The sequence below is a fragment of the Xylanibacter sp. genome (assembly GCF_057607445.1).
In genome coordinates this window covers 1-115343 of record NZ_DBLZAX010000012.1, presented here as the reverse complement: position 1 = coordinate 115343, position 115343 = coordinate 1, and the positions used below count along the sequence as shown (strand labels likewise).

Annotated in this window: 79 protein-coding genes, 1 tRNA gene and 3 pseudogenes; 34 read left to right on the top strand and 49 right to left on the bottom strand. The window is 53.7% G+C overall.

Annotated elements, in window-relative coordinates:
- Positions 1-18: 18 nt before the first annotated feature.
- From ACZMIG_RS10380 to ACZMIG_RS10350, 7 genes are all read right to left on the bottom strand, one after another.
- Positions 19-1233: an alkaline phosphatase family protein gene (locus ACZMIG_RS10380; RefSeq protein WP_487889525.1), complete on the bottom strand. Its 1215-nt coding sequence runs from the start codon at positions 1231-1233 to the stop codon at positions 19-21.
- Positions 1234-1426: 193 nt separating this feature from the next.
- Positions 1427-2593 carry a TlpA disulfide reductase family protein gene (locus tag ACZMIG_RS10375; protein ID WP_021855994.1) on the bottom strand — a complete coding sequence of 389 codons (1167 nt, stop codon included), beginning with the start codon at positions 2591-2593 and terminating at the stop codon, positions 1427-1429.
- 1 nt (position 2594) lies between these two features.
- A complete protein-coding gene (gene crcB / locus ACZMIG_RS10370; protein WP_021855995.1) occupies positions 2595-2972 on the bottom strand; it encodes a fluoride efflux transporter CrcB in 378 nt (125 codons plus the stop codon).
- 540 nt (positions 2973-3512) lie between these two features.
- On the bottom strand, positions 3513-4670 hold the full coding sequence (locus ACZMIG_RS10365; protein ID WP_487889524.1) for a PepSY-associated TM helix domain-containing protein: 1158 nt from the start codon (positions 4668-4670) through the stop codon (positions 3513-3515).
- Between the two features lie 108 nt (positions 4671-4778).
- Positions 4779-6212, bottom strand: a complete 1434-nt coding sequence (locus tag ACZMIG_RS10360; RefSeq protein ID WP_487889523.1) for a DUF4374 domain-containing protein — start codon at positions 6210-6212, stop codon at positions 4779-4781.
- 59 nt (positions 6213-6271) lie between these two features.
- Positions 6272-8662, bottom strand: coding sequence for a TonB-dependent receptor (locus tag ACZMIG_RS10355; protein WP_487889522.1), 2391 nt, complete (start codon positions 8660-8662; stop codon positions 6272-6274).
- 786 nt (positions 8663-9448) lie between these two features.
- A tRNA-Arg gene (locus ACZMIG_RS10350) sits at positions 9449-9520 on the bottom strand.
- A 106-nt stretch (positions 9521-9626) separates the two neighbouring features.
- Here ACZMIG_RS10350 and ACZMIG_RS10345 point away from each other — a divergent pair.
- Positions 9627-12122, top strand: coding sequence for a TonB-dependent receptor (locus ACZMIG_RS10345; protein ID WP_487889521.1), 2496 nt, complete (start codon positions 9627-9629; stop codon positions 12120-12122).
- A 196-nt stretch (positions 12123-12318) separates the two neighbouring features.
- Here ACZMIG_RS10345 and ACZMIG_RS10340 read toward each other — a convergent pair whose 3' ends face one another.
- The 3 genes from ACZMIG_RS10340 to ACZMIG_RS10330 all read right to left on the bottom strand — a co-directional run bounded on the left by ACZMIG_RS10340 (position 12319) and on the right by ACZMIG_RS10330 (position 16371).
- Positions 12319-12687, bottom strand: a complete 369-nt coding sequence (locus tag ACZMIG_RS10340; RefSeq protein ID WP_053397848.1) for a YbaN family protein — start codon at positions 12685-12687, stop codon at positions 12319-12321.
- A 271-nt stretch (positions 12688-12958) separates the two neighbouring features.
- Positions 12959-15025, bottom strand: coding sequence for a methionine--tRNA ligase (metG, locus tag ACZMIG_RS10335; protein WP_370798908.1), 2067 nt, complete (start codon positions 15023-15025; stop codon positions 12959-12961).
- Positions 15026-15168: 143 nt separating this feature from the next.
- Positions 15169-16371 carry a clostripain-related cysteine peptidase gene (locus ACZMIG_RS10330; protein ID WP_053397784.1) on the bottom strand — a complete coding sequence of 401 codons (1203 nt, stop codon included), beginning with the start codon at positions 16369-16371 and terminating at the stop codon, positions 15169-15171.
- Between the two features lie 484 nt (positions 16372-16855).
- Here ACZMIG_RS10330 and pnp point away from each other — a divergent pair, with 484 nt between their 5' ends.
- Entirely contained in the window at positions 16856-19177 is a 2322-nt protein-coding gene (gene pnp, locus ACZMIG_RS10325; protein WP_487889520.1) for a polyribonucleotide nucleotidyltransferase, read from the top strand.
- 454 nt (positions 19178-19631) lie between these two features.
- Complete coding sequence (locus tag ACZMIG_RS10320) at positions 19632-20276, top strand: DKNYY domain-containing protein (protein WP_487889519.1); 645 nt, start codon at positions 19632-19634, stop codon at positions 20274-20276.
- A 440-nt stretch (positions 20277-20716) separates the two neighbouring features.
- On the opposite strand, the gene ACZMIG_RS10315 is transcribed toward ACZMIG_RS10320, so the two are convergent.
- From ACZMIG_RS10315 to ACZMIG_RS10280, 8 genes are all read right to left on the bottom strand, one after another.
- Entirely contained in the window at positions 20717-21184 is a 468-nt protein-coding gene (locus tag ACZMIG_RS10315) for a PG0215 family putative anti-sigma factor (protein ID WP_053397786.1), read from the bottom strand.
- Positions 21174-21686 carry an RNA polymerase sigma factor gene (locus tag ACZMIG_RS10310; protein ID WP_021856007.1) on the bottom strand — a complete coding sequence of 171 codons (513 nt, stop codon included), beginning with the start codon at positions 21684-21686 and terminating at the stop codon, positions 21174-21176. Before ACZMIG_RS10310 ends, ACZMIG_RS10315 begins: the two co-directional genes overlap by 11 nt.
- Before the next feature lie 278 nt (positions 21687-21964).
- The gene (gene argB, locus ACZMIG_RS10305; RefSeq protein WP_302023186.1) at positions 21965-22738 is read right to left on the bottom strand and encodes an acetylglutamate kinase; all 774 of its coding nucleotides are present in this window, start codon (positions 22736-22738) and stop codon (positions 21965-21967) included.
- Positions 22739-22846: 108 nt separating this feature from the next.
- Positions 22847-24739, bottom strand: a complete 1893-nt coding sequence (gene speA, locus ACZMIG_RS10300) for a biosynthetic arginine decarboxylase (protein ID WP_021856009.1) — start codon at positions 24737-24739, stop codon at positions 22847-22849.
- Positions 24740-24753: 14 nt separating this feature from the next.
- Positions 24754-25281, bottom strand: coding sequence for a shikimate kinase (locus ACZMIG_RS10295; RefSeq protein WP_021856010.1), 528 nt, complete (start codon positions 25279-25281; stop codon positions 24754-24756).
- 5 nt (positions 25282-25286) lie between these two features.
- Positions 25287-27593: a type I DNA topoisomerase gene (topA, locus tag ACZMIG_RS10290; protein WP_487889518.1), complete on the bottom strand. Its 2307-nt coding sequence runs from the start codon at positions 27591-27593 to the stop codon at positions 25287-25289.
- A gap of 367 nt (positions 27594-27960) precedes the next feature.
- A complete protein-coding gene (locus ACZMIG_RS10285; RefSeq protein ID WP_021856013.1) occupies positions 27961-28491 on the bottom strand; it encodes an NUDIX hydrolase in 531 nt (176 codons plus the stop codon).
- Between the two features lie 66 nt (positions 28492-28557).
- On the bottom strand, positions 28558-29988 hold the full coding sequence (locus tag ACZMIG_RS10280; RefSeq protein WP_487889517.1) for a sialate O-acetylesterase: 1431 nt from the start codon (positions 29986-29988) through the stop codon (positions 28558-28560).
- Between the two features lie 131 nt (positions 29989-30119).
- Between ACZMIG_RS10280 and ACZMIG_RS10275 the strand changes: the two genes are divergently transcribed.
- The 5 genes from ACZMIG_RS10275 (at position 30120) to ACZMIG_RS10255 (ending at position 35561) form a co-directional block, all read left to right on the top strand.
- Positions 30120-30944: an alpha/beta hydrolase gene (locus tag ACZMIG_RS10275; protein ID WP_021856015.1), complete on the top strand. Its 825-nt coding sequence runs from the start codon at positions 30120-30122 to the stop codon at positions 30942-30944.
- A 309-nt stretch (positions 30945-31253) separates the two neighbouring features.
- Positions 31254-32228 carry a hypothetical protein gene (locus ACZMIG_RS10270; protein WP_487889516.1) on the top strand — a complete coding sequence of 325 codons (975 nt, stop codon included), beginning with the start codon at positions 31254-31256 and terminating at the stop codon, positions 32226-32228.
- Positions 32229-32669: 441 nt separating this feature from the next.
- Positions 32670-33047 carry a desulfoferrodoxin gene (locus tag ACZMIG_RS10265; RefSeq protein WP_021856017.1) on the top strand — a complete coding sequence of 126 codons (378 nt, stop codon included), beginning with the start codon at positions 32670-32672 and terminating at the stop codon, positions 33045-33047.
- Between the two features lie 137 nt (positions 33048-33184).
- Positions 33185-35086: a heavy metal translocating P-type ATPase gene (locus tag ACZMIG_RS10260; protein WP_487889515.1), complete on the top strand. Its 1902-nt coding sequence runs from the start codon at positions 33185-33187 to the stop codon at positions 35084-35086.
- A 40-nt stretch (positions 35087-35126) separates the two neighbouring features.
- Positions 35127-35561, top strand: a complete 435-nt coding sequence (locus ACZMIG_RS10255; protein ID WP_021856019.1) for a Fur family transcriptional regulator — start codon at positions 35127-35129, stop codon at positions 35559-35561.
- A 103-nt stretch (positions 35562-35664) separates the two neighbouring features.
- Here the strand turns inward: ACZMIG_RS10255 and ACZMIG_RS10250 are convergent, their stop codons facing one another.
- From ACZMIG_RS10250 to dapB, 5 genes are all read right to left on the bottom strand, one after another.
- Positions 35665-36180, bottom strand: a complete 516-nt coding sequence (locus ACZMIG_RS10250) for a DUF3332 domain-containing protein (protein WP_487889530.1) — start codon at positions 36178-36180, stop codon at positions 35665-35667.
- Positions 36181-37018: 838 nt separating this feature from the next.
- Entirely contained in the window at positions 37019-37672 is a 654-nt protein-coding gene (locus tag ACZMIG_RS10245; RefSeq protein ID WP_487889514.1) for a WbqC family protein, read from the bottom strand.
- Between the two features lie 141 nt (positions 37673-37813).
- Positions 37814-38518 carry a signal peptidase I gene (gene lepB / locus ACZMIG_RS10240; protein WP_487889513.1) on the bottom strand — a complete coding sequence of 235 codons (705 nt, stop codon included), beginning with the start codon at positions 38516-38518 and terminating at the stop codon, positions 37814-37816.
- Positions 38519-38728: 210 nt separating this feature from the next.
- Positions 38729-40165, bottom strand: a complete 1437-nt coding sequence (lepB, locus tag ACZMIG_RS10235) for a signal peptidase I (protein ID WP_487889512.1) — start codon at positions 40163-40165, stop codon at positions 38729-38731.
- Between the two features lie 220 nt (positions 40166-40385).
- The gene (gene dapB / locus ACZMIG_RS10230) at positions 40386-41141 is read right to left on the bottom strand and encodes a 4-hydroxy-tetrahydrodipicolinate reductase (RefSeq protein ID WP_487889511.1); all 756 of its coding nucleotides are present in this window, start codon (positions 41139-41141) and stop codon (positions 40386-40388) included.
- A 343-nt stretch (positions 41142-41484) separates the two neighbouring features.
- Here dapB and ACZMIG_RS10225 point away from each other — a divergent pair, with 343 nt between their 5' ends.
- Positions 41485-41652: a hypothetical protein gene (locus tag ACZMIG_RS10225; RefSeq protein WP_164511787.1), complete on the top strand. Its 168-nt coding sequence runs from the start codon at positions 41485-41487 to the stop codon at positions 41650-41652.
- 4 nt (positions 41653-41656) lie between these two features.
- On the opposite strand, the gene ACZMIG_RS10220 is transcribed toward ACZMIG_RS10225, so the two are convergent.
- The 10 genes from ACZMIG_RS10220 to ACZMIG_RS10175 all read right to left on the bottom strand — a co-directional run bounded on the left by ACZMIG_RS10220 (position 41657) and on the right by ACZMIG_RS10175 (position 52307).
- The gene (locus ACZMIG_RS10220) at positions 41657-42040 is read right to left on the bottom strand and encodes an L-rhamnose mutarotase (protein ID WP_370798909.1); all 384 of its coding nucleotides are present in this window, start codon (positions 42038-42040) and stop codon (positions 41657-41659) included.
- 129 nt (positions 42041-42169) lie between these two features.
- Positions 42170-42895 carry a tRNA threonylcarbamoyladenosine dehydratase gene (locus tag ACZMIG_RS10215; protein WP_482682386.1) on the bottom strand — a complete coding sequence of 242 codons (726 nt, stop codon included), beginning with the start codon at positions 42893-42895 and terminating at the stop codon, positions 42170-42172.
- A 192-nt stretch (positions 42896-43087) separates the two neighbouring features.
- On the bottom strand, positions 43088-44071 hold the full coding sequence (gene dusB, locus ACZMIG_RS10210; protein WP_021856027.1) for a tRNA dihydrouridine synthase DusB: 984 nt from the start codon (positions 44069-44071) through the stop codon (positions 43088-43090).
- Positions 44072-44320: 249 nt separating this feature from the next.
- Positions 44321-45451, bottom strand: coding sequence for a DNA-processing protein DprA (dprA, locus tag ACZMIG_RS10205; protein ID WP_487889510.1), 1131 nt, complete (start codon positions 45449-45451; stop codon positions 44321-44323).
- 97 nt (positions 45452-45548) lie between these two features.
- On the bottom strand, positions 45549-45950 hold the full coding sequence (locus tag ACZMIG_RS10200) for an acyl-CoA thioesterase (protein WP_053397802.1): 402 nt from the start codon (positions 45948-45950) through the stop codon (positions 45549-45551).
- 340 nt (positions 45951-46290) lie between these two features.
- Positions 46291-47589, bottom strand: coding sequence for a DUF2851 family protein (locus ACZMIG_RS10195; protein WP_487889509.1), 1299 nt, complete (start codon positions 47587-47589; stop codon positions 46291-46293).
- Positions 47590-47767: 178 nt separating this feature from the next.
- A complete protein-coding gene (locus ACZMIG_RS10190) occupies positions 47768-48736 on the bottom strand; it encodes a calycin-like domain-containing protein (protein ID WP_486997509.1) in 969 nt (322 codons plus the stop codon).
- 24 nt (positions 48737-48760) lie between these two features.
- On the bottom strand, positions 48761-49513 hold the full coding sequence (locus ACZMIG_RS10185) for a porin family protein (RefSeq protein ID WP_370798698.1): 753 nt from the start codon (positions 49511-49513) through the stop codon (positions 48761-48763).
- A 2-nt stretch (positions 49514-49515) separates the two neighbouring features.
- Positions 49516-50685, bottom strand: coding sequence for a PCMD domain-containing protein (locus ACZMIG_RS10180; protein WP_053397806.1), 1170 nt, complete (start codon positions 50683-50685; stop codon positions 49516-49518).
- Between the two features lie 392 nt (positions 50686-51077).
- Positions 51078-52307, bottom strand: coding sequence for a M16 family metallopeptidase (locus ACZMIG_RS10175; protein WP_487889508.1), 1230 nt, complete (start codon positions 52305-52307; stop codon positions 51078-51080).
- A 257-nt stretch (positions 52308-52564) separates the two neighbouring features.
- Between ACZMIG_RS10175 and ACZMIG_RS10170 the strand changes: the two genes are divergently transcribed.
- From ACZMIG_RS10170 to ACZMIG_RS10160, 3 genes are all read left to right on the top strand, one after another.
- Positions 52565-53512, top strand: a complete 948-nt coding sequence (locus ACZMIG_RS10170; protein ID WP_487889507.1) for a carbohydrate kinase family protein — start codon at positions 52565-52567, stop codon at positions 53510-53512.
- Positions 53513-53593: 81 nt separating this feature from the next.
- Positions 53594-54787: an FprA family A-type flavoprotein gene (locus tag ACZMIG_RS10165; protein ID WP_053397809.1), complete on the top strand. Its 1194-nt coding sequence runs from the start codon at positions 53594-53596 to the stop codon at positions 54785-54787.
- A complete protein-coding gene (locus ACZMIG_RS10160; RefSeq protein ID WP_021856037.1) occupies positions 54787-55989 on the top strand; it encodes a dicarboxylate/amino acid:cation symporter in 1203 nt (400 codons plus the stop codon). Before ACZMIG_RS10165 ends, ACZMIG_RS10160 begins: the two co-directional genes overlap by 1 nt.
- Before the next feature lie 229 nt (positions 55990-56218).
- Here the strand turns inward: ACZMIG_RS10160 and ACZMIG_RS10155 are convergent, their stop codons facing one another.
- On the bottom strand, positions 56219-56752 hold the full coding sequence (locus tag ACZMIG_RS10155; protein ID WP_125105434.1) for an LOG family protein: 534 nt from the start codon (positions 56750-56752) through the stop codon (positions 56219-56221).
- A gap of 230 nt (positions 56753-56982) precedes the next feature.
- Between ACZMIG_RS10155 and ACZMIG_RS10150 the strand changes: the two genes are divergently transcribed.
- On the top strand, positions 56983-58866 hold the full coding sequence (locus ACZMIG_RS10150; RefSeq protein WP_021856041.1) for a DEAD/DEAH box helicase: 1884 nt from the start codon (positions 56983-56985) through the stop codon (positions 58864-58866).
- A gap of 245 nt (positions 58867-59111) precedes the next feature.
- Positions 59112-60902 carry a right-handed parallel beta-helix repeat-containing protein gene (locus ACZMIG_RS10145; protein ID WP_487889506.1) on the top strand — a complete coding sequence of 597 codons (1791 nt, stop codon included), beginning with the start codon at positions 59112-59114 and terminating at the stop codon, positions 60900-60902.
- 216 nt (positions 60903-61118) lie between these two features.
- On the opposite strand, the gene ACZMIG_RS10140 is transcribed toward ACZMIG_RS10145, so the two are convergent.
- From ACZMIG_RS10140 to ACZMIG_RS10125, 4 genes are all read right to left on the bottom strand, one after another.
- Positions 61119-62003: a helix-turn-helix domain-containing protein gene (locus ACZMIG_RS10140; RefSeq protein ID WP_021856044.1), complete on the bottom strand. Its 885-nt coding sequence runs from the start codon at positions 62001-62003 to the stop codon at positions 61119-61121.
- A 56-nt stretch (positions 62004-62059) separates the two neighbouring features.
- Positions 62060-63736 (bottom strand): MFS transporter, encoded by a 1677-nt coding sequence (locus tag ACZMIG_RS10135; protein WP_487889505.1) that lies wholly within the window; start codon positions 63734-63736, stop codon positions 62060-62062.
- Positions 63737-63867: 131 nt separating this feature from the next.
- The gene (locus ACZMIG_RS10130) at positions 63868-64965 is read right to left on the bottom strand and encodes an HlyD family secretion protein (RefSeq protein WP_484446157.1); all 1098 of its coding nucleotides are present in this window, start codon (positions 64963-64965) and stop codon (positions 63868-63870) included.
- Between the two features lie 70 nt (positions 64966-65035).
- Positions 65036-66358 carry a TolC family protein gene (locus tag ACZMIG_RS10125; RefSeq protein ID WP_487889504.1) on the bottom strand — a complete coding sequence of 441 codons (1323 nt, stop codon included), beginning with the start codon at positions 66356-66358 and terminating at the stop codon, positions 65036-65038.
- Positions 66359-67166: 808 nt separating this feature from the next.
- Here ACZMIG_RS10125 and ACZMIG_RS10120 point away from each other — a divergent pair.
- The 12 genes and pseudogenes from ACZMIG_RS10120 (at position 67167) to ACZMIG_RS10065 (ending at position 89634) form a co-directional block, all read left to right on the top strand.
- On the top strand, positions 67167-70304 hold the full coding sequence (locus ACZMIG_RS10120; protein ID WP_443983127.1) for a SusC/RagA family TonB-linked outer membrane protein: 3138 nt from the start codon (positions 67167-67169) through the stop codon (positions 70302-70304).
- Positions 70305-70353: 49 nt separating this feature from the next.
- Positions 70354-71865 (top strand): RagB/SusD family nutrient uptake outer membrane protein, encoded by a 1512-nt coding sequence (locus tag ACZMIG_RS10115; RefSeq protein WP_487889503.1) that lies wholly within the window; start codon positions 70354-70356, stop codon positions 71863-71865.
- A 15-nt stretch (positions 71866-71880) separates the two neighbouring features.
- On the top strand, positions 71881-73251 hold the full coding sequence (locus ACZMIG_RS10110; protein ID WP_487889502.1) for a hypothetical protein: 1371 nt from the start codon (positions 71881-71883) through the stop codon (positions 73249-73251).
- A gap of 339 nt (positions 73252-73590) precedes the next feature.
- Positions 73591-74991 (top strand): family 16 glycosylhydrolase, encoded by a 1401-nt coding sequence (locus tag ACZMIG_RS10105; RefSeq protein WP_487889501.1) that lies wholly within the window; start codon positions 73591-73593, stop codon positions 74989-74991.
- 44 nt (positions 74992-75035) lie between these two features.
- A complete protein-coding gene (locus ACZMIG_RS10100; protein ID WP_487889500.1) occupies positions 75036-77276 on the top strand; it encodes a glycoside hydrolase family 3 C-terminal domain-containing protein in 2241 nt (746 codons plus the stop codon).
- Positions 77277-77306: 30 nt separating this feature from the next.
- A complete protein-coding gene (bglX, locus tag ACZMIG_RS10095) occupies positions 77307-79565 on the top strand; it encodes a beta-glucosidase BglX (protein WP_487889529.1) in 2259 nt (752 codons plus the stop codon).
- A gap of 127 nt (positions 79566-79692) precedes the next feature.
- Positions 79693-81429, top strand: coding sequence for a DUF6377 domain-containing protein (locus ACZMIG_RS10090; protein WP_487889499.1), 1737 nt, complete (start codon positions 79693-79695; stop codon positions 81427-81429).
- Between the two features lie 663 nt (positions 81430-82092).
- Positions 82093-84336, top strand: coding sequence for a glycoside hydrolase family 31 protein (locus tag ACZMIG_RS10085; protein ID WP_487889498.1), 2244 nt, complete (start codon positions 82093-82095; stop codon positions 84334-84336).
- 403 nt (positions 84337-84739) lie between these two features.
- Positions 84740-85798, top strand: a pseudogene (locus ACZMIG_RS10080) (corrinoid protein); the annotation flags it as partial.
- Positions 85778-86914: pseudogene (locus ACZMIG_RS10075) on the top strand (homocysteine S-methyltransferase family protein); the annotation flags it as partial. The pseudogenes ACZMIG_RS10080 and ACZMIG_RS10075, both read left to right, overlap by 21 nt.
- Before the next feature lie 243 nt (positions 86915-87157).
- A pseudogene (locus ACZMIG_RS10070) lies at positions 87158-87781 on the top strand (corrinoid protein); the annotation flags it as partial.
- A 248-nt stretch (positions 87782-88029) separates the two neighbouring features.
- Positions 88030-89634, top strand: a complete 1605-nt coding sequence (locus tag ACZMIG_RS10065; protein ID WP_418874660.1) for a sodium:solute symporter — start codon at positions 88030-88032, stop codon at positions 89632-89634.
- A 284-nt stretch (positions 89635-89918) separates the two neighbouring features.
- Here ACZMIG_RS10065 and ACZMIG_RS10060 read toward each other — a convergent pair whose 3' ends face one another.
- The 3 genes from ACZMIG_RS10060 to ACZMIG_RS10050 all read right to left on the bottom strand — a co-directional run bounded on the left by ACZMIG_RS10060 (position 89919) and on the right by ACZMIG_RS10050 (position 92341).
- Positions 89919-90605, bottom strand: a complete 687-nt coding sequence (locus ACZMIG_RS10060; RefSeq protein WP_021855763.1) for a vitamin B12 dependent-methionine synthase activation domain-containing protein — start codon at positions 90603-90605, stop codon at positions 89919-89921.
- A 177-nt stretch (positions 90606-90782) separates the two neighbouring features.
- Positions 90783-91793 (bottom strand): uroporphyrinogen decarboxylase family protein, encoded by a 1011-nt coding sequence (locus ACZMIG_RS10055; RefSeq protein ID WP_302330315.1) that lies wholly within the window; start codon positions 91791-91793, stop codon positions 90783-90785.
- Positions 91794-91813: 20 nt separating this feature from the next.
- On the bottom strand, positions 91814-92341 hold the full coding sequence (locus ACZMIG_RS10050) for a nitroreductase (RefSeq protein ID WP_053397822.1): 528 nt from the start codon (positions 92339-92341) through the stop codon (positions 91814-91816).
- Between the two features lie 569 nt (positions 92342-92910).
- Between ACZMIG_RS10050 and ACZMIG_RS10045 the strand changes: the two genes are divergently transcribed.
- The 4 genes from ACZMIG_RS10045 to ACZMIG_RS10030 all read left to right on the top strand — a co-directional run bounded on the left by ACZMIG_RS10045 (position 92911) and on the right by ACZMIG_RS10030 (position 98499).
- Positions 92911-94059 (top strand): hypothetical protein, encoded by a 1149-nt coding sequence (locus ACZMIG_RS10045; RefSeq protein WP_053397824.1) that lies wholly within the window; start codon positions 92911-92913, stop codon positions 94057-94059.
- Positions 94060-94191: 132 nt separating this feature from the next.
- Positions 94192-94434: a four helix bundle protein gene (locus ACZMIG_RS10040; protein ID WP_021855767.1), complete on the top strand. Its 243-nt coding sequence runs from the start codon at positions 94192-94194 to the stop codon at positions 94432-94434.
- 208 nt (positions 94435-94642) lie between these two features.
- On the top strand, positions 94643-96571 hold the full coding sequence (locus tag ACZMIG_RS10035) for a DNA topoisomerase IV subunit B (RefSeq protein WP_021855768.1): 1929 nt from the start codon (positions 94643-94645) through the stop codon (positions 96569-96571).
- A 383-nt stretch (positions 96572-96954) separates the two neighbouring features.
- Positions 96955-98499 (top strand): S41 family peptidase, encoded by a 1545-nt coding sequence (locus ACZMIG_RS10030; RefSeq protein WP_053397856.1) that lies wholly within the window; start codon positions 96955-96957, stop codon positions 98497-98499.
- Between the two features lie 115 nt (positions 98500-98614).
- Here the strand turns inward: ACZMIG_RS10030 and ybeY are convergent, their stop codons facing one another.
- From ybeY to ruvB, 3 genes are all read right to left on the bottom strand, one after another.
- Positions 98615-99031: an rRNA maturation RNase YbeY gene (gene ybeY, locus ACZMIG_RS10025; RefSeq protein WP_021855770.1), complete on the bottom strand. Its 417-nt coding sequence runs from the start codon at positions 99029-99031 to the stop codon at positions 98615-98617.
- A 112-nt stretch (positions 99032-99143) separates the two neighbouring features.
- Complete coding sequence (coaD, locus tag ACZMIG_RS10020; protein WP_021855771.1) at positions 99144-99623, bottom strand: pantetheine-phosphate adenylyltransferase; 480 nt, start codon at positions 99621-99623, stop codon at positions 99144-99146.
- Positions 99624-99690: 67 nt separating this feature from the next.
- Positions 99691-100731: a Holliday junction branch migration DNA helicase RuvB gene (gene ruvB / locus ACZMIG_RS10015; RefSeq protein ID WP_053397826.1), complete on the bottom strand. Its 1041-nt coding sequence runs from the start codon at positions 100729-100731 to the stop codon at positions 99691-99693.
- 585 nt (positions 100732-101316) lie between these two features.
- Between ruvB and ACZMIG_RS10010 the strand changes: the two genes are divergently transcribed.
- From ACZMIG_RS10010 to ACZMIG_RS09995, 4 genes are all read left to right on the top strand, one after another.
- The gene (locus ACZMIG_RS10010; protein WP_053397828.1) at positions 101317-104100 is read left to right on the top strand and encodes a TonB-dependent receptor; all 2784 of its coding nucleotides are present in this window, start codon (positions 101317-101319) and stop codon (positions 104098-104100) included.
- Between the two features lie 250 nt (positions 104101-104350).
- On the top strand, positions 104351-105247 hold the full coding sequence (locus tag ACZMIG_RS10005) for a metallophosphoesterase (protein WP_487889528.1): 897 nt from the start codon (positions 104351-104353) through the stop codon (positions 105245-105247).
- A gap of 539 nt (positions 105248-105786) precedes the next feature.
- Entirely contained in the window at positions 105787-107025 is a 1239-nt protein-coding gene (locus tag ACZMIG_RS10000; RefSeq protein ID WP_487889497.1) for a class I SAM-dependent methyltransferase, read from the top strand.
- Positions 107026-107067: 42 nt separating this feature from the next.
- Positions 107068-108678 (top strand): carboxylesterase/lipase family protein, encoded by a 1611-nt coding sequence (locus ACZMIG_RS09995; RefSeq protein WP_487889496.1) that lies wholly within the window; start codon positions 107068-107070, stop codon positions 108676-108678.
- Positions 108679-108886: 208 nt separating this feature from the next.
- Here ACZMIG_RS09995 and ACZMIG_RS09990 read toward each other — a convergent pair whose 3' ends face one another.
- The 5 genes from ACZMIG_RS09990 to ACZMIG_RS09970 all read right to left on the bottom strand — a co-directional run.
- Positions 108887-110227, bottom strand: coding sequence for an MATE family efflux transporter (locus tag ACZMIG_RS09990; protein ID WP_053397831.1), 1341 nt, complete (start codon positions 110225-110227; stop codon positions 108887-108889).
- Positions 110228-110688: 461 nt separating this feature from the next.
- Positions 110689-112401, bottom strand: coding sequence for a T9SS type A sorting domain-containing protein (locus ACZMIG_RS09985; protein ID WP_487889495.1), 1713 nt, complete (start codon positions 112399-112401; stop codon positions 110689-110691).
- Positions 112402-112649: 248 nt separating this feature from the next.
- Positions 112650-114536, bottom strand: a complete 1887-nt coding sequence (locus ACZMIG_RS09980; protein WP_487889494.1) for a helix-turn-helix domain-containing protein — start codon at positions 114534-114536, stop codon at positions 112650-112652.
- Between the two features lie 297 nt (positions 114537-114833).
- Positions 114834-115145 (bottom strand): hypothetical protein, encoded by a 312-nt coding sequence (locus ACZMIG_RS09975; RefSeq protein WP_487889493.1) that lies wholly within the window; start codon positions 115143-115145, stop codon positions 114834-114836.
- Between the two features lie 118 nt (positions 115146-115263).
- Positions 115264-115343 (bottom strand): T9SS type A sorting domain-containing protein (locus ACZMIG_RS09970; protein ID WP_487889527.1); only part of this gene is annotated, 80 nt, incomplete at its 5' end.

Sequence of the window (115343 nt, the reverse complement as noted above, 5' to 3'; positions counted from 1 at the left end):
GAATATATGTATATGATCTTATTGTCCAACCGGCGCGAGCAGGTCTGCCACGTCGCCTATGTTGCCGTCGCAAGGGGCAGGCTCTATGCCCAGCAGACGCGACAGAAGAGGATATATGCAGGTGTTGTCGAACATGGCGGTCTTCACATATCCGTGCTTGAAGTCGGGCCCCTCGGCACGGAAGGGCACGTTAAGTTCTGAGTTGTAGGGGTCGAATCCGTGGTTGCCGGGTATCACCCTGCCGTCTTCCGACACCACCCAGCCCACGTCAGGCATTACCACTATCGGCGCAATGTTGCGGTTGGTGCCGTAATGGAAGCACTCGGGCACTTCATCTTTCTTCCACGTCCGTATGTGCGCCACGCCCCTCAGGGCATTCATTATGTCGTCTTCGTGGCCCTTCTTCGGGAATATCAGCGTGGGCAGGTCTGCCATGACGCGCTCACACCATTCGGGTTTCAGATATTCTGAGAGGCGTATTATGCGCTCGGGCGATGTGGATGCCATGCCGTGGTCGGACGTAACAATGAAGTTGATGTCCTGTCCGCAGGGCAGCGCGCGCAGCCTTTTGTACAGGCTGCACATCAGCGAGTCGAGCTCCTCGACGGCCTTACGCGTCTGCTTAGATGCCGGTCCGTACGAGTGTCCGCTGTGGTCGGGCTCGTTAAAGTATATCATCACGAGCTGCGGACGCACGCTGTCGGGCAGCGTCAGCAGGCGTTCAGCCTCGTCAAGGCGTTCGGGAAAGGTCAGCAGAGGCTTCTTTGCGTAGTCCTTGTAGTAGTCGGGATACATGCCTTTGATGGCCACATCAGAGCCTGGCCAGTAGACAACGCCCACCTTTACGCCCTGCCGCTTTGCCGTGAGCCATATCGGTTCGCCTCCATAGAACGAGCCGTCCTTGCTCGTTGCCTTGTCGCTTATGCTGTAGGTGCGGCCCGAAGCCACGTCATAAAACCTGTTGGCTATTATTCCGTGATGGTCGGGCACGAGTCCTGTGGCAAGCGTATAGTGGTTGGGAAATGTCTTCGAGGGGAACGACGGGCGCATAACGGCGCTAACGCCGCGGCTTCCGAGCGAGTCGAGAAACGGCGTGTCGTACATCATCGGATAGTCCCAGCGGCATCCGTCGAGCGACACTATCACCGTGTAATGACGCCCGGCGCACAGCCTTACGGCTGCAAATGCGAGCAGCAGGAAGGTAAGCAAGCTAATTTTTCTAAAGTTCTTCATCTCTATTATCACGTATTTATAAATGTTGAATGTCATCATGCACACGGCGGGGGCAAAGCCTCAACGCTCTGTTATAATTTAAGGCGGGTTCTATAAATCCGGCTTCCGATGACTGTCTTGGCTGCTGTCATGCTGTCTATTCCGAATTTATAGAACCCGCCTGTATTCTTTTGCCTTGGCCTTACCTCTGATATCAGTTAAGCAGGGCGTTTATCTCGGCGTCTATGTCAGTTATCTGCGAGTCGCGCTTCTTCACCTCGTTGTTGCGGTCTATGAGGAAGAAGGTTGGTATGCTGCTCACGTTATAAGCGGCAAGGTTCTGCGACTGCAGTCCCTGCGGGTCTCTTACGCTTATCCAGGGCAGTGCGGCAGTCTGCGTTTTCCAGAAGTGTTCGTCCGGATCGAACGCCACCTGATAGATCTCGAAGCCGCGGTCGTGATATTTGTTATACAGCTCGCGCATCTCCATTATACGTTTCGTAGAGCCGTTTGAGCCGAAGACATGGAAGTCGAGCATCACCACCTTGCCCTTCAGGTCGGTCAGACTGCGGCGGTTGCCCTGATTGTCGAGCAGCGAGATGTCTATGATGTTAGACACGTTCACCTTGCTGGCGTCGATGTTCTGGGCTGCCATCTTGTTGCGCATGATGCGCACGTTCTTCATGCCTTCAATGGCTATGTTGTGCAGGTTCTTGCCTCTCAGGGCGTCGGGATGATAAGTGTCCCAGCTTGTTGCCACGGCTGCAAACACCTTAACGTCGTCGGCATTCTCGCGCGGGTTGAATATCAGCATGTTGCCGAGCGTCTGGAACAGGGCGAAATACGACGATGCGCGCATCGGTGCCTTATAGATATAGTTGCGCTTTATGTCTTCCTTATATGCAGCCACGAGCTTTCCGATGCTGTCGCGCGTAAGGTCGTAGCCCAGGTTGGGGTTGTTCTGTACGGCTATCACGCGGTTCTGCAGGTCTATCTGCTTCAGGGCGAGCTCTCTGATGGTGGCACATTCGGCCGAGCCGTCAACGGTATATCCCGTTGCCATAGAGGGATACGACGCCTTTACGTCAACCGTCTCGGTTGAGTCAACGCTGAGGTTGATTATCTGTCCGGCTATTCTGAGCCTGTAGAACTCGGGAGCATCGGGAGCCTTTCCGCTGAAGCTGAAGGCACCTTTGTCGTCGAGCTTAACCGAATCGACCACCACCGGTCCGTCGAGACTCATGTTCTCAAGATACAGCACAGAGTCTTTGGCCTCGGTGACAGTTCCGTTTATATGAAACTTCTTGTTGTTGCAGGAGGTCAGCATGGCCGCCATGAGGGCCAGCGTGCACAAGCATAATGATGAAAACGTCTTCTTCATTTTATATTAGTTTTATTATTTGCAATCCGGCAAACACGGCCAGCAGTCCCAGCGCCACGCTGCCGCCGACATAAAGGGCCATCATGGCCGCGCTGTCGGCACGCAGGAGCGAGAGCGACTCGTTCATGAACGTGCTGAACGTGGTGAATCCTCCGCAGAAGCCTACCGTGAGGAGAAGCTTCAGCGCAGGGCTTATACTGATGTTGTTTTCCGCAAGTCCGTAGACCATGCCTATCAGCAGGCATCCCAGAATGTTGACCGTCATGGTGCCGAAGGGGAAATTAGACAGTGCATTGTCCTGCACAAGCTTCGACAGCAGATAGCGGGCCACGCTGCCGCAGGCTCCGCCCAAGGCCACTAAAAGTATATTTTTCAACATGCTTGCAAAGTTAATGCAAGTTGAGTGAAATACAAAATAAAAGGGCGTGAAACAGTCTTTTATTTTTATTTCCGAGACGAAGCTTAACTTATTCAAAGTTAATGCAAGTTGAGTGAAATACAAAATAAAAGAACGTGAAACAGTCTTTTATTTTTATTTACGGACAATACTTCCATTATAAAAAAGCCATGTGGAAAACAAAAAAAGGCCTGTAAAGCCGCAAACGCCAAAAATCTGTAAGCAAAACTTGCCTTAATGCTTACAGCATCTGCCGCCGACATATCTACAAAAGAAAACCGTTAAGCAAAACAAAGCATATTGCTTACAATATAAAAGGTCATCTTTCAGACGGCAAAAGACGGCCTTTTAGACGGCAAAAGGTGGCCTTTTGGAATGCAAAAGACCACCTTTCATCTTATATATATCTGTCCGCCGGACAATTGTGCCTATGCCATGACATCAGGACGCGGCATAAACCAACCGTCCGGCCGCCTACATTAACTCAATACATACGCCCAGTTTGCGCCATCCAAGACATCATCATCGCACACGGCAGCGCAGGCGGCGTATCCACAGATAATAGCCCGTAAGGGGCAGCGTGGCGCCAAACAGGGCGGCGACGAACCACAGCAAGCGCGTGAGCATACCGCCCCACGTGCCCATGTGGACAGACATTATCCAGCCGCGCAGCTTTGACGACCTTGCCGAGTCGGCGTAGGGCGACGCCGACGTTATGCTGCCCGCCGACTTGTCGAACGTATATTTGTCGGCAGCACGCTGGTTGCCAAGTCCTCCGAAAGCCACCTCGGCCGTACCGTCCGACACGGTTATCTGCTCATATTCGGGGTTGCGGGCGCGCAAGGCGTCATAGGCAGTCTGCCACATGGCACACGCGGCAGCATCATTCCGGCCCTTTTCACGGGCACCTTCAGCCCTATTCCTGTCTCCTTTCGCCTTGCTTTTTTCCTTCTTCGCCTGCTCGGCATACGCCACGGCACCGCTCTTGGGCACCTCGCTGACGCCGAAGAGGGCATAGAAGCCCCTGCTGTACCACTGGAACGACCACGTAAGTCCGGTAAGAGCCATGACGAGCAACAGCAGCAGGGCATACATTCCGCCTGCCACGTGCAGGCCTCGCCACAACAGATGGCGGCCCTTCGATGCGGTTATCTTCAGACTGTTGCGCAGCATGCGGCGCGTCTTAGGCCACCATATCACCACGCCCGACAGCAGCACCAGCACAAAAACAATGGTGGATATGCCCACAACGGTGCGGCCCCAGAACACTCCGCCGCTGTCGTCACGACTGTCTAACAGCCAGCGGTGAAGCTTCAGCATCGTAGCGAAAAACGCCGGACGCTCATACAGCCCCTTCACCTCGCCCGTATACTGGTCTACATACACGGCAGCGCGGCGCGGCTTTGAGAGATTTACCTTGCATGCCATCTCAGGGTCGGCATACATCGTTACGCCCGTAACCCTTACGTCTTCGGGCAGCGTCTGCTCAACGCTCCTCACGAGACTTTCTATCGGCAGCGCCGTGTGCTGAGGTCTGTCTACATACAGCACGTCGTGCCTGAGCAGCTTAACGGCCTCGGGCTCTAACACAAGCATGGCGCCCGAGAAGCATATCAGCGTGACTATGATGCCGAAAGGCACCGAAAGCCACAAGTGAAACTTTAAGAAAATCTTTTTCATATACTATTATTCAACGTCATTTTTGTCAAATTATTATCTGCCGGAACATGCTAAGATGCACTCCGGCAGACCTCCGCCTGCATGACGGCGACATATCATCAGCACTGCTCAGTCAATGCGTCCTACGGCCGTCACTGTGGTTGCACCGCTGACGGTGAGCCCCTTTGTGGCCGCACCTGTGGCAGGATCAATCTTCCATATGGCAGGATAGCCCGACCCGGTGTTCACCGACACATAGGCATATCCGTCGGCCATGTAAGGCGTTGAGCCGAAGCCTGACACGTCAGAGGGCAGGCCCGTGACATCGGTCAGAGTCTTTGCCGACGCATTGAACACGGCAAGGCGGTTGGCAGTCTTGTCCGATGAGGTTATCGGGGCATCATACATAAGGAACAGAAAGCTGTCGCCGCCGATATACCAGCTGCGCAAAAGTCCGTTGGGCGACAGCTGCTCAAGGTTGCAGTAATAGTCGTCAAAGTCCTCGGTCGACGTGTCTATGCGCACCACTCCTGCCGGCAGCGTGGTCTGCTGGCGTGCATCGGCCATCGTCTTGGCATAACTGGGCGATATGACGTAGACATACCGGCCGTCGTCCGTTGCCCATACCATCTGATAATACTGCGACTTGTTGCGTCCGCAGGCATAACTTATCTTGTCGGTCTTTATCAGTTTCTTCTCTTTCAGTGTCCTGTCGGCAAACACAGCCACCCAACATTCGTCGGGCCACTGGGTCCATTGCAGTTCGTCTTTGTCGTAAGCGCCGCTGTTTGTGCCGCCGCTCTCGGTCTTGATAAGGTCTTCATAGCCCGGGCGCACCCACTTATACTGAGTGCGGGCATCGTCTGTAAACTGCTGACAGCCATACTGCGACAGTCCCATCGGCACGGCTGCGCTGTATATCTTGCTGCCCACCTGCTCCAGTCCGGCAAGAGTTACATACTCGCCGTTGCCCAGAAAGTTCTCGCAGATATAGTCTTCATCGGCCACGGAAGTATCGTTGCCGTCAGTAGCAACGGTGTTCGACTCGAATGTCTCGCTGTCAACATCGAGATAAGACACCTTGAACGCCTGCGGCAGATAGCCCGTAACGGGGTCGGCCCATGCCGCGTTGCCGTCGCCGCTCGACGTCGTCATGATGTAGTTGTCATACAGGCCGTAGGTGGTGAAGCGCGTAACGTAATACTCCTTGGCACGCTGCTCAAGCGCACCTGTAGCGCTGTTGCGCACATAAGAGTAGGTTGTGCCGCTCTCGCCCTGATGATAGTTGAGCGCATAAAGATACTTGCGGCCGTGGAACACCCAGTAGGTGGCGCCGTCGTTGGCAAGTCCCGAAGGCGTTATCTCGCCCTCAAGCGACGCTGCCGAGGTGAGGATGTTGGCCGTGGTGTTAGAGCCTGTGACTGTGGTTGCTATCACATAAGGGTTCGTAATGCCTGAAGCTGCACCTCCGCCATCGTCAGCGGCATCGTCAGAACATGACGCAAAGAAAACTCCGGACGCAGCAATGGCCAGCATTCCGGCAAGGAAACGGTTCTTATTCATTTGTCTTAAATTTATTATTTAGTTTAACTTTATCGTTTATCCTTCGTGTAACCGGCATCTCATCTGCCTAAATATATCCTCACCTTGCCGTAGAATGCGCGCCCCGCCTTTTGCAGACTGAAGTTGTCGTAGAGCTTCTCATTGGTGAAGTTGCGGCACTCAAGCGACACGTTGTAGCGTCCGCGGCACATGCTGTAGGTAAGAGTGAGGTTGTGGGAGAACTGCGTAGGCACCATATAGTCGCTCAGATTGACGGCCTGCACGCCTTCGGAATAGTAACAGAAGCTGTGCAGATACTGGTTGTCGTAGGTCACTGTGAGCATGTTTCCTTCTTTCAGAAGGTCGTGCCAGTAGAAGTTTACGTCGGCATCGGCAAACTGCCATGGCACGTTTGGCATGCGCGACTTATACACGGGATTGGCCACCGAGGTGCTGCCCACCATTATCTTCTCGTTGTCGCGCACGTCCATGCGGGTGAAGTTGCCGCCAATGCTGAGCCAGCGGCCCATGGTGTAGCGTGCCGAAAGGTTGAATCCGGTTGTCTTCACCTTGCCGTAGTTCTCATAGTAGGCACCCTCGCGGTTGCCGCTGAGCTCGGCAATGCTGCGCTGGATGTAGTCGCGCGTGTCGCGGTAGACCAGTCCGCCCTCCACGTAAAGCGAGTGACTACCGAACGACTTGCTCCAGCTGAGACTGAGATTGACGTTGTCGCTGCGCTCAGGACGTATGAGCACGCTGCCCGTCTCGAGGTCTTCGTCGCCGAACATCTCCTCTATCGTGGGCAGGCGGCAAGCCTTTTCATACGACAGCTTGGCCTGCAGTCCGTCAGCGATGAAGCAGGTTCCGGCCGCGCCATAGCCCCAGGAGTCTATCGTACGGCTGGTTCTTACATAGCTGCTTGCGTTCTCGTCGACAGCCACCGGCCCCGACACATACTGGCGGTAGTACTTGCCGAAGAGCGAGATGTTCCACTTTTCCGAAGGCAGGAGTCTGTATGAGAGTCCGGCTATGTTCTTTCTCATTTCCTTGGATATGGGGTCTTTGTCCTCACGTCCGTACAGAAGCGACGTGTTGTCGCGGCTAAAGGCATTGAACACGTTGTTGAATGTCAGCGTGTGCATCCTCGCTATGCGGTATGTTATGTTGAGAGTGGCATTCCAGTTGTCGTTGTCTGCCCTCGAGTAGAGATACGACTGCTCTCCCGGAGAACTTGTGCGCTGCCGCTCGCCGAGCCAGTTGTAGCGGTAGCTTGCCGTGTCGACGTTGGTGGTTGAGTTGCGGTTATAGTTGGCTGTGGCCACGAGGCTGAGCCCCTTGACAAAAAGGTCGCGCTTTGAATACTCGATCGACGGCATGAGCGAATAGCCGTGGCGGTGTTTCTGTCCGTACACCGTCTTCTGTCTTACGCCTGTCTGTATCTCCTTGTACATGTGCGAATAGGTGAAGCCGAACATCAGCCTGTCGGCCCAGCTCTTGTCTGTCAGTCCGAACTTTGCCACCACTGCCTCGTTATGATAGGTGTCGTTGAAGCGCTTTACGCTGTAGAGCGTCTTTGTATCAATGCTCTGCGAGCCGAAGTCGAGCACCGGAGCATCAACTCGGTAGCTGTTGTCGGAGTAGTTCTGAAAGGCGTTTATCTCATAGGTAAAGCCGTTCTTGAACGTCTGTCCGAAGTTTATGTACGACTTATGTGTATTGAATGAGCCATAAGAGTAGGATGCGTCAAGAAACCAGCTGCGGCGCTTGCGGTTGGTGACGATGTTGACAACGCCGCCTATGGCATCGGTGCCGAAGCCCACGGGCACCACGCCCTTGTAGACCTCTATGCGGTCGGCAAAGCTCACGGGTATGTTGTTCAGCCCGAACGAGCTGCCCACGCCTTCCTGCGGCACGCCGTCGATGAATATCTTTACGTGCTTGCCGCTGAAGCCGTCGAGCATGAGGTTCATGTCGGAACCTACTCCGCCTGACTCCCTGAGCTTTAGTCCGGGTGTCTTGGCGAGGGCCTCGCTCAGCGTCTTGGTAGTGTTGAGCATGTCCTTGGTGTCTACAGCCACGGCGTTGTAGGCTGAGTTTTTCACTCTGCTTACGCCTGCCGACACCACCGAAACCTCATCGAGCTGTATGGCATCTTCCTTCATCATGACGTTCAGCTTCTGCCTTACGCCTGCCTCGATGGCGACGGTCTGCTCCACGGTCTTGTATCCTACGGCCGACACCACAAGGCTGTAGCGCCCTGCCGGGGCGGTTATATGATATACGCCCTGCATGTCTGTATGGCCGCCGTATGATGTGCCCTTCAGCCTGACCGTGGCGTATTCCACTGCCTGCTTGCCGTCTGTTACTATCTTTCCCGATATTGTTCCGCTGCCGCCTGTCTGCGCATGCAGTGTAAGCGATATAAGAACATTAATTAAAATAAGCGTTAATCTAAAGCCTTTTGCTTTCACTTTGACAAGTATTTTCGTTAATAAATAAAACCGCTGCAAAGTTAATTGTAAATAAAAATGCCTGCAATAGCAAAAAATCGGTATTTTTATGGCCCTGCAGAGGCACACACTTGCCGGGGCGGATAATAATTTATGGGTATTCAGGACGACGGAACGAAAAGATGTTAAATAAGTTAATTGGCTATGCCAAGACAGCCGTATTTTTGAAAGCGGAACGTATTTTGGCATGAAAAACACGAAAAAACGGCATGTTTTATAACACCTTATTAATCAGCACATTACGCAAACGGCATGACAAATGGCACGAAACGGCAATGCGAAAGGCCACCTTTTGCAAGGCGAAAGGATAGCTTTCAGGGCGTAAAAGGATGCCTTTTGCAGCATAAGAGCATGGCTTTCTGACTGAAAAACGGGGCGAAAATCAATGAAAGAATGATGAGCTTGGGGAATTTCTGACCATAAACGGCATGACGGACATGACAAAACGGACATTAGAGCGGCAAGACACGGCCCCGTGAAACGCCGAAACGCGCTCCGCGATGTGTTAAAACAAAAGGCAGAAATCGGCCTCAACGTTAAAATATCATAATGTTATGACACAATTAAGCGGCTGTTGCGTATATATAAAGCGGAGGCACAACGCATCTGCCGCAAGGCCCTCGCCTGCCGCTCATGCCTACGCCCCGGCTGCCTGACGGCACGCGGGCCAGAGCGGCTACGACATGCACATATACGGCAGGGCGGCAAAACAAAAAAGCGGCAACCGCATGGATGCCGCTCTGAAAGTGGTCTCACCGAGAATCGAACTCGGATCTAATCTTTAGGAGAGACTTGTTCTATCCATTGAACTATGAGACCAATCCGACTGCAAAGTTAGTCAGTTTATGACGTAAAACCAAATAAAATGTGAAAAATCATATTAACAATTAAACTTTTCACGCTTAAAAACATCACAATAGGTGTTATGAAGAAACTTATTATTTTTAGTCTGTTAGTATTATACGCCGCCATATGCCATGCGCAAGGCAGCGTAAGGGGAAAGGTTGAGGATACACAGACGGGAGAGGCTATGCCCTTCGTCAACGTTGCTGTGTATAACCGTGCAACATCAAAATTCGTAAAAGGTGCCATCTCAGACGAGAAAGGCCTGTTCTACATCGACAAGCTGCCTTATGGCAACTACACCGTGAAGCTTACCTACATAGGCTACACCACGGTTGAAAAAGCGTTCAGCGTAGTTGAGAACAAAAGGCACATGAACTTTAAGAAGATCTACATGAACGACGACAGCCAGACGCTCGAAGAGGTTACGGTGACGGCACAGAGGCCTACAATGAGGCTCGAGGTTGACCGCAAGTCGTTCGACGTTTCGCAGGACATCACCAATGCCGGAGGCGACGCCACAGACGTGCTGGAGAACATCCCGTCGGTAGAGGTTGACACTGACGGCAACATATCGCTGCGCGGCAACACCAGCGTGGAGGTGTGGATCAACGGAAAGGCAAGCGGACTGACGAGCGACAACCGTGCCGAAATCCTTCAGCAGCTGCCTTCTGAGAGCATCGAGAGAATAGAGGTGATAGACAACCCGTCGGCAAAATTCAGCGCCGAGGGAAGCGCCGGCATCATTAACATCATACTTAAGAAGAACCGCCAGGCAGGATACTACGGCTCTGTGCAGGCAGGAGGAAGCACGCGTGGAAGCGCCAACGTGAACGGCAACATCAACTTCAACATCGGACGCTTTGAGGGATACGCCAGCCTGGGCTACCGCCACCGCAGCAACGACGGCGGCTCGATGAGCTATCAGGAGTATCTCAACACCAACGAATATCAGTCGTACACGGCCGACAACGACCGCATGGGCAACAATATGTTCGCACGCGCCGGACTAACCTTCCGCGCAACCGACAAGGACGAGTTCACACTGAGCGGAATGACAATGGTCGGCGGACACAAGAACGGAGGCACAACGCCGTATCACTATGGTACGATAGGCGCACCGCAGGACAGCTACATCATGCTGCGCCGCTCGTCGGGAAGCTCTGACATGAACATGTACTACGGCGAGTTCAACTACCGCCACAACTTCACCGACAAGCATTATCTCGACTTCACCGTCGACTTCAACAAATGGAAGATGGACCAGAGCAACATCTACCAGGACAGCACCACATATATCGACGAGCCGCTGCCCACAGAATACGACTACCAGAACCGCCCGATGCTGATGAACAACAGGTCGTGGGAGGTGAAACTCGACTACGAGAACCCCATAACCGACAAGATTATGCTTCAGGCAGGATACCAAGGCAACTTCAGCCGCGAGAACTCTCCGCAGGAGTCTTTTATCGACGACACGTCATGGGACGGCGTAAACCAAGTGGAAGACCAGGCTTACTATAACCGCTTTATCTACAACATGGACCTGCACGCGCTCTATGCAACAGCAACGATGAAGTTCGGTAAGTTCGGCGTAATGGCCGGTCTGCGCGGCGAATACTGGCGCGTGAACACCGAAAGCTACACCTACGAGCAGGAACACGACCCATCGAAACGCGACAATCCGTTCAAGAAAGACTACTTCGAACTGTTCCCGAGCGTGTTCCTCTCTTATCAGCTCGACGAGACACAGCAGCTGCAGCTCAACTATACACGCCGTCTGCGCCGTCCGTGGGGAGGCCAGCTCAACAGCTTCAAGAACACACGCGACGCATCGATGATATCGTTCGGTAACCCCGAACTTACTCCTGAGTTCAGCAACTCGTTCTCGCTCAACTACCTGAAGACATGGGACGCTCACTCAATGCTTGTCAGCGCATACTATCGCCCCACAAGCGACGTCATACAGCAGATAAAATATCAGAGCAGCACGGACAACATGATGTATCAGACATACATGAACGTGTCTAACAGCCTGAGCACCGGTCTCGAACTGGTATTGAAGAACAGAATATGCCGCATACTCGACCTCACCACCACGGCAAACGCCTACTACTACAAGCTCGACGGCTTTACATACGACGTGGACGGCCAGACCGTTACAGGCGAGAGCAACAACAACTTTACATGGAACGCACGCATGCAGGCTTCGCTGATGCTGCCCTGGGACATATCTCTGCAGCTGTCAGGACGCTACCGCGCACGCCAGGTGATCACACAGGGATACCGCAAGGCCAACTTCAGCATGGACCTGGGTCTGCGCAAGACATTCCTCGACAAGAAGCTGACGCTCGCCATCAACTGCCGCGACCTGCTTAACTCGCGCAAGTTTGAGAACTACACAAGCTCAGACACCTTCACACGCTATCAGAAAAACTGGAGAAGCGGACGCACCGTGAACCTCTCGCTGACATGGAACTTCGGTAATATGAAGGCAAAGGCACCTAAGAAGAAGGTCAACAACAGCGCCAACGAAGGCTCTGAGAACATGAACGGAATGGAGAACGGATACGAATAGACCAGACCAATAAATAGTTTAAGTTATTTATAACGCAACACATCGCAGTGCGACCGGCCGTCAGAATCTATCACGGATAGAACCGACGCCGGTCGCATTTTATATATTTACGCCGATAAAGAAACAACAGGGACAAGGACACTGCACCTACATAATAAGACTGAAGGCAACAAGTAAGCCAACTGAAGGAATGTCCTCAGTCGGCATTGCGCCGCGTCTTGAACGACAATATATAGCAGCTCACGCCCAGGGCAACGGCAAGCATGGCGGCACGCAGCCACCAGGAGTCGAATATCAGCACCACACAATGAAGCGACGTGAGCCACAGCAGCGACAAAGCCACTATCTTGGCGCGCAGCGGTATGCTGCGGTCCTCGCGGAAGCTGCGTATGTACGGACCGAGATATCTGTGCCCGAGAAGCCACCTGTAGGCACGCGGCGAACTGCGAAAGAACATCGCCGCAGCAAGCAGAAGAAAGGGCGTGGTGGGCAGCAGGGGCAGAAATATGCCTGCAACTCCCAGCACCAGCGACACAGAACCTATCAACATGAAAACATATTTCATGCCGCAAAGATAATAACACGGCACGAAATAACGGCACAACAGCGGCATAATAAGTTCTGTCAGGGCATGTATTGACGCCTGAGAGGCATGACTGGCGGCCTCCGGCGGCGGCATTCATAAAAATAAAAGACGCATGCACCAGCATCATGGAGCATGCGTCTTTATATTATCCGGTTATATTTTATATGCTATAACGTTGTCTTCCGTAAGGCAATGTCAGCCCTGCCGCAGCGTGCCCGAGGGCCGCCCGCAAGGCGTTATGCCCAATGCATCAGCACACCTGGCTGCCCGGCTTAACGTCGGCAGAGGTTGTAATGACGCTCAGAGAGCCGTCGAAGTCCTCGGCAGAGAGTATCATGCCCTGGCTCTCGATGCCCTTCAGCTTGCGCGGAGCAAGGTTGGCGATGAAGCAGACACGCTTGCCCACGAGGTCTTCGGGCTTGTAGAACTTGGCAATGCCGCTGACGATGGTGCGGTCCTGACCGCTTCCGTCGTCGATAGTGAACTTGAGCAGCTTGTCGGCTTTCTTTACTTTCTCGCATGCCTTGATGAAACCTACGCGGATGTCGAGCTTCTCAAAGTCCTCGAAAGGTATGTTGGGCTTAATCTCCTTGGCCTTATAGTTGGCAGCCTCGTTGGCCTTCTTGGTCTCCTCGAGTTTCTTGAGCTGGAACTCTATGACGTCGTCCTCTATCTTCTCGAACAGCAGTTCGGGCTCAGCAAGCTGATGTCCGGCCTCGAGCAGGTCGGTAGAGCCGAGCTGATTCCAGTCGAACTGGTCGATGTTTATCATCTTGCGGAGCTTTGCGCTGCTGAAAGGCAGGAACGGCTCGAAGGCTATTGCCAGGTTGGCAACGAGCTGGAGAGATATGTTGAGGATAGTCTCCACGCGCTTCATGTCGGTCTTTGCAACCTTCCAAGGCTCGCAGTCGGCTATGTACTTGTTGCCGATGCGTGCAAGGTTCATGGCCTCCTTGAGGGCATCGCGGAACTTGAAGTTGTCGAGCAGATGCTCAACGTTGGCCTTGACGTCCTTAAACTCCTCGATGGTCTGCTTGTCGATGTCCTGCAGCTCGCCGCATGCCGGAACAACGCCGTTCCAGTATTTCTTTGTAAGCTGCAGCGCACGGTTGACGAAGTTGCCGTAGATGCCCACCAGCTCGCTGTTGTTGCGCTCCTGGAAGTCTTTCCATGTGAAATTGTTGTCCTTTGTCTCGGGCGCGTTGGCGGTGAGCACATAGCGCAGCACATCCTGCTTGCCGGGCAGTTCCTCGAGGTATTCGTGGAGCCATACCGCCCAGTTGCGTGATGTTGATATCTTGTCGTTCTCGAGGTTGAGGAACTCGTTTGCAGGTACGTTGTCGGGCAGGATGTAGCCTCCGTGAGCCTTAAGCATTGTGGGGAACACGATGCAGTGGAACACGATGTTGTCCTTACCGATGAAGTGAACGAGGCGTGTCTCGGGGTCTTTCCACCACTTCTCCCAGTCCTCGGGCATGAGTTCCTGGGTGTTTGAGATGTAGCCTATCGGGGCGTCGAACCATACATAGAGCACCTTGCCCTCAGCTCCTTCCACAGGAACGGGTATACCCCAGTCGAGGTCGCGGGTCATGGCGCGCGGCTGCAGGTCGAGGTCGAGCCATGACTTGCACTGTCCGTAGACGTTTGGACGCCACTCCTTGTGTCCCTCGAGTATCCATTGCTTGAGCCAGTCCTGATACTCGTTGAGCGGCAGATACCAGTTTTTGGTCTCCTTCAGCACGGGCTGCGAGCCGCTGATGGCGCTCTTGGGATTGATGAGTTCTGTGGGGTCGAGGTCTGATCCGCACTTCTCACACTGGTCGCCATAAGCCTTCGGGTTGTGACAGTGAGGACATTCGCCCGTTATGTAGCGGTCGGCGAGGAACTGATGTGCCTCCTCGTCGTAATACTGCATTGAGGTTTTCTCGATGAGCTTGCCTTCTTCGTAGAGCTTCTTGAAGAAGTCTGACGCAACCTTTGAGTGTGTGTCAGAGGTTGTGCGGCTGTAGATGTCGAACGAGATGCCGAAGTCGGCAAAGCTCTTCTTTATCATTGCGTGATAGCGGTCTACAACCTGCTGCGGCGTTATGCCTTCTTTTTTTGCGCGGATGGTGATGGGCACTCCGTGCTCGTCGCTTCCGCAGATGAATCTAACGTCTTGTTTCTTAAGTCTGAGATAGCGCACATAGATGTCTGCCGGCACATAAACTCCGGCCAGGTGGCCGATGTGCACTCCGCCGTTGGCATAAGGCAGGGCGGCGGTTACGGTGGTGCGCTTGAAATGTTTATCTTCCATATAGTGTAAATAATACTTTATTTCCTTTTGAACGGCAAAGTTAATATAAATCGGGCGGACTACAAAACGAAAACGCTTTTTTCGTGGAATGTAGCCCCTCGAAGGCCTTGCGCAGCTGTTTCGGCGCGGCTCATGGCTGCCGTCGGCGGCAGGCACGGGCGGTGTCAGTGGGTGGCTTTATACCAGTTGGTGTCAACCACGTCGGCGGCAAGCGAGTGGGTGCTCGGCTCCGAGGTGGTGATGCCCGAATAGGTGTTTATGTCGACGGCTCCCCTGTATGACGAATAATACTGCTCTGTGTGCACGGCATAGGGCACGGCGCGGGCCAGGCGGGCCTTGAACTCGGCGAGCAGGGCCTCGTCGGGACAAAGATGCTCAACGTAGTCGCCAAAGTCGAAGAACAGCACGGGCGTGTATCCGTCCATGCGCTGCAGGCTGTAGAGCTGCAGACTGTCGAACTCGTAGCGGCTGTTTATCAGCTTCATGATCTCTGCCAGGGCGTCGAGCTGGCTGCAGTCGGTTATGCCGAGCGTGCCATAGGGATAGTCGTAGTTGGAATAAAATTCATAGAATCCGTCGGCTATGGCCTTATAGTCGGGCTCTCCGAGCAGGCTTGCGCCTATCTCGGCATAGGGCATTCCGTAGGCCATTATCTCCGTAGGGCAGGCTATGATGTGGCCGGTTACGTGGCGCAGGTCGTAAGCCACCTCGACCGACGACATGTAGCAGTCGTCAAAGAGTATGAACTCCATCTTCAGCCCGGCGTCGGATATGGCGTCGGCCAGCGTTGATATGTCTGTCTGGTCGTCGCTCGTAACGCCGCCGAAGTAGCGCGTCATGGCGTAGCCCTTGTCGGCGCTGTAATGCGGCACGAAGGCAGGCGCCTGCCCCTTGGCCTTGTATTTGCTCTCAACGGGCAGCCATCCCATGCCGTGGCAACCTATGGTCATGGCGTAGACGTCGGCCGGGGCAAAGGTCTTCATGTCGCTTAGTATGCCCGATATGCCGGCAGCCGTGGTGAGCGAGGGGTTGTCGTAGGTCTTCAGCTCGGTGCGGGTGCATTTTCCGCCGTTGCAGGTTATCTCGAACATCTCGGCCTCCGATGAGCTTGTTGATATGAACACTATCACGCGCTCGTTGTCGAGTCCGGTCTTGGCGATGGCCTCTTCCATGGCAAGGATGTTGTCGTAGAAGTAGTCGGTCAGGTTGGTCGACCACGGGAAATACATGAACAGCGTGCGCTGCTCGGGCTTAACCTCCGGCGCGTCTTCGTCGTCGTGGCACGACGACAAGCCCGTCAGGGCCAATGCCACAAGCATCATAAGCATAACTCGGCGAATAAACTGCAAGGCTGAATATTGTTTCATATCTCGATGTTTTTGGGGTTAAATAAACGGGCTCGCCGCCGGTCATCCTGCCGCAAGCAGGCAGCAGCGGCCGCAACGGTTGCAAAACTAATAAAAAAATTTGATTATCAGGACTTTAACCTCCATTTTTTTAGTTTATCCCCCACCCCAGCTCTCGTGCCTGCCGGCAAGCCGCCGCGAGGCAATGGCAGGCCGCCTGTAAGACGGCAAGACACAGGCGGCATAACACACTGACAATCAACGCGTTGCAAAAGGGCATCTTTCAGGCTGCAAAAGACGGTCTTTCAGCGTGCAAAAAGTGCCCTTTCGGAGGCTAAAAGGCCACCTTTTGGAAAACGCCCTGCAAGCAGGCATAAGTCAAAACATCACACATAATCATAAAAAAAGAAAATAATTCGGTTTTTATTCGTTTATTTATGCACTTTTACCTACCTTTGTTGAGATTTTTTTGAAGATGTTATAAAACAAGAAGTTTTTTTATTAGATGAACGTAATTACGAAAACAGTTTCACTGCCTGATGGCAGAACCATCAGCATTGAAACCGGGAAAGTGGCAAAGCAGGCCGACGGCTCTTGTATGCTCCGTATGGGCAACACCGTCCTTCTGGCCACTGTTTGTGCCGCAAAAGATGCAGTTCCCGGAACAGATTTTATGCCTTTGCAGGTTGAGTACAGAGAACAGTATGCCGCAGCCGGACGCTTCCCGGGCGGATTCACCAAGCGCGAAGGCAAAGCAACCGATAACGAAATCCTTACATGCCGTTTGGTAGACCGTGCGTTGCGCCCCCTCTTCCCGTCAGACTTCCATGCAGAGGTTTACGTTAATGTAATTCTTTTCTCTGCCGACGGTGTCGACCAGCCCGACGCACTGGCAGGCTTCGCAGCCTCATGTGCCCTGGCATGCTCAGATATTCCGTTTGAATGTCCTATCTCTGAAGTGCGCGTAGCACGCATCAACGGCGAATACGTTATTGATCCGACATTCGAGCAGATGAAAAACGCCGACATGGACATCATGGTTGGTGCCTCTAAGGAGAACATCATGATGGTTGAAGGCGAGATGAACGAGGTTTCAGAGCAAGACCTGCTCAGAGCCCTCAAGGCAGCTCAGGAGGCTATACGCCCCATGTGCGTTCTGCAGGAGGAGCTCATGAAGGAACTCGGCACCGACGTGAAGCGCGAATACTGCCACGAGGTGAACGACGAGGAGCTGCGCGAACAGCTCAGAAAAGAGACCTACGACAAGTGCTACGCCATAGCTGAAGCCGGCGACCACGACAAGAAGGCACGCGAAGAGGCCTTCGACAAGATCAAGACCGACTTTGCAGAGGCTTATGCCGCAGCACACACCGAGCTGACAGAAGACGAGCTTGAGGAGAAGAACGCTCTCATCGACCGCTACTACCACGACGTTGAGCGCGACGCAATGCGCCGCTGCATCCTCGACGAGGGCAAGCGTCTCGACGGCCGTACAACCGAGGAGATACGCCCGATATGGTGCGAGGTGAGCCCGCTGCCCATGCCTCACGGAAGCTCTATCTTCACACGTGGCGAGACCCAGAGCCTCACTACATGTACTCTCGGAACAAAACTCGACGAGAAGATGGTTGACGACGTGCTCAACAAGAGCTACCAGCGCTTCCTTCTCCACTATAACTTCCCGCCGTTCTGTACGGGCGAGGCTAAGGCTCAGAGAGGCGTAGGACGCCGCGAGATAGGCCACGGCCACCTGGCATGGCGTGCGCTCAAGGGCCAGATTCCTGAGGAATTCCCCTACACAGTACGTCTGGTGTCTCAGATTCTTGAGAGCAACGGCTCTTCTTCAATGGCTACAGTATGCGCAGGCACACTGGCACTGATGGACGCCGGCGTTCCGATGAAGAAGCCCGTGAGCGGTATCGCAATGGGTCTTATCAAGAACCCGGGCGAAGACAAGTATGCCGTGCTGAGCGACATCCTCGGCGATGAGGACCACCTGGGCGACATGGACTTCAAGACAACCGGTACAAAAGACGGTCTGACAGCAACACAGATGGATATCAAGTGCGACGGACTGAGCTTCGAGATCCTCGAAAAGGCTCTTATGCAGGCTAAGCGCGGACGCGAATACATCCTCGGCAAGCTGACCGACACTATAGCTGAACCGCGCGCCGAACTGAAGCCGCAGGTACCGCGCATCGAGGCATTCGACATTCCGAAGGAGTTCATCGGAGCCGTAATAGGCCCGGGCGGAAAGATCATACAGCAGATTCAGGAAGAGTCTGGAGCCGTTATCACCATCGACGAAATCGACGGAAAGGGCAAAGTGCAGGTAAGTGCGCCTAACAAGGAGAGCATCACTGCAGCCATCTCTAAGATAAAGGCCATCGTGGCAATACCCGAAGTAGGCGAGGTTTACGACGGAACAATACGCTCTGTAATGCCTTACGGATGCTTCGTTGAAATCATGCCGGGCAAGGACGGACTGCTGCACATCTCTGAAATAGACTGGAAGCGCCTCGAGACTGTTGAGGAAGCCGGACTGAAAGAGGGCGACAAGATCACCGTCAAGCTGATGGACATCGACCAGAAGACAGGCAAGTATAAGCTTTCTCACCGCGTACTGATACCGAAACCCGAAGGATATGTTGAGCGCGAGCGCCGCCCGAGACCCGAGCGCCGTCAGAGACCGGAGCGCGGAGAGCGCCAGAACAACCGCGAACAGCGCCGTTTTGAGCACCGCAGCAACAACAACGACTTCCACGATCCTTTGGCACCGAGAGAGCCCAAAGACTTCAACGACAGTCTTGACCACAACAACGACTAATTGAGATTATCTCATTAAGACTATAATTAATGGCGGCAACTTTCACATTGCCGCCATTTTTATTATCATCTGCATAGGCTGACAAAGGCTCGGAGGCATGGCCGAAACGCGCTGCACGGCGGCATAAACCGCCGCATAAAGGCCTAACAACGACACCCCGGCCTGTATGACGGACGCGCCGGCAGGCAGCAAGCACAAACCGGGCGTTAGAGATTTTCACATTCAGGCAGCAAGCAAGCTATTGTTCCTATAATCAGCCGCATGGCATACGGTCTGGTATTTTCTATAAAAGCCGTTATTATCAGGCAAGAAGAAAGCATGTATTTCTAACGGTGGTTTGGGTTAAATAAGCAGCAAAGGCTGCATGAAAGCATAAAATACATTAACAAGATAAACCTTCATCGCTAAATACGTCTATATAAACAAAACGGGAAATCATTTAAAGCTTAACATTATGAAGATACTTACAGCAACCCTGACACTCATCCTTACATTGGCCGCAGGCTCTTTTTCGTTCGCTCAGTGTCCGCAATCCGACTGCTGCGGTACACATCACTGCAACGCCTGCGACAACGGCTCACACGCAAAAAGAAGGCATCACAACAGCAACAACGACTATCTTGTAAGCAACTTCAAGGTGTATTACCGCGGTCAGGTGGTTGAAGGTGCCACGGCATCAAGCTTCAGCGTCATCGGCGAAGGCTACGCCAAAGACAACTTCAGGGTGTTCTACAAGGGACAAAAGATAGACGGCGCCACGGCGTCGAGCTTCACTCTGCTCGGCTGCGGATATGCCAAAGACAGCTTCAAGGTGTTCTACAAGGGGCAGAAGATGGACGGAGCAACGGCGTCGAGCTTCACTCTGCTTGGCGAAGGATATACAAAAGACAGCTTCAGAGTGTTCTACAAGGGACAGAGAATCGACGATGCCACGGCGTCGAGCTTCACCCTGCTTGGCCGCGGATATGCCAAAGACAACTTCAGAGTGTTCTACAAAGGGAAGAAAATTGACGGGGCTACGGCGTCAAGTTTCGTCGTTCTCGACAACGGATACGCCAAAGACAACTTCAGTACGTATTATAAGGGAAATAAGATATAGCCTTGCTAAAAGGACATCAATACAACGACGCGCGGCCGGAAAGAGGCCAAACAGCAAAGGCCGGCCGCAAAGTCGGCAACGAAACGTTTATTTCTCGCAAACCGCTCATTATCATTCTGCATGATTGTCGCTCTACATTAAGCCTCTCGCCGCATGCTTTTCAGCATTTATAACAGACGGAGTCAAGATAAAGACAGACGGCAGGGCGACAACAGATGACTGTCAGACAGACTAAAACTTCTGCCTGATTGCAGCATTGAAAGATATACGATGTAATGACAGATTTTGGTAAAAACAACTGGAGCCGTTATCTCTTGTCAGATAACGGCTCCTTTTCTTTACGTTAGTATGTTATGAAAAATTTGAGAGAATTGAAACTTCACAGTTTCGTTTTTTTGTTTTACTAAACATGATTTATTGAGAAAGCATCGAAATATGTCTTACTTTAAGATGGTGGTTGCGGCCGAAGCCTGCTTCATCGAGTCGGTCTTTGCCGAGTCGCTCATAGCCACCGAAGGACCGTTGTGAGTCTTCTGAAAGCCCGCCACAGCCGGTTCGGGCTGTCCGCCTTCGTTGAACATCACCTGAGCCACGTTGCCCAATGCAAGGACTATAGCCACCGATGCGGCTGCCTTGAGCAGCGGCATGAAGCGCTGTCTGAGGCTTATCGTAACAGCCTTCACGGGTTCCGGCTCATCGACCATAGCCAGCATCTTGGCGTCGAAGTCGCTTCCGAGCACGTCGGTCTCCTTCTCCTCGTGCTCATAGCAGAACAAGTCTCTGTACTGGCGAAGGCTCTCCGGCACGTCTTTCTGTCTGAAGAACGTGCGCAGGATGTGCTCCTCCTCGAGGCTTGTCTCGCACTTCCAGTAGCGTTCCAATAGCTGTTCTATGTATTTATAGTCCATATCCTTCATATTCTTTATATTTTTGTTTAACCGCCTGGCGGGCTCTGAAGATGTTAACCTTCACTTGCTCCTCGCTCAGACCGAGAACAGTGGCAATCTCTTTGTAGCTTTTCCCCTCGAAGTCGCGCAGCTGCATGCAGCTTCTTTGCTTCTCGGGCAGGCTGTCAACGATGCGTTTCACCAGTTCGACGCGGTCTTTCTGTATCATCCTTTCATAAGGATCAGAGGCCGTATCGGCCGAGCCTATCTCCTCATCGCCTATCGGCTGGCTGTCGTTTCCGGCCCTTTTCATTCTGTCGAGCGACAAGTTGCGGCATATCGTAAGGCTGAAAGCCTCTATCGAGTCAACGTTCTGCAAGCTGTCGCGCCTGTTCCAGACCTTCATCAGCGTGTCCTGTACGATGTCTTCAGCCTCCTCTTTGTTGAGCGTTATGCGCAAGGCGAGGCGGTAGAGCACGTTCTTCAACGGCAAAACATCGTTACGGAAACTGATATTTTTCATCTGCTCTCTATTTAAATGACGATTCAACAGACCGAAAGTTACAAACTGATGCGGTCTTTTTTCTATTTTAACGTTTATTTGCTATTAAGAGACTGCAGTCTCTGCCGGGCGGTATGTGCCCGCAGACTGCCTTGTGGTGCGCAATGCCCTGCTGACGGCGCTGTTGCAGAGCGCATTCGGACATAATTCAATGTCTCGCAAATCATAGCATGACTTTATGCTAAGTGTTGCTCTGTTTCTCTCAAAATCTTCTTTATCAGCAGTGCTGACTGCATGCCCTACTCCGTTATCATCGTGCCGTGACGGCCGTCGATGGCGGTGGCAAGGGTGATGTTGACGCGCGAAACTCCGGCACTTATGGCTTCAAAGGCATTCTCAAGCTTGGGCAGCATGCCTCCTGCCACGGTGCCGTCGGCCACATAACGCTCAAAGTCGGCACGGGTTATGAGCGGTATCACGCTGTCTTCGTCGTCGGGATTGCTGAGCACTCCCTTCTTCTCGAAGCTGAAGATGAGCGTTACGTCGTAATGTTCTGCTAGCGCCTTTGCCGTCTCTGCGGCTATGGTGTCGGCATTGGTGTTTAGTATGTTGCCGTTGCCGTCGTGCGTCAGGGGCGCCATCACGGGCGTTATTCCTGCCTCTATGAGCGTGCGGAGCTTATGTCCGTCCACACGGTCAACATCACCTACAAAGCCGTAGTCGACGTCCTTAACGGGGCGCTTGTGAGAGCGTATCACGTCGATGTCGGCACCTGTAAGTCCGATGGCGTCAACGCCGTTGGCCTGAAGGCGCGCAACGAGGTTCTTGTTGACCAGTCCGCCGTAGACCATCGTAACCACTTCGAGCATGTCGCGGTCGGTTATGCGGCGACCGTTGACCATCTTGCTCTCTATGCCGAGGCGTGAGGCAACGGCCGTGGCGCGGCGACCGCCGCCATGAACGAGCACCTTGCGGCCCTCAATGGCGCTGAAGTCGCTGAGCAGACGGCTAAGGCGAGCCTCGTCTTCAACAACGGCTCCGCCTACCTTCACTACTGTTATCTTCTCTTTCATCATATTATCTTACAGCAATGGCGCATCCTACTGCACGGCATGTGAGCGTCTGCGCCTGTAATAAAAACAAGAGCCGACACCATGGCATCGGCTCTCTGCTCTGTTATTTTATTCGAGGTAAGTGTATCCGTAGAGTCCTGAGCGATAGTTAGACAGGAACTCCTTGCCCTCCTCGAGCGAAATCTTGCCTTGCTTGACGCTCTTTGTTACCCATACTTCAAGCTGCCTTACCAGTTTCTTCGGGTTGTACTGAACGTAGTTGAGCACCTCTTCAACGGTCTCGCCGTCGAATATCTGGTCGATGTGATAGCGTCCGTCCTTCACCGTTATGTGTGCGGCGTTGGTGTCGCCGAACAGGTTGTGCATGTCGCCGAGTATCTCCTGATAAGCTCCAACGAGGAACACGCCGAGATAATAAGGCTCGTTCTTGCGCAGAGTGTGTACCGGAAGGATATGCGAGATGTTGCGGTTGGTGACGAAGTTGGTTATCTTTCCGTCGCTGTCGCAGGTGATGTCCTGCAGCGTTGCGCTGCGTGTGGGGCGCTCATTGAGCCTCTGCAGCGGCACGATCGGGAACAACTGGTCGACTGCCCAGGCGTCGGGCAGCGACTGGAAGAGCGAGAAGTTGCAGAAGTACTTGTCGGCAAGTATCTTGTCGAGATTCTTCAGTTCCTCGGGCGTATGCTTCAGACTCTTTGCCAGAGAGTTGATTTCGCGGCACACGCTCCAATACATACGCTCAATCTCGGCGCGTGTCTGAAGGTCTACTATGCCGTGACTGAACAGGTCGAGCGCCTCGTCGCGTATCTGCTCGGCGTCGTGCCAGTCTTCGAGCATGGTGCGCGGGTTAAGGTTGTCCCATATATCATATAGGTCCTTTACGAGCGGATGAGATGCCTCTCCCGGCTCAAACTCGTCGTCCATCTCCGGCAATGAAGCCGTCTCGAGCACGTCGATGACGAGCACTGAGTGGTGAGCCGACAGCGAGCGGCCGCTCTCTGTTATGATGTTAGGATGCTGAATGCCGTTGCGGTTGGCAGCCTCAACGAATGTGTAGATACAGTCGTTGACGTATTCCTGTATAGAGTAGTTGACGCTGCTCTCGCTGTTGGGCGAGCGTGTGCCGTCGTAGTCGACGCCAAGTCCGCCTCCGCAGTCAACGAAGTCAACGTTATAGCCCATCTTGTGCAGCTGTATATAGAACTGCGAGGCCTCTCTAAGGGCTGTCTGTATGCGGCGTATCTTTGTTATCTGGCTGCCGATGTGGAAGTGGATAAGGCGCAGACAGTCTTTCATCTCCTTCTTTTCGAGAATCTCGAGGGCCTTGAGCAGCTCAGAGCTTGTCAGTCCGAACTTGCTTGCGTCGCCGCCGCTCTCCTCCCACTTGCCGCTTCCTGACGAGGCAAGCTTGATACGTATGCCGAGGTTAGGCCTTACGTTGAGCTTCTTGGCGGCCTTGGCTATAATCTCAAGTTCGTTGAGTTTCTCGACCACGATGAATATGCGCTTGCCCATCTTCTGTGCCAGCAGAGCCAGCTCTATGTAGCTCTGGTCCTTGTATCCGTTGCAGATTATGAGCGAGTCGCTCTGACACTGCACGGCTATGACGGCGTGGAGCTCGGGCTTGCTGCCTGCCTCGAGTCCGAGGTTGAACTTCCGTCCGTGGCTGATAATCTCCTCAACGACCGGCTGCATCTGGTTAACCTTGATGGGATATATAATGAAGTTTTCTCCTGTAAACCCGTATTCGTCTGAAGCTTTTTTAAAGCAGCTCCATGTCTTCTCGATTCTGTTGTCGAGAATGTCGGGAAAACGCAGCAGCACTGGCGGTGTGATGTCGCGCAGCGAGAGTTCGTCCATGACGTCGTGAAGGTCAATCTGTGTGTCGTCCTTGCACGGAGTGACATACACGTCGCCTTTTTCGTTAATACCAAAATAGGATGTTCCCCAACCGCTCATGTTATAGAGCTCGTTAGAGTCTTCAATGGTCCATTTTTTCATCAGGGCTGTAAAATTTAAATATTAAGCAATGTCCGCAGATTAGTTACGGATGTTTGTATTTTATCATAACTGTCAAGCACCTCGACGTTGAACACGTGTCGGGCCTGTGTATAGTACTGTTCGCGGGCGGCAAGCTGGCAGGTGATGAAGTCGCGCAGCTCTTCGGGAGTCTTGCCCTTAAGGAGCGGGCGCTCCGTCTTGCCCATCTTGAGGTGTGCACTGAGCACTTCGGGAGAGGCTTTCAGATAGACTGTGTCGCCCTGCGCGTTCATATACTGCATGTTGTCGTAGAAACAGGGCGTGCCTCCGCCGCAGCTTATCACGACGTCCTCAAACTCAGCCACCTCATGGAGCATGTTGCGCTCTATCGTCCTGAAGCCTTCCTCGCCGCGCTCGGCAAATATCTGCGCCACCGTCTTGTGCATGCGGCCCTCGATATACCAGTCGAGGTCGTAGAACTGCAGGCCGAGATCTTTGGCCAGCACCTTGCCCAGGGTGGTCTTGCCGGCACCCATATATCCAATGATAAGGATTCTTGTCATCGGCGTTATTTCTTCTTTGATGTGTTTATGATTTCCATACATTCCTCGAGCGACAGCTCTGCGGCCTTGTCATGAAGGTTCTTCGGCAGGCGGTAGTTCTTGCCGTCGTAGGCCAGATAAGGGCCGTAGCGGCCGTTCATCACCTCGAGCTTTGGCTCTTCTTCAAAGGCCTTGATGTGGCGCTGTGTCTCCTGCTGGCGCTTGCTCTCTATGAGCTGTATGGCCGTGGCGAGCGTAACGGTCAGCGGATTCTCGTTCTTTGGCAGCGAAACATACTTCTTGGCGTGCATGACGTAGGGGCCGAAGCGGCCTGCGCCTATTATGACGGACGAGCCTTCGAACTCGCCTAGCGTGCGCGGCAGCTTGAACAGCTCGAGCGCCTCTTCGAGAGTTATGGTCTCGATGCTCTTGTCCGACGGCATCTGTGCGAAGCGCGGCTTCTCCTCGTCCTCGGCCTTGCCTATCTGAACGACGGGACCGAAGCGGCCAATCTTTACGAACACGGGCTTGCCGCTTGCGGGGTCGATGCCCAGCTCGCGCTCTCCGGCCTTGTGCTCCTCGCGCGTGTTCATGGTCTGCTCTACGGTAGGCTCGAAGTCTTTGTAGAAGTTCTTTATCATGGATGTCCACTGCGACTTGCCCTCGGCAATGGTGTCGAACTGCTGTTCCACCTTAGCCGTGAAGTTGTAGTCCATGATCGTCGGGAAGTATTTCAGCAGGAAGTCGTTCACCACCATGCCGATGTCAGTGGGCAGCAGCTTGCCTTTCTCGTTGCCCACGGTCTCCGTCTTGGTCTTCTCGCTCACCACGTTGCCGTGGAGCACGTCTACGATATACTGTCTCTCCTCTCCTTTCTTGTCGCCCTTCTGCACATACTCTCTCTGCTGTATGGTGCTTATGGTCGGGGCGTATGTTGACGGGCGGCCTATGCCCAGCTCCTCGAGCTTGTGCACGAGGCTTGCCTCGGTGTATCTCAGCGGTCCCTGGCTGAAGCGCTGTGTGGCCGTAACCTCGCGGCGCTGCAGCGTCTGTCCCTCGGTCATCGGGGGCAGTATGTGTGATGTCTCCTCCTGATTGTCGTCATCGTCGAACGACTCGCGGTAAACCTTCAGGAATCCGTCGAACTTGACTACCTCGCCGTTTGCCACAAACTGCTCTTCCGTTCCGTCGATGCTTATCGTCACGGTGGTCTTTTCTATCTGCGCATCGGCCATCTGGCATGCTGCCGTGCGCTTCCATATCAGTTCGTAGAGGCGCTTCTCCTGCTGCGTGCCGTCTATCTCGGTGTTCTCCATGTATGTGGGGCGTATGGCCTCGTGTGCCTCCTGCGCGCCTTTAGAGTGGGTGTGATACTGGCGCGGCTTGCTGTAGTCCTCGCCCCAGAGCTTTATTATCTCCTCCTTGCTCGAGTTGATGCAGAGCGACGACAGGTTGACAGAGTCGGTACGCATGTAGGTTATGCGTCCGTTCTCATACAGATGCTGCGCCACCATCATGGTCTGCGACACGGTGAAGCCCAGCTTGCGGGCTGCCTCCTGCTGCAGGGTTGACGTGGTGAACGGGGGCGCCGGTGTGCGCTTCAGCGGCTTCTTGGTTATCGCGCTGACGGTGAATCCGGCTGTCTTGCACTTCTCTAAGAATGCCATCACCTCGTCGTGCGTGCTGAAGCGCTTGTCGAGCTCGGCCTTCAGCTCCGACATAGAGCCGTCGGGTGCCTCAACGCCGAATATGGCGCTCACGCGGAAATAAGGTTCGCTCTTGAACGCCTGTATCTCGCGCTCGCGCTCAACGATGAGCCTTACGGCAACGCTCTGCACGCGTCCTGCCGACAGGGCCGGCTTGACCTTGCGCCAGAGCACGGGCGAAAGCTTGAAGCCCACAAGGCGGTCGAGCACGCGGCGCGCCTGCTGCGCGTTGACAAGGTTCATGTCAAGGTGGCGCGGATGCTTTATGGCCTCGAGTATGGCGGGCTTTGTTATCTCGTGGAACACGATGCGGTTGGTCTTCTCCTCGTCAAGTCCGAGCACCTCGCAGAGGTGCCATGATATGGCTTCTCCCTCGCGGTCCTCATCGGATGCGAGCCACACCTTCTCAGAGTTCTGCGCGTTGTTCTTCAGCTCGGTTACGAGTTTCTTCTTCTCCTCAGGTATTTCATAGTCGGGCTGAAGAGTGTCTATATCTATGCTGAGTTGCTTTTTCTTCAAATCGCGTATATGTCCGTAGCTTGACATAACTTTGTAGTCCTTGCCCAAAAACTTTTCTATCGTTTTGGCCTTTGCCGGACTCTCGACAATTACAAGATTTTTCTGCATCACGGTTTATATTTTCAATTAGGGCGCAAATGTAAGCAAAACTTTTTCATACACCTTATATAATAGGCTATTTTTCTGTTTTTTTAGTTTTTTGCATAACTTTTAAGTATTTTACACGTATCAATATGTAAAACCGCCCGGCATAGCTGCTGCGGGCATCTCAGGCATGAAATATGTTTACATATATGCGCACGAAGGCCGGGCCCCGGCAGCACGTTTTGCAAAAGACGGCAAAACGCACTGCAAAAGGTGGCCTTTCGCCTTGTAAAAGACGGTCTTTTGGAAGCTAAAAAGCCGCCTTTTGCAACACACTGAAACTCAATATGTTGCAAAGGGCGGCTGCCGTATCCCGACGTCAGCGCTGCCGTCAGCGTCTGTTTCCGTCGATGTTGAGATACTCATAAAGGCCCTGGCGCACAGAGCGCAGGCCGAACAGCTCTGTATGGATGTCCTCAGGGGCTATCCACATACACTCGGCGGCATCGTCCATGGCCTTGAGCTGCGACGCGTCTTCCACCTTGCAGGCAAAGAACATGTCGAGCGTCTGTATGTCGAGCCCCGAATAGCGGTATACGTTCGGCAGGCTGAACAGATAGCGTGCCTCGGTAACGGTGAGCCCGGTTTCCTCCTTCACCTCGCGCATGATGCTCTCCTCGGCCGTCTCAAGCACGTCGGCAAATCCGCCGGGCAGGTCGAGCGTGCCCTTGGCAGGCTCGTTGTTGCGCTTCTCTACCAGCAGCTCGCCCTTGTCGTTGGTGATGAATGCCACCACGGCGGCCGCCGGATTCATGAAATACTCAAAGCCGCAGTTGCTGCACTTCTTGCTCTTCTGCGTGTCTTTCTCGAAATGGGAGCTGCCGCAAACGGGGCAATACTCAAACTTTTCCAATAGATTCATATCTCTGCGTTTTACATTAAAAAAGCTCCACGGCCGCGCAGGGCCGTGAAGCTTGATATAGTCTTTTTACCAATTGTCAGTGCGGAAAGGCAGCAGGGGCAGCCCGCCCATGTTGGCCACGTTGCCCAGCTGGAAGTTCTTGAAGCAGTAGCGCACGGCCACGGGAGCCTTAACCTCAGGACAGGTTACTACTATGCCCCTGGCGTTGTTGTAGCTCGCCTTGGCTGGATGGAACACCTTGTCGGCGCCGGCCACCTCAAATCCCTGCATGTCGTCAAGACGGCTTACGCCTCCGTAGTCGTTCTTCAGCCTTATGCAGCATGTGTCGCCCTCTATCTTAAGCTCCTTAAACTCAGGGCTCTCGCACAATATCGTCTCCTGTCCGTAGGTCTTGTTCAGCGCGAGGAAAGCCAGGCGCTCGCCCACCTTCTGCTTCTGTGCGGGATGAATCTGGCGCGCCTCCCACGGATACACGCAGTCGTTGGTGCACACAAGGCCGCTGTTTGGTATTATGTCGCGCGCCCTTACCTGCTGCTCGCGCAGCTTTGCGCCCCAGTCGCCGTCAACGTTTCCGTAGTCGTAAGGTGCTATCTGAACGAAGTAGAACGGTATCTCGCCGCAGCCGAAGGCGTCGCGCCACTGCTTTACCAGCAGCGCAAGGCGGTCTGAATACTGGTTGCCCGGGTCGCCGACGTTAGAGCATCCCTGATAGAAGAGAATGCCTTTCACGGTGTACTTCAGTATCGGACTGAATGTGCCGTTGCCCCACATCAGGGCGCGGTGATAGTCGGCAGGATACTTCTTCACTATGGCCTGCGAGTCAACAGGCTCGTCGGTATACTTCTTCAGGTTCTCCTTTGTCAGCCAGCTCTCCACCTTCGAGCCTCCCTTGTTGGCCATGATAAGGCCCACGGGCACGTTGAGCATGCGGCTCACCTTGCGTGCGAAGAAGTAGCCCGTGGCACTTGCGTCGCCCACCGTTGCGGGGCTGCACACCTTCCACTCGCAGTTGGCGTCGCTGAGCGGCGTCATGCTCATCACGCTCGGTATCTTCACGAAGCGCACCAGCGATGAGTTGACCGCATCGGCCACCACGTCGTTATATCCCTCTACGGGGCAGTTTTCAAATCCCTTTATGGGCATCTCCATGTTGCTCTGTCCGGCACACACCCACACTTCGCCTGCAAGCAGGTTGCTGAGGGCCACCTCGCCGTCGCCGTCGTCAAACCTAACGGTGAGCGGCTTGTTGTCAGCCTTGGGCGTCTTCACCGTCAGCTGCCATTCGCCCTTGCGGTCGGCCTTTGCCGAATAGGCATCGCCGCTCCACGACACGCTGACCTTCACCGTAGAATTAGGCTTGGCACTGCCCCACAGGCGCACGTCGGCATCCTGCTGGATCACCATGTTGTCGCCCAGGACATGAGGCAGCCTGACCTTTGCCTGCATGCCTGCGTGCATCAGGAACAGGGCTGAAATCATTAAAAATAGTTTACGCATAATCTGTCTGTTTTATATTTTGTTATAATAATCAAACAGACTGCAATATTACAAAAAAAATCAGTATATTTGCAAAAACGCCTTGAATAAATTAACAAAAAACAAGGCATTAACAATCATTCCTTACAACAATGACACTGAAAAAACTATTATTTGCGGCAGCGATGCTGGCATTGAGCCTCAACATGAGCGCACAACAGAGTTATGAAATAAACCTTTGGCCCAACGGTTCGGCCGTGAAGAGCAGCGACGCGGGCGACACGGCAAAGGTCAAGGTGTTTCTTCCTGAAAAGAAATCGGCCACGGGACGCGCCGTGGTGATATGCCCCGGAGGCGGCTACCAGCATCTGGCCATGAACCATGAGGGCTACGACTGGGCGCCGTTCTTCAACAACATGGGCATAGCTGCCATCGTGCTGAAATACAGAATGCCGCACGGCGAGAAGGATGTGCCCATATCTGACGCTGAGGAGGCCATCAGACTGGTGCGCCGCAACGCCGCCAACTGGAACATAAATCCCGACGACGTGGGCATAATGGGCTCGTCGGCAGGAGGCCATCTGGCATCTACCGTTGCCACGCATGCAGCCAAGGACGCGCGCCCCGACTTCCAGATACTGTTCTATCCGGTGATAACCATGATGCCCGACATTACCCACAAGGGCTCGCACGACAACCTGCTGGGCAGCAACGCAAGGAAAAAGGACGAGAACAGCTACAGCAACGACCTGCACGTGTCGCGCATGACGCCGCGCGCATTCATAGCCCTGAGCGACGACGACCGCGTGGTGTTGCCGGCCAACGGAGTGAACTACTACATTGAGCTCTACCGCCACGACGTGCCGGCCACGCTCCATGTATATCCATCGGGCGGCCACGGATGGGGCAACCGCGACAGCTTCAAGTATCACAACGAGATGCAGCTCGAGCTGAAGGCATGGCTCAGGAGCTTCTGACAACCGACAGACACAGCGGCCCGGCAAGCCGGCAGGCATGAGCGGGAGCGCAAGACATAACGGAGCCGGCGGACAGCAGCACGACAACAGACCGTGCACAGGCTGTCCGCCGGCTCTTTTGCGTCATTTATGCGGCAGCAGCATGCCCCGGCGGCAGCGCTCCTGAAGCGCCTGCGGGATGCGGAATGAGGGGCAAGACGGCGGATATTTTGTTAAAACGAAACATTTTTTCGCTTTTTTATGTCAGATAAGCTACAATCTAAACAGAAAAACATTATATTTGCAGATGTTACTTTCAACACAATGCTTATGAAAAACCTGAATATCTTTACGATGCTTTTGCTGGCATTCGCAATGTCGGCCCTGACCGCATGCAGCGACGATGAAGACTTCAACATACCCATACCGCAGCAGATGACGGCGGAATATGTGACCGCTACTCTCAACGGAAAGGGATGGATGCACGTTGAGTCGCACGAGATAAAGAGCAACGGAACGTTCGAGAAAGAAGAATACTGGAGCGGCCTGGTGGGCGCAAGTCCTTCGGATTACTCGTTCAGCGGCGACAGCGTAACCACCTACTCGTACATCGACGCCTACCCTATAAGCGGATACCGCAAGAGGAGCTACACCTACGACGAAGGCTCCAACAGCCTCATGGCCGACGGAAAAGAGATGTTCAAGATAATATCGCTCAACGAGAACGAGATGAAACTGATAAAATACCAGGCCATCGACGGCAACGGAAAGAAGATTTATGTCTACTCGACATACAGGGCAATGAGCAGCACCGAACTTGCAGAATGCATAAAGGACCATCCCTACGACCTCGACTCGCTCAACGACAAGTACCCCACTCTGCCTGAACAGATGAGGATAACGAGCGAATATTTCAGCCGCTACGCCGTGGGAAGAGGATGGAAATGCACCGAGGCACACAGGATGGAGATGGCCGGAAGATACGACGTGGCCAACATATACAGCGACAACGGGCAAGACATGGCATACAGCTGCTTCATCGCCGCCGACACCATAACATGGATGACGCAGCAGGGCGAGGCTGCGGCAACGGCCTGCGAGAGCATCAGATACACGTACAGGGCCAACAGTTTCCAGCTTGCCGCCGATGCCGACAGGGGCTTCAGGATAATCACTCTCAACGACCACGAAATGAGAATAATCAGAAGACTGCAGGGAAACAACGGCGAAGGGCCCACGGAACTCTACTGCATATACCGCAGGATGACGCCCGAAGAGCTCAAGCTGTATATGGCAGAGACATAAGGCAGAAGACGCTCCGGCGGCAACCGGAACAGCCACGACGGGCAAGCCGCCGACAAGCCTGATATTCAACGACTTACAAAAGGCCATCTTTTAGCTTCTAAAAGGTGGCCTTTTAGCGTGCAATATGTGGTCTTTCAGAAGGCAAAAGGCCACCTTTCGGAAAACGGCTGCACGCAGGCCATATCCCGACAGCATGAAAGGCGGCAGAATGCAGGTTGTTTTCGGGCATACGAAAACAGACATGACAGCATGCAGAATGAGGCACGGGTATAGTTAAAATAAGAATTAATAAGTGTTTTAACCATAAAAAACGCCGGTAAAACAAAAATATGGCGAAAAAAGAAACGGATTCTCAGATATTTTTAGTTACTTTGTATCAGATACAGAAACTATCCGTATCTTACGAACAAGAGTTTTAAACAACTAAAAAAGAGTATTATCATGACAAAGTTGAAAGAAGTTTACCGCTGTGCCGTATGCGGCAACATAGTAGAAGTTATGCACGAGGCAGGAGGCACACTGTCGTGCTGCGGACAGCCCATGGAGCTGCTTACAGAGAACACCGTTGACGCTGCTACAGAGAAGCACGTGCCCGTTGTAGAGCCTATCGAGGGCGGCTACAGAGTTAAAGTGGGCGAAGTTGAGCACCCGATGCTCGAAAACCACTACATCGAGTGGATCGAACTGGTTGAGTGCGACAAGGTTCAGCGCAAGCACCTCAAGCCGGGCGAGAAGCCGGAGGCTGTGTTCTACACCGATTGCAAGAACGTGTACGCACGCGAATACTGCAACCTGCACGGACATTGGAGATCTAAATAATCACAATATCATGCTCACACGGAGGCCCGACACTCGCTGTCGGGCCTCTTTTCGTTGTTACCCCAACTTTGCAACCGGGTTGCATCGCATATCGGCTACCTTTGCATCAGTAAAAAGACAAACTAAAGACAAAGGACATGGTAACCAAGAAATTTCAGAAACCGATAATCTCCTTCTTCATGCTCATGGCCGGAATATGTTTCACCGAAGGAGGAGCCGTAATCTTCAACAACGGCATTGTGCGCCTGGCATGGTTCATCCTGGCGTTCCTGCCCGTAGGACTCGGCGTGATGCGCGAGGCATGGGAGTACGCAATGAAGAAGGAAGTGTTCAGCGAGTTCATGCTCATGACAATAGCGTCGATAGGCGCCTTCATCATAGGCGAATATCCCGAGGCAGTGGCAGTGATGCTGTTCTACTGCGTGGGCGAGACACTTCAGGACATGGCCGTCGACAAGGCGCGCGACAACATACGCAGCCTGATGGAGTTTCACCCCAAGATGGCAGTCATAGTAAGGGGCAATCATAAGGTGGCCGACAAGCCCGAAAACGTCATTCCGGGCGAAATCATCGAGGTTAAGCCGGGCGAACGCGTGCCGCTCGACGGCATACTGACAAGCGGCGACGCTGCCTTCAACACGGCTGCGCTTACCGGCGAGAGCATGCCCCGCACCATTGAGAACGGCCACGAGGTGCTTGCCGGCATGATAGCCACGGAGAGCGTGGCGCGGATAAAGGTTACACGGCCCGAGAGCGAGAGCGCCGTGGCACGCATACTGAAGATGGTCGAGGAGGCATCGGAGCGCAAGGCGCCTGCCGAACTCTTCATACGCAAGTTTGCAAGGATATACACCCCTGCCGTAATAGCGCTGGCAGCGCTCACCGTCATCGTGCCTTACATCTGGTCGGCAGCAGGCACCGGCTTCGTCTACGACTTCAGCACATGGTTCTACCGCGCACTGATATTCCTCGTGATATCGTGCCCCTGCGCCCTCGTCATAAGCATACCGCTGAGCTATTTCGCAGGCATCGGCGCGGCATCAAGGCACGGCATACTGTTCAAGGGCGGCAACTGGCTCGACGCCGTGACGCATATCGACACCGTGGTGTTCGACAAGACGGGCACGCTGACACGCGGAGTGTTCTCCGTGACTAAGGTCTGCGGCAACGACACCGGCAAGCTGCTGGCCACCGTTGCGGCTATGGAGCGCAGCAGCAACCACCCCATTGCCAAGGCTATAACTGCCTATGCAGGCGACAGGACGGCTGAGGTGAGCGACGTGAAAGACCTGCCCGGCTACGGCATGACGGCCACGGCAGGCGGCAACAGATGGCTTGCCGGAACGCTAAGGCTGCTCGACCGCGAGAACGTAAGCTATCCGGAGGAGCTGAAGAGCGTGCCCGAGACCATCGTGGCATGCGCCAAGAACGGCCTGTATGAGGGCTACATACTACTTGCCGACACGCTTAAGGACGACGCGGCAGAGGCCGTCAGAAGGCTCAGAAAGTGCGGAATAAGCCGCATGGACATACTTTCGGGCGACAAGCAGGCGCTCGTAGACAAGGTGGCAGCCGAGACTAAGGTGGACAAGGGATACGGCGACCTGATGCCGGAGGGCAAGGTAAGGCATATAGAACAGCTGCAGCGCGAGGGCCGCAACGTGGCTTTCGTGGGCGACGGCATCAACGACGCGCCTGTGCTTGCACTGAGCAACGTGGGCATTGCCATGGGTGCGATGGGCTCAGACATGGCCGTCGAGACAGCAGACGTGGTCATCCAGACCGACCATCCGTCGAAGGTGGCTGAGGCGATAAGGGCCGGCAAGCGCACCGTAAGTGTGGTAAGGCAGAACATAGTGATGGCCATCGGCATAAAGGTGGCAGTGATGCTGCTCGGACTTGCGGGCATGGCAAACCTCTGGGGGGCTGTGTTTGCCGACGTGGGCGTGGCCCTGCTGGCCGTGCTCAACGCCACAAGGATATTCTTCGGCAGAGCGGCCGGAGAGCGCAACGGCGCAAACAGAAATAATGGCCACTAAATTTTGCTTTTCGGACAAATAGAGTTATTTTTGCACCGAAATGGCATCTGAACAATACTATATAGACAAACTGAAGCACCGCGGCATAAAGCCGACGGCCACACGCCTGCTGATTCTGCGGGCGATGTTCAGGGGCGACGAGACGGTGTCGCTGCCGCAGCTCGAGAAACTGCTGCCGACGGTAGACAAGAGCACCATATCGCGCACTCTGTCGGTGTTTCTGATGAACCGCCTCATACATGTGGTGGACGACGGAAGCGGCAGCCTTAAATACAACGTATGCAGCGACGACTGCGACTGCGGAGTGGAAGACGAGCACACACACTTCTACTGCGAGAACTGCCAGCGCACGTTCTGCCTGAAGCGCATACACGTGCCCGTGGTGAGCCTGCCGGGCGGTTTCGTGCTCAACAGCATCAACTACGTGATAAAGGGCCTGTGTCCTGAATGTGCAGAGAAGCTCGGGCGCAAATAGAATGAAGACATAACAACAGTTAAGGGCGGAAAGACCGCATGCCGCGCAGGCACGCATCTTTCCGCCCTTAATGCGTATTTACAGCGGCAGCGCCGCCCCGTTGTTATCTTGCAGCGAAGTAAACGCCCTCGTTGACAGCCATTCTTGCCTCATAAAGGCCCTGCTTGTCGAGCGTAACGTCCATGGTCTTGCCGCCCGGCAGATATATCTGCGCCGTGTCGTTGCCCTTCATCTTGAGCAGCACGGTTGTGGTTCCGTCTTTCTCAACGGCCCAAGTGTTGTCCTTCTCGTTATATGTAAAGTTCATCACATTGCCGTCGGCATCCTTTATCTCGTATCCGTCCTTGAGCGTGGTAACGGCATACAGCTTGCCGTCGCTGCCCATGATGCTCTCCGTCTTGCCTACATTCTCGGCCAGAGGATTTGAGCCTGACCAGAACTCGATGGTGTTAAGGACAAGCAAGTCGGCCGTTCCGCACAGCACGTAGGCGGGCGAAATGACTATGAAGATAAGTTCGTTGAGGAACTTGTTGCCCGTGGCATCCTTGTTCCAGTCGAGCACTTTGTTGAACAGGCCGAACGAACCTATGCAAGAACTCATGACCACTGAGGCGATCATGATAAGAAGAAAAGATTTTAATGTTTTGTTGTACATGGTTTTCTTAGTTTAAATGAATTAACAGGTTACAAATCTAATACAATAATTTAAAAAACGTGGATATGTAGTAATAAAAAATATGAAAAACCGAAAAATTAGTCATTTTAATCTACGAAAAATGTTCTTGCTGCATTTGTTTACAAAGAGCTTACACGCCGCACCGTGCGCAGCTGCACAGCCTCTCATGCCGTCTGCCGCCGCCATTCGGCACCGCTGCCCGGTGAGAATGTTTCTGAACGACGCGCGACATGCCGCCGACGGCTGACCGGCTACGGCTGGCAGCGGGTTAAACTGTGTTAAAGCAACATGAGCCGCAAATCCGGTTAAGGCTCTCAGAACGGCAATGCCGGGCACGAAAGCGCAGTCAGGACTGAAAAACAGGCGTTTTTGTGTTAAATGCGTAACCGCCTGACAGCATGTCACTTACGTCTTAAGCCGCATCAAGAGCAATGCGGCTGCCGTACAAAAGGTGGCCTTTCGTAATGCAAAAGACCACCTTTTACACGGCAATATACGGCCAACTGCATGGCAAAAAGCAGTGAAACGGGGCGCAAAACATGGCAGATTTGGCCGTAAATGGCGGTGAAATGGGGAAAAAACAGCCATAAACGGCTGTGCGGAGTGTTATAAAACGGACAGCGGAGTGTCTCAAACGGAAATTTATTTTGTAAAGAAACGCGAAAGCGCAAGAGTTAAAAAATCGAAAGCCGGCAGCGGTTCCGGGCGTGTTGGCACGATGAAACCGCAAGAAAATCGGCTCAATCAGGCAGCCGGACTGGGCCTCATTGAGCCGTTATGTCTACAGATAGAGCACGCTCTCGGTGCCCATGTTGAACAGCAGGTCGAGTATGCTGAGGTTAGGCTGAAAGCCGTGGCGCTGCTCATACACCTGATAATATCTCTTAGGAGCGAACATCGGGTCGGGCATGCTGTGCTTAGGGCGTATGGCGTCGCGGTAGTCGTCGATGCCCATGCCTTCTGCCTCGTCGCTGAACATGTAGCCCTCAGTAGGCTCCACATGAGGCTCTATGTCGATGAGTTCGCACATTTTGGCGCATATCTCAGCGTTGAAATCGTAAAGGAAGGTCCACTCCTTCTCAAAAAACGGCCTGATGTCGTCGGCATAATACTCAAAGAACGGCGACTCGCCGTAGGCGCTCATCAGCGCGTTCCAGTGTATGTGGCGCCAGTTTCCGTGGTTGCTTATGCGCACATCCTTCATGAGGCACTTTGGCACCTGTCCCTGTTCATCGGGCCGTTGGCCGTCGGCGGTGCGCTCCACGGGCACCGTAAGGGCCTGCAGGCCGTTGGCGGTGGCTATCACGCAGCGGTTGCGGTAGGTCTGTTTGATGAAACTGTCGTAAGCCTCAACCCTGACTTTGTCGTATCGGTTGAGTTTCTGATACCATTGTACGGGGCCGAAATAGGCCGATGAAAGCAGTGCTTCTGACATGATATGGGGTGGATTTGTTGTTTCTTTAAATGTTTGCTGTTATATTAATGCGCCATTTCAACGCCTCAACGCGGCTGTCTGCCGTCATAAGAATGGCGGCCAAGAGCGCCGCAGACGGTTGGATTAAGCCCGGCAGTGCAGTTATTCTGCGCCAAGAGGTCTGGGCTTTCTTATGATCTGCATGTTGCGTCCGGGGCGCAGACACTCGTAGAACGGCAGCGAAGGGTCGACAGAACAGAGCAGCACCGACACCTTGCCGATGATGTGTGTCTCGGGAACAAAGCCGAAGAAGCGCGAGTCGTATGGCTCTGAGGGACGGCCCGAACTGAACCAGTAGTAGTCGTTGCCGAAGGCTGCGCAGCGTGTCTCTGCTCCGTCCACGATAAGGCGGCCGTCTGCAATCTCTGCGTTGCGCCCCTCGTATCTGTTATACAGAAAGCAGAGCAGGCGCATGTTGCTCTCGCTCACCTTTACTATGTGGTCTCTGCCGGGCACCATCAGTCTGACGCCGTCGGCCATGACGGTGTCGCCGGGCACGCCAGTACAATAGCAGGCGCTTACAGGAAGACTTGTGAATGGAACGGATGAGTCGGCCGGACAGTTGAAGGCCACGAGGTCGCCGCGCTCAACGGGCGATGGCATCCAGCGCGTGTATCTGAAGTAAGGACCGCCGCCCGTGCGCAGGCCATAGCTCCACCTGTTTACCAGCACGCGGTCGCCACTTACAAAGCAGGGTTCAAGCCCTGAGCCGCTGACCGTGTAAACGGTAAACACCAAAGCGCGGAAAGCCAACATCAACAAGATTGTGACTATCAACGCCATCACAAACTTGAGCGCACTTCTCATAGTCCTTAGGATTAAGAGTTATGAAGCAAGAGTGAAGAAGTAAGGCGCAGACCCGTCGGGCGGATGCTTGCCGGCCTCTCTTTACGGCCTTGTTATTTGCCGATGCGGCAGATGCCGTGGCGCGTCAAGACGCTGCCTGCGCCGTGCAAACGGGCCTTACGGCCGGCGCCCTACTTCCTTTCTCAGTTCAAAGTCCTTAATATATTGCTTTTACTTTATGTTATCAACAAAACGGAACAGGCGGCTCCAGCGCACCTTTGAGAATCCGCTGCGGTCGGGATCGCTGCTCCACCAGATGAAGATAGGCTTGCCCACGATGTGGTCTTCAGGCACAAAGCCCCAGTAACGCGAGTCGGCCGAGTTGTGGCGGTTGTCGCCCATCATCCAGTAATAGTCCATCTTGAACGTATACTTGTCTGTCTGCTTGCCGTTGATGTATATCTTTCCGTTCTTAACTTCAAGCTGATTGTCCTCATACACACGTATAGGACGCTCGTAAACGGCAATGTTCTTCATATTGAGAGTTATGGTCTTGCCCTTCTGCGGAATCCATACCGGACCATAGTTGTCGCGTGTCCATCCCGTGTAAGCGTTCAGCGGATAGATGTCTCCCACGGTAGCCTCGGTGTTAAGGGCTATGCTTGCCACGAGGTCGCGGCGCTTTGCCAGTGCCGTTGCGGCCTTCTTGGTCAGCGGCATGTATCCGTTCTGGTTAAGACTCGTAAGGTCTTCCATGCTTATTCCCAGCTCATGCATGAGGTCATCGGGCAGCGGCTGGTTGAGCTTCACGTTGTATGTGTACTGCACATTGTCGGGTTCCTTGTTGGGTTTGCCGTCGAGATACACTATGCGGTCCTTTATCTGGAGCGTCTGTCCGGGCAGACCAACGCAGCGCTTAACATAGTTTTCGCGGCGGTCAACGGGCCTTGAGATTATCGAACCGAACTCAGGATGGTTGTCGAGGATGTAGTTTCGTCCGATGTTATACACTCTGTTGTACCAGTCGCGCTGCTGCTGCGGAGTGAGTTTCGACATGTCTGGATGGTCCATTATCAGCTGACTGCCATAAGAATAGCACATCTGATAGTAGTCGGCTGCCTGATACTGCGGGTTTGACACGAGTGTATCGCCTGCCGGATAGTTGAACACCACGATGTCGTTGAGTTCAACCTTGCCCAGGCCTTTTGCTCGGCGATAGTCCCACTGCGGCCATTCGATGTACGACTTGCAGCCGAACACGGGCAGCGTGTGCTGTGTGAGCGGCATGGTGAGGGGCGTCTGCGGTATGCGCGGACCATAGCTTACCTTGCTCACGAAGAGGTAGTCGCCGGTGAGAAGCGACTTCTCGAGCGACGAAGAAGGTATGACATAGTTCTGGAAGAAGAACAGGTTGATGAAATAGACGGCCACGAGGGCGAACACCAAAGCATCTACCCACGACATGATGAAGCGCACGGGGCGCTCTGAGTCTTTCCACCACTGCCAGCGTATCTTCTTTGTTATGTAGACGTCGAAGATAAACGGAACGACGATAAGTCCGAGCCAGCTCTCAAGCCAGTAGAGGAAAATGAGATACAACAGGGTTACAACGGCAAACTTGGTCCATTGAACCTTCATATTAAGTTTTTTCTTTTCTTTGTCAATCATTGGTGTAAATATTTATTGTTTAGTAGTTAAAGGAGTTAAAAGTAGTTATCGCCGTACAAGTACGGCTTAGGAGTTAAAGTCATTACCCTTGAGGATTATTATTGGTATAAATAATCACATACACATTGCACACGTGCAAAAAGCCTTCAAGGCTAATGACTTTAACTACTTAGCAGGCACAGCCTGCGATAACTTCTTTAACTACTTTAACTCCTAAAGTTTAAAACTTAAACATATCACTTATCGTAAGCAGTCCGCTGTGCTGTGCCGTATATTCGGCTGCGAGCACTGCTCCCAGGGCAAAGCCCTTGCGCGAATGGGCGTCGTGAGTGATGGTTATGCAGTCGGCCTCGCTGTCGTATGCAATAGTGTGTATGCCCGGCACCTCGCCACGGCGCACCGAGTCGATGCGCAACTCGTTGTCGGCGCAGTCGGCAGAGCCTTCTATATGGCCGTCGGGAGCCTTCAGAGTGCCCTTCACCCAGCTGTCCTTGCGGTCGATATTGTCTATTATCTCCTCGGCAAGAGTTATCGCCGTGCCGCTCGGAGCGTCGAGCTTATGCACGTGGTGAGTCTCCTCCATTGTTACCGAATACTGCGGAAATCCGTTCATTATCTTTGCCAGATAGCGGTTTACGGCCGAGAATATGGCCACGCCTATACTGAAGTTAGAGGCCCAGAAGAGGGTCTGTCCGCCCTCGGCGCACATCTTTCTGACATCGTCGCCGTGGTCTTTCATCCATCCCGTAGAGCCCGACACCACCTTGACGTTGTGCGCGAAGGCCCTGAGATAGTTGCCGTAGGCGGCAGTAGGATTGGTGAACTCGATGGCAACATCTGCCGAGGCAAAGGCCTCGCTGTCGAAGTCCTGCTGGTTGTCGATGTCGATTATACTTACAATTTGGTGGCCACGGCCAAGGGCTATCTGCTCAATCATCTTGCCCATCTTGCCATAGCCGATAAGAGCTATTTTCATAATTAAATCGCGATTTAAATCATCTGCAAAGATAACATAAGTCAGAGAGAAAACAAAATAAAAGAGTTTTTTTAATTCTGCATAACTTATTTTTATGCGCGCAACACGCTGCCACACCGCCACTTGCGCCGATATAAGTCCCCGGCACAGGCCTACTGACAAGGCCGAAACAGCCGCACTGGACACGCAACGCCGGCAGCCGGCGGCCATAATGAAGGCAGAACGCACGCCAACGGCACCCGCCCTTGTAACACACTGTGGCTCAACGCGTTGCAAAAGACCGTCTTTTAGCTCCTAAAAGGTGGCCTTTCAGCGTGTAAAAGGGCACCTTTTGCAATGCGATATGCCGTCTTTTGGAAAGCAGAAGGTAACAAGGCTTACCGCTTACGGCATGATAAGGGGCTGCGGCAGGGCTAAGGGCAAGGAGCGGCCGCAAGGCTTTGTGATAAAAGAACAAGCCCTGACGCTTCTGAAATGGCGTCAGGGCTTGTTTCATCAGGCATCAATATGATGCGTTATTCGTAAAGATAGAACATGCGCTCCATCATCTGCCACTTCTGGTCTGACGTGGCGTCGGCGGCGCAGTCCTGAAACATTGCCACATGCTCTTCCCATTCCTGCTGTCGCGGCAGCGTGGCAAGGCGCGCCATCGCACTGTCCCAGTCGAAGTCTAACGGTGCGTCGACAATCATAAACAGGCGGTTGCCGAGAATGTAAATCTCCATTTCCAATATGCCTACGGCCTTTATTCCTTCCTTAATCTCGTCCCAGAAGTGCTCTTTGTCGTGGGCCTCGCGGTAGCGGCGGATAAGCTCCGCGTCGTCTTTCAGCTCCATTGTCTGACAGTAACGCTTTACGGGCACGCCGAATTCTTTTGTCTTATAGCCTTCCATAGTTATATTTTTAATTCATAATTAATAATTCACAATTCATTATTGGGTTGGTTAATTGTCCCCAAAAATTATGTATTAATTAATAATTGGGCTAATTTTCTTAATTCTTAATTTTTACTTTTTAATTTTTAATTATTACTTCCTATCCTCCCCTTTTGCCTCTTTGAATACGTCATTGATGATTTGGCTTGCCAGGGTGAAGCCGAAGATGCCGGTTATGTGGAGCATTGAGCCGTTGGCGCGCGCCTCGTCTGACGTGCCCTGGTTGGGCAGAAGCTCGTCGCTATATACGCATCTGAACTTGCGTGCAGGCTTGTCTCCCTGACGTTTGAACTCCTGACGCAGCTTGCGGGCAAGCGGACAGCCCTCCACCTTCCAAAACTCTGTAACCTTGATGCGCGACGGGTCGAGCTTGCGCGCTGCCCCCATAGACGACAGCAGGGTGGCCTTTGAGCGGCATGCCGTGCGTATCAGCAGCATCTTGTCGGCTATGCTGTCTATCGCGTCGACAACATAGTCGTAGTCGTTGAGATTAAATTCTGCCGCCGTATCGGCACTGAACGCCATAAAACGCGCGTCAACCTCAGCCTCGGGACTGATGTCGAGCAGTCTGTCGCGCAGCACTTCCACCTTCGGCTTGCCCACGGTCGACGTGGTGGCCATGAGCTGCCGGTTGATGTTCGACGGACACACACGGTCGGGGTCTACAATGGTTATATGTCTTACGCCCGAGCGCACCAGTGCCTCAACGCACCAGCTGCCTACTCCGCCCACGCCAAACACAATGACGCGCGTTGCGCACAGCCTCTCAGTGGCATCGTCGCCGAGCAGCAGTCGGGTTCTTGATAAATCGCTGTTCATAAAATTCTATCACACGATTAATTCATAATTGGCTAATGCCGAACTTCGTTTAACAATTTATAATTCATAATCTGGCAGGTTCTACGCCCTCTTATTATTATGCATTAGACTTTAAGTCTCAATTAAAAGGACTATCTTCAGCTGTGTTTTCAGCTGCCAAGTCATGCTTTCTTAATCCTTAGTTCTTAATTCTTAATTACCCAGTCTCTTCCTGCAATCTTCGAGAATGGCCATCAGTTCGTCAACGGTCGAGGCGCGGAGCATGGCTATACGCGTCTGACGGAAGTCGGGAATACCCTTGAATATTGGGGTGGCGGCGAGATGACGGCGCGTGTGCAGTATGCCGCGATACTCGTCTATGCGCTCCACGTTGATACGCAACTGCTCCTCGAGGATGTCCAGCTTGCGGTTGAAGTCGAGTTCAGGGTCTGGTTCCTTGCCGTTAAGATAGTCGCGAATCTCCTTGAAAATCCACGGATGACCGAACGTTGCGCGGCCTATCATCACCGCGTCTACGCCGTAACGCTCAAACGCCTGCCTGGCCTCTTCGGGCGTAGTGATGTCGCCGTTGCCTATTATGGGGATGTGTATGCGCGGATTACGCTTCACTTCGCCTATCAGAGTCCAGTCTGCCTGACCTGTGTACATCTGCGCCCTTGTGCGTCCGTGTATCGTCAGAGCCTGTATTCCGCAGTCCTGAAGCTGCTCGGCAAGCTCGGTTATTATGAGGTTGTCGCTGTTCCATCCGAGCCTTGTCTTCACCGTTACGGGCACTTTCACCGCCTTGACCACCTCGCGTGTTATGTCGAGCAGCAGCGGAATGTTCTGCAGCATGCCTGCTCCGGCTCCCTTGCCTGCCACCTTCTTGACAGGACAACCGAAGTTGATGTCTATCAGGTCGGGGCCGGCCTCCTCAACAATCTTTGCCGCCTCAACCATCTGCGGCACGTCGCGGCCATAGATCTGGATGCCCACGGGCCTCTCGTCGTCGCTTATTGTGAGCTTGTTCATGGTGCTCTTAACCGAGCGCACCAGTGCTTCGGCGCTGACAAACTCGGTGTATACCATAGCCGCTCCGTAGCGTTTGCACAGCCGGCGAAATCCTATGTCGGTTACATCTTCCATCGGCGCCAGCAGCAAAGGCCGGTCGCCAAACTGTATGTTGCCTATTTTCATTGCGTGTAGGGTTGATGGTTTGGTCTTAAGTAGTTATCGCTCACGCGGTGAGCTAGTAGTTAAAGGAGTTATCGCCGGCTGTGCCGGCTAGGAGTTAAAGCCGAATGTCCTGCTGGTGTTTGTGGAACTTATGGGACATAATGAAACTTATGACGGGATAAGCCACAAGGCATTTGACTTTAACTACTAGCTCACCGCGTGAGCGATAACTACTTTAACTCCTTTAACTACCTGACGTTTTTTCTATTTTCAGTTATTAATTAAATGATAAACTCCTCCTGCCATGCACCTCACCATGCCTTTCATCTCGAGCGTGAACAGGGTGGCGGCGAGGCGGCTGACGGGGATGCCGGAGGTCAGGGTCAGACTATTTACCTGCTGGTCGTTCTCCTTCTGCAAGGCATCGGCCACGGCCTGCTCGTCGGCAGTAAGCACGGGAAAGAGCGTGCGCTCTATGCCGTTGCGGCGAGCCTGCTCCAGACGGGCGTCGGTCTGCCATCCCATGGCGTTTATAAAGTCGGCGGCACCGCATATAAGGCCCGCCTTGTTGTCGCGTATAAGGTTGTTGCAGCCTTCTGAATACATGTCACCCGTGCGACCGGGAAAGGCAAACACGTCGCGGCTGTAGCCGTTGGCAATGCGCGCCGTTACAAGTCCGCCGCCGTGGGCGGCACTCTCTATCAGCACCGTGGCGTCGGACATGCCTGCCACAATGCGGTTGCGGCGCAGAAAGTTGAGCTTATCGGCATTGGTGTTTGAGAAGAACTCGGTGAGCAGTCCGCCCTGAGTGAGCATCTTGTCGGCCGTGTCGCGGTGGCGTGGCGGATAGAGATAGTCTAATCCGTGAGCCAGTACGGCCACCGTGTCGAGTCCGTTTGCCAAAGCCTCGCGGTGCGCGCAGATGTCCACTCCGTATGCCAGTCCGCTTACAATGAGCACGTCGGGGCACATCGCAGACAGGTCTTTAACAAAGCTGTGTATGCAGTCTTGCCCGTAGGCGGTGCAGTGGCGCGTGCCGACGATGTTGATTACGCGCATGCGGTTGAGCCTTGCCGTGCCCTTATAGAACAGCACGAGCGGGGCGTCGATGCACTCCTTCAGCCGCTGCGGATAGTCTTCGCTGCCCATGCACAATATGCTTATGCCGTTACGTGCCGCAAACTCAATCTCGCTCTCTGCCCTTGCCTCTGCCTCAGCCGTGTCGGCCAGCGCCTCGGCAGTGCGGCGGTTGCAGTCTGGCATCAGGCCGAATATGTTGCGGCGGTTGTCCATAATGGCCGTAGCGCTGCCCGCCTTGCGCCACAATGCGGTTATCTCGGCAGAATTAAAATAGCTGATTCTGCTGAGCGTAAGCATGTTTAATATCTCTTGTTCGTGCATGGCGGGGATGTTTTTTGAGGATTGGAGGGACGGGATTTATGGGGCTTATGGGAGTGATGTGGGGGCTTTAGGCGCATGCGCCTGTGGCCGCTGCTGCCTAAAGCCAGCGGCTGAAAGCCTCGTCATACTCCTTGCTGTTGGCCAGCTTGCCGTTCACCAGGCATACAAGGTCTATCACGCCCTTGAAGCATATCTTGTTGTCAGAGGCGCGGTAGATGTCCTGATAGAACACATATCGCAAGCCTTCCTTCTTGAGGTTGAGGCATGATATAAACTCGTCGTCGCATCTCAGCGGCGTCTTATACTGCAGGTTCATGCGGGCCACGACGGCGTCGACGCCCTTGCGGTGCATCTCGGCGAAGCTGAGTCCGCACTCTTTCAGAAAGAGGTGGCGCGTGTGCTCGGTGTAGTGCAGATAGTTTGCGTTGTTCACAATGCCTTCGATGTCGCACTCATAGTCGCGAACCATCATTCGTGTGGTGAATATATATTCCATAATGGATGCAAAGATAAGGCTTTTTCCGTATTATTTTCTGTTTTTTTGTGCTAAAAGATTTGTTTTGTCTTCACGGCAGTTTCTTAGTCAGGTTTATGCCCTTGTTGTATGGGGCATGACGGGGCGTTTTCTGAAAGGTGGCCTTTTGGCTTGCGAAAGGGCACCTTTTACACGATGAAATGGCACCTTTTGGAGCCTAAAACATGGCCTTTTAGAAAGCCGTTTGTATCATGTTGATAATCAAGAGGTTACAAATGGCCGTAAAATCGGCATCTATCCGGCTTCTGATATGCCGTTTTATATGGCACGGATTGCGATAAAAAGGCACATTTCTGTTGTCCTGTCAGCGCTTTGTCTTCAGATATTCGTATCCTATGCGGCATCTAAGGCAGTCCTTCTTGTCGCAGTATTCCTTCTTCAGTTGTATCAGCGCCTGACTGTCTCCGGCGTTTTCGGCCTTCAGTCCGCACTGCTCCCACAGCCTTACTATATGGTTGTTTTCGGCACGCAGCTCACTGAGCAGACTGAACGCGCGGCTGCACAGGGCTTCGTCGTGGCGGTGGCGGCCGTAGGCAAAGAGCATGGGCACGGCGGTGTTGATGATGAGCAGATTGAGCGACGGGTCGGAAATACTCTTGCGGTTCTTAACGCTCGTGCTGCCGAAGGTGTAGTGAGTCTCCCAGTAAGGCGTAACCCTGGTGCGCAGCAGGGCTTTAAGCTGCTCAACCGATGTACACTCGGCAAGGCGGCTCAGGTCGCTTTGGCGCGAATGATAGAGCTGTGCCAGCTGCGATATGCGTATGTGAGGAAAGTTCTGGGGCCTCATCCTGAGAAACTTCCACATGCCGGCGTCGATGGGAGTAAGGCCGAACTTATGCGCCATATACTGATATTCCTTGCGCAGACGGTCGAAATAGCCCTCCTTCATGGCGTCGTTGCGATAAGGTTCGGGTATGGTGTCATACTCAAGCAGACCTGCCTGTCCCATGAATATTGCCTCTATCTGGAACAGGTCGTCGCGGTGATGAGCCACGCTCTGCAGCGGAACGCTCATTGCCCACGCCTCAAATGCGTCGCCGTTGACGCCGAATCCGTAGTTGCGCGCCATCGTTACGAAGAGCGCCGACTCCCATGAGCCGCCGCACCTGTCGGCCCTCTGCCTTATGGCGTCGGTCTTCTGCTCCAGCCGTTCGGCCTGCAGGCGGCTCATCCAGCTGTGAACCGTGAGCCGGCTTAGCTGCGATATGATGGCGTAGCATGGCGGATAATGGTCGGTGGTGATAAGTTCGTCATAGTTGCGGCTAACCTCCTGCGGCACGTCGAGCCTTATCTGCGCCACCTTGCGGCCGTCGGACGTTATGATGTCCTGCCCCGTTTCGGCAGCCACATGCAGCACAACGTTGTCGTAGGCCTTGTCTTTGTCGTGTCCGTGAGCATACCAGTCGGATGCCTTGTCGTGTATCTCGATGTTTCCAACCCACATAGTGCCGCCAATTCTGACCTTCGCGTTGAAGAAGTCGGGCCCAGCGTTGGTGTTGGGCAGACCTGCGTCTATCACCTCAACGCTCTCGCCCGTGGTGGTAAGGAGCGGCCTTACGGGAAACATCTTGTGCTTCCATACATAATGAAGAAGCTTTTCCATAAGCGTGTTTTTTATGCAGTTCTTAGTCGGTTGCAGGCCTTTGTGCGGCCTTTGCGCCCATTTCAGCGCAATACAAAGATACGAAAAAATCCCGTACAAGATGTTTCCTGTACGGGATTTTTATCTTTAAGCGCCGTAAGTCTGCGCCTTCAGCGGCGCAAATCATTGTCGCACGTCCTTATTTCTTGATAACCTTAACGGTTGTTCCGTCGGCCTTCTTCAGGATGTTGAGACCCTTCTTCATGCCGTTCAGCTTGTTTCCGTTGATGTCGTATACAGCTTCAACGCCGCTGTTGGTTACAGGAGCGCTGATGCCTGCTGACTCATAACCGAACTTAACATTGATATCCATGTCCATAACACCTGGAATTGAATACAGAATATTGATGTCGGCTTTCAGCTTGTCGTCAGTCATATCAGCTGTCATGTCAACGTCTACAGGTACGCCTTTAAGTGCCCAGTTAACCTCAGGATCGTCGCCGGCCTTGATAGTTACGGTCTGCTTGGTGCTGAGTTTAACAACTCCGTCTTCCTCAACGGCGTCAACGTCTGTCATTTCAACAGTACCTACAGCCATAACTCCTGTAAGCTCGAAGTTCTTCAGAGCAAGAGTGTATTTGCCGTTTGACTGCTTTGTAACTTCGATTGTAGCCTGCTGAGCCGGCATTGTGCTGCCCATAACTGTAACAACGAGGTTGTCTGTATAGCTCTTAGCCTGGCTTTCGGGTGTTCCGAACACAGCAGAGATATTCATTCCGACAGCAGATATTGTCATTGTCATGTAGAGTTTGTCGCCATGCATGTAGCTGCCTTCGTTGACAGTAACCTCAGCTGTAACAGGAACTCCTATGTTTACTTTTACAGAAGCCTTTGTCTCTTCAAACCATGTGTATCCGCTTGGCTCCTCATCGTTGCCCTTTACGTTCTCAACCTTGATGTCGCCGAGGTTCAACGGACCGAAAGAGAAGTTCTTCAGAGTGATGTTGTAGAGTCCGTCAGAGCCTTCTACTTCCTCAACAGATATTGTTGATTCAGATATTGTAGGTTCGCCGCTGCCCAAAGAGATTGAAAGCTGGTCGGTAAAATCCTTAGCTCCTGCTGTAAGAGTGAGTGCGAGGAGCGCAATAATAGTAAAAATTTTCTTCATCTTTTTCCTTGTTTTGTTATTATGTTACTTTATTTTATATGAAACACCTATTGTTCCGTAAATCGGGTAAAGCGTCTGTTCGATTGTATCGAAGTGCTTTCTGAATATTCCGGTGAATCCCCATGAGACGTCGGCAAAGGCTCCCCACTGCTTGTGGAAGTACCATTCGGCGCCGAGCATCATGCCAAGCTGCCATGAGCGCATGTCGTCGCTGAAGTCGTAAGTGCCGCGGCTGCCCTCGTCAGAGCCAAGCTCCACCTTTGCTCCGGTGGGGTCGCCGACACGCAGGTAGCCGTCGTAGGCATATCCGCGGAAGGAGTGCGACCTGACGTAAGACAGATAGGGACCGAGCTTCAGGTGCAGGTTGCTGTTAAGGGCGTAGGTTGCCTGCAGCGGAAGTGTGAGCATCCACATCTCCACCTCGGAAGCGTTGTGGCCGGTAAACTGGCCCTCTAGCCTCTGTCCTCCCCTCACGATGGCCATGTGATAGTTCTTGACGGTGGCGTCGATGTTCATTCCCTTGTTCTCAAGATGCAGTCCGGTGGTGAGTCCCCACTTGTCTGACAGGGGCTTGTATATGCCCAGTCCGAGCGAGAAGTTGGGCTCGAGCTTGTAGCTGTCGAGGCTTCTTATCGTCGCCGGCATGCCTATGGGGGCTGTGCCTCCCACGCTGTAGCCGAAGCGCAGGTTGTAAACAAGATTGTCGAATATGCCTGCTCCGAAGGCCGCAGAGGCCGTAAGGACGGTCAGGACTAATGTGATAAACGTTTTCTTCATGACTATTCGGTTGTTTCTTCGCAGACCACTTCAACTTCGTCAACTATAAGCGTGCTGCCTAATGCACCCTTAAATGACGCTCCCTCGATACTTGATGTGAATACCACACTTAGGTTATATCCATGGTCAGCAAGTAGTTGCTTGTCTATCTCCGAACGATATTCAAAGTCAACATCAAACGATGTCCACTCTTGTGTATCTTTAACTTCCGGCACGCGGGCAATTGCTACAATATAAGGACTTGTCAACACATCGTCGCCATGGAGCGTTATGGCCTTATTATTGTTGTCATGATTTCTGTATATTACAGCATATATATCGCCTTTGTCATAGGTTCCCGGTATCGGTTTCCTTTTTCCGTCAACGCATTCGCCGCCAGATTTATATTTATACCATCCTGTCAGCTTTAACGGAACTTTATCAAATGTGCGCCCGAAACTTGTTGCCTGCAATGCACCGTCAGTTCCACTGAGTGCCTTACTCGCATCAAATTCTCCTATATAGAGATTTCCTGCAGCTATACCCATATTGACCATTGAACCGAAACTGCCGGTGCTCATCGTCTCAAGTTTAACGCCCTTTCCCTTATATCCATCGGTTATTGGTGAGGAGGGATAGTTTTCCGGCGGTATTGAGCCGCCAATAAACTGTGCACTTAAATTAAATCCGGGGTTTCCTGTTGCCCAATTACCCATCCAGCCGCCAGACTTTGAAAGGTCGCTCCATTCATAGAACTGACCGCCGGCACTGCCGTCTACAAGCCTTATGTTCTCAAAATCAAACTTGTTTGGCGATTCCGTAAGCCTAAATGACACGTTGTAAACACGGCTCCAATTACCGTCTTCAGACGTAACCTTATAAGTTACTTCCTTTTCGTCGCTGAAATCGTGCACCGAACCGCTTGCCGGCTCAATCTTTGCGCCTTCGGTTATATGAAATATCGGCGCCATTGCAGATACATCTGCGCCCTCTTTAATTTCAAAAACGATGTTATTAGCATCTGAAAGCACGTTTACCAGCGTGTCGCTGGGCGCGAAAAATATGTCTGAAGGATTGTCTGTGTGTACGTATGCCTGCTCGATGTCGCATTCAGCGTTGAGCGGCTCGTCCTTAAAGCAGGATGTCAACGAGCTGCATACGGCGATTGTCAGAAGTATATTGGTGAACTTCATTTATGATACGGGTATGATTTAATATCTTGCAAAGATATTCCAAAAATCAATGTACGCCAAATTATTTTAACAAAAATTACACCTTTTATACTAAACTTTTTGATTAAATAAAGTTTTATTCCATCTTTTGCGACAAATAGGACATTTGTCTATACATAAGGGCTGCACGTCTGATTTTATGCCGCCTGCGCTCAACCGGCAGACGGCTGTATGCGGGGCGATTTCTGAAAGGTATGCTTTTGCATTGTAAAAGGCCGTCTTTCAGACGACAAAAGGCCACCTTTTGCAAGCTAAAAGGTGGCCTTTTGGAAAGCGGAGTCAACGCTCCATGTAAACTATTGTATGTCAAGGTGTTACGTAAACACGACAAACTGCGATGAGACCGGCGCGAATCAGACGAATGTAAGCGCCGTGAGCTTGTCCTTGCAGAACACCTCGGCTGCCACGGCCTGCAGCTCTTCGGCGGTCAGACGGTCTATCTGGCTCATCAGCGCCGTTACGTCTTTCTCCCAGCCATAGTGCAGGAAGCTCTTCGCGAAGTCGAGGGCGAAGCTCTCGCGGTTGTCGCACGCCACGCCTATCTGTCCCTTTATCTGCCTCTTGGCGGCTGCAAGCTGCGCTGCCGACATGGGTTTCTGCGCCATGCGGTCGAGCTCGCGCATCACGAGGCGGCGGCATTTCTTCACGTCCTTAGGGTCGCAGCCGAAGTAGGCACACCACATTCCGGTGTCTGAATAGCTCACCATCGAGCTGTCTACGGTGTACACCAGTCCGTGCTTCTCGCGCAAGGCTATGTTCAGACGGGCGTTCATGCCCGGTCCGCCGAGTATGTTGTTGAGCAGATACAGGGCCATGCGCCTGTTGTCGTGCACGCTGTAGGCACGGTTGCCTATCATCACGTGAGCCTGATGAGTGTTCTTATGGCGGAGCAGTTCCTGCGGGTTATATTCGGGCAGGACGCCCTTTGGCACGCTGTCTACGAGCGGACTGCACGGCGGAAAGTCGGCCGTGGCCATCTCGAGCAGTCTGACAAGACGGCTGAAACTGATGTCGCCGTAGGCGAAGAACACGGCATTCTCGGGACGGTAGAAGCGGCGCGTGAAGCTCAGCGCGTTGTCCGTTGTATATTCGCGCAGGCGCTCTGCCCTGCCCAGGATGTTGTGTCCGAGCGGATGTCCGCTGAATATGGCGTTCTCAAACTCGTCATAAATCAGTTCGGCAGGCGAGTCGTTGTAACATTCTATCTCGTCGCATATCACCTCAATCTCCTTGTCAATCTCTGCCTGCGGATATGTGCTGTGGAACACCATGTCGGTAAGCAGGTCGACAGCCCTTGCGATGTGCTCCTTCAGCAGTGCCGCATAGAACACCGTGTCCTCCTTGTTGGTGAAGGCGTTGAGGTCGCCTCCCACCTTCTCCAGCCGGTTCAGTATCTGTATTGAGGTGCGCCTTGCGGTGCCCTTGAACGTGGTGTGCTCGCAGAAGTGGGCGATGCCTTCCTCTCCGGGCTGCTCGTCGCGCGTGCCGGCACATATGCCGTAGCCGCAATAAACCACGGGCGAGGCCGACGGCAGGTGGATAATCCTGAGGCCGTTGGCCAAAGTAGATGTATTATATTGCATTTGTATCTTTTATTAAAGCTCAAAATCCATTGTGCAAAAATACAACTTTTTAGTTTGTTATTTAATAAAAAATTCGGATATTTGCAGCTAATTATATCAACAGGGCGCACGCCGCGCACAGCGCCGCATGCCCGCACCGCAACAGCCGGAGGCCTCAGTCCGCAGGACCATCAGCCGCCGGCGGCACAACAGCCTGCGGCAAGGCGGACGGCAGGAGGCGCACAGGCAGCAGCCCGAAAATGTCAAAACTAAAACAGATGAGGAAAGTTATAGGAATAGGTGAAACCGTGCTTGACATCATTTTCAAGAACGAACGTCCGGTGAGCGCCGTGCCGGGAGGCTCGGTCTACAACGGCATAATATCGCTCGGACGTGCCGGCGTGCCCTCAGCCTTTATCAGCGAGGTGGGCGACGACCGCATAGGCCGGCGCACGGTCGACTTCCTTAAGGAAAACGGAGTTGACGCCTCTAACGTCAACATGTTCAAGGGCAGCAAGTCGCCCGTGTCGCTCGCGTTTCTCAACGACAACAACGACGCAGAATATATCTTCTATAAAGACCACCCGCACGACCGTCTCGACTACATATGTCCTGAGATCAACCGCGACGACATCGTCATGCTCGGCTCCTACTATGCCGTCAATCCCGTGATAAGGCCGCAGGTGGCAGCACTCATGAACCATGCGCGCAGCAACGGGGCGATAATATATTACGACGTAAACTTCAGGTCGTCGCACGCCAACGAGGTGATGAAGCTCACGCCGAACATACTCGAGAACTTTGAATATGCCGACATCGTGCGCGGCAGCCACGACGACTTCAAGGTGATGTACAAGATGGAGACATCCGACAAAGTGTACAACTCGGAGATTTCTTTCTACTGCAAGAAGTTCATCTACACCAACGGCGCGCAGCCGGTAGAGCTCCATGCCGAGGGCGGATTCAGGAAGAGCTACCCCGTTACGGCCACCAGCACGGTGAGCACGATAGGCGCCGGCGACAACTTCAACGCCGGACTAGTGTACGGAATGATGCGCTACGGAGTGACGCGCGACGTCATCGACCGCGGCCTCGGCGAGGAACTGTGGGACAAGGTGATTGAATGTGCACAGAAGTTCTCGGCCAACTGCTGCAAGAGCATAGACAACTCTATCGACAAGGAGTTTGGCGAGGCCATGCGCAAGGAGGCCCTACAGGCCGGATAGACACGCCGCCACGACAGCCGGAGGCGGCAGCCCATACCATGAAAAAAGAATAACAATAAACCAAATAAATATATTTGAACCATGATTGAGATTAAAGACAACATCTATTATGTAGGCGTCAACGACCGCAACAAGGAGCTCTTCGAGGGCCTGTGGCCGCTGCCTAACGGAGTTTCGTACAACTCTTACCTCATTGTCGATGAGAAAGTGTGCCTCGTCGACACAGTCGAGGTAGACTTCTTCATGCCATATATCAAGAACATCAAGGAGGTGATAGGCAACCGCAAGATAGACTATCTGGTGATAAACCACATGGAGCCCGACCACAGCGGCGCCATAGAGCTTATCAGAAAATATTATCCCGAGATAAAGATCGTTGCCAACAAGAAGACGTTCGGCATGATCGAAGGCTTCTACGGCATAACAACCAACGAGGTGGAGGTGAAGAACGGCAGCAAGCTGAGCCTCGGAAGGCATGAGCTTAACTTCGTCCTGACGCCTATGGTTCACTGGCCCGAGACGATGGTTACGCTCGACACGACGAGCAACGTGCTCTTCTCGGGCGACGCGTTCGGCTGCTTCGGCGCGCTGAACGGCGGCATAATAGACTCTGACATCAACTGCGACACGTTCTGGCTCGAGATGGTTCGCTACTATTCGAACATCGTCGGCAAGTACGGAGTGCCCGTACAGAACGCCCTGAAGAAGCTTGAGGGAGTGCAGCTCGACTATATCTGCTCTACGCACGGCCCCGTATGGCACGAGCATATCAGCAAAGTGATAGACATATACGACCGTCTGAGCCGCTATGAGACCGAGGAAGGCATCGTGATATGCTACGGAACGATGTACGGCAACACAGAACGCATGGCCGAGGTGATAGCACGCGCGGCAAGCCAGGCAGGCATCAAGAACATCGTTATGTACAACGTGTCGAAGACTCACCACTCTTACATACTGCGCGACATATTCCGCTACCGCGCACTCATCGTGGGCGCACCGACCTACAACGCAGGTCTTTACCACGAAATGGAGGTTCTGCTGAGCGAGATAGCAGGCAAGGACATCAAGAACCGCCACTATATCGGATGGTTCGGAAGCTACGCATGGGCCGGCAAGGCCGTTGAGCGCATACACCACTGGAACGAAACCAAGCTGAAGTTTGAGGCTGTGGGCACTCCGGTTGAGATGAAGCAGAGTCTGAAAGAAGACTCTTACGCACAGTGTGAGGCCCTGGGCCGCGCCATGGCTGAAAGGCTTAAACAAGACCGATAATGAAAAAGATAAAGCTGGGCCTGCTGCCAAGAGTTATCATAGCGATAGCTCTTGGCATAGCGCTGGGCAATGTGCTCAGCCTGCCGGTAGTAAGGGTGTTCGTCACCTTCAACGCTGTGTTCAGCCAGTTTCTCAACTTTGTCATTCCGCTGATAATCATCGGCCTGGTTACTCCTGCCATTGCCGACATCGGCAAGGGCGCGGGCAAGCTGCTGCTGGCCACGGTAGCCATAGCATACGCCGACACGGTGCTCACGGGAGTGCTGTCGTATGGCGTGGGAACAAGCCTATTCCCGTCGATGATTTCGTCGGTTTCCGACTTCAGTTCCGTTGTGAAGCCGGAGGGAACTGCTCCTTACTTCGAGATAACCATACCGCCAATGGCCGACGTCATGAGCGCACTGGTGTTCTCGTTTCTCATGGGCCTGTGCATAGCCTACAGCAACACGCCCACTCTGAAAAATGCCTTCATGGAGCTGAAGGAGGTAATCACCAAGACCATAGCCGTGGCGGTGGTTCCGCTGTTGCCGCTCTTTATCTTCGGCATATTCCTTGATATGACGATGAAGGGCGACGCCATGCGCATCATGACGGTGTTTGCCAAGATTATAGTTGTAATCTTCGCGCTCCACATCTTTGTACTTCTTTACCAGTATGTCATAGCGGGAGCCATCGTAAGGCGCAACCCTCTGAGGCTGCTCATCAACATGCTGCCTGCCTACTTCACCGCTCTCGGCACGTCGTCGTCGGCCGCAACAATACCGGTGTCGCTGCGCCAGACGCTGAAGAACGGCGTCAGGAACGACATTGCGTCGTTCGTGGTGCCTCTGTGCGCCACAATCCACATGTCAGGCTCTACGCTGAAGATTACGGCCTGCGCGCTTACGCTGTGCATGCTTGAGGGCATACCCCACTCGCTGCCCGTGTTCATACACTTCATAATGATGCTCGGCATAGTGATGGTGGCAGCTCCGGGAGTGCCGGGAGGAAGCATCATGGCGGCGCTCGGACCGCTCGCCTCTATACTGGGGTTCAACACCGAGCAGCAGGCTCTGATGATTGCGCTCTACATTGCCATGGACAGCTTCGGCACGGCATGCAACGTTACGGGCGACGGAGCCATAGCGCTGGTTATCGACAAGATGTTCAAGCCGAACAGAAAGGTAGCCGCAACGGCTGCGGACAACGCACCGGCGGAATAACGGAATATATCTGAAAGAAAAACAAAAGGCATCTTTCCGCTTGCGGAAAAATGCCTTTTAATTTATGCCTTAACCGATATCGGAACGCCTGACGATACCCGTCTGAAATCGGCACGATACATACCGATTTGCAAAAGACCACGTTTTAGCCTCTAAAAGGGCACATATTGCACGCTAAAAGAGCACCTTTTAGGAGCTAAAACGTGGCCTTTTGGAAAGCGTCTGACTGTCAGCGTGTTAGCAGCGCCTTCAGCTCGTCCATGCTATCGGCCGTCATGAGCGTCTTGTCGAAGCCGCTGCGTATCACGCCCTTGGCCTTAAGGTCGTCGAGCATGGCAAGGAGAGAGTTCCAGAAGCCCTTCATGTTGTAGAGTATCACGGGCTTGCTGTGATATCCGATAGACGCCGACGCAGCGATGGTGAATATCTCGTCGAGCGTGCCCACGCCGCCCGGCAGCGCCACGGCAACGTCACACTGAGCCAGCATGAGGTCCTTGCGGTCGCTCAGGTTGTCGCACATCATCTTCACGTCAACATGGTCGGACACCTTTCCGCCCTTCTCTATAATCATCGGCACCACGCCTATCGTAGTGCCGCCTGCATCATGCACGGCCTTCGCCACACACTCCATAAGTCCCAGGTTGCATCCGCCGAACACCAGCGTATGCCCGTTTTCGGCCATCCATCGCCCCAGTTCTTCGGTCATTTTGAAGAAGTCAGGGTCGAGATTTGAATTTGCCGAACAAAAAACTGCTATCTTCATAATGTGCAAAATTACAAAAAAATTATTCTAACACACACAAATCACGACAACAATCAAATTATTATAACATAATAGCACACCACAACATCCGACGCAAGACATGCGACAGAAAAGCACATAAACACCACGAACAGCCAAAAAGTCAACCATAAAAATACGCTTTTTATTCTTTTTATTTTGCAAAACATACTATTTTGCACTATCTTTGCACCGCATTAATTATAATTAATTTGAAGACATTTGAAGAATTAGGCGTAAGCGAAGAGATTCGCCGCGCTATTGAGGAGCTGGGCTTTGAACATCCCATGCCCGTACAGGAAGAAGTAATCCCCTATTTACTTGGTAACAGAAACGACGTAATTGCGCTGGCCCAGACGGGCACGGGCAAGACGGCCGCGTTCGGCATTCCGGTGCTGCAGCGCACCGACTCGCGTGTGCGTCAGACACAGGCGCTCATCCTCAGTCCCACCAGGGAGCTGTGCCTGCAGATAGCCGACGACCTGAAGGACTTTGCCAAATACATCGACGGCATCAACATCGTACCCGTATACGGCGGCACTTCTATCGAAAACCAGATAAAGTCGCTGCGCCACGGGGCACAGATAATAGTGGCCACGCCCGGCCGACTTATCGACCTGATGAACCGCGGAGTGGCAAAGCTCGACGCCGTGAGGAACGTTGTGCTCGACGAAGCCGACGAAATGCTCAACATGGGCTTCTCTGAAAGCATCGACGAGATACTCGAAGGCGTGCCCGAGGACCGCAACACGCTGCTCTTCTCGGCCACGATGAGCAAGGAAATAGAGAAGATTGCACGCAACTACCTGCACGACCCGAAGGAGATTGTGGTGGGAAGCCGCAACGAAGGAGCCGAGCACGTAAACCACATATACTACATGGTGAACGCCAAGGACAAGTATCTGGCACTGAAACGCGTGGTAGACTACTTCCCGAAAATATTCGCCATAATCTTCTGCCGCACAAAACGCGAGACGCAGGAGATAGCCGACAAGCTGATACACGACGGCTATAACGCCGAATCTCTGCACGGAGACCTGTCGCAGCAGCAGCGCGACCTCACCATGCAGAAGTTCCGCCAGCACATGACCCAGCTGCTCGTGGCCACCGACGTGGCTGCCCGCGGACTCGACGTGGACGACCTTACGCACGTCATCAACTTCGGTCTGCCCGACGATATTGAGAGCTACACTCACCGCAGCGGACGAACAGGACGCGCCGGAAAGAAGGGCACTTCGATATCAATAATCCACTCTCGCGAGCGCTCAAAGATGCGAGCCATAGAGAAAACCATCGGCAAGAAGTTTGTAGAAGGCGTCATGCCGTCGGCTCAGGAGATATGCAAGAAGCAGCTCTATAAGGTGATGGACCAGATAGTCAAGACCGACGTGAACGAGGAAGAGATAGCTCCGTTCATGGAAGACATCAACCGCTACTTTGAATACATCGACAAAGAAGACCTCATAAAGAAGATTGTGAGCGTTGAGTTCGGCAAGTTCCTTGCCTATTATGCCGACGCTCCCGAAATCGGAAAGGTGCAGGTGCAGGGCGAAAGCCGCAAGAAAGACCGCAAGGACGACGCCCGCAAGCGCACCCGCAAGGCCGAAGAGGGCTACCGCCGCCTGTTTATCAACCTGGGAAAGGCCGACGGATTCTATCCCGGAGAGATCATGCAGTTTATCAACAAGCACATGAAGGGACGCCAGGAGGTGGGCAACATCGACCTGCTGAGCAAGATGTCGTACATCGAAGTGCCTGAAGAGGACGCAGAGAAGGTGATGGACGCACTCGACGGAACTACATACAAGGGACGCGACGTGCGCTGCAACGACGCCGACGAGGGCGGAAAAGGCCGCAGCAGAAAGCGCAGAGAGCCTAAGGACGGAGGCTTCGAGAGATTTGAGAAGAAGTCGAAGCGCCGTGCAAGAGAGGCTGAAGAAAGCCCCAAGAAGAAGAAAAAGGCCAAGGCACCGAAGGCCGACAGCAGCATAAACGACGACTGGCGGCAGTTCTTCAAGCGCGACAACGCCAAGCTGGTGGGCGACGAACCCGACTTCAGCGAGGAAGGATGGGCCGTAAGAAAGAAAAAGAAATAACAACAATACCTTAAACTTTATCATTTACCTAAGAGGCGGCGGGGGCACAAAACCCTCGCCGCATTCTTTTATAACCGTGTATCACGACATACGGAAGGCCCAATATGCGCAATTAGGGAGCAAAGTTTTTGCCGTTAAGGCGATTTTTCTTACATTTGCAGAGATAACCGGCCTGCGGCCCGACAGACATCACGGGCAGGACGGACAGACGTATCTTAAATTACCTTTATCTAATAAATCAAATCATGAAGAAATTGTTTTTTACCGTAATAGCCGCCCTCTGCTGCCACCTCACGGCACCGGCAGGCGACATATTCGTGTCATCAACCGCCGGCAACGACAAGGCAGCAGGCACCCGTGAGGCGCCGCTGAAGACGCTCGAGCAGGCACTTAAGCAGGCAAGAGAGTGGCGCCGGCTCGGCTCAAGGAACGCCGAGGGGGGCATAAACATCATCATGAGCGGCGGCGTTTATCGCCTGTACAAGCCCCTGTTCATACGTCCCGAGGACAGCGGAACGGCCAATAGCCCCACGATAATACGCTCAGCCGACGGCGAGAGGGCAGTAATCAGCGGCGGAACTGAGGTGAAAGGCTGGCGCAAGGGCTGCGACGACCCGCGGCTTCCTGCCGGAGTGAGGGGCAAGGTGTGGGTGGCCGATGCTCCGATGGCGGGCAACCGCATTGTGGAGACGCGCCAGTTGTGGGCCGACGGACGCAAGGCCGTGCGCGCGTCGCAGTTTGCCTATGGCGTTATGGAGCGCATGAAGGCATTCAATACCACCGACGAGAGCATAACGATACCCACGCCCAAAATCGACCTGAGCCACGCACGGCAGCTCGAAATGACCGTGCATCAGCGCTGGGCGATAGCCATATTGCGTGTAAGAGAGATGAAAGACATGGGCAACGGACTGACAAAGGTGTGGTTTCATCAGCCCGAAAGCCAGATAGAGTTTGCCCATCCGTGGCCTCAACCCGTGATAGACGGCGAGCGCGGCAGCTCTTCGTTCTTCCTTTGCAACGCCGCCGAACTGCTCGACGAGCCGGGAGAGTGGTATCAGGACTATCCTTCGGGCCGCATATACTATTATCCCGAGGACGGCAAGGACCCCAACACGATGGACATCACGGTGCCCGTGCTCGAGACGCTGCTGACCATCGGCGGCACGCGCGAGCGCCACGTGAGCAACATAAGGTTTGAGAACATAGCCTTCGAGCACTCCGCATGGCGCCGCCCGCTGTACGAGGGGCACGTCACCCTGCAAGGAGGCTTCCGCTTCATAGACGGCTACAAGCTGGCCGAACCGGGCCTGTTCCACAAGGCGGAGCTTGAAAACCAGGCATGGATAGCGCGCCCAGAGGCAGCCGTGACGGCGCAGTTTGCCGACAGCATAGGCTTCAGCTCGTGCACGTTCAGCCACACCGGCGCCACAGCCGTCGACCTGGCATACGCCGTAAGCTCGTCGGACATCACCGGATGCACCTTCACCGACATAGGCGGAACGGCCATAATGGCGGGCTGGTTTGGCGAGCAGGGCTTCGAGACGCACATACCCTACACGCCGGCAATAGGCAGCGACATGTGCAACAGACTGACCATTGAGCGCAACACGATAACCGACGCTGCCAACGAAGACTGGGGATGCGGCGCCGTGAGCGCAGGATATGTGAGAGACACGGAGATAAGCGGCAACGAGGTTTCGCACGTAAACTACTCGGGCATCTGCGTGGGCTGGGGCTGGACGCCGCTCGAGAGCGGCATGCGCAACAACCGCATAACCGGCAACACCGTTACCGACTACGCCCGCCAGCTGTACGACGCAGGCGGCATCTACACGCTGTCTAACCAGCCCGGCTCAGTTATCAGCGGCAACACGATAAGCATGCCCCACCCTGCCCCGTATGCAACCAACAGCAGAGCCTTCTGCATCTACTTCGACGAGGCCACCGACGGCTACACCGTAAGCGACAACAAGATGCCGCAGGAGAGCTTCGGCTACAACAGACCGGGCAAGAATTTGAAGATAATAAAATAGCTGTCAGACGCCAGACGGTCAGCGGCAAAAACGCCGCCCGACCACAGGCGCAAATCAAAAAACATGACATCAGGCACACCCCCCACAGGGTATGTTTTCTAAAAGGCCACCTTTCGCATTGCAAAAGGTGGCCTTTTAGCGTGCAATATGTGGTCTTTTAGAGGCTAAAAGACGGCCTTTTGCAACGTCATTTATAACATATTGATATTCAAGAGGTTACATCCGCTCGCGGTATTTCTGCGGCGACATGCCCGTCTGCTTGCGGAAAAACGTGCCGAAGCTTGACGGATTGGGGAAATGGAAGTCGTCGGCAATCTCGGCAACGGTCTTTCCCGTGCTGTCGAGCAGCGACATAGCCTTGCGCGTTATCGCCTTGAAGACAAGTTCCTGGACGGTGTATCCGCACACCGCCTTAGACAGCTCCGACAGATATTTGGGCGAGAGGCACAGCTTGTCGGCATAGAACGCCACTCCGCGCTCTGCCATATAGTGGCGGCCGATGAGCTGGATTAGCTTCAAGAACACCTCCGTGCGCCGCGCGTTGTGAGAGCCGTCGGCAAAATACTTGCGGCTGAACACCATGCACAGACGGTAAGTGAGCGACAGAAGGAGCATCTTGCGCTCGCTCACGGCAAAGAGGTCGTCGGCCTGCGGCTCGCCGCTGCCTATCAGCGAGATATATCCCGCTATGTCGTCTTCGCATCCGGTGCTCCACACGCAGGGCAGATCGGGCGACAGACGGGCGTAGAGCTGCACCGACTGCACCATCGTACCGACCAGATAGCGTATAGGAGCCGTCTTATAGACAATGACGCTAAGGCGCAGCGTCTCCGACTTTCTCTCCACGCTGAAGAACGCCCCTTCGGGTATAAACACGGTTTCGCCCCGGCAGGCCTTATGGGTGCGGCCCGACAGGGTGAACTCAAACTCGCCTTCGTGGCATACTATCAGGCCTATGCCGAAGTTGCTGAAGCCCTCCGTCATGCGCCCGGGCAGGTCGTTGACCACGCCCCCCGACGAGCACACGTCGGCCATACAGGCTATGTCATGCTGCAATGCGGCAAGCCGTTCCGAAGCCTTTTCGTCTGTAGTCTTTTCCATAGCGGCAGATGTTTTACGGCCGCTAAGTTAATAAAATTATCTGACTTGGCCGACCGTCAGTCGCGCCAAGCAGATAATTTCCTCTTCTTATATGGATAAATGAGTACGAAGAGCATTGAGATAATACAGCCGTAGAAGGTCCATCCCGACATCTCCTTGACAGCCGACAGCGTGGCCTGCACCTGCACTTTGCCCTTTGCCGACATGGCAGCCATGTTCTCTGCCTCGGTCTCGCTGCGCCCCTGCCAGCGCATTCCCTGCAGGGTCTGGTCGTAGGATGAAGCCGTCTGCGTGTCGGTGCGGTCGACATCCTGCGCAAACATCGTAACATAATGCTGCTGACGATGCTGAAGCACGTTCGAATATAGTGCCGAACCTATGCCCGGACCGATAACCATGCGCACGCTGAGCATGATGCATATCCATGTGGAAAGATACTTGTAGGGCATGCGCTGGTTGGCGTATACGGCCGTGAGAGAGTATATAAGCATCATGCCTGTTGAGCGTATAATCACAGGATACTTCATCCTTTCATAAAGTCCGGCCGTCTGCACCTCGAAATACATGAACAGGGCAGACACTCCGATGAGCAGAAATCCGAGGCCGAAGAGATACTTCAGCTTGACGTTGCGCGAGCCGAGGATTATAGCTATCACGGCTCCTATGAAGTAGCCAAGCATGCTCCAGTTGCCCAGCGCAGCGTTCTGCCAGTTGTCTATCTCCATGCCTATGCCGGTAAACACGTTGACAAACATCGAACTTGTGTTGAATACCATGAGCAGAAGGAACAGCACTATGCCCATGTTTATCGTCCGCAGGCGGAACACTTCCATAAGGAAATAGGGCGAGCGGTGCGACCACTCCATGTAGAAGAACACTGCGGCAAACACAACGGTGAGTATCGTGGAGCGCACGATGGTAGGGTCGGCAAACCAGTCGAGCGTCTTGCCGTAGACCAGCACATATATTCCGCAGGTCATCATAGAGCTGAACACGGCCACGTTGCCAAACTTACGGAACGTTATCGGAAAGCGGCGTCCGTTGTATGCGTGGTAAGGCATCGTTACAAGCACCACAAGTATTGCCACGAGCGTCATGCCCATCATGTAGTAGTAGACGTCCTGCCACTGATATTCGTATGCCAGCCATGCCGTGAGCGACGTGCCGAGCTGTCCCAGGATCATGAAGAACAGGTATATAATGGGCATGCTCTTGCTCTTCTCCGAGTCCAGGCGGTCCCATCCCTGCTCGTCGTCCGGCTCGTTGCCCGGCGTTATGTTACGCGTTGCCTCCATGCCGAAGGCGTAGCGTATGAGCGTAAACAGATTGACCATCATGAGCACCATGCGCAGAAAACCCATTATAAGGCTGCACAGAGCCATCACGAATATGCTGTCGGTGACGGCACACACATAGCTGAGAAGATACAGAAGGGAGAACCCCACTACGCACATCATCTTCTCGCGGCGTATGCACACCAGCTGATAAAAGAAGGGAGAGAAGGCCGCCATGCCTATAGACGTGACGAAACCGACAAACTGTATGTGTTCCGACTGTATGCCCAGTCCGCTCGTCATCTCGCCGCTGTTGGCGGTATATACGCCGCCCACCGTAAGGATAGGTATGAACAGAAGTATCAGCAGGATAATTCCGAGCGGCTTGGGCACCCAGTTGTAGAACGGATAATTCTTGTATTTTGCCCCATAACTTACGCTAATCACATTTTGTTCCATGGCTCAATACTTTTTATGTTGAATGCTCCGTGAGCATGTCTTCTTAATTCTTAATTCTCAATTCTTAATTAAAAAGGACATATTTTCTTAATTCTTAATCCTAAATTCTTAATTAACAATCTCCTGCTTTATCATTGCTTTTTGGCCTTTACGACCACCATCATTCCGGCAGCAAGGCGTTCGTTATCGGCCTTTGACAGTCCTGTGAAGTCGATTCTGACAGGAACGCGCTGGCGAATCTTCACGAAGTTGCCGGCAGAATTGTCCGTCGGGACGAGCGAATACTTTGCTCCCGTGGCGCCTGAGATGGCCGTTATGCGTCCCTTAAACTCGCGTCCGTCCATTGCGTCCACTGTAAGCACAACATCCTGACCTACGTGCAGGTTCTCAATCTGCGTCTCCTTATAGTTTGCTATCACCCATTTCTGCGTGTCGGGCATGATGTATGTCAGCGTCTGTCCTGCCGAAACATACTGTCCGTCCTCAACGGTGCGGCGTCCCAACTTGCCGTCGCAGGGAGCAACTACAACCGTGTAAGAGAGGTTAAGGCGTGCCATCTCGAGTGCGGCGCGTGCCCTTTCTATGGCAGCTTCAGAGCTTTGGCGGCGCGTAGACACCTCACTTACGCCCGACTTGGCAGCCTTCTGCTGACTGATAAGGCCGTCGAGTTTCTTCTTCGTGGCTTCATATTCGGTCTCAATCTGCTCCAGCTGTATCGGCGTTGCGGCGTTGCGCTCCAGCAGGTTCTTGTAGCGTGCGCGGTCTTTCTCGAGCTTTGCCAGGCGGATTTTCACCTCGGCGATAGACGACTCGTAGACCGATGCCGAAGCCTCTGACGTCTGCAGCGACTGCCCTACTACCGAAGCACCGGCTATGGCGTCCTTAAGCGCAGCCTCGGCCTCCATCACACGTATGCGGTATTCGCGGTCGTCAAGTATCAGGAGGGTGTCGCCTTTCTTAACGTTCTGATGCTCCGTGAAGCAGACCTGCTTGATATAGCCCGATGCACGGAGGTTTACGGGCGAGATATACTGCTCTATCTGAGCGTCGTTGCTTGTCTCGGTGTTATTGTAGTCGAGAAAAATCATTGACGTTTTCACTATTCCGCACACCAGGATTGCAATGCCGAAGATGCTTGCCACGATTTGTCTTGTGCGCTGTCTTCTAAGTTTCTTTGCCTGCTGAGCGTGTGTGCTGGTCTGCTGTATGTTGTTGTTCTGGGTTTCCATTGTGGTATATTTTAAAGTTGTTGATATATGTTGATGTGATGTTATGTATGGTGTTGACCTGACATCAGGCTTATTTCAGCAGCGAGTCGAGCTGTCCCGTAAGCCTTAGCAGCGACAGAGCGGTCAGGCGGTAGCTGTAGTGAGCCGTTACATAGTTGTTCTGCGCGTCGCTCATCTGCATCTCGTCCTGCAGCACCTCGGTCATAGAGGCGATGCCTTCGCGGTAGCGGTCGGTGGTTACGGTGTAGACATCCTCGGCCAGGCGGTAGTTGTCGAGCTGCTTGGTGAAGTTGCGGCGACTGTTCATCAGGTCGTTGGTGGCATTCAGATATTGCGTGCGCAGACCTTTAAGGGCGTCGTCGTATGCCAGGCGTGCGTTCTCGGCGTCGAGCTTTGCCTTGCGTATCTTGGAGCGTTTCTCCTGTCCGTCGAACACCGGAACGCGCAGCGTGATGCCCAGGCCTGATGAGTTGTACCAGTGGTTAGACGGTCCTGAGTGGAACCAGTTGCTGAACTTGTCGGTGAAGGCAGAGTAAGTGAAGTTGCCCGTGAGCATGAGTGACGGCAGATAGCCCTGCTGAATCATCTTCTGCTGCTTCTCCGACAGCTCGCCCTGACGCTGCAACAGCTGCAGTTCGGGCAGCGACTCGCAAAGTCCCGACAGCTCGACGGCCTCAACACTCGAGGCATCCACGGGCGTCAGCGCGATGTCCTTGTCGGCAGGATAGTCGATTACGTACTTCAGCATGTTGATCTGCTGCACGAGCATTGCCTCGGCGTTGTCGCGCTGCACCTGAAGGTTTTCCAGATTGATGTTCACTCTCTTGACGTCAACCTCCATGGCCATGCCGTTGTCGAAGAATGCCACGGTGATGTTCTTCAGCTCCTCCAGCCGCGTGATGTTGGCCCTGACGATGGCTATCTGCTCGGCTGTGCTCTGCGCGAGATAGTACATCTTGGCTATCTGCTCCATGAGATCGTTGCGCGCCTTGTCGTAGCCGAGGCGGTTGATGCGGTCCATCATCTTCGTGATGTCGAGCGCCGTGAGCAGCGTCTGGTTGTAGAGCGGCATCTGGAGCTGCAGTCCTGCCGAGGCGTTATACTGCAGTGTCTTCGTCACGTTGTACGGATTGCCGTATGCAGAGCCGTCGGTTACCGACACAGGCGGATTGAAATTGTCGCTCATCGACACCACGGCGTTGATCTGCGGCAGCAGCTTGGCACGGTTTTCGGTTATGGCGTGCCCGCCCTTGGCTATGTCGTTGCGCCTGGTCTGCAACTGAAGGTTGTTCTCTATGCCCATGCGCAGACACTGACTGAGCGTGAGCGTCTCCTGCGCATTAAGAGGAATAAGCGCGCAGGCAATGGCAAATGTGAATAATAGTCTCTTCATATCTTTTGTTTCATTTATCCGCTGCAAAGATAGGCAGTATGCTCCGTGCCGTCATTACGACATTTTCGTGCCGTATGTTCATATTTTCCGTTTCTGCATGAAATAGTCAGAAACATATCAAAAAACGGTTGCCGACAGCACATCGGGACAAACTTTGCAGCGCCTCAGGACATACTTAATAAGGTAAGATATAACCGCACGCATAACATACTGATATTCAATGCGTTGCAAAAGGTCATCTTTTAGCTCCTGAAAGGTGGCCTTTTAGCGTGCAATATGTGGTCTTTTGCAATGCGAAAGGGCACATATTGGAAAACCGACTGATACGGGGCACCGCGCAACAGCATGCACGACTATGAACAGCGATGCCCGGAAGCAGCTGCAGGAAAACATGCCGGCAACAGGCAGGGGGAATGGTTGCGAGGTGTATTTTTTATGATAAAAATATGCCGCAGAAGGCATAAAATGGTTTTAACAAATATTGGTTACACTTTGTAAAAATATGCCCCGAAACACGGAAATTTAATGCCACTGACGTTACATTTAGACACTTTTAAGCCCGAAAACAGGTCATTTTTATGATATTAGTGTAATTTTTACAATTATTATCAATCCACTTTTTCTGCAAACGGTTACAGACGTAACAGTCTGATATAATGCATTATAGCAAAATCCGGCGTCCACATTCGTCCACTTCTTGTATTTGCGGGCTTTACATGCGAAACTTTTTTTAATACTTTTGCGCCGAAACTATTGCAAACCGCAAAAAACCGTGAATAAACATAATCTTTATAAAACTAATAATTTTATGAAAACGTGTAGATTTCTAATGCTAATCTTATTGGCCACATTGTTCTCAATGACGGCTGCCGCGCAGAAGATAGACTGCTCGGGAACCATCGTTGACACAAACGGTGAGCCGATTATCGGAGCATCTGTATTCCTTAAAGGCGAAACAAAGGGTGCAGTGTCCGACCTAAACGGAGTGTTTAAGCTGCAGCAGGTGCCTGAAGGCAGCATGATAACCGTGTCGTACATCGGCTACAAGACCGTAGAGACAAAGGCCGAAGCCGACATGCGCATCGTGATGCACGAGGACAACGAGCTGCTCAGCGAGGTTGTCGTAGTGGGTTACGGCGTACAGAAGAAGAGCGTCGTGACGGCATCAATAGCCAAGGTTTCGGCCGACGACCTGGCTGCCACGGCACCCGTGCGCATGGACAACGCCCTGAAGGGACTCGCTGCCGGCGTTACCGTAACGTCGTCTTCAGGTCAGCCGGGAGCCGCAGCGCAGATACGTGTGCGCGGTATCGGTACCATCAACAACTCTGACCCGCTCTACATAGTAGACGGAATGCCTATCACCGGCGGACTCGACTACCTCAACCCGAGCGACATCGAGAGCATCGAGGTGCTCAAGGACGCAGCTTCGGGCGCAATATATGGTGCGCGTGCTGCCAACGGTGTTATTCTCGTTACAACCAAGAGCGGCAAGATAGGCAAGACACGCGTCAACTACAACTTCTCTTACGGATGGCAGAACCCGTGGAGAAAGCGCGACGTGCTCAACGCAACCGACTATGCCATAATGATGAACGAAGGACGCATCAACTCTGGACAGGCTCCTCTCTACAGCGATCCTTACTCTTACGGCGAAGGAACAGACTGGCAGGAAGAGCTCTTCAACGACAATGCGCCCGTGTCAAACCACGAACTCACGGTGAGCGGTGCTTCTGAAAAGCTCAACTACTACCTCTCTCTCGGATACTACACACAGGAAGGTATCATCGGCGGCGACTACGACCGCTCTAACTATAACCGTCTGACCCTGCGCAGCAACACCAAATATACTCTCTTCGACGAGAGCAAGACGCGCAACTGGCTCAACAAGCTCGACATCACGGTCAACCTCTCTTATGCACGCGTTAAGAGCAAGAGCATCGACGCCAACTCGCAGTGGGGCTCACCTCTGGGCAGCGCCCTGGCCATGTCGCCAATCCTCACGCCTACCCTTACAGGCGAGGCTGCCGACGCACAGAACGACAAATATGCCGGAACGGCAGGCTATGTGCCCATGTATGACAAGAACGGCAACCTCTATACTCTTGCCGGTCCTGACTACAACGAGATGACCAACCCGCTGCAGAACCTCTCTCTGCCGGGCGCAGCCAACTGGTCGCATAAGTTTGTTGCCAACTTCATAGGCGAGCTGCAGATATGGGACGGACTGAAGTTCCGCACCTCTTACAGTGCCGACATGTCGTTCTGGGGCAACGAGTCATATACTCCGGTCTACTATCTCCGCGCCAACCAGTTCAGCGAATTTTCTAAAGCATCGTCTGAAAGCGACCGCGGCACGGTATGGCAGATTGAAAACGTGCTGACATACGACAAGACAATAGGCGACCACACATTCAACGTCGTGCTCGGACAGAGCGCACTCAAGAACACAGGCTGGACCCTCGGAGGAAGCCGCAACTACCTCATTGACATCAACAAGCCTTACATCGACTATGCCAACGGACTTGCCGAAAACGGCGACCAGACCGTATACGGCGGATATGCAGAGCCTTACACAATGGCATCTATGTTCGCCCGACTGAGCTACAACTACGCTGAGCGCTACATGGTGCAGGCCACTGTACGCCGCGACGGCAGCTCACGCTTCGGTGCCAACAACAGATACGCCACATTCCCGTCGTTCTCTCTCGGATGGAACGTAACCAACGAACCTTTCATGCAGAACCGTCCCGACTGGCTGTCTAACCTCAAGGTGCGCGTAAGCTGGGGTAAGAACGGTAACGACAACATCGGTAACTTCCAGTATCTGTCGCTCACATCTGTCAACAACAACTATATCTTCGGACGCGACGAGGCCGTAACCAACGGTATAAAGGCAAGCATCATTCCTAACCCAGACCTGAAATGGGAGGAATCAGAGCAGACAGACATCGGCCTCGACTTCGGCTTCTTCAACAACGCCCTTACCTTCACGGTAGACTATTACAAGAAAAAGACCAACGGAATGCTCATGACTCTCTCTATACCTTCATACGTTGGCGAGAACAAACCTTACGGAAACGTGGGCGACATGGAGAACAGCGGAGTTGAATTTGAGGCAGGATACAAGTTCAATGTGGCCGACGCTCACTTCAGCCTGAAGGGCAACGCCTCTTATCTTAAGAACAAACTGATAAAGCTAGGCAACGACACCGGCTTTGCCAACTACGACAGTTTCCAGACAGCAGGCACGATAACACGCGGTGAGAACGGACAGCCGTTCCCGTTCTTCTACGGCTACAAGACCGCAGGAATATTCCAGACACAGGAGGAAGTCAACTCTTATGTCAACGACAAAGGCGAACTCATACAGCCGGATGCCAAACCCGGATACGTAAGATTTGTCGACATTGACGGCGACGGAGCCATCACTGCCAACGACCAGACCAAGATCGGAAAGGGAATGCCCGACTGGACATTCGGTATAAGCCTCAACGCTGAGTGGCGCGGATTCGACTTCAGCATGATGTGGCAGGGCGTTGCAGGTGCCGACGTGTTCGACGCTACACGACGTGTGGACATCGCCGCATCTAACCTTCCTTCATGGATGCTGAGCCGCTGGACAGGTCCGGGCACATCAAACAAGTATCCTATGTTCATACTCGGCGACAACGTAAACTGGGTTTCATCAGACCTCTATGTTCATGACGCCTCTTACTTCCGTCTGAAGAACATACAGCTGGGCTACACTCTGCCGCAAAGCCTCACACGAAAGGCATTCATCGAGAAGCTGCGCGTGTATGTCGCAGCCGAGAACCTGATAACGTTTACAAAATACTGGGGCTTCGACCCGGAGGTTGCATCAAGCGGAACATCTCTCGGAGTTGACTATGGCGTATATCCGCAGGCACGCGTATTCACCGTAGGTCTTAACCTGAGCTTCTGATAAAGATACTGACTAATAAATCTTTAAATAAACGAAAAAACGACATATCATGAAATCTAAAATATTGTTTGCATTCGGAATGCTTTCAGTGTTCACCCTGTCAGGATGTAGCGACGACTTTCTTGACCTGACACCTCCTACCGACACAGTGGGTGAATACTTCAACACACAGGAGCACGTTGAGGAGGCTCTGGTGGCTGCATACAATCCTCTGCAGTGGCCCGACTGGGGCAACAACTACTATTGCCCAATCAACCTGATGAGCGACATCATGGCCGACGACATCTGGGTGGGCGGCTCTAGCAAGACCGACAACCAGTTCTGGCACCTCATGATGAACTTTGAGGCGCTGCCAAACCAGACTCCCGCAGGCTTATGGACCGACGAATATTCAGGCGTTAAGCGCGCCAACGACGTGCTGAGCTATATCAACGACTCGCGCGACGAGCTGAGCCAGGACTTCATCGACAAGGCTTCGGCAGAGGCACGCGTGCTGAGAGCCTACTATTATAATAACCTTTGGAAGTTCTGGGGCAACATTCCTTTCTTCACGGACAATCTTGAGGCAATGCCATACACGGCTCCGCAGCTGAAGGCCGACGAGGTTTACGAAAACGTGATAACCGACCTGAAGGACGTACTCGACAAGAACCTGCTGCCGATGAAGGCTGACGAGAGCGAGCTTGGCCGCGTGACACAGGCCATGGGATACATGCTCTACACCGAGATGGTGATGTATCAGAACGACGAGAGCAGATACGGACAGGCCCTGCAGTATATGAGAGACATAATAAGCAGCGGACTCTACGACCTGAATCCTGACTACGCAGCCCTTTGGAAGGAGTCGGGCGAATGGTGCCAGGAGTCTATATGGGAAATCAACTATAAGTCGGAGAATGCCGTTCGCTCATACAGCAACCCGCTGGCTTCGGGCGGTACGGTGCTGCCAAGACTGATAAGCCCCAACCAATGGGTTGACGGCACAGCCGGAGTGGCAGGCGGATGGGGATTCTGTCCGGTGCGCACAGAGACCTACGAACGCTATGCAGGCAACGACACACGCCGCGACGCAACATGCTTCAACGCCGCTGTCAACGGCGAATATAACAAACGCTATCAGGACACGGGCCTCTTCCTGGCTAAATATATTGCCACACCCGACGGCAATGCTGGACAGAAGGCCGACGCCGACCTCAACTTTAACAACAACCTGAGAGTTTACCGCTATGCTGAATGTCTGCTCAACGCTGCCGAACTGATACTGAAGACGGGCGGCGACCAGACTGAGGCGCTGAGATATGTCAACCAGGTAAGACAGAGAGCGCACATAGCCACACTTGAAAGCGTGAGCGAAGACATAATAATAAGAGAGCGCCAGCTCGAGTTCGTGGGCGAAGGCAAACGCTACTGGGACCTCGTCCGTACAGGCAAGGCACCTCAGGTGCTCGTTCCAGACGAGTATGGCTACCGCACAAACACATGGTCTGAGAGCAAGAAATATCTGCCGATACCTGACACTGAGATGTCGTCAGACCCGAACCTTAAACAAAACGATTATTAAAAAAAGATGAAAGCTATGAACAAGACATATAAAATATTTGGGAGCGCGCTGATGCTGCTGGGCCTCACTCTCGGCTCATGCTCACCCGAAAGCTTTGAGGGTGCCGACCCCAACGGACTGCCCGACGCAGCAGCGTATGAGGAGTTTGTACACGTAACGGTTAATCAGGAGACCAACTATGCCGTGTTCTCATTCGACGAGCAGCCCGGCGTGACACCTGTATGGATTATAGACGGAACTAAATACTCTACCGCAACGGTTGACTCTCAGTTCTACCGCAAGGCAGGCGACTACACTGTTGCGCTGCAGATAAGAAACCGCAACGGCATGAGCGACGGCCAGATAACACGCACATTCCACATTGACAAGACACGAATAAGCGGATTCGGCGGATTCAAGGAGGACAGCGAATTCAACATGTGGCGCAAGGCCAACATCGGCGATCCGTCGTTCTATTATGCTCCGGGATGGACTCAGACAAACGATCCTACCTGTGTCAAGAACGGTTATGACTATAGCATAACTCTGCCTTCAGCCACTTCAGAGAGATGGCAGGCTCAGATGTTCCTCGAAACCGACATTGCCACATCATCGGACAAGACGTATGACTTCTCCGTTATACTGACATCAAGCACCGATCATCCTGCTGTCATGGTGAAACTTGTTGACGCAAGCGACGACAACGTGTTCTACTTTGCCGAGGAAGTCGAACTGAAGGCCGGCGAACCTAAGTGTTTCTGGAAGAGCGACATGGCGGGACTCGACATCAGCAAGCTGAAACTTGTGTTCGACTTCGGCGGAAACGCTGCCAACACGAGCATCAACATTGAGAGCCTCGTGCTGAAAGACCATGCCAACGACGACGGAACCGTGCTGCCGGAGGTTGACACCGACGACACCGTATATGACTATGACGCTGAGACAAACCTGTGGAAACCGGTTGACGACAACGGCGCATTCACCACAGAATTCTACTATGCACCGGGATGGAGCCAGATAGCCGACCCGGCGTTCACAGCCAGCAACGGCACATACACGGTGGTTCTGCCCGAGGCTACATTTGAGCAGTGGCAGGCACAGGTGAAGCTCCACACTGACATCCCGGCCGAGGCAGGCGTTAAATACGACTTCTGCTGCACGCTGCACGCATCTGCCGCTACAAAGGGCGTTACGGTGAAGCTTACCGACAGCGCATCAGACGACAACTATCTGTTCATGAAGAAGGTTGACCTCGACGCCGATGCCGACTACACGCTGAAGGTTCCGGCAAGCGTGATGGCTACAGGTGCTGCCGACAAACTGACTCTCGTGGTCGACTACGGAGGCAATCCGGCTGGTCTGACGGCATCGATAAGCAAGATAGTTCTGCAGAAAACAATAGAATAATCCTTTTCATATTCCGGCGGAAAGGGCCCATGGCTCTTGCCCGCCGGGACTTTTCTTTTACTCGTTTCTAAATTAATTTTTTTACCTTTCGATGCTTGTCGCAGACATATCCCACACCGCCGTAAAGGCCGCACAGCACCCACGCAAGGCACGCCTGCGGGGAGCTTGGGGAGCGTCTGCGGCAGCTTTATTTGCAAAAGACCGCAAATGAGGTTCCAAAAGGCCATCTTTTACAGGCTGAAAGGCCGTCTTTTGGAAGCTAAAAGGGCACCTTTTGCAACGCATTGAGGGTCAAGGCGTTACGCAGCCGTGCGAAATCAATGCGGCACAGGGCTGTAAATGCGAAAGAAAGACATCATCATGGATATGAAGAAATATATTTTTGTTACAATATTCTCAGTGTTCGCCCTCACGTCGTCGAGCTGCAGCAACAGCGACGACGACGGTCAGGCTGAGGCCGGCATATCGGTAAAGTGCTCGCCCGAAGAGATAACGGCAGGCGCAGCCGGAGGAACATTCAGCATAGACGTAACGTCTACCGGCAAGGGATGGACAGCCTACACGCCCGACACATGGATGAGCCTCAGCCTCGACGGCACCACGGCTGACAAGGGAACCATCAAGCTCAGCGTCAGCGCCAACAAGGGCACGGAGGCACGCTCGGGCATGGTGGTGGTGCGCTCGGGCATGGTGGTGGTGCGCTCGGGCACTGTGCGCGACACTGTGAAGGTAAGTCAGACCGCCACGATAGGCGTTGCCGAAACTTCGGTCTATGCTCCTTCTGCCGGCGGAACGTTCAGCGTCGGGGTGAGTTCGAACGGCAACTTCACGGCATCTGCCGACGTGGCATGGATAAAGGCCACAGCCGCGGCAGGAGCGGTGAGCATAGAAGTGGAGCCGAGCAACGAACTCAAGTCGCGCTCGGGCATCGTTACCGTAGCCTCATCCGAAGGTTCTCAGCAGATAAGCGTAGTGCAGGAGTCGGCGCCCGACAACAACATCAGCGTGCCCGAAGGCTACCGCCTGGTGTGGAACGACGAGTTTGACCAAGGCACAACGCTCAACACCGCATGGTGGACTCACGAGGAGCAGGGCCCGGGATGGGTAAACAACGAGCTGCAGACCTATGTGGACGGACAGGCTGCAGGCCGCCGCGTAACCGAGATTGCCGACGGAAAACTCAGCATCAACTGCTTCAAGGCAGGCTCTGCGATATACTCAGGACGAGTATATGCCAACGTGTCGACAGGCTGGAAGTACGGATGGTTTGAGGCACGCATAAAGCTTCCCAAGGGCAAGGGCACGTGGCCTGCCTTCTGGATGATGCCGGCGGGCAACGACTTCGCCACAAACCCGTGGCCGCGCTGCGGCGAGATAGACATCATGGAGGAAGTGGGAGCCGACCCGGGCGACGTGTCGTCGACCATACACTGCCAGAAATACAACAACACGGGCACTGCCATAGAGCATGCTACGCTGCACGTTGCCGACGCCGAAGACGAGTTCCACGTGTATGCCTGCGAGTGGACGCCCGACCATCTGAAGTTTTATGTCGACGGAAAGATGATTCTCGACTATGCCAACGACGGCTCAGGCGTTGAGGCATGGCCCTTCGACAAGCCCTTCTACATCATCCTCAACCTTGCGTGGGGAGGCGACTGGGGCGGATACAAGGGCACCGACGACAGCGCACTGCCGGCGACTATGAAGGTAGACTATGTGCGCGTGTTCCAGAAGTAGCCCTCACACATATCACATAATGAAACTAAAAACACTTACATAACATGAAAATCTTTATTAAATCCATACCGGCACTGCTCCTCGGCGTATGCTCAATGAGCGCCGCCGCACAGGGCACGCCGGTGTATCTCGATGAGACCAAACCCATAGAAGAGAGAGTGGAAGACGCCCTGAAGCGCATGACGCTCGACGAGAAGATTGCCGTAATCCACGCTCAGAGCAAGTTCAGCTCGCCCGGAGTAAAACGTCTGGGCATACCGGAGTTCTGGACCGACGACGGCCCTCACGGCGTGCGCCCCGACGTGCTGTGGGACAAATGGGAGCAGGCAGGCCAGACCAACGACTCGTGCGTGGCATTTCCGGCGCTAACGTGCCTTGCCGCCACATGGAATCCTGCCATAAGCCGCCTCTACGGCGAAAGCCTCGGCGAGGAGGCTCTCTATCGCCGCAAGGACATGATTCTAGGCCCCGGCGTCAACATCTACCGCACTCCGCTGGGCGGACGCAACTTTGAATACATGGGCGAAGACCCCTACTTGGCCTCACGCATGGTGGTGCCCTACATCCAGGGCATGCAGTCAAAGGGCGTGGCAGCCTGCGTCAAGCACTTCGCTCTCAACAACGACGAGGAATACCGGCATCAGGTAAACGTCATAGTTGACGACCGTGCGCTCCACGAAATTTATCTTCCTGCCTTCAAGGCTGCCGTAACCGAGGCCGGAGTGTGGGGCATAATGGGTGCCTACAACATGTATAAGAATCAGCACAACTGCCACAACCAGTGGCTGCTCAACGACATACTGAAGCGCCAGTGGCACTTCGACGGCGTGGTGGTATCCGACTGGGGCGGCGCACACGACACCCGTCAGGCCGTTGAGAACGGACTCGACATGGAGTTCGGCACATGGACTGACGGCCTTGCCTTCGGCACTTCAGACGCCTACGACAACTATTATCTGGCTTCGCCTTACCGCAAACTGATACAGGACGGCACTTACACGGAGAAGGAACTCAACGACAAGGTCAGACGTGTGCTGCGCCTTTTCTTCCGCACCAACATGAACCGCAACCGCCAGTTTGGCTCGCTCTGCTCTGAAGCTCACTACGACGCCGCACGCAAAATAGCCGCCGAAGGCATCGTGCTGCTGCAGAACAAGGGCCGCGTGCTGCCCATCGACACTCTGAAGGCACGCCGCGTGCTCGTCGTCGGCGAGAATGCCATCAAGATGATGACCGTAGGCGGCGGCAGCTCTTCGCTCAAGGCGCAGCATGAGGAACTGCCTCTCGACGGTCTGAAGGCTTGTCTCGAAGGCATGAACATCGAGGTTGACTATGCCCGCGGATATGTAGGCGACATCACAGGCGAGTACAACGGCGTGACCACAGGACAGCAACTTGCCGACAGCCGCTCGCCCGAAGAACTTATAGCCGAGGCCGTAGACAAGGCGCGCAAGGCCGACTACGTGGTGTTCTTCGGCGGACTCAACAAGAGCGATTACCAGGATGCCGAGGGTCACGACCGCAAGTCTTACTCCCTGCCCTATGACCAGGACAAGGTGGTCGAGGCTCTTGTCAAGGCCAACAAGCGTCTGATATTCGTCAACATATCGGGCAACGCTGTGGCAATGCCGTGGAAGAGTTCGGTGCCCGCAATAGTTCAGGGCTGGTTCCTCGGCTCAACGGCAGGCCATGCTCTTGCCGACGTGCTGACAGGACGCACCAACCCGTCGGGCAAACTGCCCTTCACATGGCCGGCATCGCTCAACGATGTGGGTGCGCACAAGCTCAACACATATCCCGGAACATGGCGCGCCGACAAGAAAATCATTGACGAAGAATATAAGGAAGGCATCTTTGTGGGCTACCGCTGGGCTGACAAGGAGAAGACAAAGCCGCTCTTTGCCTTCGGACACGGCGAGAGCTACACGAGCTTCAAGATAGGCAAGGCAAAGGCAAGTGCCGCAAGCATCACCACAGCCGACAGCCTTTCGTTCACCGTCAGCGTCACCAACACGGGCAAGGTGGCAGGCTCTGAGACGGTGCAGCTCTACATTCACGACTGCGAGTCGTCGCTTCCGCGCCCCTACAAGGAGCTTAAAGGATTCAGGAAAGTTTATCTCCAGCCGGGCGAAACCAAGGAAGTTACCATAACAATAGGCAACGACGCCCTCAGCTTCTACGACGACAAGGCTGCCAGCTGGACCACAGAGCCGGGACAGTTTGAGGCTCTCATTGGCAATGCTTCAGACAATATTGTAAGCAAAGTGGCGTTTACACTAAAATAATAATTGGCATTTATATACAAAAACACTATGATGAAAATAAACAAAATACTGACAACTGCGGCGGCACTGCTGCTGACCGGGGCGGTGAGCGCGCAGAACCAGGAGATGGATAAGTTTGTTGACGACCTCATGTCGCGCATGACTCTGCACGAGAAGATTGGTCAGCTTAACCTTCAGGTGGCTGGCGACATAACCACAGGACAGGCACAGGACTCTGAAGTAAGCGGCAAGATAAAGGCCGGAGAGATTGGAGGCGTGTTCAACCTGAAGGGCGTAGACAAGATAAAAGCACTGCAGAAGCTGGCCGTTGAGAAGAGCCGGCTGGGCATTCCGCTGCTTGTGGGCATGGATGTGATACACGGATACGAGACGATATTCCCCATTCCGTTCGCGCTTTCATGCAGCTGGGACCTCAACGCCATTGAGCGTGCTGCCCAAATAGCCGCAAAGGAGGCCACGGCCGACGGCATCAACTGGGTGTTCAGCCCTATGGTCGACATCTGCATAGACGCCCGCTGGGGCCGCATATCTGAGGGAAACGGCGAAGATCCCTATCTCGGCTCACGCATAGCCGAGGCCATGATTCGCGGATATCAGGGCGACTACAGCAGCAACGCCAACGTTATGGCGTGCCTGAAGCACTTCGCCCTGTATGGCGCCGTTGAGGCGGGACGCGACTATAACACTGTTGACATGAGCCGTCTGCGCATGTATAACCAGTATCTCGAGCCTTACCGCGCCGCCGTAAAGGCAGGAACGGGCAGCGTGATGACATCGTTCAACCTGGTTGACTATGTGCCGGCAACGGCCAACAAGTGGCTTCTTGAGGATGTGCTGCGCAACCAGTGGAAGTTCGACGGCTTCGTTGTTACCGACTACGGCTCTATAGGCGAGATGCTGAGTCACGGCGTTGGCGGTTCGCTGAAAGACTGTTCGGCAGCTGCCCTCAATGCCGGCACCGACATGGACATGTGCTCCATGGGATTCATCGGCACGCTGGAGCAGTCGGTAAAGGACGGAACGGTGAGCGAGGAGGCCATCAACAAGGCATGCCGCAGAGTGCTCGAGGCTAAATATAAGCTGGGACTCTTTGCCGATCCGTATAAATACTGCGACACGAAAAGACGCAAGCGCGACATCTTCACGGCAGAAAACCGCGCCGAGGCAAGGCGCATTGCTGCCGAGACCTTTGTGCTGCTGAAGAACGACAAGTCGTTGCTGCCGCTGAAGAAGCAGGGCAAGATAGCGCTGATAGGTCCGCTGGCAGACACCCGCGCCAACTTAGCCGGCACATGGTGCGTGGCCTACACTCCCGACAAATACCCGACGCTGAAGGAAGGAATGGAGCGCGCGCTGGCCGGAAAAGCAGAACTTCTGTATGCGCAGGGATGCAACCTGATGGCCGACTCGGCACGTCAGCGCGCGGCAGAGTTCGGCAAGAACATAACGAGAGGCGACGACGCACAGCTCAAGGCAGAGGCTCTCGAGGCGGCACGCAAGGCCGACGTGATAGTGTGTGCCATGGGCGAGAGTGCCGACATGTCGGGCGAATGCTCGAGCCGCACGAGTCTTGTGCTGCCCGACGTTCAGCGCGAGCTGCTCGCCGAGCTTGTTAAGCTGGGCAAACCGGTGGTGATGCTCAACTTCTCGGGCCGTCCGACGGTGCTTACATGGGAGCAAAATAATGTGGACGCGATACTGAACGTATGGTTCGGAGGCAGCGAGGCAGCCGACGCTATATGCGACGTGGTGTTCGGCGACGTGGCTCCGAGCGGCCGTCTGACCATGACTTTCCCGCGCAACGAGGGCCAGATACCAATCTATTACAACCATCTCAACACGGGACGCCCCGTGCCCGAAGGCACAAAAGAGTTCCGCAAGTATGCCAGCAACTATCTCGACGAGGTGAACGACCCGCTCTACCCCTTCGGCTACGGCCTGAGCTACACGAGCTTCAGCTACGGCAAACTGAGCGTTACGGGCAGCGGACGCAACTTTAAGGCATCGGTGACGGTGAGCAACACGGGCAACTATGACGCCGACGAGGTGGTGCAGCTCTATGTGCGCGACCCCGTGGCATCCATCAGCCGCCCCGTAAAGGAGCTGAAAGGCTTCAGCCGCATACACCTGAAGAAGGGCGAGAGCCGCACCGTTGAGTTCGACATCACCGAAGACGACCTGTCGTTCTACGACGCCGAAGGCCGCAAGGTGTTCGAGCCGGGCGAGTTTCATATCATGGCTGGCCACGACAGCCGCTCGCTGCAGAGCGTGACAATAACGGCAAAATAAAAAAACACGGGCCGTAAATTTTGTGTGTTCGCAATATTGTCTTATCTTTGCAGGAAGAGATAAACCTATGTCTCACAGAACCTTACAAAGGCCGCGGAGGCATGTTCCGGCTAAGCATAAGACAGCGATGAGAAACATATTTTTACTTATTATATGGCTTGTTCCGGTGGTGGCGTCAGCTGATGCCGCACGCACGGACTCGGTTTACAGATGCATTGACGAGGCCATCGCCAATGCATCTGTTTATTTATCCAAGCGCGAGGCACGCATTGCAGGCCTCAAGCGGCAGTTTGACAAGAGCCGCGGATATGCCGCGCGATATGCGGCAGCATTCAGAATATACAGGGAATACAAGGCTTTCGTGAACGACTCGGCCATAGCATGGCTCGGCAGGGCCGAACGGATGGCGCGCAGCCAGGGCGACATGATGAGCGCCAACCACTGCACTGCGCTGAAGGCCTTTCAGTGTTCAACGGCCGGAATGTATATGGAGTCGGACGAGCTGCTGGCCTCTATCAACACCGGAGAGCTAAACCGCGAAGGCAGGCTGGCATATTACGCCGCGCGCAACCATCTCTACAAGGAGCTGGGATTCTACACAAAGATAGGCAGACTGAAGGAAAACTATGGCCGGCTGGAAAGAATGTATGCCGACTCGCTGGCGGCACTGGCCGACAAGAACAGCGACATGTATCTGCAGCTGATGGAGATTGAGCGGTACAACAGCAACGACCCAGCCGGCGCGCTGCGCTACAACGACATGAGGATGAAGGGCGTAGACCGACAGTCGCACGAGTTCTCGATAATTGCCTTCTACCGATTTCTCGACTACAAGAGGATGAACGACACCGACAACTGGACCTACTGGCTGGCAATGTCGGCGCTGGGCGACATACGCAACGCCGTGATGGACCAGGGCGCGCTGTGGGAACTGGCCAACTATCTGAACACGACGGGCGACATGGCACGGTCGTATAAATACATAAACTTTGCCTGGAACTGCGCCGAGAAGTTCGGCACGAGGGTGAGAAGCAACCAGATTTCGCCCGTGCTCACATCCATAGACAGCAGCTATCAGACCATAATGCAGAAGCAGAAGGAGCGCCTCATCATCATGGTGCTCGTGATAAGCCTATTTGCCGTGTCGGTGCTTGTACTGCTCATCTATGTCAACAAGCAGCGCGGCAAACTGAAGCTGACGCGCGACGAGCTCAGCCGCAAGAACAGGCAGCTGATGAAGCTCAACAAGGAGATGCAGCAGGTGAACGAGAACCTGGACGAGAGCAACCGCCAGCTGACCGAAACCGACCGCCAGCTGCACAAGGCCATAGGCAGCCTGAACGAGTCGAACAGGGTGAAGGAGAAATACATCGGCCTGTTCCTCAGGCAGTGCTCTATATACATAGACAACATGGAGAGGATGAGAAAGGAGGTGCTGACGATGCTGAAGAACAAGCAGCACACGGAACTGATGAGCAAGATGAAGTCGCACGACTTCAGAGACCGCCAGCAGCAGGAGCTCTTCGACATATTCGACACCACGTTCATCCACCTCTTCCCCACCTTCGTCGACGACTTCAACAAGCTGCTGCGCCCCGAGGAGCGCATACATCTCGACGACACGTCGCGCCTGAACACCGACATAAGAATATTCGCACTGATACGCCTCGGCATCGACGACAGCTCAAAGATAGCCGAGTTTCTCCACTATTCGGTCAACACAATCTACAACTACCGCGCACGCATCAAGAACGGCGCGACATGCGGCAGGGACGAGTTTGAGAAGAAGGTGAAGGAGATAGGCGTGCCGCAGCACACGCAGACCGAAGGCGACGGCAAGTCTGAAGCCGGCACGGCGCAATAACACATAACACCATCCAGGCAGCAATAACACAAAGTCCGGCGGCAGACCGCCGGACTGCGGCATAACCCATTGACGCTCAATGCGTTGCAAAAGGTCATCTTTTAGCTTCTGAAAGGTGGCCTTTTAGCGTGCAATATGTGGTCTTTTGCAATGCGAAAGGGCACATATTGGAAAACCTGAGGGAAACACTTACCCATGACAAGGGCTGAAAATACTGAAACATTTGGGATAATCCTTTGCCGTTAAGGCTATTTTTCTTATTTTTGCAACATAGCTCCTGCACGCCCACGACAGGGCAACGGCTGCAGGACGGGCCGTAAGCAGACCGCACGCGGACACCCGGCTACGGCAACGGACAACACGATAATACGCAAACAACAATGGCCTGAGAGCGACGCGCGGACATTATGCCTTATGGCATAGTACAAAAACAACACTGCTGCGTCATATCTACAGCCACGGCAACTCATGCCGCCGCAGGCCGCAACGGCACACCGGCACGCAGCCGGCGCACAAAAGCCACACGGCCACAAGACAAAACCTGAAAAGCATAATAACAGAAGGCATAATTAGCACAGCCGCGCCCCCGGCCACGAAACACTAACGGCAAGGGGACGGAGGACTGAAAAAGCCGGCAAAAAACATATAAAAACAAACAAAAAAATGAAACCCACAAACTACCATCTTTTCGACTTTCTCGACTTCGACGTCAGCCTTAGCCGCAACGAGTCGCTATGGAAGGCATGCAAACCCTCAGCCGTGTTCGAGAACGACGGCGACATCTGCGTGCTCGTTCCGTTCCAGAAGCAGATACTGGCCAACGACATGGCAGCCGACACCGGCGTGCCGCGTGAGGAATATACGCTCATCATCAGACAGTATGAGCCAAAGATCCTGCGCCTGTTCATAGGCTTCGGCGAGGAGCAGATGACCGACGAGTCGGAGATGTTGCAGATGAGCGACAGGGTTAAGAAGACGCCGCTGAGCGTAAGCTTCGGCAACGGCCGATGGACCGTCACCGACCCCGAAGGCACCGTCAGGGCCGTTATCAACATACAGGAGCCCGAGCTCGACCGCTGGAGCACGCTGCTGCCCGACCCGCAGGAGACGCTCGACATAAGGCTGTATCCCGACGGAAAGCGCGAAATACGCCTGGCCGCCTACGACCACTTCTCGCCTCCGCGCTACGACGCGCTGCCCATAGGCTTCTGCAAGCTTGACGGACAGAAGGAGCGCGCCACGATGTCGTTCGAGTGCAAGGCCGACGAATGTTTTGCCGGAACGGGCGAACGCTTCACCAAGATGGACCTCAGCGGACAGACGTTCTTCCTCAAAAACCAGGACGGACAGGGCGTAAACAACCGCCGCACATATAAAAACATTCCGTTCTACGTGTCGAGCCGCATGTACGGAGCATTCTATCACACCTGCGCCCACAGCAAGCTGTCGCTCGCCGGAGTGTCAACGCGCTCGGTAGAGTTCCTCAGCGACCAGGCAATGCTCGACGTATTCCTCATCGGCGGCGACTCTATGGAGGAGATTATCCGCGGCTACCGCGACCTGACGGGCTACCCCTCGATGCCTCCCTTGTGGAGCTTCGGCGTGTGGATGAGCCGCATGACATACTTCAGCGCCGACGAGGTGAACGAGATTTGCGACCGCATGCGCCGCGAACATTATCCCTGCGACGTGATACACTTGGACACAGGATGGTTTAAGACCGACTGGCTGTGCGAATGGAAGTTCAACGAAGAGCGTTTCCCCGACCCCGAAGGCTTCATCCGCGGCCTGAAGGACAAGGGCTACCGCGTAACCCTGTGGCAGCTGCCCTACGTGGCTGAGGATGCCGAACAGATTGACGAGGCGCGCAAGAACCACTATATCTGCACGCTGACAAAGCAGCAGGAGGGCGAAGGTTCTAACTTCTCGGCCCTCGACTACGCCGGAACAATCGACTTCACCGACCCCGCCGCCACCGAGTGGTACAAGGGTTTGCTGCGCCGTCTGCTGAACATGGGCGTGGCAGCGATAAAGACCGACTTCGGCGAAAACATCCACATGGATGCCATATACAAGAACATGAAGCCCGAACTGCTCAACAATCTCTATGCGCTGCTGTATCAGAAGGCAGCCTATGAGGTTACCAAGGAGGTTACGGGCGACGGCATAGTATGGGCAAGAGCAGCCTGGGCGGGCTGTCAGCGCTATCCTCTGCACTGGGGAGGCGACTCCTGCAGCTCGTGGGACGGCATGGCCGGATCGCTCAAGGGCGGACTCCACTTCGGCCTGTCGGGCTTCGCCTTCTGGAGCCACGACGTGCCCGGATTCCACACTCTGCCCAACTTCATGAACTCACGTGTACGTGATGACGTCTACGTCCGCTGGACTCAGTTCGGCGTGTTCTCGTCGCACATACGCTATCACGGCACCAACAAGCGCGAGCCTTGGCACTATCCTGCCATCGCCCCGATAGTGAAGAGATGGTGGCAGCTGCGCTATAAGCTCATACCTTACATCCTTCAGGAGAGCCAGAAGGCCGTAAGCGGTGGCTCAACAGTGCTCCAGGCACTGATATTCCATCACCCGGACGACCCCATGTGCTGGCATATCGACGACGAATATTACTTCGGCGACGACTTCCTCGTGGCTCCCGTGATGAACAGCGAAGGCCGCCGCGACGTCTATTTGCCTGAAGGCAACTGGGTGAACTTCTTCACCGGCGAGCGCTACAGCGGCGGAAAGTGGCTCAAAGACCTCAATGTGCCGCTCGAACTGATGCCCGTCTATGTGCGCGAAGGTGCCGTCATCCCGGTTTATCCCGAGCCAGTGGACTGCACGGACGACATGGACCTGAGCAAGACAGAATATATAAAGATTGACGGAAGGTTTGGAGGGATTGAGTGGTAATAGGTTAAATTGGTAGTTAAAGGAGTTAAAGTAGTTATCGCCGGCCGTGCCGGCTAGGAGTTAAAGCCATTAGTCTGAACGCTTATCGTCAATCTTACAATAAGTAAACAGACATTTAAGACAATAGCTTCTGCCATAATCAGGAACGCAAAGCGATAACTTCTTTAACAACCCTAACCACCTGACAATCAGCAATTAAATAAAAAATATAGAGTCATTTGCCCGCAATGCCAATGGCTTTAGCCCTTAACCGGCACGGCCGGAGACAACATCTCAGACCTATCTAACCGCCTGACAATCAGCAATTAAATAAAAATATAGAGTCATTTACCAACAAGACAAATGACTTTAACTCCTAGCCGGCACAGCCGGCGATAACTCCTTTAACTACTATAACTACTTATTGAACATGTGGAAAAAGAATCTTGAAGAAACAAAACAGCGATACATACAATGGTGGAACCACAAGGGCATTGTGCTGAACATGTGGGAACACTTTCAGGAAGGCGTCAAGCCGCATGCCGATGTGCCTATGCCTAAGGCCCCGAAGGACCTCAACCAGAAATGGTTCGACCCGAAATGGCGTGCCGAATATCTCGACTGGTACGTGGCTCACAGCTGTCTGAAGGCTGATATGCTGCCCGTTGCAAACACACAGCTGGGTCCCGGCTCGCTCGCCGCTATCCTGGGAGGCGTGTTCGAGGGCGGAGAAGACACGATATGGATACACCCCGACCCTGACTTCACCGATGACATAAAGTTTAATCCTGAGCATCCCAACTGGCTGCTGCACAAACAACTGCTGACCGAATGCAAGAAGAAGGCCAACGGCAACTATTATGTGGGCATGCCCGACCTCATGGAAGGCATGGACGTTCTGGCGGCTCTGAAAGGCACGGACAAGGTGCTCATGGACACGGTTACGCAGCCTGAGGTGCTGGAACGCCAGATGCAGCAGATTAACGACATCTACTTCAAGGTGTTCGACGAGCTTTACGACATAGTGCGCGAGGGCGACGAGATGGCTTTCTGCTACTTCTCTTCGTGGGCACCGGGCAAGATGAGCAAGCTGCAAAGCGACATATCGACCATGATAAGCGTGGAAGACTACCGCCGCTTCGTGCAGCCGTTCATACGCCAGCAGTGCCAGAAGATTGACTACACGCTGTACCACTTGGACGGCGTAGGCGCTCTTCATCATCTGCCGGCGTTGCTCGAGATTGAGGAACTCAACGCCATACAGTGGACGCCGGGCGTGGGTGAGCCGCAGGGAGGCTCGCCTAAATGGTACGACCTGTACAAGAAGATACTGGCAGGAGGCAAGAGCATAATGGCATGCTGGGTAACGCTCGACGAACTGCGGCCGCTGCTCGACAACATAGGAGGCAACGGAGTGCATATAGAGATGGACTTCCACAACGAGGACGAGGTGGAGAAAGCCATGCGCATCGTTGAGGAATATCAGGAAGACGAGGCCAAGAAGCCGCAGCAGGAGGACAACACCATACGCATAAACAGCAGCAAGAGCGACGCCGACAAGGAGGTGGAGGCCATAATAGAGAGCGCCGAGCGCGAATTCAAGGAGCTTACAGGAAAGGACGAAAAGGCTCCTGCCGACTGGCTCGACGGCTGCCCCATCGTATCGGCAGGACGCAACCGCATACTCGTAATCGACGGAGCCATGGGCACGATGATACAGAGCCGACGCCTCGGCGAGGCCGACTTCCGCGGCGAAAGGCTTGCAGGGCATGACGTGAACGTGAAGGGATGCAACGACCTGCTGTGCCTTACGCGCCCCGACGTCATTGAGGACATTCACCGGAAGTATCTCGAAGCCGGAGCCGACATCATCGAGACTAACACCTTCAACGCGCAGCGCATATCCATGGCAGACTATCATCTGGAGAGCTTCTGCCGCGAGATAAACCTCGAGGCGTGCCGCATAGCGCGCAAGGCAGCCGACGAATTTACCGCCAAGACACCGCAGAAGCCGCGCTTCGTGGCAGGTTCGATTGGTCCGACGAGCAAGACTTGCTCAATAACATCAGACACCACGCAGCCGGGCTGGCATGCCTTCAGCTACGACACTCTGCGCGACGCCTACACCGAACAGGCCGAAGCGCTGATTGAAGGCGGCGTCGATGCCCTGCTGATAGAGACGATATTCGACACAAAGAACGCGCAGGCGGCCATCGAGGCGGCACGCGGAGCAATGCGCAAGGCAGGCAAACGTCTGCCGCTGATGCTGAGCTTCAGCATAGCCACTGCCGACGGACACAACATGCTGGGACAGAGCATCGGGGATTTCCTCGCATCCGTTGCCGACAGCGACATCATGTCGGTTGGCGTAAACTGCTGTTCTGACGTAAGCCTTGCCGCCGACATGCTCGTACATCTCGGCAAGACTACGCCCTACATGATAAGCCTTTACCCCAACGCCGGCATGCCCGACGCCGAAGGACGCTACAGCCATACGCCCGAGATGCTGCAGCGCGAGCTGTGGCCGCTGATAGAGTGGCACGTGCTCAACATCGTAGGAGGATGCTGCGGCACAACCGACATGCACATCAGAAAGCTTGCCGAAGCCGTGGTTCCTGCCGAAGGACTTGCCCTTTCGCCCCACCCTGCGCAACCGTCTGATAATGAGGGCGTTGCAAAAGGTGGCCTTTTAGGCTCCAATATGCCGTCTTTTAGCGTGCAAAAGGTGGCCTTTCACGATGCAAAAGGTGACCTTTCAGAAAACCACGGGCACAACCATGCCGCCGAACCCTGTGAATGCTGCGCGCCGAAGGCAGCAAACGAGCCGTCGGCAGCCGACGAGATATTCGACGCCATACTGCAAGGCAACGCCGACAAGGCAGCCGAAGCGACGCAGAAGGCCGTAGACGCAGGCATGGCTCCGCAGGACATCATCAACAGTCAGATGATACGCGCCATGGGCGAGGTGGGCCAGCGCTTCCAGGACGGCAAGGCCTTTGTGCCCCAGCTGCTCATGGCAGGACGCGCCATGAAGGCAGCCCTCGTGCTGCTCAAGCCGCTCATGGCAGGCAAGGCAGACGTTACGATAGGCCGCGTGGTCATCGGAACGGTAAAGGGCGACCTGCACGACATAGGCAAAAACCTCGTTGCATCGATGCTCGAGGGCAGCGGCTTTGAGGTGATAAACATCGGCATCGACGTGCCGAGCGACAAGTTTGTAGAGGCTCTGAAGGACAACCACGCCGACATCCTGTGCATGAGCGCCCTGCTTACCACGACAATGACCTACATGAAGGATGTAATCAAGGCCGTGGAAGACGCCGGACTGCGCGACAAGGTGAAGATTATGGTGGGCGGAGCGCCCGTAAGTCAGGCCTTCGCCGACGAGATAGGAGCCGACGGATACAGCGACAATGCCAACGAAGCAGTGAAGGTGGCAAGGGAGCTGGTGAAGGGAAAAGAATAATATTTCAAGGAGTTAAAGGAGTTAGAGTAGTTAAAGGAGTTAAAGCCAAATGCCCTGCCGGTTATTAACAAGGCTAAATACGCCGGTCATTACATCATCTGCAGCGCATCGGTCTCATTACTTCCATAAGTCATATATCCCCCATAAAGCCGCCAACCGGCTGCAAGGCTAATGACTTTAACTACTGAGCGGGCACAGCCCGCGATAACTCCTTTAACTACTATAACTACCAAATAAACAACATATCCATGAACTCACAATCATTACATGGCCTCGACTGGGGCATACTTATAGCATACTTCGTCATCCTGCTTGCCATCGGCATATGGGCAAGCACCAAGCGCAAGAAGGGCAGCAGCCTGTTTCTTGCCGAACATTCTCTGCGCTGGCACCACATAGGATTCTCCATGTGGGGCACCAACGTAGGCCCCTCTATGCTCATAGCGTCGGCAAGCGCCGGCTTCACCACGGGCGTCGTGTCGGGCAACTACGCGTGGTACGCCTTCGTGTTCATAGCCCTGCTGGCCTTCGTCTTCGCCCCGCGCTATCTCGGCAGCAAGGTTTCCACCCTGCCCGAGTTTATGGGCCTGCGCTTCGGACAGTCCACACGCAACATGCTGGCGTGGTATACCATCGTCACGATACTCATCTCGTGGCTTGCGCTGACGCTCTTCGCAGGCGGCATAATCATACGCCAGGTGTTCGGCATACCCATGTGGATGTCGGCATTCCTGCTGCTCGGCATCTCCGCCTTCTTCACAATGCTCGGCGGACTGAAGGCCGTGGCCTACACCAACGTATATCAGATGGTGCTGCTCATACTCGTTTCGGCCACACTGACCTTCGTAGGAATATACCGCCTCGGCGGCGACTCGTTCACAGGAGGCATCGCCGTGCTGGCCAATCCCGACATTGTGCCGTCTAATTACTGGAACCTCTTTCAGCCCAACAGCGACAAAGACTTCCCCTGGCTGCCCATTCTGCTGGGCTATCCCATAAGCGGACTGTGGTTCTGGTGTACCGACCAGTCGATGGTTCAGCCCGTACTGGCTGCCAAAGACCTCAGCGAAGGACAGAAGGGAGCTAACTTTACGGGCTGGCTGAAGATACTCGACGTGGCCATATACATCATCCCCGGCATCGTGTGCTTCGCCCTCTGGAAGACCGGCTTCTTCGGAAATATGACCATCGAGGCCGACAACGCCTACATGACTCTCGTGTCGAGCCTCTTCCCCGTGGGCATGGTTGGCCTCGTGCTTGCCGTTCTCACCGCCGCGCTCATCAGCACCATAGGCTCTGCGCTCAACGCCCTGAGCACGGTGTTCACGATGGACATATACGTGAAGAACATCCGTCCGGAGGCCACGCAGAAGGAAATAATGCGAACAGGACGCATAATAACCGTCATAGGTGCACTGGTGTCGATAGTCATCACCGTGGCTGTTGACAACATAAAGGGCATGAATCTCTTCAACGTATTCCAGTCGGTGCTCAGCTTCATCGCACCACCTATGGCGGCAGTGTTCGTCATGGGCGTGTTCTGGAAGCGCTGCACGACGCTCGCCGCCAACGTAACGCTCACCTTCGGAACCATCTTCAGCATCGGCTCGGGCATCCTTTACCTGTGGGTTATACCGGGAGCCACGGAGCAGGTGCACTTCATGATGCTGTCGTTCTACATCTTCGTAATCCTCATCATCAGCATGATTATCGTCAGCCTATGCAACAAGCAGGCAACGGTAAGCCCCGAGATAGTGAAGCTGAGCGAAAGGCCCAAGCGCACGGTTGTTGTGGCATGGACGCTGCTTGCCGTGGTTATGGTGACTCTCTACGTATTCTTCAACGGACACTGACAACAAAACTGAATTATGATACAGCAAAAAGCGCGGCAAGCCCGATATGGACTTGCCGCGCTTTTCTATATATTTCAAGCCATGTCTGACGCGCAATAAAAAGGCAGAAAGGCCCGTTTTAAAGGATTATATGCACGATAACGAAAGACTATATGCCAGACTATAAAAGACAACTGAACGCATAATGAAAAGCGACACGGCATATAATGAAAGACGATATGGCGTATAATGAAAGGCAACGCAACACTTGACGATACACGGCATAAGGCTAAATATGCCGCATACTACTTCTTGCGGCGGCGCTTGTAGCAGTCTTTGAAGTCGCAGAGACCGCACGAATATTCGAGCTTGCGCACCGAAGGACCGAGGCCTATCACGCCGCTCACCGACTTGATGGGCACCATAAGGCTCGAGTCGGTAAGGCTTACGCCGCACGGACGCTCCTCGCCGAACAGGGGGAAGAGCATCTGCTGCTGAGAGACATGCCACCCGCAGTAGCCCGGACTGAAGCGGTTGGTGTGGCGCCAGCCGCGCTCATCAATGGCTTTCTGCAGCGAAAGCTCCATGCAGTCGGCCGCCTTCTCGGCTATGACGCTGCCTATTGAGTCGGCAACAAACACCTTCACCATGTCGTCTTCGTCCTTCAGGCGGTGCTGAAGCTGCTCAAACTCCTCGCCGGCGGTGGCCACAAAGAAGGCGAAAGCCTGCGAGCCGCGCAGCTGCCGGCTGATGATGCGCCCCACGCTGAAGCTGACTGAGCCTACGGTGAGCACGTGCTGCTCTGCATCGAGCTGTCCGGGGGTGATGAAGAAGCAGAAACGCGGGCGCAGAACGGCCTTTATGCGCTCCATGACGGCAGAGGTCTCGGCCTGCACGGCAGCGTCGGGCACGGCGTCGCCATAGCCCATCTGCTCGTAGATTTCAGACGGAAGGATGTTGAGGTCGTCGAAAGTTATTTCCTGTTTTAGCATTTTATTCTGATTAAAAAGCGGCACAACGCTGCGCCGCATGACGCCGCTGCGGCCCTCGGAGGGTGCAGCGGCTTATGTAGTTAAGTATGTCGGGCGGGGCCTGTCAATATGTATCGTGGCTGACCATGACCTTTACGTCATGCCGCAAGGCCTCTGGAGAGCTGACAGAACCTGCGCTTACAGCTTGCTGTTCCACTCGCCGACGGCCTCAAAGAAGGCGTCGATGTTGGCAAACGGAGTGTGCGGCGGGGTGTCGCATCCGCTTGATATCACGAAGTTTGGATAGTTGCTCATCTTGCGCAGCAGGTCTGTGGTGGCGCGGCGCATCTCGTCGGGCGTGGCAGACTTGAACAGACTGACGGGGTCGAGGTTGCCCATGGTGAGAGCCGTGGGCGGCACCTGACGCGACACCTGTTCCATGTCGCACTTGTTGCCGAAGTGATATGCGGCGGCTCCGGTGGCAGTCATGGCATTGGTACACTGCCCGGTGTTGCCGCAGTTGTGTAACACTACGGTGAAATAGTCGTCCTGCACGGCCTCGACGATACGCCTGACGTAGACCGAAGAGAAGCGCATGCAGTCATCGTCAGACATCAGTCCGGCGGCAGGCTCTGCCATGACAACGCCGTTGGCGCCCGTCTTCTTCAGCGCGATGCAGTATTTCAGGATGAAGTCGGTACACTTTTCGAGCAGCATGGCGGCAGCCTCGGGGTTCTGATATATCAGAATCATAATCTCCGACATGTCGTAGAGACGGCCTGCAAGCGAGAAAGGCCCGATGCATCCGGCAAGCACGGGGCGGTCGGTTATGGCACGGGCGGCAAGCAGGTTGGCCTTGAGATATGCCGGCACGCGGCCTGCGCTGAGCGACGGCACCTGCAGACGGGCTATGTCGTCGGCGCTGTTGAGCATGTGCCCCCTCACGGCCGGCACCTCGTCGGGCTCGAAGGCGATGTCGGCGCCGAAGGCTTCAGCCTCAACGGTGAGGTCCATTATCACTGTGGCGGCAGCCGTGTCGTATCGTCCGGCAAGCGCCCTGACGGCGTTGAAGTGCACCTCGCCGTCGCTCACGGCGTCGATCACGCGCCGCCCTATCATCTCGATGCCGGGATGTGTCATTATGGGCACAGCCATCACCTTCTTGCTGTCGATGACGGCTTTGGCCCATTCGGTCATGTTTATCTTCATCTGTGTGTGTGCGTTATGTGTTATTCAACAAATCTTACGTAGTCATCCTTGCGCGGCGCAGCCTCTCTGACGGCACCCTCGCGCGGGTATCCCAGCACGCAGTGGCCTATGCCCTCATAGTCGCCCTCAATGCCCCATGCGCGCAGCATGGCCTTGCCTTCCTCGCTGTCGAACACCTCGCGGGCGCGGTGAATCCAGCAGCTGCCCAGTCCGAGGGCGTGTGCGGCGTTCATAAGGTTGCCCATTACGAGCGATCCGTCGTAGAGATAAGTGGGGCGTGTGCGGTCGGCCAGCACCACGAGCACCACGGGAGCGCCGTAGAAGGGGTCGGCCTCGGTGCCCATCACGGCGGCGTTGAGCTCAGAGAGGCGGTCGCGCACGGCCTTTGATGTTACGGCAACGATGAGCGGCGACTGCGCTCCGCGGCCCGTGGGGGCGTAGGTTCCTGCCTCTGCCACAGCCTCGATAAGGCTGCGCTCCGGCATCCGGTCGGGGTCGAAGGCGCGCACGCTGCGGCGTGTCTTCATGTTTTCTATAACTGTGTTCATAATCTTTACTGGTTAAAAAGTTTGTCTTTCACATGCCGCGGAGCGTCAGACTGACTGCCATTATGCCGCGGCATGATTGATATGTGCAAAGATACTAAATTTATCGTCCGCATGTTCAGGCGCAATGAATAAAAAGCCTTAAAGATACATTGAAAAACGTACCGGAGACCCGAAAAAATGACATCGCGGCGCTGATTGCGGCCCGATGATGCGCCGGTTTTATCCGCCTTTGTAACATACTGACATTCAGCGCGTTGCAAAAGGCCACGTTTCAGGCTCTAAAAGACGGTCTTTCGGCGTGCAAAAGGTGGCCTTTTGGAGGCTGAAAGGGCACCTTTCGGAAAACAGGCACACGGCAGGCGTCATCAGGGCGCGCCTCGGCACGGCCACAGACAGGCTGCAAAGACACCGCCTGAAGGCGGCGCGGACCATGTGACAGATGTGCATAAAAAGCTTACATACCATGCCCAAAAAGCCTTAAAAAGGCTGATTTAGCGTTATTTATTTTTTTATATGGCGCAAAACTCGTATTTTTGCATGTTTAAGTTGTCTAATATAAAGTAAGACAAATGTCAACTATTAAAATCAAAAAAGTAGAAACAAGGAAAGACCTTGAGCGGTTTATAGACTTTCACTATGACCTCTACAAGGACAATGAGTATGACGTTCCCACACTGTTCAGCGACGACCTGAACACCCTGAGCAAGGACAAGAACGCGGCGTTCGAGTTCTCCGAGGCCGAGTATTTCATGGCGTTCGACGGACGTGGGCGCATGGTGGGCCGCGTGGCAGCCATAATCAACCACCGCGCCAACAAGCGCTGGGGGCGCAAGTGCGTCAGATTCGGATGGATAGACTTCATCGACGACATCAACGTGTCTAGGGCCCTGTTCGACGCCGTAGAGAAATACGGCAAGTCGAAAGGCATGGAAGAGATGATAGGTCCGCTCGGATTCACCGACCTCGACCCCGAAGGCATGCTCACAATGGGATTCGACCAGCTGGGCACTATGGCCACCATATACAACTATCCGTACTATCCGGAGCACATGGAGAAGCTGGGCGACTTCGAGAAGGACAACGACTATGTGGAGTTTAAGCTCATGGTGCCCGACAAGGTGCCGGAGAAATACACCAAGATAGCCGAGATGATACAGAAGCGCTACGACCTGCACATCAGGAAACTGACCAAGAAGGACGTGTTTGAGGGCGGCTACGGCAAGAAGATGTTTGAGCTGATAAACACCTGCTTCAAGGACCTGTACGGATATTCGGAGCTGTCTGAAAGGCAGATCGACCAGTACATCAAGATGTACTTCCCCCTGGCCGACCTCAGCCTCATCACCGTTGTAGAAGACCGCAGCGCCGGCAACAAGCCCGTGGCCGTGGGCATCACCATCCCGTCGCTGTCGAAGGCGCTGCAGAAGTGCCGCCGCGGAAGGCTCTGGCCCTTCGGATGGTGGCACGTGCTGAGGGCTCTGAAGGCTCACAAGACCGAGGGCGTGGACCTGCTGCTGCTCGGAGTGCTGCCCGAATACCGCATGAAGGGTGCCAATGCCCTTATGTTCTACGACCTCATCCCGCGCTATCAGGCCTACGGATTCAAATGGGGCGAGAGCCAGGTTGAGATGGAGACCAACGAGAACGTGCAGAGCCAGTGGCAGTATCTCGAGACCATCCTCCACAAGAGAAGACGCTGCTACAAGAAGTGGATATAGATTTTCTGCCGGAAAACGGCAGAAAATAATTAAAAATTAAAAAGTAAAAATTAAACAGCGAGGGGGATGGCAGGCGGTGATCATATCAACTTAAGCTGGCAGAAGTGTGGTAACAATTAAACAACGTTGATTATGGCTGACGGCAACAACATTGTGAAAGAAAAGGCGGAGAAGTTCGCCATACGCATTGTTAAGTGCAGCAGGTTCATAAGGGAAACCAAACGTGAATACTCGCTTGCCGACCAGCTGCTGCGTTGCGGCACCAGCATAGGTGCCAATCTTTATGAAGCTGAATTTGCACAAAGCAAAGCCGACTTTATAAGCAAGATGAGCATCGCGCTCAAAGAAGCGTCTGAAACCAAATACTGGTTGTGACTACTCCACTCGACAGACATACTGGAAGACAAGATTTACTACTCAATGAACACCGACTTGAAGAACATCATAAGTCTTCTTGTCTCAATATTGAGATCATTGAAGGGTGTAGACAGCAAGAAATAGCTGACAATACCACATTCCGCCGCCATTATGTTTCAGCCACGATGTTTAATTTTTAACTTTTAATTGTTAATTTTGGAATTTTATGAGCGAAGAGAATAAAATTACAACCGAGTATACTGACGACAATATCAGGCACCTGTCTGACATGGAGCACGTGCGCACCCGACCGGGAATGTACATCGGCCGACTTGGCGACGGATCCATGCCCGAGGACGGCATCTACGTGTTGCTCAAAGAGGTTATCGACAACTCTATCGACGAGTTTAAGATGAACGCCGGCAAGCGCATCGAGATTGACATAGACAACAACCTCAGCGTGATGGTGCGCGACTACGGACGAGGCATACCGCAGGGCAAGCTCATCGAGGCTGTTAGCGTGCTAAACACCGGAGGTAAATACGACTCTAAGGCGTTCAAGAAGAGCGTCGGACTCAACGGTGTGGGCATCAAGGCCGTCAACGCGCTAAGCTCCAGGTTCGAGGTGAGGTCTTACCGCGACGGAACGGTGCGCACGGCGACATTCGAACGCGGCGTGCTGAAGAGCGACACAACCGAGGAGACGCAGGACGAGACGGGTACATACATATACTTCGTGCCCGACGACACGCTCTTCAAGAACTACTCTTTCCACCACGACTTCGTGGAGACGATGCTGCGCAACTACACCTACCTGAACACAGGACTGACCATCATGTACAACGGACGCAGGATTCTGAGCCGCAACGGACTTGAAGACCTGCTCAACGACACGATGACCAACGACGGCATCTACCCCATAATACACCTCAAGGGCGAAGACATCGAGATAGCGTTCACGCACACCAACCAGTATGGCGAGGAGTATCACTCGTTCGTAAACGGACAGCACACCACGCAGGGCGGTACTCACCAGAGCGCGTTCAAGGAGCACATAGCCCGCACGATAAAGGAGTTTTTCAACAAAAACTTTGAATATACCGACATCCGCAACGGCCTCGTGGCTGCCATAGCCGTCAATGTTGAGGAGCCGATGTTCGAGAGTCAGACCAAGATTAAGCTCGGATCGCTCACCATGAGCCCCGACGGCGTCAGCGTGAACAAGTACGTAGGCGACTTCATCAAGAACGAGGTAGACAACTATCTGCACAAACACTCTGACGTGGCAGAGGTGATGCTGCAGAAGATTCAGGCCAGCGAGAAGGAAAGAAAGGAGATGGCAGGAGTTACAAAGCTGGCACGCGAGCGCGCCAAGAAAGCCAACCTGCACAACCGGAAGCTGCGCGACTGCCGCATACACTTCTCCGACGTGAAGAACAACCGCAAGGAAGAAAGCTCCATCTTCATCACCGAGGGCGACTCAGCGAGCGGTTCTATCACCAAGAGCCGCGACGTAAACACTCAGGCTGTGTTCTCTCTCAGGGGCAAGCCGCTCAACTCTTTCGGACTCACCAAGAAGGTGGTGTACGAGAACGAGGAGTTCAACCTGCTTCAGGCAGCCCTCGACATTGAGGACGGACTCGACACCCTGCGCTACAACAAGGTAATAGTTGCAACCGATGCCGATGTCGACGGCATGCACATCCGACTGCTCATAATAACCTTCTTCCTGCAGTTCTTCCCCGAACTCATCAAGAAGGGACACGTATACGTGCTGCAGACGCCGCTCTTCCGCGTCAGAAACCGCCGCACGAAGGTGCGCAACAAGAAGGCGCTCGAGGACGTAAAAGGCAAGAAGGGCGACTTCATCACCCGCTATTGCTACAGCGACGAGGAGCGCGTAAAGGCCATAGAGGAACTTGGTCCCGACCCTGAGATAACCCGATTCAAAGGTCTTGGAGAGATAAGTCCCGACGAGTTTGTCAACTTCATCGGCCCCGACATGCGCCTTGAACAGGTTACTCTGCACAAGACCGATCAGGTGCAGAAGCTCCTGGAGTACTACATGGGCAAGAATACGCCCGAGCGACAGAACTTCATCATAGACAACCTGGTGATAGAGGAAGACCGTCCCGAAGAGGAAGAAAAGTTCTGACAAGGGGCAAAAGGAACGTAAAGGAGACGCAGAATAAGCCCAACGGCAATGCTGATGAAACATAATGAGCATGCGGAAAGGGAATTAATGATATGTGGTAGAAGAATGAAAGCCATGCAGAATAAGCATGAAAACAATGCAGAGTAAGCATGAAAACAATGCAAGAGTAAGCATGAAAACAATGCAAGAGTCATCCATCCGCGCATCATAAGTCCAATTTCTCCCATCTCTCCCACGACATCCGTTCCTCCCATAAGTCCCATCCCCCACAATCATCCCATAAAAGAAACATCACAACAATGATAAACACAACCATCAGAAAGATAAAAGCCGCACTGGCAAAGACTGCCACCAAGGCCCTCGTTGCCATGGCACCGGCTGTCATGTCGTGCCTTCCTGCCGGCGCGCAGATGAACATCGACTTCTCTTACGACAGTCCGCTGCGCAAGCTGCAGATAGCCGAAATGGCAATAAACAACCTCTACGTCGACTCAGTTGACGAGAAGAAGCTCGTTGAGGACGCTATAAGGGGCATGCTGGAGAAGCTCGACCCCCACTCATCTTACTCCGACCCGGAGGAAGTGAAGGCCATGAACGAACCGCTGCAGGGCAACTTCGACGGCATAGGCGTGCAGTTCAACATGGTTGACGACACGCTGCTCGTCATCCAGCCCGTGTCAAAAGGCCCGTCGGAGAAGGTGGGCATCATGGCTGGCGACCGCATAGTGAACGTGAACGACACTGCCATTGCGGGCGTGAAGATGAAGAAAGAGGAGATAATGAAGCGTCTGCGCGGACCCCGAGGCACAACGGTGAAGCTGGGAATTGTGCGCCGTGGCGTGCCCGACGTGATGTATTTCACGGTGAAGAGAGACAAGATTCCGGTGAAGAGCGTGGACGCCGTCTACATGATTCGCCCGCAGATAGGCTACATAAGGATAGGAAACTTCGGTGCGACGACATACAAGGAGTTTATGGAAGGCATGGAGAAGCTGAAAGCCGAGGGCATGAAAGACCTGATACTCGACCTTCAGGACAACGGCGGAGGATATCTGCAGGCTGCCGTGGAGATAGCCAACGAGTTCCTGCCGAAGGACGATCTGATTGTATATACCGACGGACGCCGCATCAGACGCATGGACTATAAGGCGCGCGGCAACGGCTCTTTCCTGACAGGACGCGTGTATGTGCTCGTCAACGAGTTCACGGCGTCGGCCGCAGAGATTGTCACCGGAGCGATACAAGACCACGACCGCGGCATCGTAATCGGCCGCCGCACGTTCGGAAAGGGCCTCGTTCAGCGCCCGATCGACCTGCCCGACGGCTCTATGATACGACTAACCATTGCCCACTACTACACTCCTTCGGGACGATGCATACAGAAGCCATACACCAAAGGAGACATAGAGGACTACGCGATGGACTTTGAGAAGCGTCTGAAACACGGCGAACTGACCAACCGCGACAGCATTCACTTCGCCGATTCGCTGAAGTTCTACACGCTGAAAGAGCACCGCACGGTGTACGGCGGAGGCGGAATAATGCCCGACACGTTTGTTCCTCTGGACACACTTCAGTACACCAAGTTCCACCGTCAGCTCGTGCTGAAGGGCATAGTGATAAACACCGACCTGAGATATATCGACAAGAACCGCAAGCAACTCGTAGGCGACTACCCGACGTTCGAGGCGTTCAGAAGCCGTTTTGAGGTGCCGCAGGAACTTATCGACGAGATAATGAAGGAGGCGGAGAAGCAGAAGATAAAGCCGAAAGACGACGAGGAGCTGCAGCGCACGCTGCCTTATCTGAAATCGCAGCTGAAGGCTCTCGTGGCGCGCGACCTCTTCGACATGAGCGAATACTTCCAGATTATCAACGAGACAAGCGACATCGTGAAGAAGGGAGTGGAGCTCTCGGCAGGCAAATAAAGGGCTGACGGGATAAGAGAAATGGGACCAATAAGACTGATATGGCGCCTGTGCTGATATTGTTGCACGGCCATCGGTCTTATTGGTCCCATTACTTTTATCCCCCCGGGGCTTCTCAGAGCTTAATCATGGCAAGCGCCTTGTTCTCGGCAGCCTCCATAATCTCGCGCTCTCCTGGGCCTTTGTCGTTGATGCCGCAGAGATGCAGTATGCCGTGGATAATCACACGGTGAAGCTCCTCGTTGTAGTCCTTGCCCAGCTGCTCGGCGTTTGAGCGCACGGTGTCGAGCGAGATGACTATGTCGCCGCTGATTGTGTCGTCCTCGTCATAGTCGAACGTGATGATGTCAGTGTAGTAGTTGTGGCCCAGATACTCGTTGTTAACCTCAAGAATCTTGTCGTCGTTGACAAACATATATCCTATTTCGCCAACCTTGCGGCCATATTCGGCGGCCACGGCCTTTATCCATGCCGATGTGTCGCGCTTTCTTATTGCCGGCATTTTTACGCCGTCGGTGTTGTATGTTATCATATTTTGCTGTTTATTTTCGTTCTGAAGGCTTGCCGCACGGCGTGCGGTAAGTTATAGCCAAGATGCGTTTAAGTGCGTCAGAAGGCGTTATATTGCCCTCTGCGGGCACGTCTTAAGGCTCCTTAATCTCTGTCTTGCGTCCCTGCTCAGGTGCGGGCAGAAACTCGGCGGCGTCCTTGCCGAAGTGGATAAGCTCGCGCACCATGCTCGACGACACGCTCTCATACTCAGGCTCGGCATACAGCAGGATGGTCTCTATGCCGCCTATCTTGCGGTTGATGTCGGCCTGCTCGCGCTCATACTCAAAGTCCTTGATGCTGCGCACGCCCTTGATGATGAAGCCGGCGCCCTCGCGGCGGGCAAAGTCGACGGTGAGGTCGCTGTATTCCTTTACCTCCACCTTAGGCTCGTCGGCATACAGGCGCGCAATGGCCTTCACCCTTGTCTGCGCGCTGTACATGTATTTCTTGCGCTCGTTGAAGCCCACGCCGATGACAATCCGGTCGAACAGCGGCAGCGCGCGTCTGACGATGGCATGATGACCGGTGGTGAAGGGGTCGAAGCTTCCTACGAAAATGCCTGTTCTCTGCATTGATTTCTATCTGTTGTTTTGTTGATTTTTATATATACATTCAGTCTGACAGCACCGTCAGCATGGCCTATCCCATACCGAAGAGGTCAGGCTCCATCACGTTGCCGGCATACGGATTGCGGCCGAAGTGGTTGTAGGCAAGCTCCGTGACCATGCGTCCGCGCGGCGTGCGCTTGATGAATCCTTCCATGATGAGGTAAGGCTCATACACCTCCTCAACGGTTCCGGCGTCCTCGCCTATTGCCGTGGCTATGGTGGTTATGCCCACGGGGCCGCCCTTGAACTTGTCGATGATTGTCAGCAGAATCTTGTTGTCAATCTCGTCGAGGCCATACTGGTCGATGTTCAGCGCCGTCAGCGCCACCTTCGATATGGCTGTGTCTATGCGTCCCGTGCCCTTCACCTGCGCAAAGTCTCTCACCCTGCGCAGCAGGGCGTTGGCTATACGTGGCGTTCCGCGGCTGCGGCGGGCTATCTCTACGGCAGCGTCGTCGTCGATGGGCACCTTGAGTATCGATGCCGAGCGCTTCAGAATCTTGGTGAGCGTCTCGGGTTCGTAGTATTCCAGATGCAGGTTGATGCCGAATCGGGCGCGCAGCGGCGCGGTGAGCAGTCCGCTACGGGTTGTTGCCCCCACGAGAGTGAAGGGGTTGAGGTCAATCTGTATAGAGCGCGCCGACGGTCCCTTGTCTATCATGATGTCGATGCGGTAGTCCTCCATAGCCGAGTAGAGATACTCCTCAACGACGGGCGACAGGCGGTGAATCTCGTCGATGAACAGCACGTCGTTAGGCTCGAGCGACGTCAGTATGCCTGCCAGGTCGCCCGGCTTGTCGAGCACGGGGCCGCTCGTCAGCTTGAAGCCCACGCCAAGCTCGTTGGCAATGATGTTGCTCAGCGTGGTCTTTCCCAGTCCGGGAGGGCCGTGCAGCAGGGTGTGGTCGAGCGGCTCGCCGCGGTATTTGGCGGCCTCTACGAACACCTCGAGGTTCTCCACCACCTTCTGCTGTCCGCTGAAGTCGCCGAAGCGCAGCGGTCTCAGGGCGTTCTCAAACTCCTTCTCGGCCGACGACAGCGACTCTTTTCTTATATCGAAATTATCGTCCATTATTCTTTTATCTTTCAGTCGAATGCAAAGTTAAGCATTTTATTTGTTATAATCACGCAAAACCATAAGAATATCTCAGCCGCGGCAGACGGCGGCGTCACTGTTTCCGGCAGGCCGCCCTGCCGCCGCTCTGTCTTGCCTGCGGGGCATGTCGTGCCGGCGCCCGTGCCGTGCTGAAATGTGCCCGTGCAGCGGCCGTTTTCCGATATGTGCCCTTTTGCATTCCGAAAGGGCACCTTTTACACGCCAAAAGGCCGTCTTTTGCAGGCTAAAACATGGCCTTTTGCAACGCATTGAGCATCAGGGCGTTACGCAAGGGCATACCGACGCATCGCTGCCAAGCCATATACAGCACCCCCGCCGCCACCCGCACGCCAACCCGTGCGCCACGCCCTAAAACCTGCCCGAAAGCCGTCAGAATGTCATATTATGTTAACACGGAGACTATATAAATAGGTATTTAAACAGATTTTAATAAATTGAAATAAATTTGTAACAAGTTGTTAAATACACTATAACCGCAGCGTAACGGCTTTGTAACACAGAATGCAGACCTTTGCAGCGTTAAAATTATTTTAGTTTTTTATGAGAAAAAATTACAAAAAATTATCGCTATTTTGCTTATCTGCGATGCTTTCTGTAGCAGCAGTGGCTGTTACTGACTCTAACGAAGCTAACTTAGGAACCATGCGCGGACGAATCGTCGACAACTCTAATCAGGTGTTGCCCGGCGCAACCGTTATGATCGAGAATCTGCACACAGGTGTTGTTAGCGACGCTAACGGATTCTACACAATACCCAACCTGAAACCGGGAGTCTACACGGTGAAGGTTTCTTACGTAGGCTACCAGCCGACAACGGCTAAACTGACCATATCTGCCGAAAAGACAGAAGTGAAAGACTTCGTGCTGTCAGAGGGAATGGAGCTTAAGGGCGTTGAGGTAAAAGGAGCGTTCCACGGACAGAGCCGTGCGATAAACACTCAGAAGAATAACTTTAACATAACCAACGTCGTGTCGGCCGACCAGATCGGCAAGTTCCCCGACTCTAACATCGGCGACGCCCTGAAGCGTATCAACGGTATCAACGTGCAGTATGACCAGGGCGAGGCACGCTTCGGACAGGTGCGCGGAACATCGCCCGACCTCACATCGGTAACCGTCAACGGCAACCGTCTGCCTTCTGCCGAGGGCGACATACGCAACGTGCAGCTCGACCTCATACCGGCCGACATGATTCAGACCATCGAAGTGAACAAGGTTGTTACGGCCGACATGGACGGCGACGCCATCGGCGGATCGATAAACCTCATAACCAAAAACACTCCGTACAAGGAAGTGTTCAACATAACGGCTGGAACAGGCTACAGCTGGATAAGCGAAAAGCCGCAGCTTAACCTCGGACTGACCTACGGCAACCGCTTCTTCAACGACAAGCTGGGCTTCATGGCAGCCATTTCTTACCAGAACTCACCGGCAGGATCGGACAACACTGAGTTTGAATACGACATCGACGACGACGGCAAGGTGGTGCTCACCGACGCCGAGGTAAGACAATACTACGTTACACGTGAGCGTCAGAGCTACTCGCTCTCACTCGACTACGTGTTCAACCCCAACCATAAAGTGTTCTTCAACGGTATCTACAACCGCCGCAACGACTGGGAGAACCGCTACCGCGTGTCATACAAAGACCTGGCAGACGGCGAGGGAGAGATGAAGGCACAGATAGAAACCAAGGGAGGATCTGCCGACAACCGCGGCGCACGACTTGAGCGCCAGCAGACCATGGACTACACCCTGGGCGGCGAGCACCTGCTCTGGGACAAGCTCTCTGCCGACTGGTCGGCATCGTTCTCAAGAGCTTCTGAGGGACGCCCCGACGAGCGCTACATGAGCCTTGAGCAGAAAGACATAACCATCAACATGGCAGACGCCGGACTGCGCCAGCCCTACTCTACAACATACATCAACCTCGACGAGGGCGAATGGAAGCTCGACGAGTTTACAAACGCCAACGAGAACATCATAGAGAACGAGTGGAAGTTCAAGCTCGACTTCGAGTTGCCGCTCGCAAACGGACTCTACGGCAACAAGCTTAAGTTCGGAGGAAAATACACACGCAAGTCGAAGACAAAGGACGTTGTATGCTACGACTACACCGACGGCTACGAAGCAATGTTCGGCGACGACTATTCTAACTACTACATCAACCGCATACGCGACGGATTCATGCCCGGAAGCCAGTATAAGTCGACAATGTTCATCGACAAGAACTACCTCGGAGGCATCAGCCACGTTGACCTGGCAGCCATGGGCGGCGAGCAGGTGCTCGAGGAGTCGGCAGGCAACTACGACGCAACAGAGCAGGTTTCGGCAGGCTATCTGCGCTTTGAGCAGAAGCTCGGAAAGAAACTTGAACTTATGCTCGGACTCAGAATGGAGGCCACAAACCTGAAGACAAGCGGCTTCAACTGGATTGTCGACGAGGACGAGAACGAATATCTCGAGCCGACCGGCACCTACAAGAACAACTATATCAACTGGCTGCCGAGCGTGTTGCTGAAATATAACGCCACAGACGACCTGAAGGTGCGCGCATCTTACACCAAGACGCTGGCACGTCCTAAATACTCTCACATGATGCCGGGCAGCAGCATCAACCGCACCGAATCGCCTGTTGAGGTGTTCGTGGGCAACCCTGACCTGAAGCCGGTTATCTCTAACAACTACGACCTGTCGGCAGAATACTACTTCAAGAGCGTAGGTCTGGTGTCTGCATCACTCTTCTACAAGCGCATCAACGACTATATGGTTGAGCATGTGTCTAAAGGCAGCTACGGCAACTACGACGACTGCAAGATAACACGACCCGTAAACGCATTCGACGCAGACCTCCTGGGCGTTGAGCTCGGACTGCAGCGCGACTTCGGATTCATACATCCGTCACTCAAGTGCTTCGGCTTCTACGGCAACTATACCTACACTCACAGCAACGTGGTCAAGTCGGTATTCGGCAACAAAGACGAGCAGGCTCTGCCCGGTTCGCCAGAGCACATGGCCAACGCGTCGCTCTACTTCGACAAGGGCGGACTGAACGTGCGTCTCTCTTACAACTTCACTTCTGCCTTCCAGGACGACGAGGAGTATCAGGAAGAGGCACAGCTGCGCCGCTACTACGACAAGGTTAACTATCTCGACCTGAACGCAAGCTACACATGGGGCAAGGACATCAAGTACACATTCTATGCCGCTGCCAACAACCTGCTGAACCAGCCGCTGCGCTACTACCAGGGAGAGAAGGACCGCACAATGCAGGTGGAGTACTACGGAGTGAAGCTCCAGGCCGGATTCAAGCTCAGCTTCTAAGCAGGAAACGACTGAACGGTCATGAGAGTAATGTTTAAGAAGAATAGATTTATAATGAATTCCTGAAACGGATTAACACAGATGAAACCGGGAAAACAGGCGTGAGAGAGTACAAAATGACTTACAGCAAGTTATCAGTATGTGCTCAGCCTGCTGTCCCGGCTTTGCTTTCAAAACGAATATAAACAAAAAAAACATCACAACAATGAAGAAACTTTCAACAACTCTGATTTTGCTTTTAGTGGCCGTGATGAGCATCATGGCGCAGACTCCCGAGCAGTGGGCCAAGCTGGAGAAGGACGTCAACTTCTACGTGGCCAACGACCTGGGACGCAACGGATACTACGACCAGAAGCCTATAGCTGAACTGATGGGGCGCATGGCCGAGACCGTGGGCATAGAATGTGTGGCAGCGCCGGGCGACGTGCACCACTTTGAGGGTGTGCGCAGCACGCAGGACCCTCTCTGGATGACCAACTATGAGCTTATATACAGCCATCCCGAACTGATGCTCGACTGGTATCCGACACTCGGAAACCACGAGTACCGCGGCAACACGCAGGCCGTGCTCGACTACACAAACGTGAGCGCACGCTGGGCCATGCCGGCAAGATACTACACAAAGGTGATTGAGGACGGCGGAGTGACCGTAAGACTGGTGTTCATAGACACTGCACCGATGATTGACAAATACCGCAACGACACAGAGAAATATCCCGACGCAGGCAAGCAGGACTACAACAAGCAGCTCGAATGGCTCGACTCTGTGCTCTCTTCGGCCAAGGAAGACTGGGTTATCGTGCTGGGCCACCACCCCGTTTATGCCGACACGGGCAAGGACACATCTGAGCGCGGCGACATGCAGGCACGCCTGAACCCGATACTGACCAAGCACAAGAACGTGAGCATGTATATATGCGGACACATACACAACTTCCAGCACATACGCAAGCCGGGCAGCAACATCGACTACGTGGTGAACACGAGCGGATCGCTGAGCCGTCCGAAGGTGAAGGCAGTAGACGGAACACAGTTCTGCAGCGGCGTTACGGGCTTCTCGCTGGTATGTGCCGACAAGACCACCCTGTCGCTCCATCTCATCGACAAGGACGGAAAGGTGGTATACACGGTTAACCACAAGAAATAACAAATTCTTCTTTTTTCTTTAAAATTAAGCACTATTAAAGGCGGCAAGGACAACATCCCTGTCGCCTTTTGCTTTTTTTGCGGCATGCTTACACGCCCGGAAAGCGTGTCTCTTCATGTGTATTCGATGTGCAAAAACGGCTGACGCCAACGCACTTCATAACTTTCTGACAATCAGCCACATAAACACAGCCATGCAAAACGTGCCCTTTCAGCCTGCAAAAGGTGGCCTTTCGGGCGGCGAAACATGGTCTTTTGCAGCGCAAGACACGGCATTTCGGAAAACGGCATCGCAGGGCATGCCTAACAGAAGGCATCAGTGCTGAAAATATTTTACATCACGCCGTTACGCCACACCACCCTGCCCCGGCAGCACAATCATGCCCGGCAGGCAAAATTTATGGTCTCCTTACTTGTGCGTGAGCCTCAAACGTTGTATATTTGTGCCTGACGAAGGGCTGCACCGCCGCATGGCACGCCGCACGACAGACCGGCCACGGGAACGGCACAATGCGCCCGCAACAAACTTATATGAAGACAATGAACACTGAAGAATTTATAATGCTCCACCGCAACGACGACGTCAGGGCGCTCGCCCTTAAGGCTGCCGGAGCGAAGGACATAGACCTGGGCTACGCGCTCGACCAGATAGCAGGATGGCAGACGGCACGCAGGAAGCTGCCGCAATGGGCCGCGACAGAGGGCATAAAGTATCCGCCGCACCTGTCGATGGAGCAGTGCTCGTCGGAACAGACGGCCATCTACAAGGCAGACGTGGCGCAGAGGCTCGTCAGCGGGCTGCCTAAAGAGGCAGAGAGCGTGCTCGTTGACCTGACGGGCGGACTGGGCGTCGACTTCTCCTACATGGCGCGCCGCTTCAGCCGTGGCGTCTACGTTGAGCGCCAGAGCCATTTGTGTGAGCTCTCGCGGCATAACATGGGCGTGCTGGGCATCAGTCAGGCCGAGGTGGTATGCGCCGATTCTGAGCAATTTATGGGCCAAATGGGGCATGTCACGATGATATTTGCCGACCCGGCACGGCGCGACAGCCATGGCGGAAGGACTTTTGCCGTGGCTGACTGCACGCCCGACGTGCTGGCCATGCGCGACGAGATGCTGGCCAAGGCCGACTTCGTGATGCTGAAGCTGTCGCCCATGCTCGACTGGCACAAGACGGTGGCCGACTTCGGCAGCTGTGTGGGCGAGGTGCACATCGTGTCGGCAGGCAACGAGTGTAAGGAGCTGCTGCTCGTCATGTCGGCACGCTTTGACGGACTGACCTGCGTTACGTGCGTCAACGACGGCAGCATATTCAGCTATAATCCGCAGACAGACATACAGAGAAATATAACGGATGAAGACGGCACGGGCAATGATGCCGGCAGCAACGGCAGCCGCGCGCCGCTGAGCCTGCAGCCGGGCATGAGCCTCTATGAGCCTAATCCGTCGGTGATGAAGGCAGGATGCTTCGGCCGCATAGAGGCAGCCTTCGGCGCAAGACAGATAAGCCGCGACAGCCATCTGTTCGTGTCGGAGCAGAGAGCCGTCGGATTTCCGGGCCGCGCCTTCGTCATAAAAGCCGTCAGCAGCATGAACCGCAAGGAACTGAAGAAGGCGCTCGGCGGCATAGGCAAGGCAAACATAACCACGCGCAACTTTCCGATGAAGGCCGAGGAACTGAGAAAGCGGCTGAAGCTGGGCGACGGGGGCGACTGCTACATCATGGCCACCACCACGGCCGACGGCTCGCACGTGCTGATAATATGCGCCAAGGAGTGAGCCGCAACATATATGACGACATAACAAAAAACATAAACAGCAATGAAAAAATCTATATTATCGCTGGCACTGGCGCTGCTTGCGGCAGTGGCAACGGCACAAGGACCGCAGGTAAGGACAGCCTGCGGAGTGGTTGAAGGCACCTGCGAGTCGGGCATAAAGGTGTTCAAAGGCATACCCTTTGCAGCGCCGCCCACAGGCCCACTGCGCTGGAAGGCACCGCAGCCGGCAGCCCGATGGCAGGGCGTGCGCAAGGCAACGGAGTTTGGCCCCAACCCTATGCAGCAGCCTATATACGGCGACATGAACTTCGGCACAAAGAAGATGAGCGAAGACTGCCTGTATCTTAACATCTGGACGCCGGCAAAAAGCATGGACGAGAAGCTGCCCGTGCTGATCTACTTCAACGGCGGCGGACTGATGGCAGGCAGCGGCAGCGAGCCGCGGTATGCCGGAATGAGCATGGCGCGCAAGGGCATCGTGGCCGTTACGGCAAACTACCGCGAGGGCATATTCGGATTCTTCGCGCATCCTGACCTGTCAAAGGAGACAGCATACAAGGGCTCGGGCAACTACGGCTTTATGGATCAGGCGGCAGCCATACAGTGGCTCAGGGACAACATAGCGGCATTCGGCGGCGACCCCGACAGGATAACCATTGCCGGCGAGTCGGCAGGCTCGATGTCGGTGAGCGCGCTCATGGCATCGCCCGTGTCACGAAACCTCTTCTGCAGGGCAATAGGCTCGAGCGGTTCGGTGATAGCCTTCGGCAAGATTGCCACGCTGAAGGAGGCCGAAAAGGCAGGAAAGGAGAAGATGAAGCAGATGGGGTGCAAGTCGCTCGAGGAGCTCAGGGCTCTCAGCGCCGACGAACTGATGGAGCGCGCGGCCGTGAGGAGCAGGCCGGCATACAACATAGACGGCTACTTCTTCACCGAACAGCCCGAACAGACCTTTGCCGGGGGCAGGCAGGCAAGGGTGCCGCTGCTGGTTGGCGGCAACTCTGAGGAGGCTCAGCCGTCATTCATCCTGCAGGGCAAGCCGGCCACGGTGGCCAACGCCACAGAGGCAGCCAGAGCCGTGTTCGGCAGCAACGCCGAGAAGGTTGTGCAGCTTTACGGCATCAGCACCGACGCCGACGTTAGCGGAGAGCCGGGCATGATGCTTGCCTCCGACATGTTCATAGGCTTCGGCACGTGGAAATGGGCACACATGCACACCATGAGCAGCGGTCAGCCCGTATACAGATACGTCTACTGCCACCCGCGCCCGGCAATGAGAATAAGCGGAAAGGTGGCAGGACTGGCTGGCGGACTGAAGGACAAGGAGGACGGCGACGACAAGGCGCCAGAGGCAAAGGGAGCCGTACACTCGGCCGACATAGAGTATGCCATGGGCACGCTACCCACCAACCGCGTGTTCGACTGGCAGCCGGAAGATTTCCTCATGTCGGACATCTTCTCGGGATATTACGCCAACTTCATAAAGACGGGCAACCCCAACGGACTGGGTCTGCCAGACTGGACGCCGGCAAACGGACAAGAGGCAGTGCCCGTGCTGCGGCTCGACGTAAACACGACGATGACCACCGACAGGCAGACCGAGGAGCGGTATAAGCTAATTGACACAATGATGTGGGGCACAAAGAAATAACACTGCACGTAAACTGGCGGCAGGATTTGAAGTAAGCATGCCCTGACAAGAAGCATGCTGATGCCGAAACACCATAAAACGAGAAAGGGAGACACGCCGACACAGGCATGTCTCCCTTTGATGTTTATATCGTTTTATAATGGATTTATCGCCACAAAACCTGAGCGCCGCAGGACATACGGCATGAAGAATGGCCGCAGGAGCCATTTTAAGGCCGTCTGAGGCGCCGAATGAAGCAGAGCCAATAAAGTATGCCTGCGCACAGCAAACACACGGGAAACGCGCTCCAAACGCCTACAAGGCCCCAGCCGCTGTGTATGCCGAGGAACCAGCCGAGCGGCAACGACACCACGAAATAGGAGAAAAAGGCTATCCAGATGAGCGGACGCACGCACGAAATGCCGCGCAGAGCGTTGGCAAAGGTGTACTGAAGGCCGTCGCCAAACTGATAGACGATGAGCGGTATGACGGTCTGCGACACGAGCACACACACCTCGGCGCTGTCTGTAAACCAATAGCTGAACGTGTTGCGCAGCAGGAACACGGGCACCGATAGCACGAAGGCTATGAGCATGATGACATGAAAGCCGGCATAGGCAGCGTCGCGCACGGCGGCAGTGTCGCCCTGACCGTGGAAATAACTCACCCTGACGGCTATTGCGGCAGCCATGCCGCTGTTGACCATATAGAGCAGCTGCGAGGCCGTGAGCGTAACCTGATGTGCGGCAAGGGCCGTTATGCCTATCCAGCCCACGAAGATGGCAGAGAGCGAAAAGGCCGCACACTCCATGCCGAGCTGCATGGCCACGGGCCAGCCAAGGGTGTTGATGCGGCGGAAGTCGGCACGGTTGAGCCGTCCGGCGGCATATCCGCGGCGGTAAGGGGCATAGCTGCGGTGAAACACAAACACGGCAACGAAGGCAACGAACATAACGATGCGCGACACCATGGTGCTGATGCCGGCGCCGAGAAGGCCCAGCTCGGGCATGCCGAAGGCTCCGTAGATGAGCACATAGTTGCCGAAGATGTTGAGCACGTTGCCGCCCAGGATGACGAACATCGGCACGCGCGTGTCGGTTATTCCGTCGTAAAACTGCTTGAAGGCATTGAACATGCACAGGAAGGGCAGCGACACGATGTTCACCAGAAGATACGAGCGCATGTAGGGCAACAGCTCTACGGGCTGCCCCATGCGGTGCAGGTTGAGATAGAACACCACGGAGACGGCAAGCAGGATGACGGCCATCAGTCCGTTGGCGGCAAGGCTGTTGCGCAGTATGCCGCCAATCTCTTCCTTCTCGCCGCGGCCGAACATGGCGCCCACGATGGGCGTAAGACCATAGGAGAAGCCCATGGCGAAGATAACGATCAGAGTGAACATGGTGGTGACAAAGCTGGCGGCTGCCAGCTCCATCATGCTGTGGTGGCCTATCATGAGCGTGTCGGCAAAGCCGAGTACCACGTTTCCGATCTGTCCCACCACAATGGGCACGCCGAGCGAAACGAGCGCGCGGTAGTGTGTTGTGTATCTTTTCAGTGTGAAGTGCATAACGGGTGCAAAGATAGTGCTTTTTTCATAAAAGCCCACCCTTTTGCCCTTCCTTGCACGGCGATGACAAAATATTTTACTGCATCATGCATCTACAAGGACAGAAACACGGCAAAAATAACGGGAACATACGGAAGGCGATGAACAGAGAGATAGAAATAGGCTGCTTTTATAATCTATAAAAACTCCATGTTATAGCGTAACCTTGCAGAAATACCGCAAAATCCGGCAGACAATAACATTACATGGCATAACACATAAAACTGCATGCAGGTAACAGCAACACACAGGACTGGATAACGAAAAAGATAAATAATCAGATGCGTTCTGCCAACGTCATCCACCAAAAATATACAAATGCCTCCGCAGAGACATAAATCCCTTATATGTAAAGGCTGCGCCCTGACCACCCAGTCACATAACCGGGCGGTCAGGGCGCGCCTAAAGATTATAAAAAAATTCTACATTATCATTACCTTCTTACGTAGCAAGCTGTTACCGCTCTTAACCTCGACTACATATGTGCCGCGTGCAAGCGATGCTACTGATACATGGCCGCTTACTCCGGCAGCATTGTATACGCATACGCCGTTTACTGAATATATGCGCACGTTAGCCTTATCTGTGCCTGCTATGTCGATAGTGCCCTCACCCGAGTTGAATGATACCTCTACATCGTCAGCAATCTTATTTTCGGTAATACCCGTTGTCAGGTCATCATATGCACTAAGATTCATGATCCAGCCCAAGTTACCATACTCATTTTTCTGGTTGAAGCCTCCGAAAGTCAGTCCTTCAGGATTATTTGAATATATCACACCAAAGTGCCCGTCGGGGAAGTTCTCCATCAGCTCGTTGTAAGCCTTCTCGCTGTGCTCCCTTACCCAGTCGCCAAAGTCCATCACTGCGCCGTTCTTATGTACGTAAGGAACTCTGTCGAGCGGAGGCATGTATGCCGGCTGACCCAAGAATACGGTGCCATCGTCAAGCACGGCCGTAGGGAACAGTCCGTCGACTCCCTCAAGTACGGTCACCTCTTCGGTCTCAGGGTTAATTATGACCGGCTTAGTCTCGGTGGTTGTTACCATGTATTTACCGTTGTTGCTAAGGTTCATTTCAAGGATGTGGAACACGTTTTCGCCGATTAGGTATTTGCCTAGACGATCGTAATACAGCATGATAGAGTCATTATAAGCCTGTCCGTCGCTCAAGAACTTGTTATAGTCCTCTGCGTATCTGTTTTTGCGGTCTGCACCGTCGGGCGTATCAGTGTTGAAGAAGTCGGTCTTGTGTTGGTTGGGGTTGTACGTCGGCCACGGCCACCTTTCTTCTTCCGGAATGGTAAAACCTGCATGCTCTACGGAATCATTATAGGCGGCAAGAGCCTCGTTGAAGGCTTCAAGTTCCTCGGCAGTATAGTATTCTGTTACGTCAGGCTCTTTGGGCACATATTGCGGCCACTCGGGGGCTATCTCGTCCTTGTTGAAACAGAAGTCGCTACAAAGCTCCTTGTAAGTCCAATCCCTTGTCTGCGCCGAAGCCCTCTTCCACATTACAGGGAAGTAGATGGTGCCGGAGGCATCGATTAGTCGTCCGTATATAGTCAATCCGTCGCCAGAAACGCCAAGAAGCCACGCGCCCTGTGTGAGGCGGTTGTCAAAACCTATCTTATCGAAAGGCAATTCCTCGTACATATCGTAATCTCCCGATTCGTTGCGGTACCATATCACCGGCTGGTAGTAACTGAAACGTTCGCCGTTATTGTCGATACCTGAAATCGACACATTGCCAGCGATGAAAGAACCGTCTTCGGGCACTCCATAGCACGTACCCGAAATGCCCTCCGGCGTGGGCAGTGGCACAAAACCATCACCCTCGGTGACATAGCACGGCATCTGGGCGCTGTTGTTGGGAGCGTACGAGCCTGCCGCAATACCGCAGTCGGCAACGGCTCTAATGTCGTATATCACACCTGTTTCTTCAAACACGCTCAGTTTGCCAGTCTTGGCGTTAATAAAATAGCCTATGCCCTGAGTCGAGCCTACGGCATAGCTGCCGTTTGACGACACGTTCGTTATTATAGCCTCGTGGGTCTGGAACGGTATGGGCGACTCTTGTGCCGGCGCTGCACAAAAACAACATATTGTCACTAACGATAATAAAGTTTTTTTCATACGGTTAAGATTTAAATTAGATAACAGACAAATTCAAAAAGCGCTTTATTAAATATCAATTCCCTATGCGTGACTGTTTCGTCACACCTGCAAAATTATGACATGACAAAAGAAAATGCAAATCAAAAATATCCAATTTCAAGAAATTGGTGATAATACGCAATAAAAGCGGCGGTTTTAGTTATAAAACTGTCATGCTTAGTGTAATATAGCCATAAATGCGCGACGCAAAGCATGTCTGCACATTGTCAGACAGACGCTTTCAGCTTGTCTTTGTACATTGACGGGGTGATGCCGACCACCTTGCGGAACAGCTCGACGAAGGTGGTGTACGACTTAAAGCCTACGCTCTCTGCGATGGCGTTGAGCGTGTAGGAACCGTAAGTGCCTGTGTCGGCCATGCGCAGACAAGCCAGACGTATGCGGTAGTCGTTAACGTAATTCTTGAAAGTTTTGTGGAAGGTGTCGTTTATCACGAGAGACACGTACTTGCTGTTGGAGCCTACGAGCGTGGCGAGGCGCGCAAGAGAGAAGTCGCTGCTGCAAAACTCGGTCGAGTTTTCCATCACGTCGATTACCGCGTCGAGCAGTTTCCTGCGCATGTCTTCGCTGATTGCCAGGGTCTTGTTCTTGCCGTCAGCATCGTCAGCAGTAGTGGCTACGGCAGTATCTGGCGCTTCGCCGGCTCCGTCGGAATGTTCCTGCGACGCACGCAGGGCTGCCAGCTCGGCCTCCGAGCTTTTAAGCCGGTTGCTAAGCTCAAGCATGCGCTGCCTGGTGAACTCCTGTTGCTTGACGAAGTCGCGGTTGATTACAAACAGGTCGTTGTAGCTCTTGTCTATCTTGCCCTTCTGGCGGTACACAAGCAGGAGCAGCACTCCTATCACAGCGGTCACGACAGTGACGCCGGCGATGGTGAGCCTCTGGCGTGAAATGGTCTGCAAGCGTTCCTTCTCGCGGGCGTTGAGCGAGGCTATGTATTTGTCGTACTTGTCCATCTCATAAAGCGTCTGCTCGTTTTTAACGGCATCAAACTTGTTTGTGTCGAATATCGAGTCCTTCTCATGCTGATAACGGGCCCTGTAGCGGCTTGCTGCCTTGTAATTGCTTACTGAGTCATAAAAGTCAGCATATTTTACAAGGACATCAAGATAGACATGCAATATGCCGTGCTTTACAGCCGTACTCTCGCACAAACGCAGGTATTTCAATGTTGAATCGCGATTGCCAAGACTCATATAGTTATTATATAGCTCTCTGTAAGCAGAACAAATGTATCGCGGTCCCATCTTGTTTTTAACAGCATAGTTCAACAATTCGTTGTACGTATTTATGGCCTCGGGGTAGTTTTTCTCCGCCATGAGAATCAGTCCGAAATTGAAAATACCCATGTAGCAGTTTTCCTTGTCCGCAGGATTCTTCACCTTCTCGGACATCTTATAGTATTTTCTGGCAGAGGACGTATTACCCTTGATAATGTTTACTTTCGTCATGTTGGCAAGAATCTTGTATGCATTGGCCTTGTCGCCGTATTTATGGCAAAACTCATAGCCTTTCTTGTAATACGACAAGCCCTTTACATAGTCGCCGAATACGCAGTATACGTTGGCTATATTGTTGTAGAAACGCCCTGTTTCGTGCTTGGCCTTGCAATCGTTGTTAATGCGCAGTCCGCTGAAATAGGCAGAGAGAGCACCTGCGTAGTTGCCTTTCATATAGAGAATATTGCCTTTCTTCAGATATGCCATTGCGCATTGCTGCTTGTCTTTGTCGGAGAGTTTGTCGTTCATGCGGTTGCACGCCACCATGTAATACACCAGCGCCGTGTCAGAATGTCCGGCATTGAGATAATGCTCTGCCTTTTTCATTATATAGTCTATCGAGGCGTCTGATGTCTTTTTGACCAAGGTCATATAGTCTTTTGCCAGCACGCGGGCACCGGCGCATGAGGGCAGGAGCATCAGCAACACAAGCAGAAGCGTGCGCAACGCCATGAAGCAAGACTTTAAAACAGAACGAGAGGCACCGGCCTTATCGTGTGCAGGTTCTGCCGTAGAGAGCTGCGAACCAAGGCACGGAGATATCTGTGATGCCGGATTATAGGATGAATTTATAATGCTTATGATGTTTTTCATTAGCCGTAAGATTTCTACGTTTATATTCAAGGCCTGGAAAGAAAGCCAAAATATCAGCAAAGATAGTGAAAGGTGAGAGCAATACAAAATGAAAAACGTATTTTTTTATTTTTATTGCCGAACCGATGCCTATATTATCAAAAGATAGTGAAAGGCGAGAGCAATACATATTGCATGCCATAACTAAGACACACAAGCTAAATATGGCACAAAAAAAGGGCGCGGCTCTTACGAACCGCGCCCTTGGGCTATGGTATATTCATCTTAAAGTTGCCGCAAGCGGCGCTAAACGGGATGTTATTTCACCTCTATCTGACGTGCCGCAGGACACTCGGGCTTAGACATCTTAGACAGCGTTACGGTGAGCACGCCGTCGTTTACTCTGGCTGCGATAGCCTCCTTCATCAACAGGTACAGGCCAGCTTGCTTTAGCCAAAGAGTCTTTATACAGTTCAAGGGCGTGATTGTAGACGGCCTGTTCCTCTTCGGTAAAATACTCTGGGATGTCTGGCTTTTCGGCTTCTGAGACCATTCGGGACAAATCCCGTCTTTGTTGAATACAAAAGCCTTCTCAAGACCGTTGCTTGGGAAGGCTTTTTCTGTTAACATCTGAAATTAACTTGTCCAGGTTTTATGTATATGTAGTCTGTTGGTTGCTGACATCGTCAATTTCATTTGTTCATCATAAGTTATAACGTTTTTAAAGGCTATTAATCAAGGAAACGTGTTATTTGATAATTATCTTTTTCACAACAGCTTTTCCACCCTTGCTTATTTTTAGAACATAAATACCCGGTGTTACGCCGT

Excerpts from the sequence above, each read along its gene's own strand:
- ACZMIG_RS10365 (WP_487889524.1), bottom strand. The coding sequence starts at position 4,670 with ATGAAAAAGATTTTCTTAAAGTTTCACTTGTGGCTTTCGGTGCCTTTC.
- ACZMIG_RS10060 (WP_021855763.1), bottom strand. The coding sequence starts at position 90,605 with ATGCTAAAACAGGAAATAACTTTCGACGACCTCAACATCCTTCCGTCT.
- ACZMIG_RS10250 (WP_487889530.1), bottom strand. The coding sequence starts at position 36,180 with ATGATCGCCTCAGTGGTCATGAGTTCTTGCATAGGTTCGTTCGGCCTG.
- ACZMIG_RS09995 (WP_487889496.1), top strand. The coding sequence starts at position 107,068 with ATGAAAAAATCTATATTATCGCTGGCACTGGCGCTGCTTGCGGCAGTG.
- ACZMIG_RS09975 (WP_487889493.1), bottom strand. The coding sequence starts at position 115,145 with ATGTTAACAGAAAAAGCCTTCCCAAGCAACGGTCTTGAGAAGGCTTTT.
- ACZMIG_RS10260 (WP_487889515.1), top strand. The coding sequence starts at position 33,185 with ATGGTAACCAAGAAATTTCAGAAACCGATAATCTCCTTCTTCATGCTC.
- ACZMIG_RS10265 (WP_021856017.1), top strand. The coding sequence starts at position 32,670 with ATGACAAAGTTGAAAGAAGTTTACCGCTGTGCCGTATGCGGCAACATA.
- ACZMIG_RS10320 (WP_487889519.1), top strand. The coding sequence starts at position 19,632 with ATGAAGATACTTACAGCAACCCTGACACTCATCCTTACATTGGCCGCA.
- ACZMIG_RS10090 (WP_487889499.1), top strand. The coding sequence starts at position 79,693 with ATGAGAAACATATTTTTACTTATTATATGGCTTGTTCCGGTGGTGGCG.
- ACZMIG_RS10345 (WP_487889521.1), top strand. The coding sequence starts at position 9,627 with ATGAAGAAACTTATTATTTTTAGTCTGTTAGTATTATACGCCGCCATA.
- ACZMIG_RS10010 (WP_053397828.1), top strand. The coding sequence starts at position 101,317 with ATGAGAAAAAATTACAAAAAATTATCGCTATTTTGCTTATCTGCGATG.
- ACZMIG_RS10125 (WP_487889504.1), bottom strand. The coding sequence starts at position 66,358 with ATGAAGAGACTATTATTCACATTTGCCATTGCCTGCGCGCTTATTCCT.
- ACZMIG_RS09980 (WP_487889494.1), bottom strand. The coding sequence starts at position 114,536 with ATGAAAAACATCATAAGCATTATAAATTCATCCTATAATCCGGCATCA.
- ruvB (WP_053397826.1), bottom strand. The coding sequence starts at position 100,731 with ATGGACGATAATTTCGATATAAGAAAAGAGTCGCTGTCGTCGGCCGAG.
- ACZMIG_RS10255 (WP_021856019.1), top strand. The coding sequence starts at position 35,127 with ATGGCATCTGAACAATACTATATAGACAAACTGAAGCACCGCGGCATA.
- ACZMIG_RS10360 (WP_487889523.1), bottom strand. The coding sequence starts at position 6,212 with ATGAATAAGAACCGTTTCCTTGCCGGAATGCTGGCCATTGCTGCGTCC.
- ACZMIG_RS10035 (WP_021855768.1), top strand. The coding sequence starts at position 94,643 with ATGAGCGAAGAGAATAAAATTACAACCGAGTATACTGACGACAATATC.
- ACZMIG_RS10375 (WP_021855994.1), bottom strand. The coding sequence starts at position 2,593 with ATGAAGAAGACGTTTTCATCATTATGCTTGTGCACGCTGGCCCTCATG.
- lepB (WP_487889513.1), bottom strand. The coding sequence starts at position 38,518 with ATGAGAAGTGCGCTCAAGTTTGTGATGGCGTTGATAGTCACAATCTTG.
- ACZMIG_RS10135 (WP_487889505.1), bottom strand. The coding sequence starts at position 63,736 with ATGGAACAAAATGTGATTAGCGTAAGTTATGGGGCAAAATACAAGAAT.
- ACZMIG_RS10065 (WP_418874660.1), top strand. The coding sequence starts at position 88,030 with ATGAACTCACAATCATTACATGGCCTCGACTGGGGCATACTTATAGCA.
- pnp (WP_487889520.1), top strand. The coding sequence starts at position 16,856 with ATGAACGTAATTACGAAAACAGTTTCACTGCCTGATGGCAGAACCATC.
- ACZMIG_RS10045 (WP_053397824.1), top strand. The coding sequence starts at position 92,911 with ATGTCAACTATTAAAATCAAAAAAGTAGAAACAAGGAAAGACCTTGAG.
- ACZMIG_RS10115 (WP_487889503.1), top strand. The coding sequence starts at position 70,354 with ATGAAATCTAAAATATTGTTTGCATTCGGAATGCTTTCAGTGTTCACC.
- ACZMIG_RS10140 (WP_021856044.1), bottom strand. The coding sequence starts at position 62,003 with ATGGAAAAGACTACAGACGAAAAGGCTTCGGAACGGCTTGCCGCATTG.
- ACZMIG_RS10130 (WP_484446157.1), bottom strand. The coding sequence starts at position 64,965 with ATGGAAACCCAGAACAACAACATACAGCAGACCAGCACACACGCTCAG.
- topA (WP_487889518.1), bottom strand. The coding sequence starts at position 27,593 with ATGCAGAAAAATCTTGTAATTGTCGAGAGTCCGGCAAAGGCCAAAACG.
- ACZMIG_RS10380 (WP_487889525.1), bottom strand. The coding sequence starts at position 1,233 with ATGAAGAACTTTAGAAAAATTAGCTTGCTTACCTTCCTGCTGCTCGCA.
- ACZMIG_RS10340 (WP_053397848.1), bottom strand. The coding sequence starts at position 12,687 with ATGAAATATGTTTTCATGTTGATAGGTTCTGTGTCGCTGGTGCTGGGA.
- bglX (WP_487889529.1), top strand. The coding sequence starts at position 77,307 with ATGAAAATAAACAAAATACTGACAACTGCGGCGGCACTGCTGCTGACC.
- ACZMIG_RS09985 (WP_487889495.1), bottom strand. The coding sequence starts at position 112,401 with ATGAAAAAAACTTTATTATCGTTAGTGACAATATGTTGTTTTTGTGCA.
- ACZMIG_RS10030 (WP_053397856.1), top strand. The coding sequence starts at position 96,955 with ATGTCGTGCCTTCCTGCCGGCGCGCAGATGAACATCGACTTCTCTTAC.
- dapB (WP_487889511.1), bottom strand. The coding sequence starts at position 41,141 with ATGAAAATAGCTCTTATCGGCTATGGCAAGATGGGCAAGATGATTGAG.
- ACZMIG_RS10180 (WP_053397806.1), bottom strand. The coding sequence starts at position 50,685 with ATGAAGTTCACCAATATACTTCTGACAATCGCCGTATGCAGCTCGTTG.
- ACZMIG_RS10215 (WP_482682386.1), bottom strand. The coding sequence starts at position 42,895 with ATGAACAGCGATTTATCAAGAACCCGACTGCTGCTCGGCGACGATGCC.
- ACZMIG_RS09990 (WP_053397831.1), bottom strand. The coding sequence starts at position 110,227 with ATGCACTTCACACTGAAAAGATACACAACACACTACCGCGCGCTCGTT.
- ACZMIG_RS10315 (WP_053397786.1), bottom strand. The coding sequence starts at position 21,184 with ATGGACTATAAATACATAGAACAGCTATTGGAACGCTACTGGAAGTGC.
- ybeY (WP_021855770.1), bottom strand. The coding sequence starts at position 99,031 with ATGATAACATACAACACCGACGGCGTAAAAATGCCGGCAATAAGAAAG.
- ACZMIG_RS10160 (WP_021856037.1), top strand. The coding sequence starts at position 54,787 with ATGAAAAAGATAAAGCTGGGCCTGCTGCCAAGAGTTATCATAGCGATA.
- ACZMIG_RS10330 (WP_053397784.1), bottom strand. The coding sequence starts at position 16,371 with ATGAAACAATATTCAGCCTTGCAGTTTATTCGCCGAGTTATGCTTATG.
- ACZMIG_RS10175 (WP_487889508.1), bottom strand. The coding sequence starts at position 52,307 with ATGCAATATAATACATCTACTTTGGCCAACGGCCTCAGGATTATCCAC.
- ACZMIG_RS10225 (WP_164511787.1), top strand. The coding sequence starts at position 41,485 with ATGCCGTCTTTTGGAAAGCAGAAGGTAACAAGGCTTACCGCTTACGGC.
- ACZMIG_RS10145 (WP_487889506.1), top strand. The coding sequence starts at position 59,112 with ATGAAGAAATTGTTTTTTACCGTAATAGCCGCCCTCTGCTGCCACCTC.
- ACZMIG_RS10050 (WP_053397822.1), bottom strand. The coding sequence starts at position 92,341 with ATGAACACAGTTATAGAAAACATGAAGACACGCCGCAGCGTGCGCGCC.
- ACZMIG_RS10105 (WP_487889501.1), top strand. The coding sequence starts at position 73,591 with ATGCGAAAGAAAGACATCATCATGGATATGAAGAAATATATTTTTGTT.
- ACZMIG_RS10005 (WP_487889528.1), top strand. The coding sequence starts at position 104,351 with ATGAGCATCATGGCGCAGACTCCCGAGCAGTGGGCCAAGCTGGAGAAG.
- ACZMIG_RS10040 (WP_021855767.1), top strand. The coding sequence starts at position 94,192 with ATGGCTGACGGCAACAACATTGTGAAAGAAAAGGCGGAGAAGTTCGCC.
- speA (WP_021856009.1), bottom strand. The coding sequence starts at position 24,739 with ATGAAAAAATGGACCATTGAAGACTCTAACGAGCTCTATAACATGAGC.
- ACZMIG_RS10195 (WP_487889509.1), bottom strand. The coding sequence starts at position 47,589 with ATGGAAAAGCTTCTTCATTATGTATGGAAGCACAAGATGTTTCCCGTA.
- ACZMIG_RS10245 (WP_487889514.1), bottom strand. The coding sequence starts at position 37,672 with ATGTCAGAAGCACTGCTTTCATCGGCCTATTTCGGCCCCGTACAATGG.
- ACZMIG_RS10285 (WP_021856013.1), bottom strand. The coding sequence starts at position 28,491 with ATGAATCTATTGGAAAAGTTTGAGTATTGCCCCGTTTGCGGCAGCTCC.
- ACZMIG_RS10165 (WP_053397809.1), top strand. The coding sequence starts at position 53,594 with ATGATTGAGATTAAAGACAACATCTATTATGTAGGCGTCAACGACCGC.
- argB (WP_302023186.1), bottom strand. The coding sequence starts at position 22,738 with ATGAAAGAGAAGATAACAGTAGTGAAGGTAGGCGGAGCCGTTGTTGAA.
- ACZMIG_RS10310 (WP_021856007.1), bottom strand. The coding sequence starts at position 21,686 with ATGAAAAATATCAGTTTCCGTAACGATGTTTTGCCGTTGAAGAACGTG.
- ACZMIG_RS10100 (WP_487889500.1), top strand. The coding sequence starts at position 75,036 with ATGAAAATCTTTATTAAATCCATACCGGCACTGCTCCTCGGCGTATGC.
- ACZMIG_RS10275 (WP_021856015.1), top strand. The coding sequence starts at position 30,120 with ATGACACTGAAAAAACTATTATTTGCGGCAGCGATGCTGGCATTGAGC.
- dprA (WP_487889510.1), bottom strand. The coding sequence starts at position 45,451 with ATGCACGAACAAGAGATATTAAACATGCTTACGCTCAGCAGAATCAGC.
- ACZMIG_RS10120 (WP_443983127.1), top strand. The coding sequence starts at position 67,167 with ATGAAAACGTGTAGATTTCTAATGCTAATCTTATTGGCCACATTGTTC.
- lepB (WP_487889512.1), bottom strand. The coding sequence starts at position 40,165 with ATGATTGACAAAGAAAAGAAAAAACTTAATATGAAGGTTCAATGGACC.
- ACZMIG_RS10170 (WP_487889507.1), top strand. The coding sequence starts at position 52,565 with ATGAGGAAAGTTATAGGAATAGGTGAAACCGTGCTTGACATCATTTTC.
- ACZMIG_RS10110 (WP_487889502.1), top strand. The coding sequence starts at position 71,881 with ATGAACAAGACATATAAAATATTTGGGAGCGCGCTGATGCTGCTGGGC.
- crcB (WP_021855995.1), bottom strand. The coding sequence starts at position 2,972 with ATGTTGAAAAATATACTTTTAGTGGCCTTGGGCGGAGCCTGCGGCAGC.
- ACZMIG_RS10000 (WP_487889497.1), top strand. The coding sequence starts at position 105,787 with ATGAACACTGAAGAATTTATAATGCTCCACCGCAACGACGACGTCAGG.
- ACZMIG_RS10190 (WP_486997509.1), bottom strand. The coding sequence starts at position 48,736 with ATGAAGAAAATTTTTACTATTATTGCGCTCCTCGCACTCACTCTTACA.
- ACZMIG_RS10085 (WP_487889498.1), top strand. The coding sequence starts at position 82,093 with ATGAAACCCACAAACTACCATCTTTTCGACTTTCTCGACTTCGACGTC.
- coaD (WP_021855771.1), bottom strand. The coding sequence starts at position 99,623 with ATGCAGAGAACAGGCATTTTCGTAGGAAGCTTCGACCCCTTCACCACC.
- ACZMIG_RS10185 (WP_370798698.1), bottom strand. The coding sequence starts at position 49,513 with ATGAAGAAAACGTTTATCACATTAGTCCTGACCGTCCTTACGGCCTCT.
- ACZMIG_RS10155 (WP_125105434.1), bottom strand. The coding sequence starts at position 56,752 with ATGAAGATAGCAGTTTTTTGTTCGGCAAATTCAAATCTCGACCCTGAC.
- ACZMIG_RS10055 (WP_302330315.1), bottom strand. The coding sequence starts at position 91,793 with ATGAAGATAAACATGACCGAATGGGCCAAAGCCGTCATCGACAGCAAG.
- dusB (WP_021856027.1), bottom strand. The coding sequence starts at position 44,071 with ATGAAAATAGGCAACATACAGTTTGGCGACCGGCCTTTGCTGCTGGCG.
- ACZMIG_RS10295 (WP_021856010.1), bottom strand. The coding sequence starts at position 25,281 with ATGACAAGAATCCTTATCATTGGATATATGGGTGCCGGCAAGACCACC.
- ACZMIG_RS10280 (WP_487889517.1), bottom strand. The coding sequence starts at position 29,988 with ATGCGTAAACTATTTTTAATGATTTCAGCCCTGTTCCTGATGCACGCA.
- ACZMIG_RS10270 (WP_487889516.1), top strand. The coding sequence starts at position 31,254 with ATGAAAAACCTGAATATCTTTACGATGCTTTTGCTGGCATTCGCAATG.